Origin of the sequence: Flagellimonas pacifica, assembly GCF_900215465.1 — a bacterium.
Classification (GTDB): Bacteria; Bacteroidota; Bacteroidia; order Flavobacteriales; family Flavobacteriaceae; genus Flagellimonas; species Flagellimonas pacifica.
On record NZ_OBEH01000003.1, the window covers coordinates 57,672 to 173,014 of the forward strand.

General features: G+C 37.1%; 117 protein-coding genes (2 of these 117 cut by a window edge). 49 read left to right on the forward strand and 68 right to left on the reverse strand.

Going from position 1 to position 115,343, the window contains the following annotated elements; genetic code table 11:
• The 6 genes from dnaJ to CRO15_RS10035 all read left to right on the forward strand — a co-directional run.
• On the forward strand, positions 1-956 hold the 3' portion of the coding sequence (dnaJ, locus tag CRO15_RS10010; RefSeq protein WP_097045700.1) for a molecular chaperone DnaJ. Its footprint begins 163 nt before the window's first position; only the last 956 of its 1,119 coding nucleotides appear in the window; its start codon lies beyond the left edge, outside the window; its stop codon occupies positions 954-956.
• A gap of 184 nt (positions 957-1,140) precedes the next feature.
• Entirely contained in the window at positions 1,141-2,076 is a 936-nt protein-coding gene (locus CRO15_RS10015; RefSeq protein ID WP_097045701.1) for an ABC transporter ATP-binding protein, read from the forward strand.
• A complete protein-coding gene (locus CRO15_RS10020; RefSeq protein ID WP_097045702.1) occupies positions 2,066-3,409 on the forward strand; it encodes an ABC transporter permease in 1,344 nt (447 codons plus the stop codon). The genes CRO15_RS10015 and CRO15_RS10020 overlap by 11 nt, the downstream gene beginning before the upstream one ends.
• A 4-nt stretch (positions 3,410-3,413) precedes the next feature.
• The gene (locus tag CRO15_RS10025) at positions 3,414-4,313 is read left to right on the forward strand and encodes a mechanosensitive ion channel family protein (RefSeq protein WP_097045703.1); all 900 of its coding nucleotides are present in this window, start codon (positions 3,414-3,416) and stop codon (positions 4,311-4,313) included.
• Between the two features lie 47 nt (positions 4,314-4,360).
• Entirely contained in the window at positions 4,361-5,206 is an 846-nt protein-coding gene (locus CRO15_RS10030; protein WP_243396947.1) for a DUF6268 family outer membrane beta-barrel protein, read from the forward strand.
• A 10-nt stretch (positions 5,207-5,216) separates the two neighbouring features.
• Positions 5,217-6,380, forward strand: coding sequence for a sigma-54-dependent transcriptional regulator (locus CRO15_RS10035; protein ID WP_097045705.1), 1,164 nt, complete (start codon positions 5,217-5,219; stop codon positions 6,378-6,380).
• Between the two features lies 1 nt (position 6,381).
• Here the strand turns inward: CRO15_RS10035 and CRO15_RS10040 are convergent, their stop codons facing one another.
• A complete protein-coding gene (locus tag CRO15_RS10040; RefSeq protein ID WP_097045706.1) occupies positions 6,382-7,095 on the reverse strand; it encodes a hypothetical protein in 714 nt (237 codons plus the stop codon).
• A 178-nt stretch (positions 7,096-7,273) separates the two neighbouring features.
• Here CRO15_RS10040 and CRO15_RS10045 point away from each other — a divergent pair, with 178 nt between their 5' ends.
• Both CRO15_RS10045 and CRO15_RS10050 read left to right on the forward strand, forming a co-directional pair.
• A complete protein-coding gene (locus tag CRO15_RS10045; protein ID WP_097045707.1) occupies positions 7,274-8,158 on the forward strand; it encodes a PPK2 family polyphosphate kinase in 885 nt (294 codons plus the stop codon).
• The gene (locus CRO15_RS10050; protein ID WP_097045708.1) at positions 8,155-9,552 is read left to right on the forward strand and encodes a M20/M25/M40 family metallo-hydrolase; all 1,398 of its coding nucleotides are present in this window, start codon (positions 8,155-8,157) and stop codon (positions 9,550-9,552) included. The genes CRO15_RS10045 and CRO15_RS10050 overlap by 4 nt, the downstream gene beginning before the upstream one ends.
• Positions 9,553-9,808: 256 nt before the next feature.
• On the opposite strand, the gene CRO15_RS10055 is transcribed toward CRO15_RS10050, so the two are convergent.
• The 14 genes from CRO15_RS10055 to CRO15_RS10120 form a co-directional block, all read right to left on the reverse strand.
• Positions 9,809-10,519, reverse strand: a complete 711-nt coding sequence (locus tag CRO15_RS10055) for a DUF1028 domain-containing protein (RefSeq protein WP_097045709.1) — start codon at positions 10,517-10,519, stop codon at positions 9,809-9,811.
• 296 nt (positions 10,520-10,815) lie between these two features.
• A complete protein-coding gene (locus CRO15_RS10060) occupies positions 10,816-11,532 on the reverse strand; it encodes a trypsin-like peptidase domain-containing protein (RefSeq protein WP_097045710.1) in 717 nt (238 codons plus the stop codon).
• Positions 11,533-11,729: 197 nt separating this feature from the next.
• A complete protein-coding gene (locus CRO15_RS10065) occupies positions 11,730-12,230 on the reverse strand; it encodes a YybH family protein (protein WP_097045711.1) in 501 nt (166 codons plus the stop codon).
• 167 nt (positions 12,231-12,397) lie between these two features.
• Positions 12,398-12,931, reverse strand: a complete 534-nt coding sequence (locus CRO15_RS10070; protein WP_097045712.1) for a hypothetical protein — start codon at positions 12,929-12,931, stop codon at positions 12,398-12,400.
• Positions 12,932-13,023: 92 nt separating this feature from the next.
• The gene (locus CRO15_RS10075) at positions 13,024-13,524 is read right to left on the reverse strand and encodes a hypothetical protein (protein ID WP_097045713.1); all 501 of its coding nucleotides are present in this window, start codon (positions 13,522-13,524) and stop codon (positions 13,024-13,026) included.
• A 167-nt stretch (positions 13,525-13,691) separates the two neighbouring features.
• A complete protein-coding gene (locus CRO15_RS10080) occupies positions 13,692-14,072 on the reverse strand; it encodes a hypothetical protein (RefSeq protein ID WP_097045714.1) in 381 nt (126 codons plus the stop codon).
• A gap of 129 nt (positions 14,073-14,201) precedes the next feature.
• On the reverse strand, positions 14,202-14,984 hold the full coding sequence (locus CRO15_RS10085) for a hypothetical protein (protein ID WP_097045715.1): 783 nt from the start codon (positions 14,982-14,984) through the stop codon (positions 14,202-14,204).
• A 159-nt stretch (positions 14,985-15,143) separates the two neighbouring features.
• Positions 15,144-15,689 (reverse strand): hypothetical protein, encoded by a 546-nt coding sequence (locus CRO15_RS10090; protein ID WP_097045716.1) that lies wholly within the window; start codon positions 15,687-15,689, stop codon positions 15,144-15,146.
• 148 nt (positions 15,690-15,837) lie between these two features.
• Positions 15,838-16,599, reverse strand: coding sequence for an RDD family protein (locus CRO15_RS10095; RefSeq protein WP_097045717.1), 762 nt, complete (start codon positions 16,597-16,599; stop codon positions 15,838-15,840).
• A 29-nt stretch (positions 16,600-16,628) separates the two neighbouring features.
• On the reverse strand, positions 16,629-17,573 hold the full coding sequence (locus CRO15_RS10100) for a toll/interleukin-1 receptor domain-containing protein (protein ID WP_097045718.1): 945 nt from the start codon (positions 17,571-17,573) through the stop codon (positions 16,629-16,631).
• Positions 17,574-17,733: 160 nt separating this feature from the next.
• Positions 17,734-18,270 (reverse strand): hypothetical protein, encoded by a 537-nt coding sequence (locus CRO15_RS10105; RefSeq protein ID WP_133067241.1) that lies wholly within the window; start codon positions 18,268-18,270, stop codon positions 17,734-17,736.
• Positions 18,271-18,394: 124 nt separating this feature from the next.
• Positions 18,395-18,898, reverse strand: coding sequence for a hypothetical protein (locus tag CRO15_RS10110; protein ID WP_097045720.1), 504 nt, complete (start codon positions 18,896-18,898; stop codon positions 18,395-18,397).
• Positions 18,899-19,119: 221 nt separating this feature from the next.
• A complete protein-coding gene (locus CRO15_RS10115) occupies positions 19,120-19,443 on the reverse strand; it encodes a hypothetical protein (RefSeq protein WP_097045721.1) in 324 nt (107 codons plus the stop codon).
• A gap of 316 nt (positions 19,444-19,759) precedes the next feature.
• Positions 19,760-20,422: an outer membrane beta-barrel protein gene (locus CRO15_RS10120; RefSeq protein ID WP_097045722.1), complete on the reverse strand. Its 663-nt coding sequence runs from the start codon at positions 20,420-20,422 to the stop codon at positions 19,760-19,762.
• A gap of 380 nt (positions 20,423-20,802) precedes the next feature.
• Here CRO15_RS10120 and CRO15_RS10125 point away from each other — a divergent pair, with 380 nt between their 5' ends.
• A complete protein-coding gene (locus CRO15_RS10125) occupies positions 20,803-21,735 on the forward strand; it encodes a peptidylprolyl isomerase (protein ID WP_097046181.1) in 933 nt (310 codons plus the stop codon).
• Between the two features lie 486 nt (positions 21,736-22,221).
• Here CRO15_RS10125 and CRO15_RS10130 read toward each other — a convergent pair whose 3' ends face one another.
• Positions 22,222-22,416, reverse strand: a complete 195-nt coding sequence (locus CRO15_RS10130) for a cold-shock protein (RefSeq protein WP_055397609.1) — start codon at positions 22,414-22,416, stop codon at positions 22,222-22,224.
• A gap of 91 nt (positions 22,417-22,507) precedes the next feature.
• Entirely contained in the window at positions 22,508-23,146 is a 639-nt protein-coding gene (locus CRO15_RS10135; protein ID WP_097045723.1) for a peroxiredoxin, read from the reverse strand.
• A 164-nt stretch (positions 23,147-23,310) separates the two neighbouring features.
• Here CRO15_RS10135 and CRO15_RS10140 point away from each other — a divergent pair, with 164 nt between their 5' ends.
• Positions 23,311-23,853 (forward strand): YfiT family bacillithiol transferase, encoded by a 543-nt coding sequence (locus tag CRO15_RS10140; protein WP_097045724.1) that lies wholly within the window; start codon positions 23,311-23,313, stop codon positions 23,851-23,853.
• A gap of 1 nt (position 23,854) precedes the next feature.
• Here the strand turns inward: CRO15_RS10140 and CRO15_RS10145 are convergent, their stop codons facing one another.
• The 6 genes from CRO15_RS10145 to CRO15_RS10170 all read right to left on the reverse strand — a co-directional run bounded on the left by CRO15_RS10145 (position 23,855) and on the right by CRO15_RS10170 (position 30,125).
• Positions 23,855-24,376, reverse strand: a complete 522-nt coding sequence (locus tag CRO15_RS10145) for a GNAT family N-acetyltransferase (protein ID WP_097045725.1) — start codon at positions 24,374-24,376, stop codon at positions 23,855-23,857.
• A 7-nt stretch (positions 24,377-24,383) separates the two neighbouring features.
• Positions 24,384-24,701 (reverse strand): cupin domain-containing protein, encoded by a 318-nt coding sequence (locus CRO15_RS10150; RefSeq protein WP_097045726.1) that lies wholly within the window; start codon positions 24,699-24,701, stop codon positions 24,384-24,386.
• A 10-nt stretch (positions 24,702-24,711) separates the two neighbouring features.
• Entirely contained in the window at positions 24,712-25,275 is a 564-nt protein-coding gene (locus CRO15_RS10155) for a thioredoxin family protein (protein WP_097045727.1), read from the reverse strand.
• 33 nt (positions 25,276-25,308) lie between these two features.
• The gene (locus tag CRO15_RS10160) at positions 25,309-27,828 is read right to left on the reverse strand and encodes a M14 family metallopeptidase (RefSeq protein ID WP_097045728.1); all 2,520 of its coding nucleotides are present in this window, start codon (positions 27,826-27,828) and stop codon (positions 25,309-25,311) included.
• A gap of 88 nt (positions 27,829-27,916) precedes the next feature.
• Positions 27,917-28,291: a PUR family DNA/RNA-binding protein gene (locus CRO15_RS10165; protein WP_097045729.1), complete on the reverse strand. Its 375-nt coding sequence runs from the start codon at positions 28,289-28,291 to the stop codon at positions 27,917-27,919.
• Positions 28,292-28,373: 82 nt separating this feature from the next.
• Positions 28,374-30,125, reverse strand: coding sequence for an ABC transporter ATP-binding protein (locus tag CRO15_RS10170; RefSeq protein ID WP_097045730.1), 1,752 nt, complete (start codon positions 30,123-30,125; stop codon positions 28,374-28,376).
• A 182-nt stretch (positions 30,126-30,307) separates the two neighbouring features.
• Here CRO15_RS10170 and nusB point away from each other — a divergent pair, with 182 nt between their 5' ends.
• The 4 genes from nusB to CRO15_RS10190 all read left to right on the forward strand — a co-directional run bounded on the left by nusB (position 30,308) and on the right by CRO15_RS10190 (position 33,508).
• Positions 30,308-31,255: a transcription antitermination factor NusB gene (gene nusB / locus CRO15_RS10175; RefSeq protein ID WP_097045731.1), complete on the forward strand. Its 948-nt coding sequence runs from the start codon at positions 30,308-30,310 to the stop codon at positions 31,253-31,255.
• A gap of 38 nt (positions 31,256-31,293) precedes the next feature.
• A complete protein-coding gene (locus CRO15_RS10180; protein WP_097045732.1) occupies positions 31,294-31,773 on the forward strand; it encodes a DUF1573 domain-containing protein in 480 nt (159 codons plus the stop codon).
• 13 nt (positions 31,774-31,786) lie between these two features.
• The gene (gene yajC, locus CRO15_RS10185; protein ID WP_097045733.1) at positions 31,787-32,074 is read left to right on the forward strand and encodes a preprotein translocase subunit YajC; all 288 of its coding nucleotides are present in this window, start codon (positions 31,787-31,789) and stop codon (positions 32,072-32,074) included.
• Positions 32,075-32,158: 84 nt separating this feature from the next.
• A complete protein-coding gene (locus CRO15_RS10190; protein WP_097045734.1) occupies positions 32,159-33,508 on the forward strand; it encodes a Gfo/Idh/MocA family protein in 1,350 nt (449 codons plus the stop codon).
• Positions 33,509-33,680: 172 nt separating this feature from the next.
• Here CRO15_RS10190 and CRO15_RS10195 read toward each other — a convergent pair whose 3' ends face one another.
• Positions 33,681-34,871, reverse strand: a complete 1,191-nt coding sequence (locus tag CRO15_RS10195; protein ID WP_097045735.1) for a serine hydrolase domain-containing protein — start codon at positions 34,869-34,871, stop codon at positions 33,681-33,683.
• 309 nt (positions 34,872-35,180) lie between these two features.
• Positions 35,181-36,410: a peptidase T gene (gene pepT / locus CRO15_RS10200; protein ID WP_097046182.1), complete on the reverse strand. Its 1,230-nt coding sequence runs from the start codon at positions 36,408-36,410 to the stop codon at positions 35,181-35,183.
• Positions 36,411-36,508: 98 nt separating this feature from the next.
• On the opposite strand from pepT, the gene CRO15_RS10205 reads away from it, so the two are divergent.
• From CRO15_RS10205 to CRO15_RS10235, 7 genes are all read left to right on the forward strand, one after another.
• Positions 36,509-36,928 (forward strand): hypothetical protein, encoded by a 420-nt coding sequence (locus CRO15_RS10205; RefSeq protein WP_133067242.1) that lies wholly within the window; start codon positions 36,509-36,511, stop codon positions 36,926-36,928.
• A 53-nt stretch (positions 36,929-36,981) separates the two neighbouring features.
• On the forward strand, positions 36,982-38,022 hold the full coding sequence (locus CRO15_RS10210) for a quinone-dependent dihydroorotate dehydrogenase (protein ID WP_097045737.1): 1,041 nt from the start codon (positions 36,982-36,984) through the stop codon (positions 38,020-38,022).
• 140 nt (positions 38,023-38,162) lie between these two features.
• On the forward strand, positions 38,163-38,789 hold the full coding sequence (locus CRO15_RS10215) for a LysE family translocator (protein ID WP_097045738.1): 627 nt from the start codon (positions 38,163-38,165) through the stop codon (positions 38,787-38,789).
• Between the two features lie 21 nt (positions 38,790-38,810).
• Positions 38,811-39,674 carry a hydroxymethylglutaryl-CoA lyase gene (locus tag CRO15_RS10220; RefSeq protein ID WP_097045739.1) on the forward strand — a complete coding sequence of 288 codons (864 nt, stop codon included), beginning with the start codon at positions 38,811-38,813 and terminating at the stop codon, positions 39,672-39,674.
• 155 nt (positions 39,675-39,829) lie between these two features.
• On the forward strand, positions 39,830-41,008 hold the full coding sequence (locus CRO15_RS10225; RefSeq protein ID WP_097045740.1) for a hypothetical protein: 1,179 nt from the start codon (positions 39,830-39,832) through the stop codon (positions 41,006-41,008).
• A gap of 81 nt (positions 41,009-41,089) precedes the next feature.
• Positions 41,090-41,620 (forward strand): FMN-binding protein, encoded by a 531-nt coding sequence (locus CRO15_RS10230; RefSeq protein WP_097045741.1) that lies wholly within the window; start codon positions 41,090-41,092, stop codon positions 41,618-41,620.
• Positions 41,620-42,117 (forward strand): hypothetical protein, encoded by a 498-nt coding sequence (locus tag CRO15_RS10235; protein ID WP_097045742.1) that lies wholly within the window; start codon positions 41,620-41,622, stop codon positions 42,115-42,117. The genes CRO15_RS10230 and CRO15_RS10235 overlap by 1 nt, the downstream gene beginning before the upstream one ends.
• A gap of 24 nt (positions 42,118-42,141) precedes the next feature.
• Here the strand turns inward: CRO15_RS10235 and CRO15_RS10240 are convergent, their stop codons facing one another.
• Positions 42,142-42,492: a DUF6686 family protein gene (locus tag CRO15_RS10240; protein ID WP_097045743.1), complete on the reverse strand. Its 351-nt coding sequence runs from the start codon at positions 42,490-42,492 to the stop codon at positions 42,142-42,144.
• A 139-nt stretch (positions 42,493-42,631) separates the two neighbouring features.
• Between CRO15_RS10240 and guaB the strand changes: the two genes are divergently transcribed.
• Both guaB and CRO15_RS10250 read left to right on the forward strand, forming a co-directional pair.
• The gene (gene guaB / locus CRO15_RS10245) at positions 42,632-44,104 is read left to right on the forward strand and encodes an IMP dehydrogenase (protein WP_097045744.1); all 1,473 of its coding nucleotides are present in this window, start codon (positions 42,632-42,634) and stop codon (positions 44,102-44,104) included.
• Between the two features lie 56 nt (positions 44,105-44,160).
• Complete coding sequence (locus CRO15_RS10250) at positions 44,161-46,128, forward strand: toxin-antitoxin system YwqK family antitoxin (protein WP_097045745.1); 1,968 nt, start codon at positions 44,161-44,163, stop codon at positions 46,126-46,128.
• 1 nt (position 46,129) lies between these two features.
• Here the strand turns inward: CRO15_RS10250 and CRO15_RS10255 are convergent, their stop codons facing one another.
• The 3 genes from CRO15_RS10255 to lysA form a co-directional block, all read right to left on the reverse strand.
• Positions 46,130-46,657: a thioredoxin family protein gene (locus CRO15_RS10255; protein ID WP_097045746.1), complete on the reverse strand. Its 528-nt coding sequence runs from the start codon at positions 46,655-46,657 to the stop codon at positions 46,130-46,132.
• Positions 46,658-46,727: 70 nt separating this feature from the next.
• The gene (locus CRO15_RS10260) at positions 46,728-47,141 is read right to left on the reverse strand and encodes a DUF3995 domain-containing protein (RefSeq protein WP_097045747.1); all 414 of its coding nucleotides are present in this window, start codon (positions 47,139-47,141) and stop codon (positions 46,728-46,730) included.
• 1 nt (position 47,142) lies between these two features.
• Entirely contained in the window at positions 47,143-48,381 is a 1,239-nt protein-coding gene (gene lysA / locus CRO15_RS10265) for a diaminopimelate decarboxylase (protein WP_097045748.1), read from the reverse strand.
• A gap of 166 nt (positions 48,382-48,547) precedes the next feature.
• Between lysA and CRO15_RS10270 the strand changes: the two genes are divergently transcribed.
• The 5 genes from CRO15_RS10270 to CRO15_RS10290 all read left to right on the forward strand — a co-directional run bounded on the left by CRO15_RS10270 (position 48,548) and on the right by CRO15_RS10290 (position 52,307).
• Positions 48,548-49,186, forward strand: coding sequence for an LON peptidase substrate-binding domain-containing protein (locus tag CRO15_RS10270; RefSeq protein ID WP_097045749.1), 639 nt, complete (start codon positions 48,548-48,550; stop codon positions 49,184-49,186).
• Between the two features lie 141 nt (positions 49,187-49,327).
• A complete protein-coding gene (sucC, locus tag CRO15_RS10275; RefSeq protein ID WP_097045750.1) occupies positions 49,328-50,521 on the forward strand; it encodes an ADP-forming succinate--CoA ligase subunit beta in 1,194 nt (397 codons plus the stop codon).
• A gap of 391 nt (positions 50,522-50,912) precedes the next feature.
• Positions 50,913-51,251 (forward strand): hypothetical protein, encoded by a 339-nt coding sequence (locus CRO15_RS10280; protein WP_097045751.1) that lies wholly within the window; start codon positions 50,913-50,915, stop codon positions 51,249-51,251.
• 113 nt (positions 51,252-51,364) lie between these two features.
• A complete protein-coding gene (locus CRO15_RS10285) occupies positions 51,365-51,766 on the forward strand; it encodes a hypothetical protein (RefSeq protein ID WP_097045752.1) in 402 nt (133 codons plus the stop codon).
• Between the two features lie 115 nt (positions 51,767-51,881).
• Positions 51,882-52,307, forward strand: a complete 426-nt coding sequence (locus CRO15_RS10290) for an Hsp20/alpha crystallin family protein (RefSeq protein WP_097045753.1) — start codon at positions 51,882-51,884, stop codon at positions 52,305-52,307.
• Between the two features lie 100 nt (positions 52,308-52,407).
• Here CRO15_RS10290 and uvrB read toward each other — a convergent pair whose 3' ends face one another.
• From uvrB to CRO15_RS10315, 5 genes are all read right to left on the reverse strand, one after another.
• Positions 52,408-54,396, reverse strand: a complete 1,989-nt coding sequence (uvrB, locus tag CRO15_RS10295; protein ID WP_097045754.1) for an excinuclease ABC subunit UvrB — start codon at positions 54,394-54,396, stop codon at positions 52,408-52,410.
• A gap of 49 nt (positions 54,397-54,445) precedes the next feature.
• Positions 54,446-56,110 carry a T9SS type B sorting domain-containing protein gene (locus CRO15_RS10300; protein WP_165769943.1) on the reverse strand — a complete coding sequence of 555 codons (1,665 nt, stop codon included), beginning with the start codon at positions 56,108-56,110 and terminating at the stop codon, positions 54,446-54,448.
• A 118-nt stretch (positions 56,111-56,228) separates the two neighbouring features.
• A complete protein-coding gene (locus tag CRO15_RS10305) occupies positions 56,229-58,943 on the reverse strand; it encodes a T9SS type B sorting domain-containing protein (protein ID WP_097045756.1) in 2,715 nt (904 codons plus the stop codon).
• Between the two features lie 29 nt (positions 58,944-58,972).
• Positions 58,973-59,803, reverse strand: coding sequence for an ABC transporter permease (locus CRO15_RS10310; RefSeq protein WP_097045757.1), 831 nt, complete (start codon positions 59,801-59,803; stop codon positions 58,973-58,975).
• Positions 59,804-59,809: 6 nt separating this feature from the next.
• On the reverse strand, positions 59,810-60,706 hold the full coding sequence (locus CRO15_RS10315) for an ABC transporter ATP-binding protein (RefSeq protein ID WP_097045758.1): 897 nt from the start codon (positions 60,704-60,706) through the stop codon (positions 59,810-59,812).
• Positions 60,707-60,780: 74 nt separating this feature from the next.
• Between CRO15_RS10315 and CRO15_RS10320 the strand changes: the two genes are divergently transcribed.
• Both CRO15_RS10320 and CRO15_RS10325 read left to right on the forward strand, forming a co-directional pair.
• Positions 60,781-61,863, forward strand: a complete 1,083-nt coding sequence (locus CRO15_RS10320; protein WP_097045759.1) for a hypothetical protein — start codon at positions 60,781-60,783, stop codon at positions 61,861-61,863.
• A 137-nt stretch (positions 61,864-62,000) separates the two neighbouring features.
• The gene (locus CRO15_RS10325) at positions 62,001-63,935 is read left to right on the forward strand and encodes a right-handed parallel beta-helix repeat-containing protein (RefSeq protein ID WP_097045760.1); all 1,935 of its coding nucleotides are present in this window, start codon (positions 62,001-62,003) and stop codon (positions 63,933-63,935) included.
• A 7-nt stretch (positions 63,936-63,942) separates the two neighbouring features.
• Here the strand turns inward: CRO15_RS10325 and CRO15_RS10330 are convergent, their stop codons facing one another.
• From CRO15_RS10330 to CRO15_RS10355, 6 genes are all read right to left on the reverse strand, one after another.
• A complete protein-coding gene (locus tag CRO15_RS10330; RefSeq protein WP_097045761.1) occupies positions 63,943-65,001 on the reverse strand; it encodes a nucleoid-associated protein in 1,059 nt (352 codons plus the stop codon).
• A gap of 79 nt (positions 65,002-65,080) precedes the next feature.
• Positions 65,081-65,575, reverse strand: coding sequence for an IS1096 element passenger TnpR family protein (locus tag CRO15_RS10335; protein ID WP_097045762.1), 495 nt, complete (start codon positions 65,573-65,575; stop codon positions 65,081-65,083).
• A 43-nt stretch (positions 65,576-65,618) separates the two neighbouring features.
• Positions 65,619-66,632, reverse strand: a complete 1,014-nt coding sequence (locus CRO15_RS10340; protein WP_097045763.1) for a COX15/CtaA family protein — start codon at positions 66,630-66,632, stop codon at positions 65,619-65,621.
• The gene (locus tag CRO15_RS10345) at positions 66,622-68,058 is read right to left on the reverse strand and encodes a CCA tRNA nucleotidyltransferase (protein WP_097045764.1); all 1,437 of its coding nucleotides are present in this window, start codon (positions 68,056-68,058) and stop codon (positions 66,622-66,624) included. Before CRO15_RS10345 ends, CRO15_RS10340 begins: the two co-directional genes overlap by 11 nt.
• A gap of 2 nt (positions 68,059-68,060) precedes the next feature.
• Complete coding sequence (locus tag CRO15_RS10350; protein ID WP_097046183.1) at positions 68,061-68,621, reverse strand: L-threonylcarbamoyladenylate synthase; 561 nt, start codon at positions 68,619-68,621, stop codon at positions 68,061-68,063.
• Between the two features lie 36 nt (positions 68,622-68,657).
• A complete protein-coding gene (locus CRO15_RS10355; protein ID WP_097045765.1) occupies positions 68,658-69,419 on the reverse strand; it encodes a glycosyltransferase family 32 protein in 762 nt (253 codons plus the stop codon).
• A 110-nt stretch (positions 69,420-69,529) separates the two neighbouring features.
• Between CRO15_RS10355 and CRO15_RS10360 the strand changes: the two genes are divergently transcribed.
• Positions 69,530-70,276 carry a glycosyltransferase family 2 protein gene (locus CRO15_RS10360; RefSeq protein WP_097045766.1) on the forward strand — a complete coding sequence of 249 codons (747 nt, stop codon included), beginning with the start codon at positions 69,530-69,532 and terminating at the stop codon, positions 70,274-70,276.
• 25 nt (positions 70,277-70,301) lie between these two features.
• Here CRO15_RS10360 and CRO15_RS10365 read toward each other — a convergent pair whose 3' ends face one another.
• From CRO15_RS10365 to CRO15_RS10375, 3 genes are all read right to left on the reverse strand, one after another.
• Positions 70,302-71,066, reverse strand: a complete 765-nt coding sequence (locus CRO15_RS10365) for a glycosyltransferase family 2 protein (RefSeq protein WP_243396948.1) — start codon at positions 71,064-71,066, stop codon at positions 70,302-70,304.
• A 105-nt stretch (positions 71,067-71,171) separates the two neighbouring features.
• Positions 71,172-71,993 carry a glycosyltransferase family 2 protein gene (locus tag CRO15_RS10370; protein WP_097045767.1) on the reverse strand — a complete coding sequence of 274 codons (822 nt, stop codon included), beginning with the start codon at positions 71,991-71,993 and terminating at the stop codon, positions 71,172-71,174.
• Positions 71,994-72,223: 230 nt separating this feature from the next.
• Complete coding sequence (locus CRO15_RS10375; protein ID WP_097045768.1) at positions 72,224-73,039, reverse strand: 2,3,4,5-tetrahydropyridine-2,6-dicarboxylate N-succinyltransferase; 816 nt, start codon at positions 73,037-73,039, stop codon at positions 72,224-72,226.
• A gap of 100 nt (positions 73,040-73,139) precedes the next feature.
• On the opposite strand from CRO15_RS10375, the gene ruvX reads away from it, so the two are divergent.
• The 3 genes from ruvX to CRO15_RS10390 are packed head-to-tail and all read left to right on the forward strand — an operon-like array spanning position 73,140 to position 74,627.
• Positions 73,140-73,550: a Holliday junction resolvase RuvX gene (ruvX, locus tag CRO15_RS10380; RefSeq protein ID WP_097045769.1), complete on the forward strand. Its 411-nt coding sequence runs from the start codon at positions 73,140-73,142 to the stop codon at positions 73,548-73,550.
• Positions 73,551-73,554: 4 nt separating this feature from the next.
• A complete protein-coding gene (gene def, locus CRO15_RS10385; RefSeq protein WP_097045770.1) occupies positions 73,555-74,145 on the forward strand; it encodes a peptide deformylase in 591 nt (196 codons plus the stop codon).
• Between the two features lie 53 nt (positions 74,146-74,198).
• Entirely contained in the window at positions 74,199-74,627 is a 429-nt protein-coding gene (locus CRO15_RS10390) for a DUF5606 family protein (RefSeq protein WP_097045771.1), read from the forward strand.
• Between the two features lie 3 nt (positions 74,628-74,630).
• Here CRO15_RS10390 and CRO15_RS10395 read toward each other — a convergent pair whose 3' ends face one another.
• A complete protein-coding gene (locus tag CRO15_RS10395; RefSeq protein WP_097045772.1) occupies positions 74,631-76,211 on the reverse strand; it encodes a family 20 glycosylhydrolase in 1,581 nt (526 codons plus the stop codon).
• 111 nt (positions 76,212-76,322) lie between these two features.
• On the reverse strand, positions 76,323-77,006 hold the full coding sequence (locus tag CRO15_RS10400) for an SGNH/GDSL hydrolase family protein (protein ID WP_097045773.1): 684 nt from the start codon (positions 77,004-77,006) through the stop codon (positions 76,323-76,325).
• 103 nt (positions 77,007-77,109) lie between these two features.
• On the opposite strand from CRO15_RS10400, the gene mazG reads away from it, so the two are divergent.
• The 6 genes from mazG to CRO15_RS10430 all read left to right on the forward strand — a co-directional run bounded on the left by mazG (position 77,110) and on the right by CRO15_RS10430 (position 83,470).
• Positions 77,110-77,883, forward strand: a complete 774-nt coding sequence (gene mazG, locus CRO15_RS10405; protein ID WP_097045774.1) for a nucleoside triphosphate pyrophosphohydrolase — start codon at positions 77,110-77,112, stop codon at positions 77,881-77,883.
• 76 nt (positions 77,884-77,959) lie between these two features.
• Positions 77,960-79,540, forward strand: coding sequence for a sulfatase family protein (locus CRO15_RS10410; RefSeq protein WP_097046185.1), 1,581 nt, complete (start codon positions 77,960-77,962; stop codon positions 79,538-79,540).
• A gap of 74 nt (positions 79,541-79,614) precedes the next feature.
• Positions 79,615-80,982, forward strand: a complete 1,368-nt coding sequence (locus CRO15_RS10415) for an MATE family efflux transporter (protein ID WP_097045775.1) — start codon at positions 79,615-79,617, stop codon at positions 80,980-80,982.
• A 36-nt stretch (positions 80,983-81,018) separates the two neighbouring features.
• On the forward strand, positions 81,019-81,246 hold the full coding sequence (locus tag CRO15_RS10420; protein WP_097045776.1) for a hypothetical protein: 228 nt from the start codon (positions 81,019-81,021) through the stop codon (positions 81,244-81,246).
• Positions 81,246-81,815 (forward strand): phosphatase PAP2 family protein, encoded by a 570-nt coding sequence (locus CRO15_RS10425; protein WP_097045777.1) that lies wholly within the window; start codon positions 81,246-81,248, stop codon positions 81,813-81,815. Before CRO15_RS10420 ends, CRO15_RS10425 begins: the two co-directional genes overlap by 1 nt.
• Positions 81,812-83,470: an ArnT family glycosyltransferase gene (locus CRO15_RS10430; protein WP_097045778.1), complete on the forward strand. Its 1,659-nt coding sequence runs from the start codon at positions 81,812-81,814 to the stop codon at positions 83,468-83,470. Before CRO15_RS10425 ends, CRO15_RS10430 begins: the two co-directional genes overlap by 4 nt.
• On the opposite strand, the gene CRO15_RS10435 is transcribed toward CRO15_RS10430, so the two are convergent.
• The 3 genes from CRO15_RS10435 to meaB are packed head-to-tail and all read right to left on the reverse strand — an operon-like array spanning position 83,467 to position 86,312.
• Positions 83,467-84,339 (reverse strand): lysylphosphatidylglycerol synthase transmembrane domain-containing protein, encoded by an 873-nt coding sequence (locus CRO15_RS10435; protein ID WP_097045779.1) that lies wholly within the window; start codon positions 84,337-84,339, stop codon positions 83,467-83,469. The two genes, CRO15_RS10430 and CRO15_RS10435, sit on opposite strands and share 4 nt — an antisense overlap.
• Complete coding sequence (locus CRO15_RS10440; RefSeq protein ID WP_097045780.1) at positions 84,320-85,282, reverse strand: glycosyltransferase family 2 protein; 963 nt, start codon at positions 85,280-85,282, stop codon at positions 84,320-84,322. Before CRO15_RS10440 ends, CRO15_RS10435 begins: the two co-directional genes overlap by 20 nt.
• 34 nt (positions 85,283-85,316) lie before the next feature.
• Positions 85,317-86,312, reverse strand: a complete 996-nt coding sequence (gene meaB, locus CRO15_RS10445; RefSeq protein ID WP_313788516.1) for a methylmalonyl Co-A mutase-associated GTPase MeaB — start codon at positions 86,310-86,312, stop codon at positions 85,317-85,319.
• Positions 86,313-86,567: 255 nt separating this feature from the next.
• Here meaB and CRO15_RS10450 point away from each other — a divergent pair, with 255 nt between their 5' ends.
• From CRO15_RS10450 to CRO15_RS10460, 3 genes are read left to right on the forward strand one after another with little or no spacing between them, the layout of a single operon-like run.
• On the forward strand, positions 86,568-87,104 hold the full coding sequence (locus tag CRO15_RS10450; RefSeq protein WP_097045782.1) for an RNA polymerase sigma factor: 537 nt from the start codon (positions 86,568-86,570) through the stop codon (positions 87,102-87,104).
• Positions 87,094-87,696 carry a hypothetical protein gene (locus CRO15_RS10455; RefSeq protein ID WP_097045783.1) on the forward strand — a complete coding sequence of 201 codons (603 nt, stop codon included), beginning with the start codon at positions 87,094-87,096 and terminating at the stop codon, positions 87,694-87,696. Before CRO15_RS10450 ends, CRO15_RS10455 begins: the two co-directional genes overlap by 11 nt.
• On the forward strand, positions 87,668-89,101 hold the full coding sequence (locus CRO15_RS10460; protein ID WP_097045784.1) for a hypothetical protein: 1,434 nt from the start codon (positions 87,668-87,670) through the stop codon (positions 89,099-89,101). Before CRO15_RS10455 ends, CRO15_RS10460 begins: the two co-directional genes overlap by 29 nt.
• 103 nt (positions 89,102-89,204) lie before the next feature.
• Here CRO15_RS10460 and msrA read toward each other — a convergent pair whose 3' ends face one another.
• Positions 89,205-89,879: a peptide-methionine (S)-S-oxide reductase MsrA gene (msrA, locus tag CRO15_RS10465; RefSeq protein WP_097045785.1), complete on the reverse strand. Its 675-nt coding sequence runs from the start codon at positions 89,877-89,879 to the stop codon at positions 89,205-89,207.
• A 62-nt stretch (positions 89,880-89,941) separates the two neighbouring features.
• The gene (locus CRO15_RS10470; protein WP_097045786.1) at positions 89,942-90,625 is read right to left on the reverse strand and encodes a metal-dependent hydrolase; all 684 of its coding nucleotides are present in this window, start codon (positions 90,623-90,625) and stop codon (positions 89,942-89,944) included.
• Between the two features lie 327 nt (positions 90,626-90,952).
• Between CRO15_RS10470 and CRO15_RS10475 the strand changes: the two genes are divergently transcribed.
• Positions 90,953-91,189 (forward strand): hypothetical protein, encoded by a 237-nt coding sequence (locus CRO15_RS10475; RefSeq protein ID WP_097045787.1) that lies wholly within the window; start codon positions 90,953-90,955, stop codon positions 91,187-91,189.
• Positions 91,190-91,444: 255 nt separating this feature from the next.
• Here CRO15_RS10475 and CRO15_RS10485 read toward each other — a convergent pair whose 3' ends face one another.
• The 9 genes from CRO15_RS10485 to CRO15_RS10525 all read right to left on the reverse strand — a co-directional run bounded on the left by CRO15_RS10485 (position 91,445) and on the right by CRO15_RS10525 (position 105,220).
• Positions 91,445-93,025 (reverse strand): amidohydrolase family protein, encoded by a 1,581-nt coding sequence (locus tag CRO15_RS10485; RefSeq protein WP_097045789.1) that lies wholly within the window; start codon positions 93,023-93,025, stop codon positions 91,445-91,447.
• A gap of 3 nt (positions 93,026-93,028) precedes the next feature.
• Positions 93,029-95,542 (reverse strand): M14 metallopeptidase family protein, encoded by a 2,514-nt coding sequence (locus CRO15_RS10490; protein WP_097045790.1) that lies wholly within the window; start codon positions 95,540-95,542, stop codon positions 93,029-93,031.
• Between the two features lie 42 nt (positions 95,543-95,584).
• The gene (locus CRO15_RS10495) at positions 95,585-96,802 is read right to left on the reverse strand and encodes a sensor histidine kinase (RefSeq protein ID WP_097045791.1); all 1,218 of its coding nucleotides are present in this window, start codon (positions 96,800-96,802) and stop codon (positions 95,585-95,587) included.
• 162 nt (positions 96,803-96,964) lie between these two features.
• Positions 96,965-100,327 (reverse strand): preprotein translocase subunit SecA, encoded by a 3,363-nt coding sequence (secA, locus tag CRO15_RS10500; protein WP_097045792.1) that lies wholly within the window; start codon positions 100,325-100,327, stop codon positions 96,965-96,967.
• 132 nt (positions 100,328-100,459) lie between these two features.
• Positions 100,460-100,684 (reverse strand): DUF2795 domain-containing protein, encoded by a 225-nt coding sequence (locus CRO15_RS10505; protein WP_013551418.1) that lies wholly within the window; start codon positions 100,682-100,684, stop codon positions 100,460-100,462.
• A 121-nt stretch (positions 100,685-100,805) separates the two neighbouring features.
• A complete protein-coding gene (locus CRO15_RS10510; RefSeq protein WP_097045793.1) occupies positions 100,806-101,366 on the reverse strand; it encodes a cob(I)yrinic acid a,c-diamide adenosyltransferase in 561 nt (186 codons plus the stop codon).
• Positions 101,367-101,626: 260 nt separating this feature from the next.
• Complete coding sequence (locus tag CRO15_RS10515; RefSeq protein WP_097045794.1) at positions 101,627-102,127, reverse strand: hypothetical protein; 501 nt, start codon at positions 102,125-102,127, stop codon at positions 101,627-101,629.
• A 23-nt stretch (positions 102,128-102,150) separates the two neighbouring features.
• Entirely contained in the window at positions 102,151-104,028 is a 1,878-nt protein-coding gene (locus CRO15_RS10520; RefSeq protein WP_097045795.1) for an ABC-F family ATP-binding cassette domain-containing protein, read from the reverse strand.
• Positions 104,029-104,050: 22 nt separating this feature from the next.
• Positions 104,051-105,220 carry a lipoprotein N-acyltransferase Lnb domain-containing protein gene (locus CRO15_RS10525; RefSeq protein ID WP_097045796.1) on the reverse strand — a complete coding sequence of 390 codons (1,170 nt, stop codon included), beginning with the start codon at positions 105,218-105,220 and terminating at the stop codon, positions 104,051-104,053.
• 103 nt (positions 105,221-105,323) lie between these two features.
• On the opposite strand from CRO15_RS10525, the gene CRO15_RS10530 reads away from it, so the two are divergent.
• Both CRO15_RS10530 and CRO15_RS10535 read left to right on the forward strand, forming a co-directional pair.
• Entirely contained in the window at positions 105,324-106,046 is a 723-nt protein-coding gene (locus CRO15_RS10530; RefSeq protein WP_097045797.1) for a CDP-alcohol phosphatidyltransferase family protein, read from the forward strand.
• A gap of 2 nt (positions 106,047-106,048) precedes the next feature.
• Positions 106,049-106,489, forward strand: a complete 441-nt coding sequence (locus tag CRO15_RS10535) for a PH domain-containing protein (RefSeq protein WP_097045798.1) — start codon at positions 106,049-106,051, stop codon at positions 106,487-106,489.
• Here the strand turns inward: CRO15_RS10535 and lptB are convergent.
• Genes lptB through CRO15_RS10555 form a run of 4 tightly spaced genes read right to left on the reverse strand, consistent with a single transcriptional unit; the run spans position 106,486 to position 109,422 of the window.
• Positions 106,486-107,226: an LPS export ABC transporter ATP-binding protein gene (gene lptB, locus CRO15_RS10540; RefSeq protein ID WP_097045799.1), complete on the reverse strand. Its 741-nt coding sequence runs from the start codon at positions 107,224-107,226 to the stop codon at positions 106,486-106,488. The genes CRO15_RS10535 and lptB overlap by 4 nt on opposite strands.
• 57 nt (positions 107,227-107,283) lie before the next feature.
• A complete protein-coding gene (locus CRO15_RS10545; RefSeq protein ID WP_097045800.1) occupies positions 107,284-107,634 on the reverse strand; it encodes a carboxymuconolactone decarboxylase family protein in 351 nt (116 codons plus the stop codon).
• Positions 107,624-108,457: a twin-arginine translocase subunit TatC gene (gene tatC / locus CRO15_RS10550; RefSeq protein WP_097045801.1), complete on the reverse strand. Its 834-nt coding sequence runs from the start codon at positions 108,455-108,457 to the stop codon at positions 107,624-107,626. The genes CRO15_RS10545 and tatC overlap by 11 nt, the downstream gene beginning before the upstream one ends.
• A complete protein-coding gene (locus CRO15_RS10555) occupies positions 108,457-109,422 on the reverse strand; it encodes a KpsF/GutQ family sugar-phosphate isomerase (protein WP_097045802.1) in 966 nt (321 codons plus the stop codon). Before CRO15_RS10555 ends, tatC begins: the two co-directional genes overlap by 1 nt.
• Positions 109,423-109,623: 201 nt before the next feature.
• On the opposite strand from CRO15_RS10555, the gene recQ reads away from it, so the two are divergent.
• Positions 109,624-111,825 (forward strand): DNA helicase RecQ, encoded by a 2,202-nt coding sequence (gene recQ / locus CRO15_RS10560; RefSeq protein WP_097046186.1) that lies wholly within the window; start codon positions 109,624-109,626, stop codon positions 111,823-111,825.
• Here recQ and CRO15_RS20045 read toward each other — a convergent pair.
• From CRO15_RS20045 to CRO15_RS10580, 4 genes are read right to left on the reverse strand one after another with little or no spacing between them, the layout of a single operon-like run.
• Positions 111,822-112,220, reverse strand: a complete 399-nt coding sequence (locus tag CRO15_RS20045; protein WP_097045803.1) for a DUF2752 domain-containing protein — start codon at positions 112,218-112,220, stop codon at positions 111,822-111,824. The genes recQ and CRO15_RS20045 overlap by 4 nt on opposite strands.
• Positions 112,204-112,491 carry a CD225/dispanin family protein gene (locus CRO15_RS10570; RefSeq protein ID WP_097045804.1) on the reverse strand — a complete coding sequence of 96 codons (288 nt, stop codon included), beginning with the start codon at positions 112,489-112,491 and terminating at the stop codon, positions 112,204-112,206. Before CRO15_RS10570 ends, CRO15_RS20045 begins: the two co-directional genes overlap by 17 nt.
• A gap of 14 nt (positions 112,492-112,505) precedes the next feature.
• On the reverse strand, positions 112,506-112,832 hold the full coding sequence (locus tag CRO15_RS10575) for a CCC motif membrane protein (protein WP_097045805.1): 327 nt from the start codon (positions 112,830-112,832) through the stop codon (positions 112,506-112,508).
• Between the two features lie 10 nt (positions 112,833-112,842).
• On the reverse strand, positions 112,843-113,178 hold the full coding sequence (locus CRO15_RS10580) for a DUF2752 domain-containing protein (RefSeq protein WP_313788526.1): 336 nt from the start codon (positions 113,176-113,178) through the stop codon (positions 112,843-112,845).
• 64 nt (positions 113,179-113,242) lie between these two features.
• On the opposite strand from CRO15_RS10580, the gene CRO15_RS10585 reads away from it, so the two are divergent.
• Positions 113,243-113,785: a Smr/MutS family protein gene (locus CRO15_RS10585; protein ID WP_097045806.1), complete on the forward strand. Its 543-nt coding sequence runs from the start codon at positions 113,243-113,245 to the stop codon at positions 113,783-113,785.
• Here CRO15_RS10585 and CRO15_RS10590 read toward each other — a convergent pair.
• Positions 113,782-114,300: a hypothetical protein gene (locus tag CRO15_RS10590; protein ID WP_097045807.1), complete on the reverse strand. Its 519-nt coding sequence runs from the start codon at positions 114,298-114,300 to the stop codon at positions 113,782-113,784. The two genes, CRO15_RS10585 and CRO15_RS10590, sit on opposite strands and share 4 nt — an antisense overlap.
• 111 nt (positions 114,301-114,411) lie before the next feature.
• Here CRO15_RS10590 and CRO15_RS10595 point away from each other — a divergent pair, with 111 nt between their 5' ends.
• Positions 114,412-115,343 carry the 5' portion of a cysteine desulfurase family protein gene (locus tag CRO15_RS10595; RefSeq protein ID WP_097045808.1) on the forward strand. The gene runs 217 nt beyond the window's last position, so the window shows 932 of its 1,149 coding nt (coding positions 1-932); its start codon is at positions 114,412-114,414; its stop codon lies off the right edge, out of view.

Below are 115,343 nucleotides of genomic sequence, written 5' to 3' on the forward strand. Positions count from 1 at the left end.
TGTTGAGTGACCCTGATAAACGAGCGAAATATGACCAATTTGGTCATGCAGCCTTTGAAGGAGGTGCCGGATTTGGCGGTGGCGGTATGAATATGGATGATATCTTCAGTCAGTTTGGAGATATTTTCGGTAGTGCCTTTGGCGGCGGTTTTAGCGGTTTTGGTGGTTTTGGTGGCGGTGGACAACGACGTGTCAAAGGAAGCAATCTCCGTATTCGAGTGAAATTGACCCTTGAGGAAATTGCTAATGGTGTTGAGAAAAAAGTAAAGGTTAGAAGAAAAGTACAAGCAGACGGTGTAACCTATAAAACCTGTCCTACTTGCAATGGTAGTGGTCAAGTTACTAAGATTACCAATACCATTTTGGGAAGAATGCAGACGGCTACCACTTGTAATTCTTGCGGGGGAGCTGGACAAACCATTGACAATAGGCCAAGCGGAGCTGATGCACAAGGTCTTAAGGTTGAGGAAGAGACGGTTTCCATAAAAATTCCGCCAGGTGTTGAAGAAGGAATGCAGCTAAAAGTTACCGGCAAAGGAAATGGAGCACCAGGTAACGGGATTCCAGGTGATTTGTTGGTAGCTATAGAAACTGTTGAGCACGATACCCTGAAAAGAGAAGGGGATAATTTGCATTACGACCTTTATATCAGTTTTTCCGAAGCAGTTTTGGGAAGTTCAAAAGAGATTGATGCCGTTGGCGGTAAGGTCCGTATTAAATTGGAACCTGGGATTCAATCCGGAAAAATACTTAGGTTGAGAGGCAAGGGCATATCAAGCATAAATGGATACGGAAGTGGCGATTTGTTGGTGCATGTAAATGTTTGGACACCAAAAGAATTGAGCCGGGAACAGAAGGAATTCTTTGAACGGATGCAGAATGATGAAAACTTTGTTCCAAAGCCTGAAAAATCAGATAAGTCCTTTTTTGAGAAAGTTAAAGATATGTTCTCCTAACAAATATTACTTTTCTGTTTAAGAAAAAAACGTATATTTGGAACTGATGTTGGGAAACCAATATCTAATTTTCTTTTTCATAGCAATTTTTTTCCCATCCTTGATTTTATTTAAGGGTGGGTTTTGTTTTTATAAGGATAGCGGTCTTTTTGGGCAAATACATATCTTTGAAAAAATTGTTTAAATGGATAACATCCTTGTTGCCAAAAACGTCTGTAAATCATATGGAGACTATACAGCACTAAGCAACATATCACTGGAAATACCCAAGAATTGCATTTATGGACTTTTGGGGCCCAATGGAGCTGGAAAGACCACCTTTATACGCATCATAAATCAAATAACATATCAAGATAGTGGAGAGATTTTGTTTAACGGTAGCCCTTTGGCACCAGAACATATCTCGTTAATTGGTTATTTACCCGAAGAAAGAGGACTGTACAAGAGTATGAAGGTAGGTGAACAGGCATTGTATCTGGCCCAACTAAAGGGACTTTCAAAAACTGATGCCAAACAAAGATTGAAATATTGGTTTGACCGTTTGGACATAGGAGATTGGTGGAACAAAAAAATTCAGGAGCTTTCTAAAGGAATGGCCCAAAAGATTCAGTTTATAGTTACCGTTCTTCATGAGCCCAAACTATTAATATTTGACGAACCTTTTAGTGGATTTGACCCCATCAATGCCAATATCATCAAAGATGAGATTCTTCAACTTAAAGAAAAAGGCACTTCCATAATCTTTTCTACACACCGAATGGAATCCGTTGAAGAGCTTTGTGAATACATTGCCCTTATCCATAAATCGGAGAAAATATTGGATGGAAAGCTTTCTGATATTAAAAAAGCATACAAGAACAACATTTTTAATGTTGGATTAGAAATTCAGGGTGCTGAAGACACGTTTATAAAAACGCTGGAAAATCAGTTTCAGATTCTTTCTTCAAGTTTTGATGCAGAAGAAAAACAATTGGACTTTACAGTTCAGCTGCCCTCAAACCATACTGCTGATGTACTTGCACAACTTTCCCAAACTGCGAACATCAATCGTTTTGAGGAAACTATTCCTTCGGCCAACGACATATTTATACAAACCGTAAGTAAGGAGAATGACAGGTAAGTTAGGGTTGATCATAAAACGGGAGTATTTGGCCAAGGTAAGGAACAAATCTTTCATTGTCATGACCGTATTGAGTCCTATCCTTATTGTGGGGATGATTGTGTTGATTGCCTACCTGACAAAAGTGAACGATAGTGAAAAGAGAATTATTTCTGTTCTTAATGAAAGTGAGTTTTTTCAGCAAGATTTCCGGATAACGGAATCAACGTCCTATGTCCATTTTGAAAACATTTCTTTGGAAGAGGCTAAGGATTCAACTATGTCATTGGGATATTATGGATTGCTCTACCTTCCAAATGAAAAGGATATGGAAGAAGTTGCAAAATCAACCTATTTATTTACACAGGATAACCCCAATACCCATATAACACAAAAGCTTGAACGAATCTTTCAAAAGCAGTTGCGTCAAAAAAGATTGGGTAATCTAGGAGTTTCCGCTGACCAATTTTCTGCTATTGAAAAAGACTTTGAAATCAATTTGGCAACATTTGCGGGTGAAAAAAGTGTAAAGGGCATCAATGAGATAAAGGCATTTATTGGCGGTGCTTTTGGGTATGCCATTATGATGTTCATTATTATTTACGGAGGTTTTGTAATGCGTAGTGTTATTGAAGAAAAAACCAGTAGAATAATTGAGGTGATTATTTCTTCGGTTAAACCTTTTCAGTTGATGTTGGGCAAAATCATAGGGACTTCATTGGCTGGAATAACACAGTTCGCAATATGGATTGTTTCCGCTTCGTTACTGTTGTTTTTGGTGTCGTTGTTCCTAGGAATAGATTTAAGCACTTTACTTGGCGAAGCTCAAATGAACCCTGATAAAATAAACGGCGTAGCCCAATTTTCACAACCGTTGGATGGTGACATGTTGCTGTATGCCAAAGAAATTCTGGATATACCTTGGTTTTTATTGATAAGTTCCTTTTTAATATATTTTATTTTGGGCTATCTTATTTATAGCTCCATTTATGCAGCAATTGGTGCAGCGGTGGATAATGAAACGGATACCCAGCAATTTATATTCCCTATAATTTTACCTTTAATGCTAGCTATTTATATAGGGTTCTTTTCGGTGTTTAGCAATCCGCATGGGCCTATAGCTGTTGGGTTTTCTTTGTTCCCATTAACCTCGCCTATTGTGATGTTGATGAGACTTCCGGGAGGTATTGGCGAAGGAGGAGTACCTTTGTGGCAATTATTGTTGTCCATTGCATTATTAATCGGCACCTTTTGGGGAATAGTGTCTTTGGCGGCCAAAATTTACAGGGTGGGAATTTTAATGTACGGTAAAAGACCTACCTATAAGGAATTGTTCAAATGGTTAAGATATTAGCATTATGCAGGAAGGAACAGATGATATAAAAGAGATTATTCAAGAGGACATTTGGGGTTCCATAAAGGATTTTCTAAATCTTGGCTTCCATTTAGGAGAAGGAGATAAATCCATCCACCTTACCATTGGACTACTATTGCTTTTAGCTGTTGCTTCTGTAGTGACCAAGTTTCTTTTGAAATGGGTTAGATATCTCCTTACCCGAAAAATGGAGCAAGAGGACAAACAGAAATTCTCAAGTGTTTTCAAGTTTACCAACTACGTGATCTATTTAATTGTGGTTTTGGTGACATTGAGTGCTGCCGGAATCGATATAACAATTGTCATTACGGCTTCTGCCGCTTTGTTTGTTGGACTTGGTTTGGCATTGCAAGAGCTGTTTCAGGATATTCTTGGCGGTATTTTTATTATCGTTGATAAGTCCCTGCAGGTTGGAGATATAGTTGAGGTAGATGGAAAAGTTGGCAAGGTGTTCGAAATCAAACTGAGAACTACTAGAGCAATAACCCGTGATGATAAGGTCATAATTATTCCAAACCACAAGTTTATTAGTGACATCATACACAATTACACCCAAAACCATAGGACCACACGAGAAAGTGTTAATGTAGGTGTTGCATATGGCAGTAATGTTGATATGGTTACAAAATTGTTGGAAGAAGTGGCACATGAACAAAAGCAAGTGTTAAAGAACCCAAAACCTTTTGTGCTTTTTGATGATTTTGGAGATTCAGCATTGTTGTTTTCCCTTCATTTTTTTACCAATGATAGCTTTAGGGATCCCAAAATCAAAAGTGATATCCGATATAAAATAAATGCCAAGTTCAAAGAGAACAATGTAAGCATTCCGTTCCCACAACGCGATGTTCATATAACCCAAGATCAAAAACCTTTAGGACAATAAAAAAATCAGCATATCATAAAGCATTTTGGGTAATTGGTTTAGCCCTTGTGATTTTATCCGGTCAAGAAGTATTGGGACAAAGTTCCGATGTTTTTCGAGTGGAGTACCTAAATATCCCCGAAAACGATTCAGGAATAAAAACCCAGAGATATAAACTTTCATTCAATTTACCCATTAAATTGAACGAAAAGAAAGACTACCTGATAACTGGGTTGGAATACAATAAATTTGATTTGGATTATTCTCAGAATCTCCCTTTTGATAAAAGCGAGTTGATTAGGTTCCATATTGCGGATTTAAATTTGGGACTTATCACCAAATGGAACGAAAACTGGAACTTTGTGACCATAGTTACGCCCAGATTAGCATCCAATTTTATCCATGGAACCAAAAAAGATGACTTTTTCTTTAATGCAACCGCAGCATTTTGGAAAGAAAAACCTAACGCAGAAAAACCCTTCAGGATTGTCCTTGGCTTATCCTATAATAGCACAACGGGACTTCCGGTTCCTCTTCCATTGGTGAGCTATTATCGCAGGTTTCATCGCAAATGGTCTTACACTTTAGGTATTCCCAAATCTATCTTTAAGCATCATATATCTAAAAAACATACCTTGGAAATGGCACTATTATTGGATGGCTACTTTATAAATGTCCAGAATGATATCATTTTGCCAGATAACCAATTGGGGTCAAAAATTTCTCTAACAGCACTGGTGGGAGCCGTGGGTTATCAATACAACATTACCAAAAATATGGCTTTGTATGGTATGGTGGGTCGTTCTTTTGAGCAGGAGGGTAAGCTTAGAAATGATAAAAGAGGGGATGTTTTTTTATTAAATAATGAAGCAAATCTATATATTAGAACAGGTTTCAAAATAGGAATTTTTTAAATAGCAAGGGATGTCAAAAATTTTGGTCATAGAAGATGAATCTGCCATAAGAAGGGTATTGGTGAAGATATTGAGTGAAGAAAGTGATACATACAATGTTCATCAGGCAGAGGATGGGCTTAGAGGTATTGAAGCCATTAAGAAAGAAGACTTTGACCTTGTACTTTGCGATATAAAGATGCCCAAAATGGATGGGGTTGAAGTGCTGGAGGCCGCAAGAAAGATAAAACCAGAAATTCCGTTTATCATGATTTCGGGTCATGGAGATTTGGATACTGCAGTAAATACTATGAGATTGGGTGCATTTGATTACATCTCTAAACCGCCTGATTTAAACCGTTTATTGACCACAGTAAGAAACGCCCTTGACCGAAAGGAACTAGTGGTAGAAAACAAGATTTTAAAGAAAAAAGTCTCCAAGAATTATGAAATGGTTGGAGATAGTGATGAAATTGGTGTCATAAAAGATATGATAGAAAAAGTGGCGCCAACCGATGCCCGGGTTTTGATTACAGGTCCAAACGGAACAGGAAAAGAGCTTGTAGCACATTGGTTGCACGAAAAGAGCGGCCGTTCTTCCAATCCTTTTATTGAGGTGAATTGTGCAGCTATTCCATCAGAACTAATAGAAAGTGAACTCTTTGGGCATGTTAAAGGAGCGTTTACCTCTGCAGTAAAAGACCGTGCGGGAAAATTTGAAGCAGCAAATAAAGGAACTATTTTCTTGGACGAAATTGGTGATATGAGCCTTTCGGCTCAGGCCAAAGTGCTCAGAGCCCTTCAAGAAAACAAAATTTCACGGGTTGGTACGGATAAAGATATTAAGGTAGATGTTCGGGTTTTGGCAGCAACCAACAAGGATCTTAAGAAAGAAATTGCTGACGGAAAATTTCGGGAAGATTTATACCATAGATTGGCCGTTATCCTAATAAAAGTACCTGCTTTGAACAATAGGAGGGATGATATTCCTATTCTGATTGAACACTTTTCCAAAAAAATAGCATCAGAACAAGGCACTGCTGTCAAAAACTTTTCCAAAAAAGCCATCAGTTTATTAAAAGGATATGACTGGACAGGAAACGTGCGAGAACTGCGCAATGTTGTGGAACGCTTAATAATTCTTGGAGGAAAAGAGGTCTCCGAAGAAGACGTAAAGCTTTTTGCTAGCAAATAGCCTAATCTACATTACACTCTCCAATACGTAAAAGGGCATCGTGCGTAATGGTCTTTACCCGTTGGTGGTATTGCTTTTTTGGTTCAGAAAGCCCTGTGTTTAGCAATGTCAAACGTGCTTCCTCATGAATTCTGGTGATATATTTTAGCGCAGACTTGCAATCTACTTCACGTATAACCTTGTCAAGCGAGTTTTCAAATCCTAACAAACAGCTATGTACCTGTTCCTCGGAAAGTTTACCATGTGTTAGAAGCATGGCGCCATGGTCATAGATGGCATTTTTGGTGTTCAATACCAAAACATTATTATCATAAGTGCTGGAAAACTCTTCCTCAAAAGTTTTTAACACTTTAATCCCTATTTCAGTACTTTCCAAGGCATTGTGCAAAGATTTTTTGGAAACCTCAAAAGATGCTGCTTTTGTAGCCTTTTTAAGATAAGAAAGTGTTTTTTCAAGACTTTCAATAGTGCCTTCGCAACCACAATCTATAAAATTGAACTTGGTTTTTTCAATACCATTAAGTGCCTTGTAGGCATAGTATTTGGACATCTCAAAATCATCAGCTATTATAGCTGCTTGAGTTTGACTTTTAATGTACTCAAGATTGGAATTTGCATACTCACATGCATTTCGAGTAGTGAACGAAGCCATAAGTAATAGGCCAAGAATGCCTAAAACAAAGACTATAAAGAGAATAATCTTTTTTGCTTTCATAACGCTAGATTTGGGACAATGCGTCTTATGTTTCCTACTAAATTACAGGAAGAATCGACTGAAAATGAATATAATCGATAAAAAACGATCTAAAACTATCAAATGTAAAAAGGATCGTTGAATGGTAGTTTTTGGACGATGGTTGAAGGAATGATCAAAAAGAACTATATTCATTCTCATGGAAAAAATCGAAATAGACCCTTACCGAGTTGAGGATCATATAAAACTATCAGAAAAAAGCACGTTTCAGGATTTTGATTGTACGGATAAAGAACTGAAAGAGAAACTAGAGGAGGTTAGGGAGGATTTGGGAAAATTTCAGGATACACTGTATGCCCACGGAAAGTATGGAGTTTTGGTTTGCCTACAAGGTATGGATACCTCTGGGAAGGACAGTCTTATAAGGGAGGTTTTTAAAGACTTCAATGTAAGAGGAGTGGAGGTGCATAGTTTTAAAGTGCCCACTGAGCTGGAGTTGAAGCATGATTATTTATGGCGGCACTACATTGCACTGCCTGCAAGGGGTAAGTTCGGTGTTTTTAATAGAACACATTATGAAAACGTTCTAGTCACCAAAGTGCACCCAGAGTATATTCTTGGAGAAAACATTCCTGGAATTGAATCTGTATCAGATATAGATGGGGCATTCTGGGAAAATCGATACCGTCAAATCAACGATTTTGAACAACATATTGCTGAAAACGGAACCTTGATTTTTAAGTTCTTCCTACATTTATCAAAAGAAGAGCAGCGTCAACGCTTGCTCCGTCGACTCAGACTGAAAGAAAAAAACTGGAAATTTTCACCTGGTGACCTCAAGGAAAGGAAATTATGGGATGATTATAAGGTTTGCTATGAGGAAGCAATCAATAAAACCTCTAAACCCCATGCACCTTGGTATGTTATTCCAGCGGATAACAAAAAAGCTGCGCGGTTAATTGTCGCCACTATTTTATTAAAGACGTTAAAAAAATACAAAGATGTGGAAGAACCTGAGTTGGATGAAAAAATAAAAGCTAATTTAGAAACCTTCAAACTAGACTTGGAAAAAGAAACCGAATGAGAACAATCTTACTTTTATCCCTTTTATTGATCAGTACCCCTTTTTTTTCGCAATCTGATGATGCAAAACAAATCAAGGCAATTTATGACCAGGCTTTGACCAATGGAAAAGCATATGATTGGTTAAATCATCTTTCAAATCAAATAGGTGGGCGCCTTTCAGGTTCCGTACAAGCGCAACTGGCAGTAGATTACACTAAAGCCCAATTAGATTCATTAGGATTGGACAGAGTATGGTTGCAGCCAGTAATGGTGCCCAAATGGGTGAGAGGAACACCTGAATTTGCCTATATTGAGACCAAACCCGGGCATACCACCAATGTTCCCATTTGTGCTCTCGGAGGTTCCATCTCTACACCTGATGGTGGAATAAAAGCTGGTATTGTTGAAGTAAAAGGCATAGAAGACCTGGAAAAATTGGGAAGATCAAAGATTGAAGGTAAAATAGTGTTCTATAATCGACCCATGGAACCTACTCAGATAAGCACTTTTGCATCTTACTCTGGTTGTGTGGATCAAAGATACTCTGGAGCAGCAGAAGCAGGTAAGTATGGTGCAGCTGGTGTTATTGTACGTTCCATGAACCTGCGTTTGGATGATTACCCGCATACTGGAGCCATGAGTTATGGAGACACTCCCGTTTCTGATAGGATTCCGGCAGCGGCCATTAGCACCAAAGGAGCCGAATTGTTAAGTACTACATTGACGTTGAACCCAGATATAAAGTTATATTTTAAGCAAAACTGTAAGCAATTTGAAGATGTAGAATCCTATAATGTTATTGGAGAAATAACTGGTACCACTTATCCTAATGAAGTTATGGTTGTTGGTGGGCATTTAGACTCTTGGGATTTAGGGGATGGTTCCCATGATGATGGAGCTGGATGTGTACAAAGTATGGATGTGCTCCGCCTATTGAAAGAGACAGGTTACAAACCTAAACGCACACTACGTGTGGTATTGTTCATGAATGAAGAAAACGGACTTAGGGGTGGAAATAAATATGCCGAAATTGCCCAAAAGAAAAATGAGAAACATGTTTTTGCCTTGGAAAGTGACTCGGGAGGGTTTACTCCAAGAGGTTTTTCTTTTGATTGTTCCGAAGAAAATCTGAAGCAAGTACAAAGCTGGAAAGGTTTGTTTGAACCCTATCTGATTCACATGTTTGTAAAAGGATATAGTGGCGCGGATATTGGGCCGTTAAAAAGCGAAGACTTGGTCTTGGCAGGACTTCGCCCAGATTCACAGCGTTATTTTGACCATCATCATGCCGAGAACGATACGTTTGAGCATGTGAATAAGAGAGAATTAGAGCTTGGGGCCGCCACAATGGCCAGTTTGGTTTATCTTATAGACAAGTATGGGACAATTACTTCTGCAAAGATAAAGGGGTAGGGTGTTCGTTCATTTTGGGTAAGTTATTGATTGGTATCCCTAAACTACCCAGTTTCTTATCTGTATTATCTTGATTTGGTAGATTTCTTGCGCTACTATTTTTAATCTGCCTAAAAAATCAGGTTGGCATTTAACGTTCTGGCTATGATAAGTTGCGACGTTAGAAACCCTATGGAGACTAAACATACTAATAATGTATAGATTTTCTGCAGGAAAATCGCCAGCAATTGATCATACGCCATATAGGTGATAGTTTCTAGTACTTGTCTTTTTCTTCTTTACGCCAAAAATCAAATTGTTGATTTAGCAAAGTTACAGCGGGTTCACCACCTTTTTTTATGCCTTGAACCGCTAGCTTTAAAATAGCCCCATCTAGAGGTTTGTATACCATTATAAAAGCAGACCTTGCATATTGCGTTTCGCACCTTTTATCTCCACCGGCTTCTTCTCCAGCTTTGAGTGCAAGCATCAACCGCTCAGCTAAAGATTTATCCCTATTTTGATTAAAGGCATCAAATGCTTTTTTAACAACTTGCTCCCCCAAAAGTATGTTGCCCATAACCGCAAAGTCATCGCCAACCATTTCGCCGTTCCAATCCGCAATTTCAGTACCGGAGTATACCAAAGGGCTTGTCCCTTCCTTCAATAATATTACACCATATTGCTGCCGTTCTGGCTCGAAACGTTTCGCTTTCATAGCATTCAAGATTTCTAGCGCAGAAGCGTTACTTTCCATAAGAGAGACCCCTTTCATACGAGCAAAATAATTGCTTGCCGCCTGTACCACAATAGCACCTTTTTCAGGTTCAATGGATGCAATTCCAGACACATCGAAAGTACATGAGGCACCTACAATTCCAATTTCCCCTGTTTTTCTGTCCACAGCAATAATAGACCATGTAGCATAGCATTGGGTGGAGAAGAGTGTTGTTAAAATTACTATTAATAGAATACCTCTTTTCTTCATTGTTATTGAATTTTATATTCTTAGTTATAATTACAGATAGATAAAAATGAAGAATGTTACACTTTACTTAAATAGAATTTTATGGATAAGTCGAATTACCACTAAGGGTCTTGTTTATGAAGCGTAGCGCATAAAAAGGTGCTAACTTTTCGGATTAGTACAGCGCTGAATTTTTATATTTTGTTCTTTTTTTTGGTTTAAAGCCAAATTCAAAAATTTGGAGGTCTTTGTAAATAAACACAAATCTTTCAGTTTAGGACTTGTTAGCTATGTTTTATACACCGTGTTGTACAACGTTATTTTACTTTTATGTACTCTTTTTCAATTAACTCTTTTACAGAAATTAATCTCCCGTTTTCTTTTACACTTAATTCTGATATAAAATCAATAGGTGTAATATAAGATATTGGTTCTTCACCTTCAATTAGGTCAAAAGAACTTGAGTTAATACCTATAACGTATCCATTTTTAAATACTGGACCACCACTTGCGCCTCCTTGAATATCCATATTTGTTTGATAGCATCTGTTTTTCACTTTATAAGAACCATTTTTACAAAAATCTACTATCGTTCCAAAGGAATTTATACCTTTAAATAAGAATTCAGTCTCTCCAGTTTCTAAATTCGTTTTTTCACTATTGGGATAAGCAAATGTGAAAATCTTTTCCCCATTATCTAATTTTTCAAAATCTAATGTGAAATATGCAGAGATATTTGCATTAACATCTGTTTTATCAGGTAATCGTCTTTTTCCCAAAGTACCAATCATTATATCTGCATTCTTATTTGGAACTAATTGAGTAACTGGGCGCAAATGATATTCTTTATTTTCTATATTCTGAACTCCATATAGAGTCTGTTCGGTTTGTTTTCCGTCCTTAAAAAATAAATGCTTAGCAGTAGCAAAAGCGCCAACAGGATTTATGAAGAAACCTGTTCCTAAACATTTCCATATATTCTTATCCGGGTCAAAAGTTATAATGGGAAAAATTGCTTCATTATGATTACTCATTTTGTTAGGTCAATGTTGTGCAACGGTCTCGTATAACCGTCGGTTTTACGGGTTAATATGAGTTAATTTTGGTTTAGCATAGACTTTGGCAATTCCAAGTGGATTCCCTAGAGCCTGTCCTGAGCGGAATCGAAGGGTGGTCTAACCCGCCGAAATTACGGTTATACATTGTTGTAAGAAGTATTTTTTAATTATACTTATCGATTATATTTTGAATCTTTCAGGTTATACATTATTCTGTGAATTTTCCATTTTCCGCCTTCTTTTTTTAGAATGTTAGTGAATTCAGAGATAGATTGAGTTGTGTCATGACCAATATTATTTTCTAAAGTGCACCACGTAAGTTTGGATAATCCCTGATAATATGCAATATTTCCAGAACTTACGATTTCTTCATTTTCTACTTCATATTGGATTATTGGATACTTTATATCAGATTTTGGGAACCAAAATCCGCTGACATTATTCTTGCTAAGAATAGGTTTTTCAGTTTTCCCAGGTTGAAATAGAATAATTTCAGTAGTCAATTTATCCAACACTGATGTTGAATCTCCATTTCTCCAAGCCTGTCTATAATCTTGCATCATCTGTTTAATATCATGAATATCACTTGTTTCATTTTCATTCGTGTTTTTACAAGAATTAAATGTTAATAATACAATAGAAAATAGAAGGATGTTTAATATTCGATTTTTCATTTTTCAGGTATTACATATAACGGTCTCGTATAACCATCAGTTACGGGTTTATATGCGTTAATTTTCGGTTTGGCACTAGCTTTAGCAATTACAGAGTGGATTCGGACGTAGTCGAATCCGCCGTAATTGCGGTTATACATTGTTGGCTGTAGTGTTTTTTCCATTCGCTAATATATTATTACCAATTCCGATTCTTTCCTGCACCAATTATTTACATTTCCATTTTTGTCAATTAATAAATAATAAGTAGTGCTTTTTCTTTTATAGTTTTCCGATACAATTACATAAAAATTCTCAAAATCATCTTTTTTATGATATGGTTGAGAAATTCTTAAATTCATACCGCTACTACTTTTATATTTTTTAATCCGAAACTGTTTTTTATCCAAGTTGTCATAACTCATTACGTGAGTTGGGGAATCAAAATCCATTTGTTCAAGAGCATAAATTCCGAAAGTTTCCAATTCCTTTCCCTCTGTCAATAATTTTCCGGTCAGACATTCATTAACTTGAAATTTATAAGAAGAGAAGTGAAAGTCAGTCGTGTATTTCGGAATTTTTATTCGTTTTTCAACAGGGAACTTTGTCAATAAACTGTCTTTGTAAAAATCAAAAGCGATTTGTTCAAAAAAAGGAATTTCAACTTGCCCAAATCCAAGATTGAAACTCAATGTTAATATTATAATCGCGATTTTTTTCATATTACAGCCAACGTTCAGGCTAAAAAGCGTAGAAGCGGTTTGGTTGGTCAGGTCTATGATTTTTAGCCATTGTTGGCGTGTCGTTTTTCATTTTAAAATTGTTCTAAGAACTCATTTAGCAAATCCTCATCTTCCATTTCCATTATTGCCTTTCCCATTTTAATTCGTCCGTCACATGTGGCGATTGTTGAAAGAGCCATAATAGATGTCGTTTTGTCCAAATCGTTATTCAAGTTTTTAATTACAAATTCTTTTAAGTCTAAAAGCCCTTTTTTGTAATTGTCTTGATATTCTGGTAGTAAACTTGGATTGCTCCCTAAGTGTCTCTGCTGTTCAATTACGGCACATAACCCTAATAAATTCCAATCAAATAAGTCTTTTTTGATTCCAATTCTGACAAGTTGGGGAATAGCCAAATAGGATGCGGTCCCGACATCCCCTTGATGGTGCAATTCATTCCAAAGTTCTTCCCATACTTTTTTAATGTCTTCAGGGTCATCAGTATTCTCGAGTTGACTTAAAGGCACAGAAGCGTCATAAAGAGTTTTATATCCTCCTTCTAGTTCTTGCCATATTTTGTCTGTTAATTCCATTTCTTAATGCACGCCAACGGTTAGTATAAGAATAGTTGTGGGTTTACGTGCGAGGATTTTCCGTAGGAAAATCAGACGTAGTAAACTTGCAACTACCTTTGGTTAAGCCCAAAATTGAGCAATTATTTTTATACATTGTTGGCAAATCGTTTTTCTTTTCCGTTTTCTTAAAAATTCCACCACTTTTTCTTCTTCTTTTGTTCAATCCCAAATACTTCTGGAATGATACTATAAAAAGAGAATATAGAATCTCCAAGTCCGTTTTCAAATTGCTTACTCACTTTCGCAAATGGATAAGCTATATTTTTGTCATCAAAGCTAATTCCAACATTACCATTTTTGTCCTTTTTCCAAATTCCGCCATAATTTTCGATTATACATTCTCCGAGAAAAGCTCCACAAGAATTTATTAATCCGCTCCAATTATCTTTTTCGATATTCACTTTAGTTCGTTCAACAAATCCTTCGAGAAATTTTACTGAATCCGAGTCGTATTTTAGTTTCAGTTGTTTTTTTGTTTCGTTTGCTAAATTTTTCAGTTCTGTCATTCTCAAATGTTTGCCAACGGTCTCGGCTATGAGTAGTTGCGTGTTTTAGCACTTAACTTTGCAAGTACACACCAAACTGAAAATCCGCAAGAACAAGCAATTACTTATAGCCATTGTTGTACACAGTATTTATTTCATTAATTCTATTTGATATTTCGTAGCATCAAAAGCTACCTGTAAACCTCTCAAATTTGATTCAGATTTATTTTGCTCAAATAATTCAGTCAATTGTTCAGTTTGTTTAGCTACATTATCATTCTCTTTTTTAAAGATTTGATATTTTAAAAGAATTAAATTCGCCATAATTTTATCAGAAACAGATATATCATTTTGGTTTAGATATTCCGCTATTGTGCTTTCTATTTCGGAATCGTTTTCAGATAGTTCATCGAATAAGTATGCATTAGTCAAGTCAGATTTATTCATGGTCGAGTAATCATTCTGGTCAGACATATCTTTTCGATAAGTCATTTTTTTTCCATTTAGAAAATACCATCTCGTGTAGGAATCATTTTCCATTTTGATATCTTTTTCAAACTCTTTTTTCTTTATGCTCCAGTTCGTGAAAGCTATTAAAAGTTCAGTTCTGTCATCTTTCTTTAAAATTGCAAATCGAATCAAGTAATTTCTTTTTCCAGGCTTTTCAATTTCAACGTCTAATTTATTTTCTACCGAAACATACTTTTTAAGAGCTTTTAGAATAGAAGAAACATCTTCAGAACTCGCTTCTGGAAATAGATTTTCTCTTAGAAACAAGTCAATGTATAAATAGTGAGTCAAATAAAAATCATCCATTTGCAAATAATTCGCTTCCGTCAAATGTTCACTTTTAATATTGATTTTGTCAGATTGAGCATACCCGAAATTCGTGAATATTGCTAAAAGTAAAAGTGTAATTATTTTTCTGTTCATTCTGTTGGTTTATATTGTGTACAATGGTTCGGCTAAGGTTCGTTGCTGTGATTCGTCCGAAGGACAATCCAGCCGAACCTAAAGATAGCTTTTTGCGCGTGATTTCCGTTTAGGAAATCCGCAAGCAATGAATTTTAGCCATTGTTGTAAAACGTTTTTTTAGTACTGCTTTTCGTCAATTAATTCCCCAGACCTAGAATAGATTTTCCAGATTCCCATTTTTTTATTCCCAATCATTTTCCCTTCTTTCTTTAGATACATGCTATCTAATTTCATTGAATAGTTATAGAATTTGTCAGTACTAATGACTTTGGTTTTTTCATCTACACGTAATAACTCTTCCAAATCCTTAGTCTCTGAATCAATTTCCAAGGTCGTTGATTCGCTACAAAGTCCTCCAAAGTTTAAGTAGCATTTTTGGGATAATAAATTTCCAAATCGGTCAAATTCGGCTTTCATTTTTACTTTTCCATTTCTGAAATACTGAAAGTAATCTCCAAAATAATAGTCAGCGGAATAATCCCCAATTTTATAAGTTAAAACCGTTCCCTTTTCCTTTATCTCCCCATTTTTGTAATACTCTTCAAAATTTAAAGTATCCGCTGCAATCAACTTTTCAGTCAAAATTTCGTACTCCTTAGAATATTGAGAGAATGAAAAAAAGGTTACAAAAACTGTGAATATGATTGTGGTTATAAATTTCATCAAAATGTTTTACAACGGTCTCGGCTATGAGTAGTTGCGTGGTTTAGCGGTTAACTTTGCAAGTACACACCAAACTGAAAATCCGCGAGGATTTTCAGAAGTAGGCGAGAACAAGCAATTACTTATAGCCATTGTTAGCACCAGTATTTTATTTATTCAGTTCTATTAGTTTCCATTCTCCATTCGGTTCTTTTGTTAGGTAAGCCCAAACATTCAAATCCTTTTCATTTCCAATAACTTTTATACTCAATTGAGCTTCTCCATATCCATTGGAAATATTTACACTACCTGTAGGCATCATTCCATAATCTTTTATTCCACCAATTTCTGATATGATTTCTTCATTTTTCTCAATTTCTGAAATAGCAACTTTGTAAGCATCTGAATTTTTCATTGCAGAACCAGCAAACAAAAATATAAATGCAAAAAAGGTAATTCCAATTCCAGCTAATACTAAAATTCTCGGAAGCTTTGTTGGTTTGTTAGGATTCTTGACTACAATTGCTTTTGCAGTTTTATCTCCGAGTCTTTTTTTCTCTTGACTTGAAGCAAGAACTATAAATTCAATTGGCCAAATTATTAGAAATAGATTTCGAACAAATAATTTCCCAATTGAAGGAACTTCATTCGGATTGTTTTCATTTCGAACCATAATTCCCATAACCCACTTTCCTGGACTAATACCTTTTATTGAATCTTTAGCGAAGTATATTAGAAATCCAATTAACATTGCAGGCAACATTTTACTTATCAGATTACTGAAATTGGTTTCGTCCATAAAATTTGTTCCGAGTGATAGGAATACAATTCCAACGATAAGAAATGTGAAAGTAAAGTGGTCAATTAAAAATGCTGCGATTCGTCTTTTTCTACTTGATAAAAGATATTCCTTTTCTAAATTTTCGTTCATTAGTTGATGATTGGTTTATATTGTTAGCATCAGTATATTTTACTAAATCTTTCAACTATCTCTGCGACCAAAAGTTCCTTATTTTTTGTTGTACTTATTTGTCTGCATTGATGTGAGCTGATTGGTTGTGGGATAGAATTCATATCAATATAAGCTACGCATGGAGTAATTCTTTTTCTTAGTGCCCATGCGGCTCCTGCCTCAATCATTACCCAGTTGCTTTTTACTGAGTGGGGAGTTATGAAAATTACTATTTCTCTAGCGTTAACTAATGCTAATCTTATTGATTCCTCCCAATCTTCACCTCCCTTTATCTTGCGCTCTGCCATGAAAGTGGAAATTCCATTATTATTTAACATTGTAGCTATTTCAGTTGCTATCTCGGAATCTAATGATGCATAACTAATAAAAATATCTGGAGAGTTAGAATTTTCATTCCAACTTGGTTTAGTGCTAGCTTTTATTGATCGATGATAGTCTTCTATTGAATAGACACGTTTGTGTCTAATTTTGAATTTTTCGAGATATCCCGATTTCAATGTATCAGAAGAATTAAAAATTTGGAGAATATATTTCTCTAAGTTGGATTGATTTGATATCTGTTTTCTATTGGTAAGTAATGCCTTATTGATAATTTCTTTAAAATTCAGTAAATCTCTATCTGGTCTTATATGTCCGTCAAATAGTTTTTTAACAGCGTTCTCATCAGAAATGGTTCTGCTAAAAAGCACAACTTTTGATTTAATATTCCCTTGATGAGCCAGTTCAACCATTTTAAGAGCTAAGCAAAATCTTAACGATAAGTGTACTAAGATTAAGTCGTAATCAGACTTTAATAAGTTGAGCACACCATTTAAAGTACAAACACTTTGTTCGTGAATTGATTCTAAAGTCCATTCACTACATTCAGAATGAAAAATATTTTCCAATATTTCTTTTTCAGATTCCTCGTACCATATATATCCTATTTTCATTAGGTGTTTTCTTTATTGATGCTAACGGTCTCGGCTATGACTTCGTTGTGGAATCATCCGCAGGATTATTCCGCTTATGAAATCAGCCGTATTTTATGTTAATAGTTTATTTTTTGTTCTAATGCCACAATGAATTATAGCCATTGTTGTGCACAGTTTTTTAATTCCTTTCTGATGATTGCTGATTTAGGATTTGCCAAGTTCCATTTTCAACATCCACATACTGAACTATTCCTTTTGATTTACTCCAATGCACTTTAATCACTTTGTTAGTATCACTCTGTTTATTTTTTGCTTCAATAATTACAACGTCATCAAAGGACAAGTTCTGTGTTTCAAATTCAATGACAGGTTTCTCACTAATCTCCTTTAATGAGTGTCTTCCATCAAGTCCTTTAATCGACAGGTATGATTCCGAATACTTACCGTAACCAGCAGATACTCGAACTATTTGCCTGTCATTTTTATCAATAGCTGCGATGGTCTCATTAAAATAAACCATAGGTCCGTCAGGAATGTACCTTTCTATTTTTTTAATAAAGATTGTGTCAACTTTTTCATTCGATGTATTAACGAAAACTAATTCTTCTCCCGACTTATAAGGCATAAAATTAACTTCATAATCATTTAATTCCCTTGTTTTTGTACACGAGGTGTAAAAGAAAAGTATGCAAATGATTAAAATTAGGTTTCTCATAAATTGTGCACAACGGTCTCGTATAACCGTCAGTTACGGGTTAATATGTGTTAATTTTCGGTTTAGCACAGGCTTTAGCAATTCCGAGTGGATTCGGACGTAGTCGAATCCGCCGTAATTGCGGTTATACATTGTTGTGTGTAGTTTTTTTTAATCGGTTAATTATTTTTCTTGCTCTACTTTCCACATTTTTCCATTCCCATAATTCAGGATTCCCAAATTCAGGATTCGTGCTTTTCCAGTTTTCAGCTCTTTTCTTTGAGTTTACAGAAACTCTACATTCAATTCGGTTTTCTCCGTTTTGCAAGTCAAGCAGAATAAAGATTATTGCCCAACCATCTAACTTATATCGAAAAGTTTTTCCGTCACAATATTTAGGATTGAGCTTTATTTTCGAGGTAAAAAACTTGCCTTTCGATTCAGGATTATAAATTCCAAATGCGAAATGCACTTTTCCATTCGCGATTCCATTGTCAAAATAGTCTTGGAATTCAGACAGATTGTTTATCCGAACTATTTCTTTTTCCATTTCAGAATATGATTCATAGAATTCAGTTTTTGCGTCCGAAAGAATGTATTCAATCAGTTCAAAAAGTTGATTTTTATCTATGATCTCTGTTCTCTGCATTAGTTTTTTCTCAAATAAAGTCTAACGGTCTCGTATAACCGTCAGTTACGGGTTAATATGGTTAATTTTCGGTTTGGCACAGACCTTAGCAATTCCGAGTGGATTCGGACGTAGTCGAATCCGCCGTAATTGAGGTTATACATTGTTGTAGCACGTTTTTATATCTCATCCAGTAATTCCGATTCAATTTTTGGATTGTTCTTTATAAAACTTTTTAATTCCTAAATAGATTTTCCTGCGATAGTGTCAGAATCCGTATTTTCAATCCGTTTCAACATTGTGATTGTCATATGAGATGGTTTGTCCATCAATAAGTCATACAGTTTATGTTCGTATTCCAATATTTCAAGTCCGTGTAATATTGTCCTAAAAACTCCAGAGCCATCATCAGTAGGATTTTTCTCAAAGACTCCGAAAAGAGCATCAATTCCGCTTTCTGGCCTTCCGCTTTCCCACAATTCAGTAATTAATTCGTCTAATCGTAACCAATTTCCGTTATCACTTCTATATCCGATATTATTTCTTTTACTTGACGCATTTCTCAAATGTGCTAAAACGACCCGCTAAACGTAGTTCAGGGATTTTTGTAGAAATATAGCGAAATCATTTAACAATGTTACAAGGAAGTGGCATCCGATTTTCCTTTGGGCATTGTTTGCCAAGTAGACCCTGTAGGGACCATTAGTTGTTGATTATGTGTTGTTGGGAATAAAAGTTCTGACACCAAATCACCGTTTAATATCCTGTTATGATACTTTGCTGTTTGAGCGGCTCCAAGGCCGGAAATTGTATGGGGTTCATCGAACCGTAATTTGGTTTAACGGTTTGAATAAACGTCTGTTTTAATGATGTTTATTTGTGTCACAAACTTTTTATTTTGTAAAAGAAATTTAATTGAATTGAAGAGTTATTAAAGCCATAAATTTTAGTAAAGAAGAAATTATATCTTAAATTCATCCCAATATTTTTGGTTAGCTTAAAACCTAATCCAATAAGACCAGAATAATTGTCTTTTTGTTCTACTTCTGATGTTAAGGTAATATTGTTTGAAGGCCCATCCTCGACAACAATTCTATCCTTATTGTTGATTAAAAAACCTAATTGCCAACCGCTTTCGAAATCTATTCTCTTTGAAAGGTTGTATTTTATTATAATGGGAAAATTAAGATATAGATATTCATTAGAATCAATTAGGTTTGGACGTCTAGAACCATTATTTTCTAAAAATGTAATATCATAATCAAACTTTTTAATTGTAAAAAGTATTTCAGGGCTTAAAATTAATTTATCATTGATATGATAATTTAGGAAGATACTAGCGTTTAAACCAGGTTTATTTTCAATTTTTGCACTTTCATAACTAGTAAATAAACCCTGTCTTCGAAAATCTCCAGATTCTAAATTAGAATTGATATAATTCGTATAAAAACTTCCAACACTTGCTCCAAATTCAATTGTATTATCTTGAGCAAACGAACTTAAAGTAAGTGAAGTAAATAGTATTATTAAAATACTTTTTCTCATTTAATTGTTTGTAACTGTTGTCTATCGAAAATAGAACTTTTTTTTTCATAATAGCTAACAATTAAAGTTATTACTTACTTTTTATCGTAAATTGTCCTAATTCAAATTAATCAAGTTATTTTCTACTTATCCATGATGCTATGGAGCATTTGATCATATTCAAGGAAAACGTTACAATTCCAGTACAATTACCATTTACATTAATCCATACAAAGGTTTCTAATAATGTGATCGGTAAGGTAAGGAGCCCTCTGGAAGATTTATAGCAAGGTACACTTTATACACTTGGCGTACAGCTTTTGGACTTTGGTATAAACCCGTATCTTTGCGGCCTTGAATTGGAAATATCCAATAATCCAATAATCAAAAATCCAATAACTATGCAAGACGGAATCTACGCAAAATTCAATACAACAAAAGGAGAGATCCTTGTAAAACTTACCCATGATAAAACCCCGGGAACAGTGGGCAACTTTGTGGCCTTGGCCGAGGGAAATATGGAAAACAATGCAAAACCGCAGGGAAAACCGTATTATGATGGATTAAAGTTCCATCGTGTCATAGCCGATTTTATGATTCAAGGTGGATGTCCCCAAGGAACGGGAACCGGTGACCCAGGATATAAGTTTGATGATGAATTTCATCCAGAATTGACCCATGAAAGCCCAGGTGTGCTTTCCATGGCCAATGCTGGTCCTGGAACCAATGGGAGCCAGTTCTTTATTACCCATGTGCCAACACCTTGGTTGGATAATAAGCATACAGTTTTTGGACACGTAGAGCACGGACAGGAAGTAGTGGATGCCATTGCGCAAGATGATGCTATTGACAGTTTGGAAATTGTTAGAGTGGGTGCTGAAGCAGAAGGGTGGAATGCCATTGAGGCTTTTCGGGTATTTGAAGGTGCAAGGGAGAAAAGGATTAGTGAAGCCAAAGCCAAAGCGGAGGCCGAAATGGAAAAATTGGCAGCTGGCTTTGACACCACCAAAAGTGGACTCCGACATAAATTGATTCAAGAGGGAAGTGGAGCAAAAGCTGAAAAAGGGAAAACAGTTTCGGTACACTATGAAGGTAGCTTGACCAACGGGCAAGTATTTGATTCTTCATATAGCAGAAACCAACCTATTGATTTTACCTTGGGTGTTGGTCAGGTTATCCCAGGGTGGGATGAAGGTATTGGCTTGTTAAAAGTAGGCGACAAAGCCCGCTTTGTAATTCCTTCACATCTGGCCTACGGAAGTGCTGGCGCTGGCGGTGTTATTCCACCTGATGCCACTTTGATATTTGATGTGGAATTGATGAATGTAAAATAGTATTTATTAACCCAAAAGGGGAATAAAAAAAAGCTTCCAAACCAATGGAAGCTTTTTTTATTTAGATCTGTTTAAACTCACCAATAAAAGGCAAAAATTAAGAGCGAGCAGTAAAAATAATACTGTAAAGAAGGTACTCATTTGTTATAATATTTAGCTAGTGTCTTTGTTGTATAACAAGTGAACGACGAAATACCCTACTTATTGTTCGTAAGTACTACAAATTCAATCATATAGCTTTTAAATCCCAAATTTTACTTTTTAGTGCCATTTAGGCTAACAAGCAGAAGCAATAAATTAATTACAAGCAAAACGGAGAGAATTGCAAAAAAGGTGCTCATAGTGTTCTTTATATTTATTGGTTAATGGGGAACATTTGTTTTCACTAAGGATTACAAAAAGGGAAAGAGGTTGCGTTAAATTGAAATAAAAATAAAAAACCCGGGCATTGCCCGGGTCTGTTCTATAAAAAAGTGTACTGTAACCTTAATCTATAACTTGTACATTTACGGCGTTCAATCCTTTTTTACCTTGCTGTAGTTCGAATTCTACAGCGTCACCTTCTCTAATTTCATCGATTAAACCTGAAACGTGTACAAAGTGATCTGTGTTTGAACCTTCTTCTGTGATAAAGCCATAGCCTTTTGAATCATTGAAGAATTTTACTGTTCCTTTACTCATTACTAAATGTTAAAAAATTAAATGAGCTGCAAAGGTACGTTTATTTATTGAGAATTCATTTTTTTTAATTTTTTCTATAAAAATACTAATATTAGGCTGTTGGATCTGGTGTTAACCTTAGATACGGTTTTACCTCTTCAACCCCTTTTGAAAAAATCTCCTTGGCTTCAGCTGTTGGAATCGCTGGGCTTACTACTACTTTCTCGCCGTGTTCCCAATTGGCAGGTGTGGCTACTTTGTGGTGGGCGGTCAATTGCAACGAGTCCACCACACGTAAAAGCTCATAAAAATTTCTTCCCGTAGAAGCCGGGTAGGTTAAAATAAGTTTCACTTTTTTATCAGGCCCAACAATAAAGACAGAACGAACGGTAAGTGTATCGTTAGCATTTGGATGTATCATATCATACAGGTCGGACACTTTTCTGTCTTCATCAGCTATAATGGGGAAATTCACTACAGTGTTCTGTGTTTCATTGATATCCTTAATCCATTCAGCGTGAGATTCAGTTCCATCTACACTCAACGCTATCATTTTTACATTGCGTTTTTCAAATTCGTCTTTAAATTTTGCCGCTGTTCCCAATTCCGTGGTGCATACAGGAGTAAAATCTGCAGGATGAGAGAACAGAATTCCCCATCCATCTCCTAAATAATCATAAAAATTGAGGGCTCCTTGTGAGGTCTCAGCTGTAAAATCTGGGGCGGTATCGCCCAATCGGATTGTGGCCATAAATTCTGTTGTTTTGGATTAAAAAATATTGTTTTATAAAATTAATCGATTTATGGTATCGGTAATTTTATTGCCGTTAAAAGTGTATTAAACTTTTATGACAATCAATGACCTTGGTCAATTTTTTGACCTTTGGTTAGGTGAAAGTTTGCTATTTTTAGATAATGGAAAAAGAAACATTGGAACAACTGCGATACCCTATTGGAAAAAACAAAACACCCGAAACAATTACCCAAGAACACCTGGATAAATGGATAGGCATATTGGAACACTTACCACAAAGATTGGAGGATATGGTAACCCCATTGTACAATGAACAATTGGATACACCTTACAGACCAGGAGGGTGGACGGTAAGGCAGTTGGTGCACCATGTTTCAGACAGTCACCATCATAGTTATATTAGATTTAAGTGGGCCTTGACAGAGGACAACCCAGTGATTAAGCCATATTTTGAAAAGGAATGGTCCAAATTGTTCGATGCCAGGTCGGCACCAATACAAATGTCCTTGGATCATCTAAAAGCAGTGCATGCAAAGCTTGTGTATTTGCTCAAAGGATTGTCCAAAACCGATTTAAAAAGAAAATTCACTCACCCAGAGGGCAATCGAGAGGTTACTTTGGAGGAAAATATTGGGATTTATGCTTGGCACGGTAGCCATCATTTTGCGCATATAGAAAACTTGATTAAAAGGGAAGGGTGGTAATTTAAAGTTCTTTTATCAAAACCCACATTGCTTGTTTAGAAGGTATGGCGCCAGACAAACTCAATTTGCTTTCCTTTTTTATCCTAAATCCATTTTTTAGATAAAAATTAATTGGGCCGCCTTTTTGCATGGTATCTAACCAAACTACTTTTTTGCCAAGTTTATGGGCATAAACATCAATGTTGCTCAAGACCATTTTTCCAAATCCTTTTCCAGAATGAGCATTGAGAAGATATATTTTTTCTGCAAGCAAGCTGGTTTTGGAAGGAAATTCATCTAGTTCACAATCAACAATGAGTTTCACTATTCCAATGACAATATCTTCTGTTTTAACCAAAAAAAGAGCAACATTGGAATCGGACAGTTCTTTTTCAACTATTGGTATGGTAAAACTTCTATTAATGTAAGCGTGTGGGTCATCATTTTTCCACAAATGTAAATAGTGTTCATAATACGACCTTTTGCCAATTTCAATATAAGTTTCAATTGTAGATAAGGAAACAGGTTCAAAATAAATATTCATAGGACTACTATTTTTCACCTCCTTCCGGACCATAAAAGAGTACCCAAGTAGAAAAATCCTCTGTGAAGTTCTCAAATCTATGTTCCACTCCTGCAGGTACAAACAGAAAATCGCCCGGAGCAAATGTAGTACGTTCACCATCATTTAAAAATTCGCCAGTACCAGAGACTACAACATATACTTCATCTCTTGTGTGGGGTTGTTGAAGATCTACCTTTTCTGGTTTATAGATTTCAACAGATAACGTCCCATGTTCAAAAAGGGTTAAGAATGGTGAGTTGGTGCGGGAAAGTTTTTTTAATGCTTCCTGAGTGTTGATTTTCATGGTTCAATAATTACTGATTGGTGATCCATTTTATGTTGCACCCAATACTTGGTTTTTGACGGTTACTTATTTCCCCTCCGTTCAACAAGGTGTCTATGGCATTTTGTAAATCAATGCCACTTAAAGGTATTCCGTTACCGGGACGCGAATCATCCAATTGACCTCGATAGACCAAATTCAAATCTGAATCAAATAAATAAAAATCTGGAGTGCAAGCTGCGTCGTATGCCTTGGCCACTTCTTGTGTTTCATCATAGAGATAAGGAAAGGTGTAGTCTTCTTCTGCTGCCTTTTGTTTCATTAAATGTGGTGCATCTTGCGGGTAGTTTACAATATCGTTACTGGAAATGGCAATAAAACCTATCCCCTTAGACGCATATTCTTTACCTAAGTCCGAAATTTTTGGGTTAACATGAATCACAAAAGGACAATGATTGCATATAAACATAATAACTGTTCCTTTTTCACCCTTGCCATCACTGAGGGAACAAGATGAGCCGGAAACAGTGTCCAACAATTGAAAATCAGGGGCCTTGGTACCCAAAGGGAGCATATTGCTAGGAGTTCTTGCCATGTTTTTAAATTAGATTATTGGATATTTCAATGGTTACATCATCGGTCCAAAGAAAATAGCGTTCATCAATAATTTGTTGGTGCCGTACCAAAAGGCCCTAAAATTTGTGTTGTCTGTAAAAAGGATTACCCTTCCCTTGTCCACTCTTTTTACTTTGAAGGGTACACTGTTTTTGATGAGCTCCGCATTTTCCTCAGATATATATCCACTTAATAGTGGATTGCCAGTATATTGAATTGGATTATCGTAGCTGTTTTTTTCTGGGTTTAGGTAGATGTTGGTGTTTCGGAACAGTGCCAGTTTGTTGTTTTTATAACCGTAATTGATAGGATGCGAGCGGTCCTGTTTGGCTTCAAAAATTGCACCACCGGTTACTTGTGCCCCGGTAAAATCTGATTTTTGATCAAAAGGAATGTTTTTGGCCACCAAAGTGTCTTTTTTCATGTCAAGGCTCATCAATCCGTGGGTTTTGAACCAATTTGCCGTATTTCTGTATCCAATTACGGTGCCACCACCCTTTACCCATTCCTTGACTTTTTCGGCTCCTTTTTTATCCAAAATTTTATCACTCCATCCACTGGGCAAAATCAAATCCGTATACTTGTCCAAATCAACTGTATTGAAGTAACGAGTATCCAATTTGGCAACTTTAATGTCATAACGGGTATCCAAAAGATGCCAAACTTCTCCAGCATCATAGGATCTTACACCATCACCTACTAAAATAGCTATCCTTTGTTTTTTAACAGGGTCAAAATCATTACTCCCCAAATCAATTCCCTGAGTTAGTCCGGTTGATACTGCGGTTATAGTAATCGCACTTTTCTGGGCAACCTTATTAAGAAAATTGAATAGTTCGGTGGGATTTAAGCTTTGATTCTGGACTGGGATCATAATGGTGCCATAATCGTATTTTTTACCTTCCAAAGTAAAGGGGGATTTTGCAGTTTTTGCTCTTAACCCTTTTTCCAAAATCATGTTCAATGCTTTTGGGGTATAATATTCATGCCACTCAAAAAGATAGGCGTAGTTACTTTGGCCATTTACTTTTCCTATGGGAGATTTAAAATCTGTTATCTCTGGGCCGGCATTTGATAGCGAATTTAGATTACTGTAATCCACATTGAAGGCCAGAGGAAAGGTCCAAGCGGATACATCGTAAAAGAGACTGTCCTTAAAAGTTGTCCTTTTTTCGAACATGGCATTGATCAACCGAGGATTCTTTTGATTCATGGGTACAACATAACTATATCCTTTTTTATATTGTTTTCCTGAAATGGTGACATCTGAAGCCAGTTCATGGAATTTAATCTTATGTCTTTTCAGAATTTCTGCCAAGTGCCAAGTTTTGGATGCGTCTTTATTATCGCCAAAAATTATGGCTTTTGCCTTGCTTCTTGAGGCTTCCGATTTCATATCGGTATAAAATTTACGCTGATAGTCCAGAATTTTAGTGCGCATATTTTTTGCAGCTTCAACTGTGGACATGGCAGTGGTAAATTGATTTCTGATGGTGAACGGAAAGGTTAAAACACCATTTTCACTTTCTTGAATGTGCCCTCTGGAACTTCCTTGTTCAAAAAGAATTCCTATGCTACCATTCACATCCGGGAAAGTAGAACCTTTTCCATAATAATAATCATCATAGTTTTCTTCGGAATAGTAGAGCGAGCCTATTTCATCCAATGCCTTGGCATGATAGGTGCCTATTTCCCTGGTAAGTTCTTGATTTTCCCTTGGGGTTAGAGGGTTTACCCTTGACGGCTCTCCAGGTTGAAAGAAGAATGTAGAGTTAGTTCCCATTTCATGATGGTCTGTAAGAATGTTGGGCAACCACTTATGGAAAGAGGCAATTCGTGCACGACTTTCTGGTAATTGTACTGGTAACCAATCTCGGTTCATATCAAACCAATAGTGATTGGTACGCCCTCCTGGCCAAACCTCATGATATTCCCTTTCATTTTTATCGGGATTTAAATTTTGACTTTTGTTTACATTGGCCCAATAAGCAAAGCGCTGTAACCCATCTGGATTAAAGCTTGGGTCCAAAAGAATTACCATATTGTTCAACATTTCTTCAATTTCTGGGCCTTGTGCCGCCGCCAGATGGTATGCATAGGCCAAAGAGGCATTAGAACCACTAGGTTCATTTCCATGAATGGAAAAACCTTGATAGACTACAATGGGCATTTTGGAGGTGTCTAAATCGCTGTTTCCTTCGGAAAGCCCAAGGTGTTCTCTTCTTATGGTTTCAATATTTTCATGGTTTTTTGGCGAGGTAACCGTAAGCAGGAGTATTGGCCTTCCTTCATAGGTATTTCCGCGGTCTTCAATAGTTATTCTTTCACTTGAAGCAGCCAGTTGCTTCATATAATAAACCAACTTGTCATGAGTAACGTGCCATTCGCCCACTTCGTGACCAATAATATCGGATGGTTTGGGAATGCTAGCATCATAAGCCACATTATCTGGAAGATAGTAATCAAGGGTAACATTTTGAGCTGCAAGATTGAAGCCAAATAGTACACATGCCAATAAGTTGAACAGTTTCATAAAATTGTGTTTGAGTTAGTCTATGCTAAAAATAAAAAACGACCTGCATTAAGCAGGCCGTTTTATGGTTTTTTTAAAGTTTCTGTTTTTATATGTCGTCAAAATCAACATCTGTGAAACTTTCTGGAGCCGCTCCATTTTCGTTCGCATTGGTATCTTCTTCTTTTTTGAAATCTCTTTGGTGACGTTCAGAAATTACTTCTTGACCTTTTTCATCTATGATGTAGTCCATCATTTCTTCCATAATTTCTCTAAAAGCACTAAAATCTTCTTTATAAAGGTAGATTTTATGTTTTTTGTAATGGAAGGAGCCATCATCATGTGTAAATTTCTTACTCTCGGTAATGGTTAAATAGTAGTCACCGGCTTTAGTGCTTCTTACATCAAAAAAGTAGGTTCTTCTACCAGCTCTTAAGACTTTGGAGTAAATCTCTTCCTGGTCCATGATATCTTTCTCGCCCATATGGTCTAGTGTATGTTTTTAGTGCAATGTTGAATAATTCTACCAAAAATGTAAAAAAAATGCTAATCCAGCAACTTTTTTCTTATTCTTTCTCAGATAGTTGATTCAAGTAGAGTTCTTTATAGTATCCTTCAATATTGTTTAACTGCTCATGCGTGCCTTCCTGAATAATTTCTCCACTTTCCAGTACAATTATCTTATCTGCGTTTTTGGCCGACGATACTCTGTGACTTACAATCAGTGTTGTTCTACTATGGGAAACCTGTTTCAGATTATTCAATATTTCTTCCTCAGTTTCTGTGTCCACTGCAGAAAGACAATCATCAAAAAGATAAATTTTAGGGTCTTTTAATAGCGCTCTTGCTATAGAGACACGCTGTTTTTGACCGCCACTGAGAGTAATGCCACGTTCACCTAAAATAGTATCATATTTTTTAGCAAAACCTTCTATGTTCTGATGAACCACCGCCTTTTTGGCAACAGCGACTATTTCATCAAAAGATGCATTTTCATTACCAAATCGAATGTTGTTCTCAATGGTGTCCGAAAAGAGAAAAGCATCCTGTGGAACGGCCCCAATGGAGCTTCTAAGGCTATCTAGGTTTAGTTTTTGAATAGGAGTTCCATCAATTAAAACCTCCCCAGAAGAAACATCATAGAGTCTGGCCATCAAATCCAAAATAGTTGATTTGCCTGATCCTGTTTTACCTAAAAAGGCAACGGTTTCGCCTGCTTTTATGTTAAAAGACACATTCTTAAGAGCCGTAATATTTGTGTCGTCATAAGTAAAAGTCACATTTTTAAACTCGATATTACCTGTAACTGGAGTAATTTGAGCTACTTCATTTTTTATGGAAGGTTCTTCCTTTAAGAATTCGTTGATTCGTTTTTGCGAAGCTTCAGCTCTTTGGATAATAGATGTGAGCCACCCTACAATGGCAACCGGCCAGGTGAGCATGTTAACATAAAGAATAAATTCTGCTATAATGCCAATCGATTCTATTTCTCCACTTATGTATTGTTTGCCACCAATATAGATGACAAAAATATTGCTGATGCCGATGAGCAAAATCATTAATGGGAAGAACCATGCATTTACCTTGGCCAGATCCATGCTGGTGTTTTTTCCGTCAACAGCCAGACCTTCCAGTTCTTTATTTATGTTTGGCTCCAGTGTATAGGCCTTTATAACTGCAACTCCAGAAAATGATTCTTGAGTAAAAGTTGAAAGTGTGGATAAAAATTCTTGGACCTTGGTGCTCCTTTTATGAATAATCTTGCTGATTTGATAAATTAAAACTGATAGCACGGGCAAGGGAATCAATGTGTATGCTGCTAATGATGGTGCTTTAATGAACATAAGAGGAATGATACAAGCAAACATGGTCAGCGTATTCATGCCATACATAATTGCCGGCCCCACATACATACGCACCTGATTGATGTCCTCACTGATACGGTTCATAAGATCACCGATTCTATTTTTCTTATAAAAATTAAGGTTGAGCAATTGATAATGGTCAAACACCTCGTTTTTAAGATCGTATTCAATGTAACGAGAAACATTGATAATGGTCTGCCGCATTAAAAAGGTGAAGAGGCCAGATAATATGGCCGCACCCAATATGATCAATATATATTCAAACAAAAGTTCCTTAGCCCCAGATATTGAAATGTTATTGGCGAGAAATGCTTCTACTGTTTGAATGGATTTGTTTACATACGAAGGCATTATGAGGGAAAAAACACGGGCAATGATGGTGATTAAAATCCCCATAAACAGTTTAAGCCAGTATTTTTTAAAGTATTTATTTAGATGTTTTAGTTCCTTCATAGGAGGGGAAAGCTAGTTTTTAAGGTAGTAGTTCCTTGGTGACAATTCAGCAAATATATAGGATTGCCCACAAAGTAAATGTTATAAAACTGATAAGAAAACAACTTTGGTAGGTGGGATTAAAATATAAGATTACTTTTGCGCAGTGAAAGCCAATCAACGACTTTAAAAGTTCTTTAAAAATGCTTACCAGAAGGCATATCAGAGTAAAAGTAATGCAATGTATTTATGCATTGATCCAATCCAAGGACGATTCTTTGGAGAAGCAAGAGAAGTTTCTAAGAGTAAGTATTGAGAACATGTATGTCCTCTACTTACTAATTTTAAGCCTTTTGGCAGAATTGCACCGGCTTGCAGAAAAGCATGCACGGCACGCTTCCAAAAAATATCTGGCTACGGAAGAGGATAACTATCCAGATCCAAAGAAGTTTGTGAATAACAAACTTTTGATTCAAATTTCCAATAATGAATCCCTGAAAAAAGAACTTTCCAAAAGAAAGCTCAATAATTGGTATTTGAATGAGGAGTATGTAAAGATCATATACAAAGAAGTAACCTCAAGTGAGATTTATAAGACCTATATGGTCAATGAAAAGTCTGGTTATGAAGCGGATAAAGAGGTCGTTATTCAACTTTTCAAGGATATTATTGCTCCCAATGAAAAGATTTATGAATATTTTGAAGATGATAAACTTACCTGGGTGGACGATATTCCCATTGTAAATACCTTTTTGGTGAAAAGGCTCCGCAAAGCCAATGAATCAACAAATGAAAGTTTCTTTTTGCCGTCCTTGTTAAAGGATCAACAGGATATGGATTTTGCGAATGAATTATTGACCAAAACCTTGTTGAATGATGCCAAATGGGAGAAGGAAATTGAGGGAAAGACGCCAAATTGGGACAACGATCGTATTGCAGAAATCGATTCCATCATTTTAAAAATGGCTATTTGCGAATTGCTTAATTTTCCATCTATTCCAGAGAAGGTTACCTTGAACGAATATTTGGAAATTGCCAAAGAGTATTCCACACCAAAGAGCAGTATTTTTATTAATGGTGTATTGGATAAGTTGGCCAAAGAGTATAAGTCTTCAGGAAAATTGCAAAAAATAGGAAGGGGACTTCGATAAACAATATTTGATTAATTTTGAAAAAATAATTTTTAAGTATGAAAAAAATAACGACAGTTTTAAGTTTGATTTTGATTGTTGCCCTTGTAGGTATTTCTTGCAAGGATAAAGCTACAAGCAAAATAGTTGCGGACAATGTTGAAAGTGCCACGGATAGAGATGAGGCACAAAAACAACTTCCTATCATGAGTTTTGAAAAATCAGAGCATGATTTTGGTACAATAACCCAAGGTGCTGCGCAAGAGACTGTGTTTAAGTTTACCAATACCGGAAACGCACCTCTTATCATAACCAGTGCTTCAAGTAGCTGTGGCTGTACTATCCCAGAATATCCTAAAAATACGCCTATTGCACCTGGAGATAGCGGTGAATTAAAGGTGAAATTCAATGGTTCTGGGCAAAACCAAGTGACCAAAACAGTAACCGTAATTGCCAACACAGAAAAAGGCACTGAGCTATTGAAAATCAAAGCCTTTGTTAACCCTAAAGGTGCTGCACCAGCAGGACCTGTTAAATAGACTTACGTTTTAAATGGAAAACATTGGACAGTTTTTCCCGCTGATATTAATTTTTGTAGTGGCTTACTTCTTTATGATTCGCCCACAGATCAAACGTCAGAAGGATGAGAAAAAATTCGCTTCGGAGCTTAAAAAGGGTGACCGAATTATTACTAAAAGTGGTCTTCACGGTAAGATTGTGGAATTGAACGATAAAGACTTTTCATGCGTTATAGAAACCATGGCAGGTCGCTTAAAATTTGATCGTTCCGCGATATCTCTGGAGATGAGCAAAAAATTAACCGCTCCAGAAAAAAAATAAGGTTCTACAATTAAGTAGCAACGGGCCTCTTGAAATCTTTTTTCAAGAGGCTTTTTTGTATCTTTTAGGAAAAACCAACCAAAAATGTTTAACAGAAGACAATTTGTTAAAAGAAGTTCACTCTATATGATGGGAGTGGGAACCTCTTTGTTTTTTCCTATAGAGCTCTTAGCAAAGATTAGAACATATGTCAGCCCAAATGATAGGATACAGATAGGTGTTATTGGGTGCAAGGGAATGGGCTTTGCCGATTTAATATCGACGTTGAAAATGCCAGAGATACAAGTGGTGGCGCTTTGCGATGTTGATGAGGAAGTACTCCGCGCCAAAACCCTAGAATTGGAAAAAGCTAAAATCCAAAAACCAAAATGGTATTCGGATTATAGAAAAATGCTGGATGATAAGGATATAGATGTTGTAATTATTGGAACACCCGACCATTGGCATTGTTTGCAGCTTACAGATGCCATTGCAGCCGGAAAGGACGTGTATTGTGAAAAACCCATTGCAAATTCAATTGCAGAAAGCAATGCTATGCTGAATGCTGTGAATGCTAGCGACAGAATAGTGCAAATTGGTCAATGGCAACGAAGCCAACCCCATTTTGTTGATGCCATTAACTATGTGCATTCTGGTAAGTTGGGAAAAATACGTCTGGCAAAGGCTTGGGCCTATCAAGGGTGGATGAAACCTGTTCCGGTTGTGGCAGATGAACCAATCCCAAAAGGGGTTGATTATGATATGTGGCTGGGGCCGGCACCCAAGAGACCTTTTAATGCAAATAGATTTCATTTTAATTTTAGATGGTTTTGGGATTATGCAGGTGGATTAATGACTGATTGGGGCGTTCATCTAATTGACTATGCACTATATGGTATGAAAGCATCCACACCAAAATCGGTGATGGCACTTGGTGGAAAATTTGCTTACCCTAATGATGCATCTGAAACTCCTGATACCTTACAAACCGTATATGAATATGATGATTTTTCCATACTATGGGAGCATGCTACTGGAATAGATGGCGGGAATTATAACCGAAATCATGGTATAGCATTTATAGGTAATAATGGAACTTTGGTGCTTGATCGTGGCGGATGGGAGGTGATTCCGGAAAACAATCGCCCTGATTGGAGTGAAAATTTGGGACCGAAAATAGAACAGGTTCCCTTACAAGTGAATCAAGGCAATGGATTGGATCTGCACACGGCTAATTTTATTAATGCTGTAAAAACAAGAGATGCCTCCAAATTAACGGCGCCTATTGAGGTTGGTTATAATACCGCTTTGGTCTGTCATATGGGCAATGTAGCTTATAAGACCGGAACCAAAGTAAGTTGGAGCAAGGAACAAGGTGTTTTTGATAGTCCGGGCGCAAATGAATTGATTACACCTATCTATCATAATGGATGGAAGCTACCTAAAATAGGATAAATTATATCTTTTGTAGCGGTTGCACTTATCGGTCTTGTGTATGAGTAGTAGCGGATTTCTACTCACTTACCTTTCAGTTTTGCACTGACCTTTGTTTTGTGTTCATACTCTCGTTTTATTACTTAAACCGCTATTACTTATACACCGTGTTGTGTGTTCGTTTTTCGGAATTTTACATTTCAGATGTAATTTCCTCTATTTTTTTGGTGAAGCTCATATAACCGTTCCAACCTTTCACATTGGTCAAGACAGCAATGGATAATTTCTTTTCAGGTATCATAACTAGAATCGCTGAAGCACCTGCTTGTCTCCCAGTATGCCCAAACCTTTTTGTATCTTCTGAAGGAAAAATCATTATTCCATAGCCATAATTCTCTTTGTTAGGAATTGCATAACGCCATAAAGGTATTTTCTTATTATTGCTTTCTACGTTTTTTATATAATTCTCGGACATTAGCTTGATTTTACCAGAGGAAAAATACTGTTCATTTAGAAATGAATTAGCAAATAGAATCAAATCAGATGCTGTTGTCAAATGTCCTCCAGCTGGCAGGTTTTCACTTACATCACGCATATCTGCTCTGCGAATAGGTTTTCCTCTATTTATTCTGTAACCAGAAGCGCGATTAGGGATGATTGCCCAAGCATCATCTTCCAAAGTGTTATTCATTGAAGTTGGTTCAAAAATATATTGTTTTGTAAGTTGTTGATAGGTTAAATTAGAAGCTCCTTCAAGTACACAGGCTAGTACCCTATATGCTTGAGAAGAGTAGTGCCAATCAGTCCCAGGTTCGAAAATAAGAGGGTCATTCTTGAAATTATCAATTGCTTTTATTATTTCTGTATATCTGGTGAATTCACCTAGCATTTCTTGTCTATATCGATCTTTAATATCAAGACTATCTTGACTATTTTTAGCGTTTTTTAATTCTTCTTCTAAATCTATGTAGGAGCGTATTCCGCTCGTGTGTGTAAGTAATTGTCTAGTCGTAATGACGTGTTCTTTTTTAGGAAAATTAGGGCAATAATTTTGTATAGGTTCATCCAAGTTTAATAGTCCCTTGTCTACTAAAATCATAGCAATTGTAGCTGTCCATAATTTTGAAACCGAAGCAGTTCTATATTTTGTTTTAGTAGATGCGGGAATATTATTTTCCATATCAGCTAATCCAAAGGCTTTGTTAAAAATCAGACTATCTTTTAAACTTATTGCTATTTGCAATGATGGTGCTTTTGAATTTTCTAGCTCTTGTATGGCTAGTTCTGATATTTTATTTTTTAATAAATCTATGTTTAGGTTAGCTGTTTGAGCGGATAGATTTAATCCTAACAGTAACAGAGCGAACTTCAATATGTATCTCATTTAAAAATTATTATTGAATTAAAGACTATGGAATTTTGGAAATGTTACAAATTTGTTCTTCAAAATGACACACAACGTTTAAGATATCGCTCGTTTTAATGAGCTATATCGCCCGATAAGTGAAGTTCGGAAAATTCAACCGAAAAATCTAACCAGAATTGATGAATAGATGCTATGACTTGATTAACAAGGCTAAAGAAGGGAGACATGTTATGCTTTCCCTAAAAGGGAAAAGGGACGAGTTAGGTTTTTTGTGGTAAACAGTATTGGTACCACCGCTTTTTGAACCATGGGGATGATTTTCCTCATTTATTTTATTTGAACAGCAGTGAGTTCGCAGATTTTTACAATGACTTCAACCGCTTTTTGCATACTTTCCAAAGGGATGTATTCATATTTTCCATGAAAATTATGACCTCCGGCAAAAATATTTGGGCAGGGCAATCCCATAAAACTTAATTGTGAACCATCGGTTCCCCCACGAATGGGTTTGACGATAGGTTCAACACCCACAGATTCCATAGCCTCCTGTGCAATTTCAACAATATGGAAAACAGGTACTATCTTTTCATGCATGTTTCTGTATTGATCCTCAATACGCAGTGTTATATAATCACCGTATTTTTTTTGAAGCTTTTCGGTAATGTCTTGCAATAGTTGTTTCCTTGCTTCAAAGTGACCTTCATCATGGTCTCGAATAATGAGTTCAATTTCGGCTTTTTCAATTTCCCCCTTTATACGGTGTACATGAAAAAAACCTTCCCTATCCGTCGTGCACTCTGGAACTTCTCTTGAAGGGAGAAGACCCAAAAACTCATTGGCAATACCAATGGCGTTTACCATTTTGTTTTTGGCGTAACCCGGGTGAACACTCTTTCCTTCTATTTGGATTTTGGCGCTGGCGGCATTAAAATTTTCAAATTCCAGTTCTCCCATCTGACTTCCATCCATAGTATATGCCCAAGCTGCTCCAAACTTTTTAACATCAAATTTATGGGCGCCCCTTCCTATCTCTTCATCTGGAGTAAAGGCAATACGGATTTCACCGTGCTTTATTTCCGGATGCTGAACTAAGTATTCCATAGCCGTAATGATTTCGGCAATACCAGCTTTATCATCTGCACCTAACAATGTTGTGCCATCCGTGGTAATCAAAGTCTGGCCTTTGTACTGGTGCAAATCTTCAAAGTAATCAGGAGACAATACAATATTCTTGCCTTTGTTCAGCATAATATCTTTCCCATCATAATTCTTGACTACTTGAGGCTTTACATTCTTTGCCGTAAAATCAGGAGAGGTATCAAAATGTGAGATAAAACCAATAATGGGTACTTTTTTGTCCGTATTGCTAGGAAGTGTAGCCATGATATATGCATTTTCGTCTATGGAAACCTCTTGCATTCCTATTTGATGAAGCTCCAATACCAATTTTTTAGCTAAATCCCACTGTTTTTCAGTGCTGGGCGTAGTTTTGGAATAGGGGTCACTCTGGGTGTCAATGGTTACATATTCAAGAAATCGAGGTAGTAATTTTTCCATAAAATGCATTTCATCAAAAATAATGTTTATTCAATCGTGATTTTAAGAAAAAATAGAGGTGAAAAACTATCTTTCCCGTTTTGAGAAAACCAAACCAATTGAAAGCCATACTTTTTTACCTTTTTTTGATTTCCTGCTTTTTTGGTGTTGCCCAAGAAGAATGTTCTTTAGGTATTGGCGGACAGGACGATGAGACCATTGCAGAAGTTTTTCAACTTAACGAAGTGCAATTGGAAAAAATGAAGAATTGGAGCGCTGAGCTTAAAGTGAGAAACGAACATTTAAAGAGCCAGGCCGAATATCTATTAAAACGACATGCCCAAAGCTCCCCGGAAGATTTAATGAATATTTCATACAAGTATAAAGACCTGTTGGATAGTATGAAGCAGAATTCGCGAATGTTGGACAAGCGGTTATTATGCACTTTTAATAATAGACAATACAATTTCTATATCAACTTATGTAATCAACTTACGTTGCGCCCTATCTATATAGATAGGTCAGTTAACGAAAAATAACCGATTTCTTAAATTCTGAATGTAGAGTTTATATTTTTGACAAAATTTTATAAATGTACAAGTTCCTAATACGCCCAATACTTTTTCTTTTTGATGCCGAATCTGTACATTATTTTTCCTTTAGTGCCATAAAGACATTTTCAAGATTTGGACTAAACCGAATCTTCAGAAAAGTTTTTTCTGTAAATGACCATAAATTGGAACGGGAGGTTTTTGGATTAAAATTTAAAAACCCAGTTGGTCTTGCTGCCGGTTTTGATAAAGATGCCAAATTGTACAATGAATTGTCCGATTTTGGTTTTGGATTTATAGAGATAGGAACATTGACTCCTAAACCTCAACCAGGAAACCCTAAAAAAAGATTGTTCAGATTGTTGGATGACCAAGCTATCATTAACCGCATGGGATTCAATAATAAAGGCGTTTTTGAAGCAGTTGAACAACTAAAAAAGAAACATAGGGTGCTTATTGGGGGCAATATTGGAAAGAATAAGGTGACCACCAATAAAGATGCTATTAAGGATTATTTGATATGTTTTGAAGCGCTTTTTGAGCATGTGGATTATTTTGTGGTTAACGTAAGTTCTCCCAATACTCCAGGCCTAAGAGAGTTGCAGGATAAAGAACCGCTGACTGACTTATTAAAAAAATTGAAGCGACAGAGTAGGAAACTGGCAAATAAACATGAAGAAAAGGAAAAACCTATTTTACTCAAAATTGCACCAGATTTAAGTGATGACCAGTTGATGGATATCATTTCTATTATTAGTGATGCCGCAATTGATGGAGTAATTGCAACGAACACTACCATTTCCAGAAAAGGACTAAAATCGCATCTAATTATTTCTGAAGAAAAAGGTGGATTGAGTGGAAAACCTCTTGCCAAAAGAAGTACAGAAGTAATTCGGTTTTTGGCAGAAAAAAGTAACAAGGCATTTCCCATTATTGGAGTAGGGGGAATACATAGCCCAGAAGATGCGCTTGAAAAGTTGGATGCAGGTGCTGATTTGATACAGTTGTACACTGGATTTATATATGAAGGACCTGCCTTGGTCAAAAAAATAAATCAAGCTATTCTCAGTCGTACATCTTAATTACTTGGCTTTTATCAGAAAGACATAAGAGAATACTATGGTATACAGATTGATTATTCTCTGGAATTACCATCATTTGATAGGTCCACTATTTTCAATGATCAATATTTTGTACTTTTCAAAAGAATAAAACAGCGGTATTGAATTATGAAATATTGGCAGGATTTGTTCTTGCTTCTTCAGCTTTGGCCATAGCTCCAGGGCCAGATAATATTTTTGTGCTTACCCAGAGTGTTTCCAACGGCGTGAAATCTGGATTGGCCACTGTAGCGGGATTGGTCAGTGGATGTTTGGTACATACAACGCTTTTGGCATTTGGAGTATCGGAAATTATTAAAAGGAGTGACTCATTATTTTTTGGTATCAAGTTATTTGGAGCCATTTATCTCTTGTATTTAGCGGTGATGGTTTACAGAAGTGATGCAACTATACTTCTGGATGAGAAGAATGCTTCAACCAAGGGATTGTCCAAACTATTTTGGAAGGGTTTTACCATGAATGTACTTAACCCCAAGGTGACCATTTTTTTCTTAGCATTTTTTCCAGGTTTTTTATTCAGTGATGAACTTCACACTATAATCCAATTTTACGTATTGGGTATACTTTTTATGCTAGTCGCCTCTGTTATTTTTGGTTTGATCGCTGTTTTGGCAGGAAGTATTTCCAGCTACCTCTTAAAAAAACCAAAAGCGGGAATATTTCTTAAATGGTTGCAGATTGTTGTGTTCGTTTTGATTGCCGCTTATCTATTGCTATCGGATAAATAATGGTAATTTTACAGGTAACCTATGTCAAAAGTCAAACTTATAGAATGCCCCAGGGATGCCATGCAAGGCATAAAAACCTTTATTCCTACTCAGGAAAAGGTAAAGTACATTCAATCCCTATTGGGTTGTGGTTTTGACACCATAGATTTTGGAAGTTTTGTTTCTCCAAAGGCCATTCCCCAGATGGTAGATACGGCCGATGTTTTAGCGCAATTAGACCTTTCCAAGACCGTGAGCAAACTTTTGGCCATTGTGGCCAATACCAGAGGAGCAAATGATGCCTGCAAACATTCGGCAATTGATTATTTGGGCTACCCCTTTTCCATCTCGGAGAATTTTCAAATGCGAAATACCCATAAGACCATTGCCCAATCTGTGGAAACATTGAAAGGCATTTTGGAAATTGCAAATAACAATAACAAAGAGGTGGTCACATACATTTCTATGGGTTTTGGAAATCCATATGGTGACCCTTGGAATGTTGAAATAGTAGGGGAGTGGACAGAAAAATTGGCAGGAATGGGAGTCAAAATACTTTCCCTTTCAGATACTATTGGAAGTTCTACCCCAGATGTAATTGATTATTTGTTTTCCAATTTGATTCCTAAGTACCCAGAGGTGGAATTTGGCGCCCATTTACACACAACACCCACCAAATGGCATGAAAAGGTTAATGCAGCTTACAAGGCGGGCTGTAGACGATTTGATGGTGCAGTTCAAGGTTTTGGAGGTTGCCCCATGGCAAAGGACGAGCTTACCGGAAACATGCCTACGGAGAAAATGCTTTCCTATTTTACTTCAGAAAAAGTGGATTCCAACGTAAACTGGATGGTTTTTGAAGCTGCTTATAACAAAGCCACCGAATTATTTTCAGTATACCATTGATTCTTTTTTGAAAGGCTTCATTAAGGAATGAAAATGTTAAATCTTAAAATTTATTTAAATTAAGTCTAAATTAATTTGGCCTATTCTAAAGGGCGAAATATATTTGCCACTTCAAATTTATTTTAAATCAATCTAAATAACAATAAGCAATTATCATGAGACATTATATTCTCTTATTTACCGTATTATTTTCATCATCAATTTTTGCGCAGACCCAGACAGATTCTATTACGTTAAATCCACAAAAACAAATTAACGCAGCACAGCGTTTGTTGTCAGGTAACTACGCTTCGGCAGTAACTGTTGGTGCATATGGAGAGATGTTGTATAACCAGCCTGAAGGTGGAAATGGAGAAATTGATGTGCAACGATTGGTACTTCTTTTTGGATATAGATTTGATGACAGAACCCAGTTTGTGACGGAAGTGGAGTTTGAGCATGTAGAAGAGGTTTTTGTTGAACAAGCTTTTGTAAATTATAATGCAGCGCCCAACTTTAATATTCGAGGAGGGCTGATGCTTGTGCCAATGGGGATTGTAAACGAATTTCATGAGCCTACGACCTTTAATGGTACAGAAAGACCAGCTATAGATAATGTGATTGTACCAACCACCTGGAGAGAACTTGGAGTAGGGGTAACGGGAAGATTTAATTCTATTTCTCTAGGATACCAAGCATATCTTTTTAATGGTTTTAAATCTTCCGAAGCTGATGGTGAAGGTGGAGTGTCCGGAATCTTAAAGGGATCAAACGGATTGCGTAGTGGAAGACAAAAGGGAATCAAATCAACGATAGACAGCCCAAATTTGGCTACAAAATTGGATTACTATGGTATCCCGGGACTTAGATTAGGCCTTTCAACCTATTTTGGAAGAACGCAGGCGGATGATGATGTAGAGCAGTTTAATGGATCAGATATTGGTATTGCCATGTTGGGATTGGATGCTAGATATGCTTACCAACGCTTTACGGCAAGAGGACAATTCATTCATGCATCTTTATCAGATACTGAAGCATACAATGCACTAACTGGAAGAGATTTGGGAAGTGCTTTACAAGGTTGGTATGTTGAAGGAGCCTATAATTTGCTTCCAACTGGTAAAAGACAAAAGCTATTTGCTTTTGCCCGTTATGAAAAATATGATACACATGCCAGTACCGATGGCTCCATAGCTGACAATGAAGCATATGATAAAACGGATATTACCACGGGATTAACCTACCACATTGCTCCAGGTGTTGTGGTTAAGGGAGATTACCAGTTTAGAAGCAACGCTTTGGATGGTGATGATGTTACCGATAGACTGAATTTTGGAATAGGGGTGTGGTTTTAACCACACCTTTATAGTAATAGGAATTAAGATCTTTATCTTATTTTTATTCATAATAAGTCTAAATTAATATATATTTGGAGCATGAAATTGGTAAGACTATCAGCCAGTATAATATTAGTGCTCCTGTTTTGTGGATTCGGTATTCCAAAAGGAGTTCATAAAAAGGTGGTGAAGGAAGTTGAAAAAACTTTTGAAGTAATGGATTTTACTATGAATCCTATTACTGTTACCAATGATTTGAATGCTGAACTGCCATCTAAAATTTCAGGGTCAAACCTCTATAGGGTATTTGATGAAACTTCGCTTTTAGGGTATGTTTTTGTAGACCAAGCACCTAGCAAAACTGCAAAGTTTGACTATTTGGTGGTGTTTGACCAAGATTTAAAAGTGGTAAACTCCAAAATATTGATTTATCGGGAAGATTACGGAGGCGAGATTGGAAGCAAAAGATGGTTGAAGCAGTTTCTAGGAAAAACTGGAGGTGATAGAGTAAGTCACGAAACAAATATTGACGCTATTTCAGGAGCTACGATTTCCGTAAGGTCCATGACCAAATCCATGGATAATCTTTTGCAAACCGTTGGTATCCTTCAAGAAAAAGGACAATTGTAATGACTTATAATGGTCTCTTGACTACATTCCCAAGGGAAATCAAACTATTTATAGGTGTTTTTGTCATCATTCTTTCCATTGGGTTTTTTACTGGATTATTATTTGTAAAACAGGCCGATTCTGCTACTCCTGCAGGTGTTGAGGAAAACTATTTGGGCAATGAGGAAGATGAAGAAGCTGCGGTAATGAAGTTTAAAAAAGGGGATCGTGAAATGTTGACGATTGTTCATACCCATATTCTTTCCATGTCGTTTATCTTCTTTTTATTAGGTGGGCTGGTATGGATTACCAAGTTTCCTAAAAAATGGAAATTATTTTTGACAATTGAACCTTTTCTATCCGTGTTGTTAACCTTTGGGGGTATTTACTTGATGTGGAAAGGGATATTGTGGTTAAAGTACGTAGTTATTTTCTCAGGTACATTAATGACCCTAACATTTACTTTTTCAGCAATGTTGGTACTGCTACAATGTTTTAAACCCAACAGCGGCCAATAAATTAGAGTGAAAATTGTACTTGGCTCAGTTTTCTATAAATCGATAGTTGATATCACTATAACTTAAAAGTTCTACCTGATTCAACTGAAGCGTAAGCAAACGTTTTATTTCATGAATTTCTGATTTGCTCACCAGAATTATAAAATGCTTTTCACCAACTGAGATTGGAATTTTTCGTTCATGTATCCAGTTTTTAAATTCCTTTTCCCAATAGGAAACATCCAATTGTGCGATATATGATTTAAATGCCTCCAATTCCCATTCATACAGCTCAAAACACAGATTGTTGAAAACCAATTGAAAAAGCTTGCTGCTATTGCAAAAGGTCAGCATTCCGTTTTTGGTTTGACTTAGGATTTTTAGAGACTTGCACATAAGCGGTATTTTTGAGTAAAGATATTTATTATTTATAATAAGTCTAAATAAATATAATGAAAATATAGAACTAAATATTGGTACGGTTCAACTTGAATTAAAATATGGTATATTTGCACGCAATTAATCCGTAATTGCAATGGAAGCCCACCTAAAAAAAATCGTTGGCGAAGGACTGACATATGATGATGTACTCCTTGTGCCTGGATATTCAGAAGTCCTCCCTAGGGAAGTCAACATCCAAACAAAATTCACTAGAAACATTACCATCAACGTTCCTGTGGTATCAGCTGCGATGGATACCGTTACCGAATCTCAAATGGCCATTGCCATGGCAAGAGAGGGTGGAATTGGTGTTTTACATAAAAACATGACGATAACTCAACAGGCTATTAAAGTGCGAAAGGTAAAGCGTGCGGAAAGTGGTATGATCATGGATCCTGTGACACTTCCTCTTGATTCTTCAGTTAAGGATGCCAAAGCCAGTATGAAAGAACATAGCATTGGCGGAATTCCAATTGTAGACGCTGATAAAAAGTTGATTGGTATTGTAACCAACCGAGATTTAAGATTTGAGAAAAATAACGATCGTTCCATAGCTGAGGTAATGACCTCTGAGAATTTGGTAACTGTTGGTGAAGGAACTTCTTTAGAAGAGGCAGAAGTTATTTTGCAAAAGAATAAGATTGAGAAGCTACCGGTGGTCAATGACAATGACATTCTCGTTGGGCTAATTACTTTTAGGGATATTACCAAGTTGACCCAAAAGCCAATTGCAAACAAGGATCAATATGGACGTTTGCGTGTGGCCGCCGCCATAGGTGTTACCGCTGATGCAGTGGATAGGGCAGAAGCTTTGGTGAATGCCGGAGTTGATGCTATTATTATAGACACAGCTCATGGTCATACTCAAGGAGTGGTGAATGTATTAAAGGATGTGAAAAAATCTTTTCCTAACCTTGACGTGGTTGTTGGGAATATTGCCACAGGCGAAGCTGCAAAATACTTGGTGGAAGCAGGAGCAGATGCTGTTAAGGTGGGGATTGGCCCAGGCTCAATTTGTACAACTCGTGTAGTTGCAGGAGTTGGATTTCCCCAATTTTCAGCAGTTTTAGAAGTAGCTGCAGCCATAAAAGGTACAGGTGTTCCTGTTATAGCAGATGGTGGAATTCGATATACTGGAGATATTCCAAAAGCGATAGCGGCTGGAGCGGATACTGTGATGTTAGGTTCTCTTTTGGCAGGAACAAAGGAATCCCCTGGAGAAACCATTATCTATGAAGGTCGAAAGTTCAAGTCGTACCGAGGGATGGGGTCTGTGGAAGCCATGAAGGAGGGAAGCAAGGACCGTTATTTCCAAGATGTGGAGGATGACATTAAAAAATTGGTTCCAGAAGGAATCGTAGGTCGCGTACCCTATAAAGGTGAACTGTTTGAAAGCATCCATCAGTTTGTTGGCGGACTGCGCGCTGGTATGGGCTATTGTGGCGCTAAGGATATTGAAACCTTAAAAGAAACTGGGAGATTTGTAAAAATCACTGCCAGTGGGATCAACGAAAGCCATCCACATGATGTCACCATTACTAAGGAAAGTCCAAATTATAGTAGATAAGAAACACTAAGCCCGAACATTCGGGCTTTTTTTATGCATTGTTTAAACCTCAACTAATGAAATATTTCAGTTTTTTGGCATTTTTCTTTGTTCTGCAATTTGCCCTTATTGCCCAAACTTCTCCAAAAATCCCTGATTATCAAAAGATAGAGTTATTGGATATAGAGGATAACAAAGTTTTTTTAAAGGATTATTTTGAAACCACAGATAAGGAAAAGTTTACGTTGGTGTTGACCTGGTTCGGAATGGACTATTGTGGTCCCTGCATACTTTCTTTGAAAAGGGTAGTGGAGCATTATGATGATTCAAACGATTTCAATATTGTAGTAGTGACTTTTGTTACCCATTCTAAGTTTAATAAGGCAAAGTACAAAGAAAATTTGCTGACAGGAGCATATAAAAGTTATTTAGATAAGGGAGTAGTTTTTTTAACAGATGATGTGAAAGGTTCGGAAAAAGGTTATGCTGATTTAACAAAGGAGAGTGCAGCTCCTAATTTTAGTCTATTTTATATGGGTAGTTTTGTCAATTTGCATAAAGGAGGTATTGTCAAAGTAGATAAGATAAAACAGTTTTTCAATTTTGTTAGACATTCGGGAAAGGAGTTTTACGGGAATGGATTGCCAAAAAAACTGAGCGGTTATTGGAAATCTGATGAGGATTTAAATGAAACTCATAAGGTTTATCATAAGAATAGGAAATTGGATAGTATTTATACCAAGAAAAATGGTGTTTTTCATGGCCCCTTTCAAACATTTTGGGACAATGGTTTTTTAAAAGAATCAAGAACTATTACTGGACTTTCTTATAATGATTATGAAGGAGTAAGAATTTCCTACTATCGAAGTGGTCAATTGGAAGAAAAGAGTGAGAAAGGGATTTATGGTCGTTCCTATTATGAGAATGGCGATATAAGAAGGGAGTTTGTAGCTGCTAATGATTCAACAAAGGGTAGAGATGTTGGGTACTACAAAAATGGACAAATAGAATATGAAAAAGGGTTGGACTATACAGAAGAAGAAAGTGGAAAGAAGGGTAGTAGGTCAGTTTGGTACTATGAAAATGGAGCGAAAAAGAAAGAGAAGTTTTATGTGGACGAAAAGAATAGCGAAAAACATTATTATAAATCCGGTAGTATAAAATTTCATATCACTAAGGGTGAGAATTTTATGATAGGGTATTATGAGAATGGAGCTGTTAAAACTAAACTTGAATCTTTTGAAGATAAATCAGGAGGTATGGAAAAGTTGTATGATGAAAAGGGTAATCTGAAACATGAGATTACTGTATCCAATGATTATATAAAAAATGGGCCTTCAAAGTTATACTACGAGAATGGTCAATTAAAAGAAGAGGGAGGATATGTTTCTGGTAAAAAAAATGGACAACATAAGAGTTTTTACAAGAATGGTAACGTAGAAACAATAATCCATTATTCTGAAGGGATATTGGAGGGGAGTGCCAAAGGATATTATAAAAATGGTAACTTATATAAGGAAGTTAATTATGTAAAGGGCAAAGAAGATGGTACTGCAAAATTGTACTATGAGAATGATCAATTACATGAGCAAACGGGTTATATTTCTGGGAAAAGACATGGTCTCCATTTGCTCTATTTTTTAAATGGACAACTACGTTCAAAAATGCTATGGGAGCATGGTAAACGTATGCAAATATTGGAACAATATGCCAAGGATGGAGGAACTTTAAAAAAAGGGACATTGAAAAACGGGAATGGAACTATCCGTACTTATTATGTTAATGGAGCTCTAGAATTGGAAGGAAACTATATAAATGGATTGAGAAATGGCTTAAGAACAGTTTATTACGAAAATGGACAGATAAAGCTTAAATCAAACTATAAAGATGAAAGGCTTATGGAAATAATGGAGTTGTATGATGAACGAGGAAATAAGTTAGACCAAGGAACATTAAAAAATGGGACTGGTGTCGTTAATGAGTTTAACAATGAAGGAGAGTTTTTACGTAAGGTTGACTACATCAAAGGAGCAGAGCAGAAGTAGATTATTGTCTAGAGGTGACACGTCTTAATTGTCTGAAATAATCATCACTAGTAAAAACTTCTGCTATTTCTAGGAATTGCTTAGGTTTTCTATAACCGGGTATAGGTACTATTATGTTTTTTTCGGTATCAATAAAAACTACAGTAGGGTAGCTTAATCTACCATTTAATAGCATGACTGCAAACTCATGATAGCCACTTCTTCCATGTGGTACAAATTTGTATTTTTCTCCTCCGTATTTGATAGGGTTTTTACTTTTTTCAGCATTGAATTTTACCATGTAAAAATTCTTGCTCATAAATTCAGCTACTTCTGGGTTTTGGAAAGTATTCTTGTCCATTTTTTTGCACCAGCCGCACCAATCTGTATAGACATCCACAAATATCTTTTTTGGGTTTGCATCGGTTTGAGATAGTTGGTAAGCTTCATCCCAACTCAACCATTGCACATTTTGTGCTTGGGCATGGAATCCAACCAAAAGAAAAAGAAATAAGCTAATCTGGGTAAAGTAGGTAAAAACTGCACGCATCGTTCCTTGATTTTGAGGGTTTAGTCTTTCGACTATTACAAAACTAACGAAAATTGTGCCAAAATAGTGTTCAGTCCATCAACTCCAGAATCAAGATCAATGCGCCCATAAGTAAGCACAGTGGGGAGTAGTACCTCGTATCCAAAGCAGAAAACTTGCTATTTTTGGCGGTTTTAAAAAAGCCTACGTACTTAAAATCCCCAAAAGCTCGGATAATGAAAATGATACCAATACCTATGGAAACATATTGCAACCATTCAAAATCAACATAATCGATAATTCTATTAATGAATACAAATGCAAAGCCAAGCAGAATAAGACCTACAAGTACCGCCATAATCTTGTTGGGCGTTTTTACATGATTACTTCCTATTTCGGTTGGAACAACTGTTTCAGGGTTTTTGATACCAAACAATGCCCAAAAAAAATGAAGTATGGCCAAAATGATCAGAATAATTGAAATTAAAATGGCCAATACATCCATGTTACTTTATAGCTGCCGCTTTTGGTTTTTTAAATAAATCTTTTGCATCAACTTGATTTTTAAGGATATCATCAAAAGTTTCCCTTTGGCGAATTAGATAAGCCTTTCCTTTGTGCCAAAGCACTTCGGCGGGACGATATCTTGAGTTATAATTGCTGGACATTGTAAAGCAATATGCTCCTGCGTTGTTAAAACAAAGGATGTCGCCTTCCGAAATCTCGTTGATTCTACGATTACTGCCAAAAGTATCCGTTTCGCAAATATAACCAACAATAGAGTAATAGCGTTCCTTGCCCTTTGGGTTGGACAAATTGACAATTTCGTGGGAAGCACCATAAAGCATCGGGCGAATCAAATGATTAAAGCCTGAATCAACACTTGCAAAAACCGTGGAAGTGGTTTGTTTTACAACATTGACTTTTGCTAAAAAGTGACCAGCTTCGCTCACTAAAAACTTACCGGGTTCAAAAGCCAAGGTCAGCTCTTTACCATATTCAGCACAAAACTCATTGAATCTTGCCGTAAGTTTTTTACCCAATTCTTCAATATTGGTCTGAATGTCACCAGTTCTATAAGGCACCTTAAATCCACTACCAAAATCGATAAAATCTAAATTTTTGAAGTTTTTGGCTGTTTCAAAAAGTATTTCTGAAGCATATAGGAACACATCAATATCCAGAATATCACTCCCGGTATGCATGTGGATGCCATTTATGTTCATTTTGGTCAATTCCACAATACGGAGCAAATGTGGAATTTGATGAATGCTGATACCAAACTTAGAATCAATATGCCCAACGGAAATTTTCGAATTTCCACCTGCCATTACATGTGGGTTTATGCGAATACAGACAGGAACATCAGGATGTTTGCTGCCAAACTGCTCTAAAATGGATAGATTGTCTATGTTGATTTGGACGCCGAGGGCGGATGCTTCTTCAATCTCTTCCAAAGAAACGCCATTAGGGGTATATATAATTGACTCAGGTTTAAAACCGGCCATTAACCCCAATTTTACCTCTTGAATTGAAACTGTATCCAATCCACTACCTAAATGGTTCATTAAACGAAGTATTGTAATGTTGGAAAGCGCCTTTGCCGCATAATTTAATCTAAGGCTGCCAACACCGGAAAAAGCTTTGGTCAATCTTTGAAACTGTGAAGTGATTTTTTCACTGTCGTACACATATAGTGGTGCACCAAATTTGTTTGCAAGATTCAACAGGTTTGAAGAATTCATATGTAATTAGTCTTTTGAACAAATCTAAAGGTTGCTGTTCAGTTGCACAAGAATATAAAATCAAAATAATATAAATATAACAAAATGTTTTAAAAATAACATTTGTTCAAGATGTATCACTTGCCGCTTTTAATTTCACATTGTATTTTTAGTGCAAATTCCAATGATGAAATTACCTCTATTCCCATTGCAGTCTGTTTTTTTCCCCGGTGAGACCGTACCATTGCATATTTTTGAAGAACGCTACAAACAATTGATCAATGATTGTAGGCAAGAGGCGGTAACTTTTGGAATTCCGGTATATATTGACAACACCATATCCTATGGAACGGAAGTGCAATTGGTGGAAGTTGTAAATACCTATGAGAGTGGAGAGATGGATGTAATCTGTATTGCAAGGCAGGTGTTCAAAGTTTTATCTTTTGAAAATCAAATGGATGAAAAACTTTATGCTGGCGGGGATGTGGAGTTTTTGGATGTTAAAAATGATGCTGATGAGGCATTGAGGAAAGAGGTTTTACAAAAACTAGAGGTTTTATATGATTTAATGGATGTGCCCTTTACCAAGGTTTCTCCCAAGCAGTTTAATAGTTATTCCTTAGCGCACAAAATGGGTCTCTCTTTTGAACAAGAATATCAATTACTTCAAATTGCCAGCGAAGTAGACCGTCTGCGGTTTATTAAAAACCATTTAGAAACAACAACAAATGTCTTGCAAGAGATAAATCGGACCAAGACCATAATCGAAATGAATGGTCACTTTAAAAATTTTGACCCTTTGGACTATGAAGATTTTAAGGCGTAGGCCCAACAAATAGCAATGTTGAATCTATAAATTGGGCTTCTTACTCAGGTCAATATCCCACAAGCTCAATTATTCGCTTTTCATCTTCAATTTGTCAATGTCGTTTTCTATTTTTGTCGCCAAACAAAAGTTAATTCGCAGATGAATCTTCACGAATATCAGGGAAAAGAAATTTTAGCCAGCTTTGGGGTTAGAATCCAACGAGGAATTGTTGCCCGTAATGCCAAAGAAGCGGTAGATGCTGCAAAGCGGCTCACACAAGAAACCGGAACAGGTTGGCACGTAATCAAAGCTCAGGTCCACGCAGGTGGTCGTGGTAAAGGCGGAGGTGTTAAATTGGCCAAGAACCTGAAAGAGGTTGAAGAGTTGGCAGGGAACATCATTGGAATGAATTTGATTACCCCGCAAACTTCGGCAGAAGGTAAAAAAGTACACCAAGTGCTTATCGCTGAAGATGTATACTATCCAGGTGATAGTGAGACGAATGAGTTTTACATGTCTGTATTGCTGAACAGGGGTACAGGTAGAAATATGATTATGTATTCTACCGAAGGAGGTATGGATATTGAGGAAGTTGCTGAGAAGACCCCCCATCTAATATATACGGAGGAGATTGATCCAGCTACTGGACTATTGCCATTCCAGGCACGTAGGATTGCATTCAACTTGGGCTTGTCAGGTACGGCGTTTAAGGAAATGGTGAAATTCGTTTCTGCTTTATACAAAGCATATCAAGAAAGTGACGCCAGTTTGTTTGAGATCAATCCGGTCTTAAAAACATCTGACGATAAGATTATGGCGGTGGACGCCAAAGTATCCATTGATGATAACGCCCTATATAGAAGAAAGACCTATGCGGAAATGCGGGATCTTCGTGAGGAAAACCCTATTGAGGTTGAAGCTCGTGAGGTAGGGTTAAACTATGTTGACCTTGATGGAAACGTAGGTTGTATGGTAAATGGAGCTGGTTTGGCCATGGCCACCATGGATTTAATAAAAATGGCAGGTGGGGAGCCTGCTAACTTTTTGGATGTCGGAGGTACCGCAGATGCTAAAAGAGTAGAAGAGGCATTTCGTATCATTTTGAAAGATCCAAATGTAAAGGCGATCCTAATCAATATTTTTGGAGGTATTGTGCGTTGTGATAGGGTGGCCCAGGGTGTTGTGGATGCCTATAAAAATATGGGTGATGCCATTAAAGTGCCTATTATTGTAAGGTTACAAGGTACTAATGCTGAACTGGCCAAAGAAATTATCGATAATTCCGGATTGGCGGTTCATTCAGCGGTTCAATTCCAAGAAGCTGCAGATAAGGTAAAGGAAGTATTGGGATAAATTTTCTCAACTTAAAAAAAGTAAAGGGCAACGTTTGTTTAACGTTGCCCTTTTTGGTTTTGGTAATTCTTATATTAAAACTTTCTGTTTCTATCAATATCCTGAGTCGGAAATAACTGTTCTTCTCAAAAAAACGGGGATAGATATGTAAGGTTCCTAAGTTTACATTAAATCTTACAAAATGTAGGAATATTATCTCAATGTTATATGATTTAAGCATTGGTTAAATCGAAGTCTAACATTAGTCATTAAGCAAAATTTCAGCATAATTTTGTCTCGTCTTTATAAAGAAACGTTCTTCTGAATTTTAGTTAATCAATGTAAAGGTGTTGCTTGTTATACATCTTTTAAAAGCCCTAATTATCATTTAAATCACAAAACGAATTGAAACATGAAAAAAATCCGTATTACCGCATTGGTCATAATTATGTTAGCCATTGGAAATTTAAAAGCGAACAATTTGGACAGAAGTAATCCTTCAAGAAATCTTTCTGTTCAGATTCAAGAAATGTTGAAAGGAAACCTACTGAGGGTTAATGGTGAAGAATTGATAGGAAAGGTACGTTTTACAATCAATAAACAGAGTGAGATTGTGGTTCTTTCCGTTGATACCAACAGTGAATTGTTGGAAGATTTTGTCAAGCATAGATTGAATTACCAAAAAGTAGAATTGAACTCCTCTGTAAAGGGAAAGATTTATCAAGTTCCTGTAAGGGTTTTGGCTCAATAGCCATATTTTTTGAGTTGGTTTGTAAAACCCTGATTCAATTCAGGGTTTTTTTATGCACTAAAATGGGTTGTTTTGGAGTTATCTAACTAGCACTTGGCCTCAAAACATATACAATGGGAACGTACGAAGAGAAATTGAGCATACTTTCTGAAATGATTTCGTTTGCAAGGGTCGATTACTCTTTGAAGGATTCTGAGCATCACTTTTTACTTAGCGTTGCCTCAAATCTTGGAATAGGAGAAGATACTTTTAATGAGCTGCTCAAGAAGAAATCCCCTAAAGTGGTGCTTAAGTCACAGGCAGAACGCATTGTCCAGTTCCATAGGTTGCTGCTTTTGATGAACATAGACGAAGAACAACACGAAAAAGAAATAAGTACACTTCATAATATAGGTCTTGCGATGGGATTGCCCCCTTCCGCTATTGGGCAAGTTTTGGAAGTCATGCACAAGTATCCAAACAAGGTGGTTCCCCCAGATGTACTTATCAATATTTTTAAAGCTCACTACAACTAAGACATTTTGTCATTAATATTTATTAATAAAATGTCAAAATGACACGTATTTTGCTATGGTACAGCATTTGACTATGATTAGGTGATTTAAATGTTTAATGTAAAATTTGATCACCATGAGTTTAGTTAAAAGAAATAATTTGTTTTTTCCTTCCTTAATGAACGATTTGTTCACTCCTGATTGGTTTGGGGGAGTTGATAATTTGAATACTTCGGTTCCTGCTGTAAATATAAAGGACAACACCGAGGGTTTTGAGCTGGAACTTGCTGTTCCTGGAGCCAAAAAAGAAGATTTTAAAGTTGAGGTAGACAATGATATCCTCACCATTTCAAGCGAAGCGAAATCGGAGAACGAAGAAACCAAGGAAAATTACACCAGAAAAGAATTTACGTATTCATCTTTCAATCGTGCATTTACGCTACCAGAAACTGTAGATGGTACCAAAATAGATGCAAAATATGAAGATGGAATCTTAAGGTTAACCCTTCCAAAAAAGGATGAGGCACTACCAGAACCCAAGCGATTAATTTCTATAGGATAGGTTCAGATAAAAGAATTGTAGAACACCAACTTAGGTGTTTCATGATGGTTGGTTTAGTTGGTTAGTTGGGGAAAGCCCTGCCTTTTGGTGGGGCTTTCTTCTATTCTTGTTCTTGTAGCATCTTAATTTCATCCCGCAACTTGGCAGCTTCCATAAAATTAAGTTCTTTGGCCGCTTTTTCCATGGCCTTTCTTTTTTCGCGAATCATTTTTTCCTTTTGATCTTGAGTCAAATATTCCAAGTCAGGTTCGGCAGCGCGTAGCTCCTCTTTTTGAAAATGATAAGTGGAAACGGAGTTTTTGGCCAGGGCATTATCCAAAGTTTTGTTCAATGCCTTGGGAACAACATTGTTTTCTGTGTTATATGCTATTTGTTTTTCTCTACGGTAGTTGGTCTCATCGATGGTTTTTTGCATGCTATCTGTAATTGTGTCCGCATACATTATGGCTTTACCGTTTAAATTACGGGCCGCACGGCCTACTGTTTGCGTCAAGGAACGGTTACTGCGCAAAAAACCTTCTTTATCAGCATCCAAAATAGCAACCAAAGAAACTTCAGGTAGGTCTAAACCTTCTCGTAATAGATTTACTCCAATTAAAACGTCGAATATGCCTTTTCTCAAATCCTGCATTATCTCAACACGTTCCAAAGTATCCACATCACTATGAATGTATCTGCAACGTATATCAATTCTAGCGAGATATTTGGCTAATTCTTCTGCCATACGTTTGGTCAAAGTGGTCACAAGCGTACGTTCATCGGCCTCAACGCGCTGCTGAATTTCTTCTACCAAATCATCAATTTGGTTCATGCTGGGTCTAACTTCAATAATTGGATCCAATAAACCAGTAGGTCTGATGACTTGTTCAACATAAACTCCTTGACTCAATTGTAGCTCATAATCAGCAGGGGTGGCACTTACATATATGACCTGGTTTTGTAAGGCCTCAAACTCCTCAAATTTCAGAGGTCTATTATCCATTGCAGCAGGAAGCCTGAACCCGTAGTCAACTAAATTTTCTTTTCTGGAACGATCACCACCATACATGGCATGGACTTGTGGAATGGTTACATGGCTCTCATCAATAATCATCAAATAATCATCTGGAAAATAGTCCAACAAACAGAAAGGTCTTGTGCCCGGCTCCCTGCCGTCCAAATATCTGGAATAGTTTTCAATCCCAGAACAATACCCCAGTTCTCTGATCATTTCCAAATCAAAATTGGTTCTTTCCTCCAAACGTTTTGCTTCAAGAGGTCGACCTATTTCTTTGAAATAGTCAATTTGTTTTACCAAGTCATCTTGAATTTGATGAATTGCATTTTGAAGAACATCGGGAGAGGTAACGAACATATTTGCGGGATATATGTTCAATGACTCATATTCCTCTATAACTTTGTTGTTAAAGGGATCCAAAGCTTCAATTTCTTCAATTTCATCTCCAAAAAAATGTATTCTGAAGGCATGGTCGGCATAACCTGGGAATACATCAACAACATCACCTTTGACCCTGAAGTTACCATTTCTAAAATCGGCCGTTGTTCTAGAATAAAGGCTTTGAACAAGCTGTTTTAAGAACTTTGTTCTTGATATCACTTGGTCTCTGTGTATAGAGATTACGTTTTTTTGAAACTCTACAGGGTTGCCAATACCGTAAAGACAGGAGACAGAGGCGACTACCAGCACATCTCTTCGCCCTGACAGCAAGGATGAGGTAGCACTCAATCTTAATTTCTCTATATCTTCGTTGATGGATAAATCTTTTTCAATATAAAGTCCACTGGTTGGGATGTAAGCTTCAGGCTGGTAGTAGTCATAATAGGATACAAAGTACTCTATGGCGTTTTTTGGGAAAAACTGCTTGAACTCAGAGTAGAGCTGAGCTGCCAAGGTCTTATTATGGGCCAAAACAAGAGTTGGGCGTTGCACGGACTCCACCACGTTTGCCACTGTAAATGTTTTTCCAGAACCTGTCACACCTAATAAGGTTTGATGTGTTTCTTTTTCCTCAATTCCAGTAACTAATTGGCGTATAGCCTCGGGTTGGTCACCTGTAGGTTTAAATTCTGATACTACCTGAAATTTCATTTCATAAAAATACTAAAGCGTAATACCAAAACGAAGTGAAAAGGCGAGATTATCGCTTCAAAGAGAAATGGCCCAATATTTCTCTATTCGTAATATCCAAGGCCTTGTACCAATAATCACCGGATGGTAATGGCTGTCCAGCAAAATTACCATCCCACCCTTGGGAATTCTGGGTAATCTCTTTCAAAAATTTACCATATCGGTCAAATATCCGAATGCTCTGCAAAACGATTTCCGCTCCGCTACGAGGTTGAATGAATTGCCAGAAATCGTTGACATTGTCCCCATTGGGTGTAAAGAATTTTGGGAAACCTTCTACGGTAAGGTCTTGAACAAATTTTTTCTCAGCAATGCCACAACCATTTTTGTCTCGAACATAAAAAGTATGTGTTCCAGGTGCAACGGCATTAAAAATATTGCTATTCTGATATGGTCCATCAATAGTATCAATGGCAAATTCATAATCTCCATTCCCAGATGCATTAACCGTCACTTCCAATCCAAAGGTGTTTTCCGAGGTTAATAGATCATCAATAGATGCAATTTCGGAGGAAACCACATTGAATTCCCTGGTTGATGGGCATTCTAAGCTGCCTCCTGACTGCGGAATCAAATTATACGCTTCATATTTATAGGTTCCATTTTCAGTAAGGGCAACCTCAATGGTTTCGGATAATAATGTTTCATTGCCAAATTGGTCTACTTTATACCATCGATAACCATCTGCAACATCATTTGAAGTTACAATGAACGGAGTTTCATTTTGGCATAGGGATAAAGTTTCTGGAAAATCTATTTCAGGATTCAATGTTACTGTTTCCCCTGTTGCTAGATCCAAATAAGGACCACACCCTAAAATGGTTGAAAAGCTTTCTTGTCCACAACTAAGGGCATTTCCAGCTGCATTGTAGGGTACAATGGTTATAAAGAAAGTTCGGTTTGCTTCAAAGTCCAACACAAAAGTTGAGTTTGTCGCAAATGAAGCGTTGTCAAGAATGTCTGCCGTTTCAGGAGATGAACCTATGGTAACCCTATATCCGGTTGCTTCTGGAACAGGAACCCATTCTATAAAAGGAGTTAAAGGAACATTGATAGCTCCATTTAATGGACTCACAAGATTTGTACATCCAGGTAAACTTGCCAATTCACCTGTTGTGAAACTAGTTTCAGTACAGCCAGTTGCAGTACCATTTTCATTGCTGGGAGATACGGTGACATAGATAGTGGTATTGGCAGGAAACTGACCCGGAGGATTGTATGAAAGTGTGTTTCCTACATTGATTGGGGAAAGGATATCATTTCCGCCAGGTGTTGTGCCAAGACTAACTACATAACTAGTGGCTGAAGGGGCATAGTTCCAAACCAAATTTGAAAATACACTCACATTACTTGCGCCATCGAGTGGGGTTTTCATGGTAGTGCAAGAAGGTGGAGTGATTACATCTTCTGTTGTGAACGATTGGCTTGGACAAATAATATCTGCTCCACCTTCAAATAAGAAATCCAGAATTATGGTGACATAAATTTGGGTATTTTCCGGAAGCCCCAAAGGAGGGGTGTATGAAGTGGAATTTCCAACAGACCGCTCTAAAATGTCCGCACTGCCGGGGGTTGTGCCTAAACGAATCCGATAAGCCGGGATTCCATCTGAAGCCTCCCAGGAAATAGTAGTGTTCACTGAAACATTGCTGTCCCCATTTAGGGGACTTGACAAGCCCGGGCAGGTTTGTGCCTTTCCAAGAATGGAAAAGCATAAAGTTGATATGAGAAGCAATTTTTTTAACATTTGACAAAAATCAAACTCTTTAATTTAGTGATTTTTATCTCTAGAATTATCTTTTAAGGGCGAAATGCCCCTTAAAAATTCTACCATCTTCCAATGAGACCCTAAACCAATAATCGGAGGCAGGTAAAGCATTATTGTTGAAAGTGCCATCCCATCCTTCTGTTTTTGGACTGATTTGGGCCACTAATTGTCCAAATCGATTATAAATGGAAATAATACTTTCAGCCTGAAAAAGGCTGTTTGCACCAATGATTTGCCAAGAATCATTATAATTATCACCATTGGGTGTAAAAAACTTTGGATATCCAATAACTGAAATCTTTTTCCTAGCTATTCCACATCCATTTTTATCTCTTACGTAAATGATGGGAAAGCCTGGTTGTATATTTCTGAACTCTGGGGAATCTTGATAGTTATTACCATCTAGGGAATATTCGTAATCACCATCACCGGAAACAATTACTTCAATTAGGTTGTTTTCCCAGATATCTTCAATGCGTTCGTCTTCAATTTTGGCTATGTTCGATGGAATCACTTCAAATTCCACTTCATTGGTACATTCAAAACTTCCATCATTGGTGTTGTAAATGTACCCTGCCAAAAGGGTGTAATTCCCTGTAGAAGAAACCTGAAGATCCTGTTGATTTCCCATTTCTTGGTTAAGGCCACCTTCGTTTTTGTACCATCTATAGAAATCAAATCCTCCAGGGGCTTTTATTGGTAATGGAGGGCCATCAGTACACCATAAAATCTCGTTATCAAAAGTAAATGATGGTGTTGGGTTGACCACTAGATGAATTACATCTATATCTTCACATTCATTACTATCCTCAATTCTGGCATAAATGGTTTTAGAAATACTTTTATAAACACCTGATATTGAATTTTGTTCTAGACTGGCATCTTCTAAAGTAGCATAAAAAGCAATGTCCTTGTTTGGGTAATTTACTTGTTGAAAATCACTAAGGTCAAACGTTGATTCCAATAATAGATCTTCTGGGTTATCATCACATTGATAAAATGATTTTTCGTCATCCGGGGTAAAAACAACAGATCTGACAGTTAACTCCAACTCACCGAAGTTCTCACAACCCATTTCATCTGCGACCTTATATTGAATGGTTTGGTTAAACGGAGTTGAATTAACGTAGCCAATAGGGTCCGTGATGGGACTGTTGGTAGTTATATCTGCAGGAGATTCGTAAAATGAAAATGTATAGGATGTATCAAAAATTGCTTGTTCCAAATTAAAAAAGGTAATACCATCTGTAGCGTTGTTGGTATTGATGTCACATTGTACCAAAGAAAGAAAAGGAGCATTAGGAAGAGGGTTAACAGAAATGAATGCTTCCCCTATTATCGGGCATTCACTAGGGTCGCTAAGTGTTATCTCAAGAGAATAACGTCCAGAATCTGTAACATCTGCAGTGTTTATAGCAAGAACATTACTTGGGTTAGTGATAGGATTTCCATCTTTTTCCCAATTATAAGTTGCACCAGGGATGTTTTCCACCTCAAGATTAAAAGGTTCTCCATAACAAATATCCAAAGAAGTAGATGTGGAACCATCTGTATTTTTTACTATCTCTACCCGGTCAAAAAAGGACTGGATAAACGGCGGAAGGCCTTGTGTTGCATTTCGGCCATTCAAAGATATGGCATTATGCTTGTAATTGGCAGCGATTCCTTTTTCATTGGGATTTTCAATAACGCCCAAATAAGGTGTTCCTTTAATATAACTTTCTGCTATGGTCCTATATATTTTGCCATTTTGACCTAGTTGAAGTGCTCCTCTATATATTGGATTTCTATCAATTTCAACTTCTGAAGCAGATATATCCGTAGCAGTAAGGTCAAATTGCAATAAAGAAGAGGAATGTCCTCCATCTTGATTGGCAGGTTCATTGTTTGAGGTGTGGGTATACAAGAATTGCTGGTTTGGCGAAAATTCAATGCCATAGGGAAATTTGTTTGGAGCGGTAATTGTCAATATTTGTTGATTGGAAACAACCCCTGTATTTGCGTCAAAATCATATATGTAAAGACCATTCGAGGAATTGGCACTGGCTAGTGTTTTGCCATCTGCCGAGAATTTTAAATATCCTCTGGGATCTACAACCTGGAGATCATTGAATGTACTTTTAACCGGTGTGGCATTGACGCCAGTTGGGGAAATTTCATATGCATAATACGTATTGAACCTTCCAACTCCTCCACTGTATGTTCCTAAAACAACAACCCAAATGGAATTGTCCATACAGTTTTTGACCACTGCAGAAATCTTTTCTGAGCAATCTTCAAGTAGATTGACATTTTTTAGAATTACGGCACCGTTTCCTCCATTTAGTGATAGGTCTACCACCGAATAATTTAAACCAAGATCAGGGTCATCCTCAAAAGTGGACGTATCCACTGTGAAAATGTAAATGATATTGGGGTCTTGGGGTTTTTGTACGATAATTGCGGATTGTGTGCTAGAAGGATCACCATAGAGTCCCGATCCGTTTTGCATAAGACTATGATTGCCATCATAAACCCTAATGCCATCAGTATATAATAATAGATTGCCAGCCGCATCGGATAAAGAAGCACAACCTTCAAAAGTATTTATTCTACCATTAGTGAGTGGTACAACGGTTCCGTCGTTGTTGAATTTTATTCCGGCACCGTTCCCAAAATACCAATTAGAGGTCTCTCCCTGTCCGAATAAGGCAAAGGAAAATAGTGAAATAAGAAATAAGCAAATGTATTTATATAGCATTCAACGTTATAAAAGTACCTGACAAGATACTATAAATCACGCTTTTTCAATAATACATAGGATAAATAGACAAAAAGAGCCGTCCAAAAAAGGACAATTAGAAATTCGTGCCAATGAACTGCATAATCAAAATTCAGATTTTCCCCTATTTGATTAGCAACGTTTTGAACGGCACTTAGTCGGGTGTATGGCTCATTTATCAGGTTGGCCATGGATTCTAACGGAAGAAAACTCTTGATTTTCGATGCCGTTTCCCAGGATGTAATTTGCCAACCTAGAATTCCAAATAAAATTTGTTCGAAAACAGCCCACAGAATTAAGAAACCCAGGGCAAACGCCGAACGTTTCACAAAAATGCCCAGAAAAAGACAGAACGAGAAGAATCCTACCAGCTTTATAAAGAATGCCAGTAGAAACTCCATATCCGAAAAAATGATGGAAACCTCATTGTAGTCAGAATAAATGAGTCCCAAAATCATGGAAACCACAAATACAAAAACGGTTGAAATCAGGGAAAATGAGATAACCGTCAAAAACTTGGAAAGGACAAATTCCTTTTTGGACAGACCATCTATCAAATTTTGTTTAATGGTCTTATTGCTATACTCGTTTGCCATCATTGAAACCACAACAATGGCAAAGAAAAGTTTTAGGATGGCAGCTATGAATGAATTATGATGCCAAATGTAAGGGAAGTTAAAGATTCCGAGGTCGGCCAATAATATTCCCTCACCAAAAGGAAATTTTATGGCTGCAATCAAGGCGATGCAACATATAAGTATAAAGTATGAAAGAATCAATATTTTACTTGCTCTGTTGTTCCAAAGTTTTATGAATTCTATCTGTAGTAAGCGTACCATTTCTATCTATTTGTTTTTGGTCAGGGTTAAAAATTGCTCTTCTAAACTTTCCTTACGTTTTACCAAGTGAGAAAGAACCATACCTTGGTCAAACAGCATCTTATTTAACTCTTCAGCATTCATTTCTTCTTTTAGGAAAGCGGTGAGCATACCATTCTCTTTGGTTAATTTTCCAAAGCTGGCATTCTTTTCCAATAGCGCTTCAAGTTTTTCCATATCCTTGGTTCTCAATTCAAAAAAACCATGGCTTGCCAACATGCCGTCAACAGGTCCAGAATATAGTTTCTCTCCTTTTCTTAGAATTACCACGTGGGAACATACTTTTTCAACTTCATCCAATAAATGTGAGGCCAATAATATTGTAGTCCCTTTACCGGCAATCTTTTTAATAATTTCCCTTATTTGATGTATGCCTTGAGGGTCGAGTCCGTTTGTGGGCTCATCAAGGATAAGGATTTCTGGATCGTTGAGCAATGCAGAGGCAATGGCCAACCGTTGTTTCATTCCTAAGGAATATGTTCTGAACTTGCTATTCCTTCGTTCCCAAAGACCAACGAGCTCCAATTTTTCCTGGATTTTGGTATCCGGGACCTCTTTTATTTTACAAACCAGCTTCAAATTTTGAATAGCGGTCATATATGGATAAAAATTAGGGCGCTCAATAATTGCCCCAACCTTTTTCAAAGCTTCGTGGGTTGAAGTAGTTCCATCAAACCAGTTAAAATCACCGGCAGTTCTGTTCACAACATTTAAAATAATGCCCAAGGTGGTGGATTTACCACTTCCATTGGGTCCTAAAATGCCATAGACATTGCCTTTTTCAATGGTGAACGACAAATTTTTTACAGCAGTAAGGTAGCCGAATTTTTTTGTCAGATTGTTTACGGTCAGTATAGTTTCCAAGTCGGAATCGTTTTTTGATTTGTTTATAGTAACTTGACGAGGTATTATGGATTTTGTTACAAAATAGGGAAAGAATGTCTGAGGAAAAACTGATGTCCAAGAAAAAGCCTGCCTATCCAGTTAATGAAAAACTGGATGGGTACTTACATCGATATAGTCGTAAAATTGAAATCCCCATTTTTTATGAAGATCTATTGCGGTTTTCTGGTTCTGTTGTTGTTTATGATTCTCAGGGCACTGACACACTTTGGGTACGGGTTTATTATTCCGATTTTGAACGAGAAGAAATCGATTTAAGCCTTAAAAAGGTATATTCAATTTTACATTCTGATGGAAGTGATCGGATTTTGGAATATCTAAATGTTGATGCAGTAGATTTTTGCACCTTTGGAAATTCTAAACCTTTTCGAATCAAAGTACGGAACATTTTAAATGACAATTACACCTATTTCTATGTAAAAAAGACTGATGCCTCTCGTATTTATGGATTAGAATTGGAGCATATGCTCTCTCCCTATAACCTTAACTTTTTAGTATGCGGAGATACGTTGATAGAAGAGCACATAGCTGGTATCCCAGGGGACGTTTTTATAAATGATGTACTTCCTAAGTGTACGGAACCTGAAAAAGCACAACTGGCCAAGGAATTTGTGAAATTTAATGAGCGATGCATGATTAGGCTATTGGGAGATATGAGATCTTATAACTATGTAATTGTTCCAACACATGATTTTGACCATGTGGTATACAAAATCAGAGCTATAGATTTTGACCAACAATGTTTTGAAGGGAAATTGAAGGTATACCGGCCACAGTTTTTTAAGGAAAACTATAAAATGGTGGAGTTGGTACGTTCCAAACTACAAAAACACTCGGTAGACCAGTATAAAATTGAGGAACGTTCCATAGTTGCCAAAAGAATATTAAGTTCTGGTGATAGAATCAAAAGACTTTTGGATGCATGCTTAATAGATGAGATTTCATTGGATGAAAATATAACCAAGCTTAAGCTTGAGATATATGATATGGCCAAGGACCTTGATTTTAAAAAATGCAAGACAATGGGAGAAGTGTTATCTCTTGCCCTTGATTTTGTGAAGCGTAACTACCAAGACGTTAATATGAGGCAAATTATAGGTAATGATTCCAATAATTAGGATTTAATCAATATTCACTTGTTGTTTTGTAGGTTTTTCAGGATTAATTTTTCATGATATTTTCGTTCAACTGCAAGGGCGCTGCACACGAAACCCCAATCCAAACCGTTAGTTTTTAAACCCCAGATCTATTGAAAATGAAAAAGAACAGCTTCTTCGTTACCATCTTATTAATGTTGATTTTTGTTTCCTGTAGTACTGAAAGTGTTGGTACTGGTGAGGAAATTGTTCAAGATCAACCTGAAAATACCATTACTACCCCATGTGATTTTGACCTACAGGATTTGGCGGCTAATTCTACCGTAACAATAGATTGTGTTTTGGATCTTAATGGAGAGACTATTTCACTTCCGTCAAATGTCAATTTTGAATTTGGTAAGGGAGATATAGTCAATGGTAAGCTCATATTTTCTGGGGGCACTATAGATGGAAGATTGTTGAGCTCAAAACTTGAAGTAGAGGGTGATGTAAAGTTAAAAGACCCAGAATTTAAGTTTTACGCGCTTAGATGGGACATTGTTGAGGGAAAGACCACATCTGATATTGCATTGAAGAATAATCAGGAACTGGAAAGGTTGATGGAATTTACCAAGCAGTTGGGAGCTACGGTTTTTAAAATTGACAGGTTTGATGCTTATTTTAATATAAATACGGTAACCAGCACAACAACAAACCAAAATTGGTACCCCTCAAAAGAGGCTGTGAATATTCCGTCAGATTTTCATTTATCAATGTCTGACAATACCCATTTGAGGATGATTCCAGGGGGAGCGGTGAATTTATCAGGCTGTATTTTGGCTGTCAGAGAAGTATCCAATGTTAGTATAACTGGAGGAAATCTTCACGGGGATAGAGATGAACGAATATACTCTCCGAATGACACGGGTCTTGAAGGGAATCATTTAATGCACATTCACTCTGGAAAGAATGTTACTATTGATGGTGTCAATTTTGAAGAAGGATCTTCAGGGTCCATAACCATTTATTCAACAGGATTCTCTTTTAATCCCAATTATGACCCAACTACAAACCTTAAAATCATCAATTGCAAGTTTAAAAACTCTAGAAGGATGGCCATTGCACTTACAGATGGAAGAGATGTTCTGATTGAAGGGAATACTTTTATAGATACAGGTTTGCCTTCTAAAAATTCTGATGGGGGTGAGGTAGGTTATGCTATCAATATTGAACCTGATAGATATAGGGACGATAACGGTATTCTTATGGAGCGTCAAAAGGTTTTTGATGTGGATATAAAAAATAACACTGAGCGTGGGAGTAGGGGAGGATTTGTTACATTAACAATTGGGCAGAACCTTACTGTACAGGATAATGACATAGGAACCCGGGTGGTCTATTCGTTAGTGTCCGAATCAAAGGTTATTAATAATAGATTTAAAGCTACTGGTACTGCTGTCGATAGTTGGGCAATATTTGCTGCCGGGACAGGAGAAACTGTTTTCAATAATGAAATAGCTGGAAATAGCATTGAAGGTTATAGTCTTGGTGTTGTTGTAGGATCAAATGAGGCCTATGTTCACGAGAATACCATAAAAGAATGCGGTTCAGGAATTCAATTGAGCAAAGCATTTAAGGCAAGGATACATGACAATACGATCAATGTCACCGGAAATGGGATACAGGCAACAAATACGCATGGCGATGAGATAGAAATCAAAGGAAACGAGATTACATCTGGAAGTTTCCTTGTTTATTTTGCACAAATGAACAATAAGGAAGAACATAAAAACAATACCCTTGTTTTTGAGGACAACACTTTTAAAGAATCAAAAGCCAAAGCAGTAACTTTTTCAAATATAAATGGTGTGACCTTTAAAAACAATGAAGTACACGGTGGTCTTGAGATAGGGAATGTCAACAACATAAAAGTGATGGAAAACACGATTAGACCCAAAAATAGAAGCGGAGTGAGATTATTCAGTGCTCATAATCAAGTATCTATACTCAACAACACCATTTATGAGCCAACTGGTGGAAATCAGTACGAGTGTATTGAAAACAATTCGGAAAACCCAAATTCTATTGAAATGGAAGGGAACACTTGTAATTAATACTACCCTAGCTTTTCTGCTCCTTATTAAAATACACTAGGTAATAGTACATCTGACGTTCTTCGTCCCAACCTTTTTCCACAAATTTCTCAGCAGATTCCGGGTTAATGAAATCCATTTTTATCTGAATATTGGTATCAAGATTGATGACGTTCTTTATTTTTTTTCGGGCATCGGAAACCGCTTTGTTGGCAATATCAAAATTGGAGACATCCTCAATGCTGAATTTGGGACCTTTTTCAACTTTGTAATGCTTAAACTCAGGTATTAACTCAGGGTTTTCCATCACCTCATTTAAAAAAGAAGTTTCTTCAAACTCATCATTTTTGGCAAAATGGTTTACCGCGCGGTTCATAAAAAGCACTTCTTGCTGTTTATCTTCGGCAGGAAGCACTACATCCTTGGCAAAGTTCTGGCAGAATTTTAGATAGTTTTTGGTATAGAAGTTTTCATCGGTCAAAGGTGATAGTCCCAAGAAATTTTCCAACCAGTACTTGGCGTCATAGCGGTTACTGTCAACCGATAAAACCTTATATCCTTCTTCTTTGTTTACATTGAAAACAATACAGCCCTTATCCAATTTATTGATATTGATTCCCTGGCGAATCAAAATTTCAAGATTCTGATTTTTTTCTTCAAATTGAAGAAAATCATGCTTCAACTCACTTTTAAAGATGCCTACGGCCTCTGTTTTTTGGTTATCGATGACCATATCAGAAAAATGGACAATATAAACCTCTCCACTTTTAATATGTGGGTGGTTGGATTGTTGATAAAGGTGACTGGTAATCTTTTTGGATAATTGATGCGATTTGGAAAAATCACCAAAAAGCTCCGAAACAGCATTGAAAACTTCATTGAATTCCAAGTCCGCCTCATGAGAAAACCTAAAATAGTTCTCTTCTTTTTCTCTGAAAGGTTTAAAAAAATACTCCTTCAACAACCCGGACATTTCGTCATTTAAGGAAAATGGTTCTTCGGACAAGAAGATGGGCTCATTTTTACTTTGATTTCCAACACGGTGAAGTGAGGCACTTTCAATTTGGGCAGAATATAGGTTTAGCATTTTGTTTTTCAGTTATCAATACTCAATGAACAATTTTTATCATTGTTCATTGGAGATTGGCAATTGTTAATTGTATATATTAATTCCAGTTTTCGTCAAAATCCAGATCATCGTAACTTCCAAAGGAATCGTCAAAGTCAACCGAAGGTTTTGATTCAAACTTTTTTTCAGGCGGGGAATCGGGCAGTTCTCCAAAACTGAACAGGAGATTAGGGTAGGTTCTACCATCTTCTTTTTCGGTAATATCCGCCAGTTCCACAAAAAATGTCCACATACTGAAGAAATCATAAACGTAGATCATTTTTGGGGACTTTTCGGTAACCACATCTTCCAGAATGGTTTCATTCATCAATCTAACATCGGAGCCGGTTTCACTCATATCAAAAAGAGCAATCTCTTCATCCTGGTTCCATTCCTCATCACAAGTATAAAAGGATGCCATTTCACTGCCTCCAAAACCAAAAGCCTGGGTTATTGCATTATGAAAATCTTCTAAGGTACTTACATCCTCTATCTCAATATCCCTAAAGATATCATCCTCTGCATCAAGTATTATCCTTATTTTATAAATCATTCAGCAAAAATTAAAGTGGGGCAAAGTTACAATAAATAGTGTTTTATTTGGAAAATCTATGTAAAGTAAAGGTCATTGCTGCCAAGAGAAAAAAGGCTCCAATTTGATGGGCAACTCCCAAAATAAGCGGTACGGCATAAATTATGGTGAAAACTCCCAACAAAAACTGGACTAAAACCAAGATCAACAAAGACTTTACACCCTTTTCCTGCATTTGAGTTAGTTTTATCGTTTTGGTTCTATGCCAAATTAATCCCACTAGGGCTACCACGATATAGGCCAAATACCTATGTATGAATTGTACGCCGCTTTTACCTTCAATAAAATTATTGACTACGGGTCTTTGTTCAATATAGACTGTTTCATGAATCAGCTTTCCTTCGCTCATCATGGGCCAGTGGTTGTGGATAAATCCAGCATCTAGGCCAGCAACAAAAGCACCCCACACAATTTGAATAATCAAGACCACCAGTGCAATTCCAATAAGGTTTCTAATGTTTTTATTGATTTCCTTTTTTGAGGGATAGATTAAATCCAAGGCTACCCAAAGACTATAAGCAAAGGTGATAAAGGCTGTAGTTAAATGTGCTGCCAATCGATAGTGGGAGACATCTGGACGGTCTACCAGCCCACTTTTTACCATATACCAGCCCAAAAAACCCTGGAATCCACCTAAAAAAAGCAAAACAAGACACTTTTTTATGGTTGGTCCATCCAATTTTTTACGAATCAAGAAAAACAAAAAAGGAACAATGAAAACTATTCCGATTAACCTGCCAATAACCCTATGTAACCATTCCCAAAAATAGATGCTCTTAAAATCTTCAAGGGTAAAATGATAGTTTAGTTTTTGGTATTCTGGGTATTGTTTATATAGTTCAAACGCCTCTTTCCACTCTTGTTGTCCCATGGGAGGGAGGGTTCCAGTAATCAACTTGTAGTCTGAAATGGAAAGTCCTGAATGGGTTAGCCTAGTAATTCCGCCTACTAGCACCATAATGAAAATCAATACGCAGCCTGTTAATAGCCAATAGATTACATATTTGTTATTTTTCATCTGTAATTGCTTTCAGGTTCATTTTCTTACCTCTTTCCAACATAAATTGAAATGCTGCATCATGCTCATTGGGAATCACTCCTTCTAGGATAGCTTCCTTGATGGCATCTTTAATGATTCCGATTTCCTTAGAAGGTTTTAAATTGAAGGTTTTCATGATTTCCTCTCCAGAAACGGGAGGTTGAAAATTGCGCACATGATCACGTTCCTCGACCTCTTCTATTTTTTGGCGAACAATCTTGAAATTGTTCTTGTACCGTTTCTGCTTTCGTGGGTTTTTTGTAGTGATATCCGCTTCGCACAAGGTCATAAGGTCTTCCACATATTCCCCTGCATCAAAGACCAAGCGCCTGACTGCTGAATCTGTTACATGATCCTCTGAAAGAATGATAGGTCTTGAGCTCATCAATACCATTTTTTGAACGAATTTCATCTTGTCGTTCAAGGGCATTCGTAACCTTTTAAAAAGTTTGTAGACCATTTTAGAGCCCACAAATTCATGGGCATGAAATGTCCAGCCAATTTTTTTATGGAACCTTTTGGTTGGGGCTTTACCGATGTCATGCAGTAATGCTGCCCATCGTAACCAAAGGTTATCTGTGTTTTCTGAGATGTTGTCCACCACTTCCAATGTGTGCCAAAAATTATCCTTGTGTCGTTGGCCTTCAACCTCCTCAATACCCTGCAAAGCAGTAAGTTCAGGGAGAATGAGCGGTAAAAGTCCAGTTTGGTGCATCAGCTTAAACCCGATGGATGGCTTTTTACTCATCAAAATCTTGTGGAGCTCATCAACAATTCGCTCTTTGGAAATTATTTTGATGCGGTCTTTGTTTTCTAATATCGCTTGATGAGATTTAAGCTCGATATTAAAATTTAACTGGGTCGCAAACCGAATGGCTCGCATCATCCGAAGTGGGTCATCCGAATAGGTAATTCCTGGTTCCAAGGGAGTCCTGATGATTTTTTGCCCTAAATCCTTTCTTCCATTAAAAGGGTCCAAAAGTTGTCCAAAATTGGATGAGTTCAATGCCAAAGCCATGGCATTGATGGTGAAATCCCTTCTATTTTGGTCATCTTCCAAAGTACCATCTTCCACAACTGGTTTTCGACTATCACGATGGTAACTTTCTTTTCGTGCTCCCACAAATTCCAACTCCAAGTCTTGGTGCTTGATCATGGCAGTACCAAAATTTTTGAACACGGAAACCTGAGGTTTTCCACTCAATTTTGAAGCGACTTTTTGAGCAAGTTTTATTCCACTGCCGATAGCTACAATGTCAATATCTTTTGGAGTGCCTCTGTTTAAAAAGTAATCGCGGACAAACCCACCAATAACATAGGAACCAATACCCAGCTCTTCTGAAGTTTCTCCAATAAGCTTGAAAATGGGATGTTGTATAGCCTTTTTATGGAATTCTTGCGTCATTTTTACTCCCTGATTACCTTGACCTGACCGTCATTGCTCAATTTTATAATGGACGAAGGGAAAGGGTTTTTATTTTCGTCGGGCAAATTTACCACATAGTCCACTCCTTTTAAAATTTCTGGACTTATCTCTTTAAAATGTTTTGGTGTGGGAAAACCGGAAATATTTGCAGATGTGGATACGATGGGTTTACCGAACTTATTGATAAGATATTGGCAAAATTTGTCGGAAGCCACTCTAATAGCGAGAGTATTGTCTTTGGCTATAAGGTTTTGGGCAATTTCCTTGGGTTGGTCAAAAACTATAGTAGTGGGTTTTTCTGCCAAATCCATGATGTCATATGCCACTTCAGGAACCTCCGTTACATGCCTTTCCAACATGGCCTGGTTGGCAACCAAACAAATCAAGGCCTTGCTATCCACTCTTTTTTTGAGTTGATATACCTTTTTGACGGCTTCTTCATTGGTGGCGTCACACCCAATACCCCAGACAGTGTCTGTAGGATAGAGAATTAGACCACCTTTTTTTAAAACATCTGAAGCGGATTGAATTTCTTTTTGAATCACTGTAATTTTTAGTAAAGTAAGATGTTCTGTATTTTATTGAAAATCGGTTAGATAAAACCCTTTTTCATTGATGTTGTATTTTAACCGATTCCCCAGAATGGTAGGTGTCTTTTGTAATTTTCGTTTTACACTATCAACATAATAGCTTAGATTTTTCTTTTTCACGGTCCATGATTCTTCCCACCAATGTATACAAACCGTATTTTCAGTGATGCATTCTGGGGAATATTCCTCCATCCATGAAAAAGGGAAAAAATAGTCTTTGGTAAGTAATTTTACCCCATTTATAGTTTGGTCTTTGTATTGGTTTACTCCATAATCCTGAATAAGAACTTTACTGACAATGGGAGGCCCACCCATAGCATTGTATTTTAGGCGTTGTTTTCGTTCAGTTTCCTTTATACATTCTTTAATGAAAAGGTTTTTGGGTGTGCTTCCAACAACTGCAGAGTTAAAAGGATATTTAGACTCCTCTAATGTTGTTTGATAACCAACAAAAGCCTCTTCTTCCAATAATTTCCCAAAATCTTTTAGAATCTCAATATCTGTGTCCAGGTAAATGCCTCCTTCGGTATAAATGGAATATAACCTCATATAATCAGTTATAAAAGACCATTTTTTTTGCTTGTAAAGGATTCTTAAAAAGGGAAATTTGTCAAAAGGGGTATTTGTTTCGTCCCACTTTTTAATAGTGTAATCCGGCAGTTTTGTTTTCCAGGAAGCAATACATTTGTTAATTGTATCGTTGTAAGGTCCATGTCCATACCAGCAAAAATGTATTTTTTTAGGAATCATGGTTTTTTTATGTAATGGTCAGATTTTGTTTCTTTGTTATCTTAGATGCGTGCCTACAAAAATAAGGCAAAAACAGCCAATATTGATTTGGTTGGCAAATAACAACATATATGGCTATAAGTGGTTTGGTAATAACCTTTAACGAGGAAAAAAACATAGGTGCTTGCATAGATTCTTTGTTACGGGTTTGTAATGAAGTTGTTATAGTTGATTCCAATAGCAGTGATGATACTGTTGCCATTGCAAGAGAGAAAGGAGCCAAAGTTTATTTGCAGGATTTTTTAGGGGATGGCCCGCAGCGTATTCACGGACTACAATTTTGCAGTAATGATTGGATACTTAACTTGGATGCCGATGAAATATTGGATGAAGATTCTTATGAGTTCATGAAATCGGGAGATTATCATAACGACCCATACGATGCCTATCTTTTTAGATACTATAATTATATGGGAAATAAGCTTATAAATTTCTCTGGATGGTATCCCGATTATACCTGCCGTTTTTTTAATAAGAAAACAGCGGCACCTTCTACTTCAATTGTACATCAGAGGGTTAAAGGTGGTAATATGGTTCGTAAAAACCTGCATGTTCATCACTACGGATGGAGCAGTTTTTACGATATTATTTCCAAAAAAAATCAATATACTGATTGGCAGGCCCAAGAAATGTTTGAAAAAGGTAAAAGAGCAAGTTGGTTTGACCCTCTTACACATTGTTTTGCTGCATGGTTTAGATGCTATTTCTTTAAAAGAGGTTTTTTGAATGGATTGGATGGGTGTACTTTTTCTTTGATACAAGCATTTTTTTCTTATATGAAGTATGCAAAACTTAGAAAACTTCAAAAAGAATCTTAAGCCTATCTATGTAACATGGTCCAAACTAGTACTGTTTCTTATGAAGTCTGTTTAATTCACGATAGCGTGCGTGAACTCCTAAAGCATTTAAATAACAGATGACAATTCCTTTTTTACCGTCTAAAATACCAAACCTTAAGATGTAGTGGTTGAAGAATTTCCATATTGGTCTTAAAATCTGTCCAAATGGATATGATTTTTTTTCTTTAGGCCATTCCTGTTGTGCGCGCATACGACCATATTTTATCATTCTGTTTTTGTAGTCTTTATAATCATCGTATGCAAAGTGATTGAGTTTTTTTTCCAATCTACCTACATGACCGTCGACTTCAACCGTTTCATGAACAATGCGCCATGCTGTAAACTTTGATTTACTTTTTCTGAAAAAACGTAGATTTTTATCGGTTTGCCAACCGCTGAACCTTAATTTTTCCTCCATAAAAAAAAATTGTCGGTAGATCCAAAAACCATTTGTTTTGATTTCCTTTGATGCAAGTACATTTTTCAACTCTTCTTGTAGTGATGGAGTAATTTCTTCATCTGCATCAATAAAAAAGACCCAATCGTTACTGCTTTGTGCCAAAGCATAGCTTTTCTGATCTGTGAAATTCTTAAAGGGTCTTTGAAACAACTTTACTTGGGGGTAATATTCCTTGATTATTTCTGTGGTAGCATCTGTGCTGAAAGAATCCACAACAATAATTTCATCAGCAAATGCTAAAGAATCCAGACAACGTTTGATGTTATCTTCTTCATTGTAGGTTATAAGAAGCCCGGTAAGTTTTTGCACTAAAACTGTATTAGTAATGGAGCGCACAAAGATAAACCATCTAGTAAAACTTGGCTACAAAACACAGTAAATTGTGTTAGGTGTTTTGTAGGAAAAAGTATGTGCTTAACGAGCCTCAGGTGAGGCAGGCATAAACAAGTTTATTTTGATAACCGCACTACGGTGCATTTGCTTAAGCTTTCTATAGCGTTCCAAAACACTTAGTGCATCTAAATAGCAAATTGTAATTCCTTTTTGAAAATCTAAAAAACCAAGGCGGACAATAAAGTTATAGAAGAATTTCCAAGTTGGTTTTATTAAAAGGTTCAAATAGTTAAAACTAACACCATTATCAAACTTTTCTTTGGCTTTTAGATAGCCATAATGAAGCATTTTAGATTTGTACTCTTGATAATTTTTATAGCAGTAGTGAATCAGTTTTTCTTTGAAAACGCCAGAAGACCCATCAACCTCAAGAGTTTCATGGACTAATTTTGTATTGGTGTACTTCACCTTACTTTTTCTAAAAAGCCTATGGTTTTTATCCGTTTGCCAACCACTAAAATGTAAAGGGCGGTTTTGGAACATGAATTTTCTGTAAAACCAATATGCTTCTAGAGCATTGGGATCGTTTACTGTTTGAACAATCTCATTTTGAAGTTTGTGTCCTACAATTTCATCAGCATCCACAAAAAGAACCCAATCATTTTCTGCTTGTTTAAGCGCAAAATTCTTTTGGGCTGTAAAATTCTCGAAAGGTTTTTGAATTACTTTGACATTTGGATGACTCTGTAGATATTCAAAAGTGCCATCTGTACTTAAAGAATCAACAACAATGATCTCGTCTGCGAATGTTATGGAATCTATACATTTTTCAATGTAACCCATCTCATTGTAGGTGATAATCAATGCTGATATTTTTTGCTTTGGGGCGCTCAATCCAGCCATATTAATAGGTGCAGAATTTAATGGTTGCAAAACTATAACAAAAAAAAAAGGTAAAAATTGTTAGTGGGGTTATTTTCTTACAAAACAACTGAGAAGATAAATCCCCTACTTTTTTGTCAAATTTTAACAATTTTGACCTGTATCTTATAGACTACTATATAATAGGAAGGTTGCTTTTATTTTGAAGTTTTTTTTGGGAAACCCTCTAAAATGGATTTGAAACATGAAAATTAGACAGCCACATCATGCTCCCTCAGGGCATTGTTCAATGATGTTTTCTTATCTGTGCTTTCCTTTCTTTTACCAATGATGAGCGCACAGGGAACTTGGTATTCTCCGGCGGCAAATTTTTTGGTATAACTTCCTGGAATCACAACTGATCTGGCTGGAACCCTTCCTTTTTGTTCAATAGGTTCATTGCCAGTAACATCTATAATTTTGGTAGATGCTGTCAATACCACATTAGCACCCAATACAGCCTCTTTTTCCACTCTAACACCCTCAACAACAATGCACCTTGAACCAATAAAGGCATTATTCTCAATAATTACGGGAGCAGCTTGTAAGGGCTCCAATACTCCTCCAATACCAACGCCACCACTTAAATGAACATTCTTGCCTATTTGGGCACAACTACCTACGGTGGCCCAAGTATCTACCATTGTACCCTCATCAACATAGGCTCCAATGTTTACATAGCTGGGCATTAATATGGTACCTTTAGAAATATAGGCTCCATGCCTTGCAACCGCATGTGGAACAACGCGGACGCCTTTTTCTTGATATCCCCTTTTCAATGGAATTTTATCATGATATTCAAAAATGCCAGCTTCTAAAACCTCCATTTTTTGGATTGGGAAATATAGGACCACAGCTTTTTTGACCCATTCGTTGATCTGCCAATTGTCACCAACTGGTTCTGCACAGCGCAACTCTCCCAAATCTATTAGGTTGATAACCTCCCTGATTGCATCTTGGGTTTGCTCTTCCTTTAATAATTCCCTGTTATCCCAAGCATTTTCTATAAGTGCCTTAAGCTGTGTCATTTTTTATAAAATTTTGACAAAGATAGTCGGCCCATTAGAATAATCCCGCTTATTTTAAGGGCATAACATTTTTAGGTTTATTTTTGCCAAAAATTTAAACTTGGCTAGAATTTTGGCGTTGGATTATGGGAAGGTGAGAACCGGAATAGCAATTACTGATGAGCTTCAGCTGATTGCTTCTGGATTGACTACAGTAGAAACCAAAGACTTAATTCCTTTTTTGGTTGATTATTTGAATCAGGAAGAGGTTGAGACCTTTGTTGTAGGGCTTCCAAAACAAATGGATAATACCCCTTCAGAATCCGAAATATTGATACAACCATTTTTAAAAAAATTGTCAGATAAGTTTCCTACTATCAGAGTTGAACGTCAGGATGAACGGTTTACCTCAAAAATGGCATTTCAATCTATGTTGGATAGTGGAATGAAAAAGAAAAAACGCCAAGACAAAGCAATTATTGATGAGATAAGTGCCACATTAATTTTACAAGCATACCTTAATAGATTTTAATTTTATGATTTTACCCATTGTTGCATACGGAGACCCCGTTTTACGTAAAGTTGGAAAGGATATTTCAGCAGATTATCCAAAATTGGATGAACTCATTTCCAATATGTGGGATACCATGTACAATGCACATGGAGTTGGTTTGGCCGCACCCCAGATTGGATTGCCCATCAGATTGTTTTTGGTAGATACCACACCATTTTCTGATGATGAAGAATTGAGCGAGGAAGAACAAAAAGCGCTGAATGGTTTTAAAAAGGTGTTCATCAATGCTAAAATTGAAGAGGAAATAGGTGCTGAGTGGGATTTTAACGAAGGATGTTTAAGCATTCCTGATATTCGTGAAGATGTTAAGCGCAAACCTGAAATCAAGGTAACTTATCTTGATGAAAATTTCAAGGAGCATAGTGAGACTTATGATGGTCTTTTGGCACGGGTTATTCAACATGAATATGATCATATTGAGGGAGTTTTGTTTACGGATAAGCTTTCGTCCTTGAAAAAGCGACTCCTAAAAAGCAGATTGGACAAGATTTCAAAAGGGAAAATCAATATTGATTATAAAATGAGATTTCCCAATATCAAAAAAGCTCGTTAAAAAGAATTGAGTTTACCATAAAAGCATAATTTTGCGCGCATAAAACAGAAAAAATGGCATTGGACAAAATTTTATCCATTGGTGGAAAACCTGGACTTTATAGATTATTGACCCAGACAAGAACCGGTTTTGTTGGAGAATCGCTTTTAGACGGCAAAAGAGTTACCGTGGGAATGCGCAGTAATGTGAGTGTATTGTCGGAAATTGCCATTTACACTCTTGAAGAAGAAGTGCCACTAAAAGAGGTGTTTCAAAAAATAAAAGAAAAGGAAAGTGGTAAAAAAACTGCCATTAGCCATAAAGCGGAGAAAATAGAGCTGGAGGAGTATTTCTTTGAAATCTTACCAAATTATGATGAGGATAGAGTGTATACCAGTGATATCAAAAAGATTGTTCAATGGTATAATCTCCTTGTTGAGAATAAAATCACCGATTTCACCAGCTCTGATGAAGAGCCGGTGACCTCAGATGAAGAGGAGTAGGTTTTAATTTTCCCAATCAACCAACTTGCTTGGATAGAAACTAATATTCATCCTTTTTAAATAAGGAACTTGTTTGGCCAAGCGGGCTTTGTAATCTTCCCAGTTTCTGTTTTCATCAATTGACCAACCCAATTCGGCATAACCTATGGCACGTGGAAAAGCCAAATATTCAAGTTCGGTGCTATTGGAAATAGTTTCGGACCATAGCGGTGCCTCAATACCTAAAATACTTTCTTTGGGTATTTCTGGAACATATTTTTCAGGACTCCAGATATAAGCTGAATCTACAGGAATATAAGCAGCCCAGTGCAATCCAAATTTGGAAAGGGAATCATATTGCATATCCAAATAGGTTTTTTTGGCTGGTGACAACAGTATTTTAGAACCTCCCTCAGCTGCTTTGATTGCATTGTGGGGTTCGTTCCATAACTGTGCTACCGTGGAAGGGTCAATTTTTGCCTGGGCAATTTCATTCCAACCCATGGCTTGTTTGCCATGTTTTTGTACAATTTTCTCTACTTTTTCTACAAAATGGAGATAATCTTTCTTTTTGGTAACATGGCTTTCATCTCCTCCAATATGGAAATAAGGGCTGGGGGAGATGGCAGAGATTTCACGGATTACATCATCCAAAAAAGCATAAACCGTATCTTTTTGCGCATCAAAAGTGCTAAAACCTACCTGGGTTCCTGAATAGGAACTTAGTTTTTTGCCGTTCCCGTTTAAAATGGGATAACTAAAAGACGCAGCATTAGTGTGTCCGGGCATGTCTACTTCGGGAATTATTTGAATATGCCTTTCCGCAGCATAAGCTACCAATTCTTTAAACTGCTCTTGGGTGTAAAAACCACCTGGGCCTCCACCCACTTCGGTTTCACCTCCAACTTCAGTCAATTTTGGCCATGATTTAATCTCAATTCGCCATCCTTGATCATCGGTAAGATGCATATGGAGCGTGTTGTATTTGTAATAAGCAAGAACATCAAGTAACTTTTTAACCTCATCTACTGTGAAAAAGTGTCTGGCTACGTCCAACATCATTCCTCTATAACCAAAGTTTGGGGCATCATTGATTTTTCCTGTAGGGATTAACCACATTGGTTGCTCGGTCAAAGTATCATTGCTGTGTTCAGGAATTAACTGTTGTATGGTTTGAATACCTCGAAAAGCACCAGCTACCGTTTTTGCATGCAATAAAATAGAGTCATTTTTGATGTAGAGTTGATAAGCTTCAGGTGAATCAGATTCCAAATCATCCGATTGGTTAATGTAAATGATACGCTCAACGGTTTCATCCAGCGAAGAATTCACGGGAATATCCAGTTTGGTTTTTTGATTGATTCTGTTGGACAAAAATTTTCCGACCTCTTCAAACCCTTTAGAGGTTTGATTGGTGTAAATAACAGTTTTCACATCTAGCCCAAAAGCAGAGTTTGTAGCAACAACTTTTAAAGGTTTAGGGATCAATGCTTCAACTGCTAAATCGGTTTTGGGGTAGTTGATTTCCTTTTTTGGAGCGGTACAAGCCATAACAACAAATACAAGACCAAAAACCAAGAAACTTTTTAAAATAATGGATTTCATATTAAGGGTGTTTATTAAAGGTTCACCAACAAAAAGGCGAATCTCTGCAAATTTAAAGGCACAAAAGCCAAATAATAGATACTATATAATCAATTTTCAATATTATAATAATTAGTACATAAATTCTTTAATGACCCCGTACCAAAGGTCATATCCATTGGAATTCATGTGGAGGCCATCTTCAATAAAAAGATTTCTTTTTAGTTTTCTTTTATTCAGCATGGGAGTCCAAACATCTGCAAAATCAACACTTTCAATATTTGAAGCCAATTTTCTGAGCCTTTTGTTCAAACGCATATATCGTCTTTTTAAATGCCATCTGGCTATACTTGGTTTTGCAGAAATTAAGATTATCTTCATATCAGGCCTTTTCTTACCTAAATATGCTATGATATCATTAAAGGTATCGACAATGACCCTAGGTCTTTTCTTCACACTGATATCATTGTCTCCTTCATAAATGAACACCTTTTTTGGGTTATAATTAAGAATTAACTCATCCATATGATGCTCTAAATCTGAAGCTTGTGAACCTCCAAACCCAGTATTTATAATTTGGGAATCTGGAAATCTATCTTGAAGATCTTTCCACAATCTAATACTGGAGCTTCCTGTGAACACAATAGTCTCTTCGGATTCATCCCAAATAGCATCGGCATGAACTTGTATTTCTTTTACTTCTTTAGAAAAAGGTAGGTCTTCTTGGCCGTAACTGGTACTAAAAAAAAGAAATCCTAAAAGGAATAGAACTATATGTCCATATATACTCAATAGAAATTGAAACCAATTTTTCATGATGATGGGATGTTGAAAAATAATTGATTAGTCTTCTAAAATAAGCCAAAAATCAATCATGCCCTAAAATATGGTCTTTGTACTTTTAGATAAAATTTTATAGATGAACGCAAGATCTGAAGAGCTAAAGGCATTTGAAAGACTCCTTAATATAATGGATGAACTACGCGCAAAATGTCCATGGGATAAAAAGCAGACTATGCAATCGCTCAGGCATTTGACAATAGAAGAAACGTATGAGTTGGGCGATGCCATTTTAGACAACGATTTGGAGGAGGTGAAAAAAGAGTTGGGCGATTTGCTGTTGCACATTGTTTTTTATGCCAAAATAGGTTCAGAGACCAAAGATTTTGATATTGCTGACGTAGCCAATGATATCTGCGAAAAATTAATCAACAGACATCCACATATTTATGGAGACGTAAAAGTTGAAAATGAAGAAGACGTAAAGCAAAATTGGGAGAACATAAAGCTCAAAGAAGGCAAAAAAAGTGTGCTTCAAGGTGTCCCCAACAGCCTTCCTGCATTGGTCAAGGCTAATAGGGTTCAAGAAAAAGTGGCTGGGGTGGGTTTTGATTGGGAGCATCCGGAACAGGTTTTCCAAAAATTACAGGAAGAGTTGGCAGAGTTCCAAGAAGAACTCAAGCTTAATAATATAGATAAAATGGAGGCGGAGTTTGGTGATGTATTGTTTTCAATGGTTAATTATGCTCGTTTTTTAAATATCAACCCAGAAAATGCCCTAGAGCGTACCAACAAAAAATTTATAAATCGATTCCAGTACTTGGAAGCAAAAGCCAAAGAAAAAGGAAAATCTCTTAGGGATATGACCTTGGCAGAAATGGATATCTATTGGGAAGAAGCCAAAAAAGTATAGCATTTTCGCTTTCAAATATTTGAAATCTTTTATTTTCAATAGCTTTATGCCTATTCCAACCAAAAAAACATTGAAAATGGACCAATACAGGTACATCAAATATTGCATTCTAGTTATAAGTTTTGTTCTTCTATCTGCATGCAATTCAAAAAAAGAAAAAGAAGAGATAGTTGAACAGCCCAATATCCTGTTCATCCTTTCGGATGACCATACATCTCAGTCTTGGGGCCTTTATGGTGGTATTTTAGAGGATTATGTTAAGAATGATAATTTAAAACGCTTGGCCAATGAGGGAGCAATCCTAAACAATGCGTTTTGCACCAACTCCATCTGTACACCAAGTAGGGGAAGTATTCTTACCGGTCAGTATAGCCATGTTAACCAAGTCTATACCCTAAATGAACCTTTACCCAAAGGGCATCCAAATATTGCCAAGACACTTTCAGCAAATGGATACCAAACCGCAATAATTGGAAAGTGGCATTTGGTGGGTCAGCCAGAAGGTTTTGATTATTTCAATGTGCTCCCAGGTCAGGGGTTGTATTGGGATCCTGTAATGAAAACCAAGGAAGATTGGGTAGATGGACATGATGGTACAAAAGGAACGGTTCACAAAGGATTTTCTACCGATGTGATTACGGATTTGACCATTTCCCATCTGGAAAAAAGGGATTCTGAAAAGCCATTTTTAATGTTTTGCAATTTTAAGGCTACCCATGAGCCTTTTGAATATCCTGAACGATTTGCTTCCCTTTACAAGGATATGGAAATACCTGAGCCAGAATCACTAATGGATTTTGGAAAAGAAACCACAGGAAGAACCTTTGGTGGACAGATTTTGGAAAGATTGGCTGCTCGTTGGGATGAAGCTACCAAAAATCCGGAGGAATTTTGGACTCAATACCCTGGATTACCATATCCGTTGGAAGGGTTGGACAGCATTCAGAAACGAAAGAAAATCTATCAAAAACTGGTAAAGGATTTTATGAGGTGCGGAGCGGCTATTGATGACAACATTGGCAAACTGCTGGATTATTTGGAGGCTGAGGACATTGCAGACAATACTATTGTGGTATACACCGCAGATCAAGGGTATTTTCTTGGAGAGCATGGATTTTTTGATAAAAGGCTTATTTATGAGGAATCTCTTAGAATGCCATTTGTTATTCGATATCCCAAAAAAATTAAAGGTGGACAACGCATAGATGACATTATCCTAAATATTGATTTTGCTCCTTTAATGGCGGATTATGCCGGGATTGAAAAACCTGAATACACTCAAGGTAGAAGTTTTAGGGAAATTCTTGAAGGTGATATTCCAAATGATTGGAGAAAGCAGATGTACTACAGATATTGGTTGCATACTCCTGATAGACCTGCGCATTTTGGTATTCGGGACCATCGGTATAAATTGGCTCTGTTTTATGGTCAGGATTTGGGCAAAAAAGGAACATCTAAAGTAACAACCGAGCCGCAATGGGAATTTTACGATTTGAAAGAGGACCCAAAAGAACTTCATAATGCAATTCATGAAGAACAATATGCATCTATCATCAGTACTATGAAAAAGAGCTTGCTTGAAGAGCGTGAAAAATATGGTGACCTAGATGAGGAGTTTCCGGTAATGCAAGAAATTGTAAAATCTGCCTTTGAATAAATATTTCTAAAACAAAAAAACAGTTCGGTAAGGGATAATGTAAACTGTATCTTTGGCAACTGAAATTAAGACCATTGCTGAAGAATTATACCAAAGAATTCCGTTACAACCTTAAGTTGGCCTACCCCGTTATTTTAGGGATGCTAGGTCATACTTTCGTGGCATTTGCAGATAACATCATGGTAGGGCAACTGGGAACCGCTGAATTGGCTGCTGTTTCTTTGGGGAATAGTTTTGTGTTTATAGCTATGTCTTTGGGTATTGGTTTTTCCACGGCAATAACCCCTTTAGTTGCGGAGGCCGATGGTGCAGGCAACAAAGCAGATGGGAAAAGTGCATTAAAACACGGATTAGTACTCTGTACGGCTTTAGGCTTTTCACTGTTTGGGATAATTTTACTTTGCAAGCCCATGTTGTATTATATGAAACAATCACTAGAGGTGGTTGAGTTGGCTATTCCTTATTTGGAGTTAGTGGCTTTTTCTTTGGTGCCACTTATCATATTCCAAGCTTTCAAACAATTTTCCGAAGGACTATCCCAAACCAAATACCCCATGTACGCCACCATTTTGGCCAACGTGGTAAACATTACCATTAACTATTTACTGATTTTTGGTTCATTTGGATTTCCAAAACTGGGCATTGTTGGTGCTGCAATAGGAACATTGGTATCTAGATTTATAATGGTTGGATACATCTGGTTTTTGTTGAAGGGCAAAGAGAAATTTGAAAGCTACGTCACACGCTTCAATTTTAAGATTATTGAAAAAAAGGTAATTAAAAAAATTATCAGTTTAGGGTTTCCCTCGGCCCTGCAGATGTTTTTTGAAGTGGCCATTTTCACTGCGGCCATTTGGTTGAGTGGTGTATTGGGCAAAAACGCCCAAGCGGCAAACCAAATTGCTTTAAACTTGAGTAGCATGACTTTCATGGTAGGTATGGGATTAAGTGTTGCAGCCATGATAAGAGTAGGTAATCAGAAAGGATTGAGAAATTTTAAAGAGTTAAGAAGAATAGCCGAATCCATTTTTTTCTTGACACTTTTGTTGGAAGTTGTTTTTGCAGCGCTTTTCCTTTTAGGAAGACATTGGTTGCCCACTATTTATTTGGATGTGGATGATTTGGTTAACCAAATGGATAACACCGAAGTGATTATTGTTGCGGCCAAATTATTGCTGGTTGCTGCATTCTTTCAGATTTCTGATGGGATTCAGGTTGTGGTTTTGGGTGCATTAAGAGGTCTACAGGATGTGAAAATCCCAACATTCATAACATTTATCGCTTATTGGCTAATCGGTTTTCCAGTAAGTTACTATTTTGGATTGTTCACTGAATATAAAAGTACAGGTATCTGGATGGGACTGCTATTGGGACTTACGGCATCAGCGGTAATGTTGTATATTCGGTTTAACTATTTGACCAAAAAATTGATTAAGAATTAAACAAGATTCCTAAGAAAGGAATCCAAAGTATAACAAATGGAATTACCTAAGTTTCTTCTAGGAGATAATACAGATTATCCCAGTTCAATTTTTATTGTCCATACAGAATATCCCCGTTTTATTATCAATCTTGAAAATGATGAGGTGGAGTGGTTAGAGGAATTTTCCAAAGAAGATGAAGAAGAATTATCAGCAGAGGCAGAGAACTTAATAGAAGCTGCTACGGCTTTTTATGATAGGGAAGTATCCAGATACGATGCGTAATGCTAGAAGAACTCGTACAACTTGATAAAGAGTTTTTTCTATTCCTGAATGGTCTTGGTACTTCAACTTGGGATGGTTTTTGGATGTTCATGACCAAAACAAGGAATTCAGCACCATTATATCTCCTATTACTATATCTATCCTATAAAAACTTTGGGTTAAAAGGAACTGCAATCATATTGGTGAGTATAGCGTTGTTGATTACATGCACGGATCAATTATCCAATTTTTTCAAGTATGGTATTGGTCGTTTGCGGCCATGCCATGACCCTGATATTAATGAGATGATGCGTTTAGTGAAAAGTTATTGTGGCGGGCAGTTTGGTTACTTCTCGGCACATGCTGCCAACTCTTTTGCACCTGCTACTTTTTTTGCCATTTTATTTCATAAAAAAATAAGATTTATTGGCCTACTATTAACAGTTTGGGCTAGTATTGTAGCTTATAGTAGAATTTATATCGGTGTACATTTTCCCCTGGATGTACTAACCGGAACTTTTGTAGGTATAGTTTTTGGATGGCTCTTTGCTAAGTTGGCTATATTTGCATTCCTAAAATTGGGGACATGATATCTTCGACCAGGTACTGGTTTTTACTTACTCTTGTTGTTCTGGTGTACATAGCCGGAATGTTTGTGACTCTTTTTGAAAACGATTCAGCACAATTTGCGGTGATGGCCATGAGAATGGTACAAGAAAACGACTTCTTTACCCTTATCAAAGGAACCGAAGAGTATTTGGATAAACCCCATATGCATTATTGGTTGGCAGCTTTGTCCTATAAGATTTTTGGAATCCATGATTGGGCATATAGAATCCCTGGAATTTTGTCAATTTTATTGGGAGCATATAGTTGTTTTGGATTGGGTAAATTGCTCTATAATACTGATGTAGGTAAGTTTTCGGCATTGATCTTTATGACGGCCCAAACCATTGTATTGTCCACTATAGATGTTAGAACAGATGCTGTTTTAACGGGATTTACAATTTTTTCCATATGGCAGTTGGTGTTGTATGTAGAAAGAAATACACTTCATAATATCTTGTTGGGAGCCTTAGGGGCGGGAGTGGCATTTTCAACAAAAGGGCAGATTGCCTTGGTGGTTATAGGAATTTCACTTTTGTGCCATTTGGCTTATACCCGTAAATGGTCACAACTACTTAACTGGAAAGTATTATTGGCCCTTTTGGTGTTTGGGATTACCATTTCTCCCATGTTGTATGCCTATTATCTACAATTCGATTTACATCCTGAGAAAATAATTAGAGGAAAGAGCAATCGCAGTGGAATATTTTTTATTCTCTGGGAGCAAAGCTTTGAACGTATGAGCGGCGAGGGTGTTGGTAAGAACAGCAATGATTTCTTTTTCTTTTTCCATACATTTTTATGGGTCTTTTTACCTTGGACCGTTTTAGCCTTGATTGCCTATTGGCTTAGAGCAAAGACCTTTTGGAAAATGCGGTTTGCTTATAGGCCCCAATTTGAGTTTTTGACTTTTGGAGGAATCACCATATTGTTTTTACTGATAAGTTTTGCCCAATTTAAACTTCCTCATTATATAAACATTCTTATACCATTATATTCCATATTATCAGCATCTTACCTACACAGTTTAAACCATCATTCAAAACACGGGGTTATAAAAGTGTTATTGGGAATCCAGTATTTTATTTTGAGTTTGGTGTTTATTTTTACGCTTTTGGTCTGTTTTTATGTTTTTAAATTTGAGAAGATTCATAGCTACATTATCTTACTAGGACTGCTGGTGATAATTACCTATTTCTGCCTAAAACGGGAGGCATATTATATGCGGATCATTACGCTATCAGTTTATAGCTCTTTATTATTGAATGGAGTTATGAACACACATTTTTATCCATCTCTGTTAGCGTATCAGGCTGGGTCCACAATGGCAAAAAAAGTTGAAGAACATTCTATTCCAACTGATAGTATTTACAAAATCTCCAAAAGACATACATGGGCGTTGGATTTTTATAATAAGAAGCCAGTGGGTATTGCATCTAAAGAAGAATTGGCAAGCAAAGAAGATGTATGGATTTATGCGGATGATAAGGAACTGGAAGAACTTCTAGATTCTGGATATCACTGGCATGAACAAATAACCGTGGACCAGTTCAGAATAACACGATTACAGATTAAGTTTTTAAACCCTCACACCCGCCAGAAAAAGCTGAACCAGATGCATTTGGTGCATTTGGATTAAGAAATGGTCTCCAATTTTGGTTTTTTAAAGTGATAAATAATCCCAAACAGAGATATTAGAGCGGTAATCAGGAAAAACACGAAACTGATGCCAATGGAGGTATTTGCTTCCAGACCGAGCCATTCCGACCCATACAAAAAAGTGACTTCCCTACTTCCAATCCCCCCTATGGTCAATGGAATAACTGATACTATGGAAGAGATTAAAAAAACAAAAAGATATTCAAACGAATGCTCGGTAATTGAAAGGGATTTTAAAATGCAAAGAATACAAATTAACTGGGAAAGCTGCACTAAGGCGGAATAACCAAAAGATTTCCAAAAAACAGGTAAGGTGTAGGAAAAGAACTTTTTATTAAGCAACCAGAAAACAATTATACTTATTGGAATTGCCAAGGCAGCCAACCAAGAATACGCTTTAAAAAAAGCATGTTGCATAAAAAATACCAAAGCACAGGCGTAGATAAAAATCAACAACATACCACTCAACCTATCTAACAACAATACAGAAACCACCTTTTTTGTTCCCGTTTGATATTTTTTTTGGATTACATAGCCCTTGAAAGCATCTCCGCCAATTCCACCAGGTAAAAAAAGATTATAGAACATGCCCAGCAAATACAGTTTCAAGTTACTGGCTTGAGTAATTTTCACATTAATTTGATGAAAATAAAGATTGAGCCTAAAGGCTGCCAATACTTTGGAAAGAACTACAAGTAAAATTCCAATGATAAGAAAGAAGGGGTTGCTCTTCTTTATGGTTTGAACAACATCTTCAAAGTTTATTTTGGTGAAAATGAAATAAATCAGCGCCGTACTAACAATGATCTTTAGTACTGTGATGAGTTTTTTACGCAGCTTTTCCGTCACCTATTGTAATTTTTTTAACCCTGTAGGGTCTTTTTTGTTGGGATTCATAATAGGTGCGAATCAATAGTTCCATAACAATACCAATGGTAAACAGTTGAATACCCCCTAAAATGAACATCATTCCAAAAATCAAAAGCGGCCTGCTACCAATATCTTCACCAAAACCAAGTTTCACGATCAATAGGTAAATATTGATGAAAAAGCCCAGGATGATCAATAGTACCCCAAAAATCCCGAAAAGGTGAATAGGTCTTTGAAAGTATTTTCTAATAAATAGAAGGAGCATCATATCTGCTACAACTTTAAAAACACGTTCCAAACCGTATTTCGATACACCAGCATGTCGGGCATGGTGCTTTACAGGAACTTGTTTTATCTGCGCCCCCTCCAAATGAGCCAAAAGAGTGATAAATCGGTGCATTTCCCCATAAAGGTTCAATCCTTTGGCAATATCCTTGGAGAATACCTTTAAGGCACATCCATTGTCCTTAATATCTAGTTTGGTGACCCTTCTCACCAAAAAATTGGCAATTTTAGAAGGTATTTTCTTTACAAGGGAATCTTTTCTTTTTTGACGTATGCCAGTTACTACATCATATTCATCCGTAATGGCATGTTCTAACATTTGAGGTATGTCAGATGGGTCGTTTTGAAGATCGCCATCCATAGTGATAATAAATTCACCTTCAGCATAATCAATGCCTGCAGCTAGAGCAAGACTTTGTCCGTAGTTCTTTTTCAACTCAATAAGATGAACCTTTTGGTCATCCATATCCTTGACCACTTTACGAGTTTTGTCCGTGGAAAAGTCGTCCACATAAACAATTTGATAATTGTATCCTTCAAGGCTTTCGTGGATTTTTTCGGTAAGAAGAACCACATTATCTTCCTCATTATATAAAGGAACAACTATGGATAGCAAGGAATTCGTGACAGTGCTCATGTATTGGCTTATGATCTGGGCAAATTTACTTCTTTTATTTAAGTTCCTTGGTCAAGCTTTCCAATAGCTTTTTTGCAGCATAAAAAGGAGATATTTTATTTTTTTCAATGTCTTTCAGCAACCGGCTTTGATTTTTTTTGAAGGTTTCTTTTTGATGAAAAAATTGCCTTAATAGTTCGTCCACAGTTTGAAGGAACCAATTTTTGCTTTGGGTTTGCCTGTTTTTTTCAAAAAAACCGTTTTTCCTATTTTGGGCTATGAACTCCTCAATCATTTGCCAAATTTCAAGGATTCCGGTATTTTCAACAGCAGAACAGCTCAGGACTTTTGGAGTCCAGCCATTTTCTTTGGGTGGATATAGATGTAATGCTCTGGTAAATTCGATTTTGGCCAGTTTTGCCTTTTCCAGATTATTTCCATCAGCTTTGTTTATAGCAATGGCATCTGCCATTTCCATAATGCCACGTTTTATACCCTGAAGCTCATCTCCGGCCCCAGATAATTTCAGCAATAAAAAAAAGTCTACCATGCTGTGCACAACGGTTTCACTCTGTCCCACACCAACAGTTTCAACAAGAATGACGTCATAACCGGCAGCCTCGCAGAGAATAATACTTTCACGTGTCTTTCTGGCCACACCGCCCAACGACTCACCAGATGGAGAAGGCCTAATAAAGGCATTGGGGTCTTTGGATAAGGCCCGCATGCGCGTTTTATCTCCCAAAATACTTCCTTTGCTTAGTGTACTTGAGGGGTCTACGGCCAAAACGGCCACTTTCTTCCCTTGTTTGGTCAATGTACTTCCAAAAACTTCAATAAAGGAGCTTTTTCCCACACCGGGAACTCCGGTAACCCCAATACGCACACTTTTGTTTGATTTAGCAAGACATTTTTCAATGATTTTGTTGGCCTTCTCAAAATGCTCGGGATTTGAGCTTTCCAAAAGTGTAATGGCCTTTGCTAGAATAGCTTTATCCCCCTGCACAATACCATTTACGAAAGTTTTAGTAGAGATTTCGCGTTTTCGCAACTGCTTTATTTTGGAAACAGTGTTTGTGGATGTACTTTTTGGTTCTGTCAAGAGTAAAAATCATCGAATTCACTACGAAGGTATAAAGTTTTCATGGTTTTTTTCGATACATTTTTTGGTGCGGAACTGAATGGAATATTACTGTAGACAGCTTTTTTATGTTAAAAACAAGCTAAATTGAAACTATTTTGCAACGCCGATTTTTTTTCATCGTCTTTAATAAAACAACTATAAAAACGAACAGAACAACTGACCATGTTTCAAATTGAACTGGTAGAACAATGCAAGGCAAACGACCGAAAGGCGCAATTACAATTGTACAAGCAATATTGTAATGGCATGTATGGTGTGGCCATGCGTTTTTTAAAGAATCCGAATGATGCGGAGGATGTGCTTCAGGAATCTTTTATAAAAGCTTTTGAAAGGATAGACCAATTTAAGGGCGAGGTGACATTTGGAGCTTGGTTAAAAAGGATTGTAGTGAACGGGAGTATAGATTTTTTGAAATCGAAACACCAGAGAACGGTTGAATTGAACGAAAGCTATTTGCATATTACCGAGGATGATGATTGGACCATTGAAGATGGCATTGCCCTGGAAAAAGTAAAGGAGGCCATTGAAGATTTATCAGAAAAGTACCGTTACGTGGTTCAATTGTTCCTTGTTGAAGGATATGATCATAGTGAAATCGCTCAAATTATGGGTATTTCGGAGACTGCATCAAGAACTAGACTGTTGCGAGGAAAAGCTCAATTAAAGGAAATGCTTAAAAATATGACTTATGGGACGTGATCTTAGGGAGTTATTTGAAAAAGAACGGGAGAGCAAAGCTTATCCAATGAAGAAAGGGCATGAAGACCGTTTTTTGTCCAAACTGGAAGTGAAATTACCTAGAGAAGAAATCGAGAAAAAATCAAATTCCTTTTTCTGGATTCGTATTGCCGCTGCAGTAGTTATATTATTTGGGACTGCTGTGTACTTTTTTTTCAATAGGGCCAAAGAGGACATACCGACCAATACGCAGGTTGCGGAGAGAGATTCCCCAAACGAAAAGATCAACACTGTATCATTGGGAGATCTTTCTCCCGATTTAAAGAAGATTGAGAGTTATTATGTAACCAATATTAACCTAGAACTTTCCGAATTGGATTTTACTGGAGATAATAAGGTTATTGTTGACAGTTATATGGAACGGTTGGGTGAGTTGTACAAAGAATATAGACGATTAACCATGGAACTTAATGAAATAGGGCCAAATGATGATACGATTAATGCCTTAATCCAAAATCTACAGTTACGATTACAATTATTACAAAAATTAAGAACAAAGTTGAATCAATTAAAATCATCAAAAAATGAACAGAAACAATCAAATATTATTTAATGTTTTTCTTTTTGCTCTAGCGGGGATAACTGGCTATGGGCAAGAAAAATCTAAAACCTACACTGAAACTTTCAATGTAAGTAATGAAACGGTTTTGAACATAAATACCAGCCACGCCGATATTGAGTTTGAAACTTGGACCAAAGACCAAGTGGAAATAACGGCTGTTATTGAACTTGAGGGGGCTACGGATGAGGAAGCACAATCCTTTTTTGAGAAAGATGCTGTTAAAATCCTTGGAAACAGCAAGGAAATTGAAATAAGTACAAAAAAATCAAACTTTGGAAGTATGCAAGATTTCAATTTTGTCCTTCCAGACCTTCCCACAGTTGCCCCACTTATTGAACAAATAGAATTGCCAGAAATGCCAGAGGTGATTGTGATTCCAGAAATGCCGCCAATGCCACCAATTCCGTATTTTGATTTTGACTATGATGCCTACAAAAAGAATGGCGATAAATATCTTAAGAAATGGAAAAAGGATTTTGACAAGAGCTTTGATGAGGAATATCAGAATCGTTTTGAAGAATGGAGCAAGAGGGTGGAAGAAATGGCGGAAAAGCGCGAAAAGCAAGTGATAATAATTGAGGAACAAAGAGAAAAGCAAATGGAGGAGAGAGAGGCCATGCGTGAGGAAGCCCGTGCCCAAAGGGATGAACTAAGAGCTAGACGCAATGAACTTAGACAGCAGAGGAATGAGTTAAGAAATAGATTAAGATCGGAAAGAGTTTTTAGCATACAAAGTGAAGATGACAGTAATATGTTTTATTTTTCATCTGATGGAGAACCAAAAAAATACAAGGTCAAAAAACGCATAAAGATAAAAATGCCCAAGTCAGTTAAGTTAAAGATGAATGTTAGACATGGTGAGGTAAAATTAGCGGCAAATACTAAAAACATTAAAGCAAGCTTGTCTTATGCAAGCTTGCTTGCCTCAACCATTGATGGGAATGGAACGGATATCAGAGCTTCATATTCGCCCATTGAGGTAAAGAAATGGAACTATGGACAGCTAAAAACTGACTATTCTGATAATGTTAATCTTATTGAGGTTGGAGATTTGAAACTGAATGCCATTTCTTCCAATATTACTATAGAGCGCTTAACAAATAATGCATTTGTATCGAATAACTTAGGTAGTCTTCAAATAAACTCTTTGGCAGATGGTTTTTCTAATGTGGATATTACTGTAGAAAATGGTGAAGTGAATTTCAAAATACCTTCTACTCCTTTTTCAATCTATGTTAATGAAACACATTCTGATTTTGAATACCCAGAGGTTTTGGTCTTGGATTCATCCAAAAATTATAACACAAATATTCACAAAGGATATTATATTAATAATAAGGGAGGAAAGTCCATCAATATCAGCTCCAAATATAGCGAGGTGGTATTGGAAGAATAGTTTTCTGCTGATGTCCCAAGAGTATTCTTCTTAATCTGCCCTTTTCACTTCACCCAACTTCAAGGATTATTTATCCTTACCTTCCAACATACATCTTTAAATATTAGTGAGATTCTTCTTTTAAATAAGATTTAAAGTTTTCTTTGAACCTATTCAACCTTGGTATTGACACATTTCTGACATAAGAGTTGTTTGGATTTCTTTTTTCAAAATCCTGATGGTAATCTTCTGCCTTATAAAAGGAATCAAATTGTACAATTTGGGTTACAATAGGACGATCATATGCGTTTTTGGATTCTAACAGGGAAACATAAGATGTGATGATCTTCTTTTCATCGTCATTCTTATAAAATGCAATAGACCGGTATTGGGCACCTTTATCAGGTCCTTGTCTATTTAAAGATGTTGGGTCATGAGAACCAAAAAATACTTGGACCAGTTTTGTAAAGGAGACCACTTTTGGGTCATAGTAAACTTCTACCGCTTCTGCATGGTTGGTACGCCCATAGGCTACTTGTTCATAAGTAGGGTTCTTTTTTTTCCCTCCAGAATAACCAGAATAAACTTCTTTGACACCTTTTACACTTTCAAAAATGGCTTCTACACACCAAAAGCAACCACTTGCAAAATATGCAGTTTCGTATTGTTGTAAATTGGGAGCTTCCAGCATTGCTTCTTCAACAATATCTTCTTGGGAAACTACAGGGCTAGTTGTTGTTTTATTGGATTGACAACCCATTGATGTGAATGATATCAACAGAACTAATAATTTTCTCATCATTTTATTTTTGTGCTTTGTCGTGACATTGTATAATGTATTACGAAGTCTAATATAATTTTTCAAATGGATATATTGGAGCCTACATCCAATAATATCAATTCTTTTCCTTTTGACTTGAAATGGGATTGTGCGGCAGTTTTATCTAGTTTAATAGGAGGGAAAGTATCGTAATGGTACCCTAAAACTTTGTTGCACTCAATAAAATCGCTGGCGATTGAAGCATCCTCATACCCCATGGTAAAGTTATCGCCAATAGGTAGAACTGCCAAATCCAACACTGAACAAGTCATGGGAATCAGTTTCATATCCAAAGTAAGCGCTGTATCACCGGCAATATAAATACACTTAGACGGAGTCTTTAGGATAAATCCCCCTGGATTACCACCATATGAGCCATCTGGCAATATGCTGGAATGAATGGCATTCACGTATTTTAAGGACCCAAAATCAAAATGATAGTTTCCACCGTGGTTTAAAGCGTGTCCTTTGATACCTTTCTCACTGAACCACTGTACAATTTCATAATTAGATATCAATATAGCATTGGGGTTGTTTTCCGCAATTGTCTCTACATCCAATACATGATCCTGATGACCATGGGTTATTAGGATGTAATCCACCTTTAAAGTATCAATGTTGATATGAGTCGCCAAATTGTTCCCACTAATGAAAGGATCAATAATGAGTTTGTAGTTTTCTGTTTCAATAAAGATAGTGGCGTGGCCTAAAAAAGTAATATTCATGGTCTAGGGTTTAAAATAACCTCGGTCTGAGCCCGAAAATGCCCTGAAATTATGAAATCTTGAGTTCCAATACAAGTCTCCCCATAGATGTTGTGACCAAAAAACCGGATAAAGTGCACGTCTTGTAATAGCTACTCTTATTGCTATTATCGATGAAATGCATATCGAATCGGCAGCCTGTTTTTTGAGCCAAAAACTTTCGTCGAGGATAAAATGCACTTCAGCCGAAAAAAGTACGGATACCGAAAAAAAATGTGGGTTAAGCGATGAAAATCTAGAGCAGGGTACCTCCAAAAGTAAATTTACAATGTAAAAATAACCCAAGTCATGAAAGCAGTTTTAACCCTTATCGCAATAATCTTCTTCGGAACCTTAGCTATGGCCCAAGACACTTCTAAAGAAGTAAAAGTAGAAACTATTACTGTAGGTGTAGAGTTGAGCATTGAAATTCAAGAAGAGGCTCAAAAGGAAACTGAAGTTGCTAGATTATATATGTTCAAAAACTCTAGAGTTAAGAAAGCACTTTCTTTCAAGACCAAGAGAAACCGTTCTAAATTGGCTTAATCATGATAATGGGAATTATAATTCCAATGACTTTGTTTTTCAGTACAGCTTTCGTTATTGCATCGATAGCTTTTTCTCTTAGAAAAAAGAGAGACTCAGGAAATTCATCAAATACAGAATAACCTATTTCCCTAATAATTACCACTAAGGCATTTAATCGGGAAAAAATTGTAACAGACCGATTATTAAAGAATTCCATAATCCAATTGCTATATTTTAGCCAAATCAAACCTCAAAACCCTTAAAATATGTACGCTATTTTAATCCCGGTTGCTTTATTTTGTAGTTTAATTTTTGTTTCTGCTGCTGTACTGTTGTCCTTACGTCTTGCAAAAGCGCCTTCGCGTCGTAGATAATCCCATCCTTAATGGTGTAGCTAACACCGCCAACACGTACCACTTCGTTATCATCTGTTAATTTAACGGCTCCTGTGCCATATAGAACCTTTAGATTTTTTAATGGATTTTCGGCAACAATCACAAAATCGGCTAGTTTTCCTACTTCCACAGTACCAATTTTATCTGCCATTCCTAGAGCTTCAGCACCATTCAATGTAGACGATCGTATTATTTCCAAGGGATGGAATCCAGCTTCGCGAAGTAATTCCATTTCCCGGATATAGGCAAAACCATACAATTGGAAAATAAAACCTGAATCTGAGCCAGTGGTAACCCTACCACCTCTGTTCTTATATTCATTTACAAAGGTCATCCATAGTTTGTAATTGTTTCTCCAGGCTACTTCCTGTTCTGTGCCCCAATCGTGCCAATAGGATCCGTGCGATATTTTACTGGGTTGATAAAAGTCCCAAAGAGAAGGTAATGTATAGTCTTCATGCCATTCAGCCCTTCTTGCTCGGTGTAAATCTCTACTGGCTTCATAAATATTAAAGGTAGGGTCTAAAGTGAAATCAAGACTGATTAATTCATCCATAACCTTGTTCCAATGCTCGGAATAAGGTTTGGCAGCTTGTTTCCATAATTTTCCTGCTTCTTCAAATCGATGCTGCTCATTTTGGTAGTTGTAGCCCAACGGATAATCCTGAACGGTCCTATCCTCAAACAATGCTTCAGGGAGCCCATACCAATGTTCCATACTTGTTAATCCAGCTCGTGCAGAATGAAGTACGTTCCAACGAGCAACATCCAATTGGGCATGGTGGCAAGCGGAGCGTAGTCCCAATTTTTTGTTTTCGTCCAAGGCAGCGGCCATTATTTCAGGTGGTGCGCCAAAGAACTTGATGCCATCAGCACCTCTTTCGGCATTGGCCCGGACCCACTTTCTAGCTTGGGCAGGCGTACTGATGGGAGCATCATTCAAAGGGTTAAAACCATCTGTTTTCTGCCCAAAAGCAGTGTAGGCAAATACCCGTGGAGCTATAATTTCATTCTTTTTGCTTTTTTGCTTCAAATCCAATGTCCAGTCAACACCGCGCCCTGCAGGTTCCCTAACTGTGGTGATACCATGGGCCATCCACAGTTTGAACACATAATCGGAGTCAGCTCCCTGTGCAATCCCTCCAATATGTCCATGCATGTCCACAAATCCGGGTAGTAAAAACATGCCCTCACAATCTAGTTCTTTTCCCCCAGGTTTTAATTTGGGTCTCTTGGAGTTGTCAATGTTGACCCCAGGGTAGCCCACTACCTGGATTTTGACAATTTTGTTATTCTCCACTACAATGTCAATAGGACCTCTTGGTGGAGCTCCGTTGCCATTGATCAATGTAACACCTCTAATGATGAGTTGAGGAAAAGGGCCCTCGCTCATACTGTCTTGTCCATATCCAATAAAGATTTGGAACAGAATTGCTAAAGAAAATAGTTTTTTTATCATGGTCTATTCTGGAATTCTAATTTTATCACCTAAAAAGAGTGCATTTAAGAACAATCGGTTGGTTCCGTACCAAGATCCCCTGAAATTGGGATTGTCCGCAAAAAGAACCACTCTTCCACTTCCAAGTTTGCTTACGATCAAAGAGGCAGAAGGTTTGAGGTTTTCCTCCATATTTTTCTTGGTGATAAAGCCATCTATATGCGGATTCTTGGAATATTTTGCCACAGTTGCATAGTCATTTTTACTTGGGGATAGCCAAACGGTGTTGTTTTTGTACACAGGGATGGAACTATCATGATACCCAAAGCCCAAAGGATGTGTTATATCCAAATCAACCTTAAGAATGACCCCGCCAACTCTTTCTTTCCCTATATTTTCCGGTGCATTGACATAGGGTTTTCTAACTGCTGTTTTGGTGCTGTCCTTTTCTTTTTCTGTCAGCTTTTCTTCTATTAATTCTTTATCAATGGCCCATTTAGAGGCTGTTCCAATGGTAATCAAGGTATTGCCCTTGCTTACCCAGCTCTTTATTTTTTCCAAATTCTTTTTGGAAAAATCATATCCGCCAGAGACCATTACCAAGGTGTTGTATTTGTCCAAATTGGCCCACCCAAAGTTTCTGACAGGGATTTTGGTAATTGGCATGTGAACGCGTGTATCCAATAAATGCCAAACTTCCCCGGCTTCGTAGGAACGTACCCCATTGCCTATAATCATGGCGGCTTTAGGCTTTGTTATAGGTGAGACCCATCTACTGCCCAAATCTATACCTTGCGAATTATATCCTGTCCCAGTGGTATAAATGGGAACCTGATACTTGTTTTGCACTTCTTGAATTAGTTTAAATACAGCATCACTGTCTTTCTTTTGAAGACTAACGGGAATTACCAAAGCGCCATAGTTGAATTTTTTGTTTCCATTGCTCGTTTTAGCGGTAAATGGTTTAAAGGAAGAAGAAATTACCAATCCTTTGGATTGAAGATGATAAAGCGCTGCCGTGGCATTATAATCATCATAGTCTATAATGTAAGCATAGTCGGTTTTCTTAACAGGTCCTGGACTAACCAAATTTTTTGTTGAGACGACCTTTTCACCAAGATTTAAAGTATTGACAGGTCTATAATCCATGTTATAAAAATTTGCAACGGACCATGCTGATGCATCATAATACACACTATCCTTATATTTTGCATAGGTTTCAAACATTGTCTGAACCATTCTATATTGCGGTTGACGGGTTGGTACCACATAGCTGGAACCCGATTTATAAACATCAATTTTGTGCAACAAGAGTTTATCTACAAATGCCTTTACACGATTTGGATCGTATTCATCTTTAAAGCTATATCCCTTGACTTTGCTTTTAGAAGCATTTCCCAACGCACTTTTAAAAAAGTCTTGTTGATACTTGCGCAACATGCCCTTGTTTTCCACTGCGGCTTTAATAGTGGTCATACTAGAGATGTACTGATTTCTAATGGTGAAGGGAAACGTAATTTCACCAAAATCAGTGGTTTGTTTGTGCCCTCGGGAACTAGCTTGTTCAAAAAGCAAACCAAGGCCTCCCTGTAGATCAGGGTAGGAGGAACCATAGCCTGGATATGTGCCATCAAACGCTTCTTTGGTAAAGTAAAAAGAACCTATGCTGTCCAGTGCTTTTGAAAAATAATCGCCAAAAAGATTGTTCAGGTCCACATAGTTTTCTTTAGGCATGATGGGGTTTAAGGAACCGTTGTCTTTCATAGGCTCAAAAAAATAAGAGCTTTGGGTGCCCATTTCATGAAAATCCGTCACAACATTGGGATACCATTCATGGTACCAAGTTAATTTTCCTCTACTTTCAGGGTTTATTCCCAATAGCCAGTCTCTATTCAAATCAAACCAATAGTGATTGGTCCTGCCTCGCGGCCAGTATTCATTATGTTCGGCATCTTGGGGATCCGCAACCAAGGGATTGCCTTGATACATATTGGCCCATTGGGTGTGCCTGTCCCTACCATCGGGATTAATGGTGGGGTCTATAAAGATGACTCCTTTGTTGAGGTAATTCAGAATTTCTGGATTGTTGGAAGCGATGAGCGTATAAGCCGCCAATAGCGCGGCTTCTGAACTTGAAGGTTCATTACCATGCACGTTATAGCCTAGATTTATAAAAATAGGCACCTCATCGTAATTAGTCGGATTTTTTGAAGGGTCCGTGAATTGCAAATGCTTGGCTTTGAGTTGTTCTAGATTACCAAGGTTTTCAGGGGAGGTAACGGTAAGTATAACTAACTTTCTTCCTTCGTGGGTCTTTCCATATTCTTGGATGCTTGCCCGGTCAGAAACCTCGGAAAGTTTGATGAAATAATTTACAATGAGATCGTGCCTTGTATGCTTTTCTCCAATGCCATACCCCAAAAATTCCTCAGGGGTTGGAATACTTGAATTGAAAGGATGATATTTTTTAAGAAAATAGTCTTGTGCTGAAAGGGAAGTGCTTAAAAAAAGGACTGCAAGAAGTAGTTTTTTCAACATTCTTTATAAGATTAGTTAATCTCATAAAGATAGGAAAAGGTTTTAATCAACAGAGTTGAATTCTTCTATAATTTCTTCAAACTCAATTCGGTAATAGGTGCCTTTTTTCTCTGAATCTTTGGAGATAGTACCACGCAGTTGTCTGGCAAGGTTATAAATGAGTTTTAATCCCAAAGATTTTGAAGTAGACGGGTTAATATCCTCTGGATAGCCTATCCCATTATCTCCCAAATTCATCTCAAAGCGATTATCGGATATTTTCTTTAAGGAAATTGTTATTTCTCCTTCTTGATCTTCGACAATTCCATATTTTAAGGCATTGGTTATGGTTTCATTGATGATTAAACCAAGAGGTATTACGGTATCTATACTGAGTTTATTGTCATCAATGTCCAAGTTTATCTTTACATTGTTGGTGTTTCCCTTAACCGAGCGTACCAGATAATCACTTAATTCTTTTACGTAAGGTTTTAATTCTATTTTAGATAAATAATCATCCCGTTTATAGAGCATTTCATGAACCATGGCCATGGAAACCACACGGTTTTGACTACTTTTTATGATGTTACTTATCTTCTCATCTGCAATGGCCCTGGATTGTAGGCTCAACAAACTTGAAACGGTCTGTAGATTATTTTTTACCCTATGGTGCACTTCTTTTAATAAGGTTTCCTTTTCATTGATTCTATCTTGAATCTCTCTACGGGATTTGTAAAGTTTATGGTGCGCTTTCAGTAAATTTTTTCCAAATACACCTCCCAAAAGGTAAACAGCAAAAACTACACTTAAAAAAGCAAACCAGTTTCTATTGTTCTCGGGAATTGTGTTTTCAGATATTCTAAAATCCCCTAGATCATAAAGAAATATCAGGGCAACTACCACAAGGTTGATAATCAAATAAATTTGCCCATAAATTTTTGTTGTTACATACCCAGCAAACACTACAATAGCCAATACGAAAATAAATGGGCTTTGAATGCCTCCACTGAATAGTGTAATCAAAATGGCTGCAACCATAGCTAATATGGAGGTTGTATTATAGGTTACAGTAAGGTTTTCATGTTTTTTGAACAAAAAAGTATTAGCAAGGTTTAGAAGAGCAAATCCAAAAAAAGTGTAAGGAATTACTCCTTTTATGTCCAGAAGAAAAAGGCAGATAAGGCCAAACAAGACCGCGAACAAACAAGAATTATAGTTAACCTTGAGCACCAATTGAATTTTGTCCTGTAAACGATATTTGTCCTTATTAGGAATTTTCATATGCTGCGAGGTTGGTTGTTCTCTTTACCACAACTGTTTTAAAGGAGTAGTAAAAATAGCTTATTATGGGGTGTTTACGTTGTAAATCTAACTATGTTTTTTATATAATCAAAAACGACAGCCGTAAATGACTGTCGTTTAATAATTTTAGGTGAAAAGAGATTAATCTTCTACCAGCACCCACTGACCTTTATCAATAAGGGGTTCTGCTTGTTTGTATTTAACCGTTTTACTTTCCCCTGTCATTACATTTTTTATGGTAACCCTATCATTTCTGCCAATTTTTGGTTTTTCACGAACAATAGTTTCCGTTACTGGGGGTCTGCCACCTTGAGTTTGCCCTGCGGCTCTGTTTTGAGCAGCCAATTCATCACTGTTTGGGATTTCCTCTTTAGATGTTTGTAGATTTTCTTTAGGTCTACGTACATTTCTGGCTTCTTGTATCTGATTGGTGTTTTCAGAGGGTAACTCTCCTTTGAACAAGAAAGAAATAACTTCTTTGTTGACCTTATCGATCATCTCCTTGAAAAGTTCAAAAGCTTCAAACTTGTAAATTAAAAGAGGGTCTTTCTGCTCGTGCACTGCCAATTGTACGGATTGCTTCAATTCATCCATTTTACGCAAATGCGTTTTCCAAGATTCATCAATAATGGCTAAAGAGATATTTTTTTCAAAGTCAGTAATCAATTGTTTTCCATTACTGTTGTATGCTCCTTCCAAATTGGTGACCACATTCAACGTTTTAATACCGTCGGTAAATGGAACCACGATGCGCTCAAATTTATTGGCTTGATCTTCGTATACTTTTTTAATGACCTGAAATGCTACTGTGGCACTTCGTTCCATTTTTTGCTCATAAAAATCATACGCAGCTTTATAAACGCTGTTGGCAATTTCTTGAAAGCTCAATTTTTTGAAATCCTCCTCGGTAATTGGAGAGGTGATAGAAAAGTATTTGATGAGCTCAAACTCAAAATTCTTGTAATCGTCAGCGGCTTTATTGGTGTCCGCGATAACCTCACAAGTATCGTAGATCATATTGGCAATATCCACCTTCAAGCGTTCTCCTTGTAAAGCGTGCCTTCTTCTTTTGTACACTACCTCACGTTGGGCGTTCATTACATCATCATATTCCAACAAACGTTTACGGATACCGAAGTTGTTTTCCTCTACTTTCTTTTGGGCACGTTCTATGGATTTGGTCATCATGGAATGTTGAATGACTTCTCCTTCTTCCAAGCCCATACGGTCCATCATTTTGGCCACACGATCAGACCCGAACAAACGCATAAGGTTGTCTTCCAATGAAACATAAAATTGAGAACTACCTGGGTCTCCTTGACGCCCGGAACGACCGCGTAGCTGTCTGTCCACACGTCTGGAGTCATGGCGTTCTGTTCCTACAATGGCCAATCCGCCAGCATCTTTTACTTGGGTACTCAATTTAATATCGGTACCACGACCTGCCATATTGGTTGCAATTGTTACTATACCTGCATTACCCGCCTCAGCTACAATATCAGCCTCTTTTTTGTGCAATTTTGCGTTAAGAACGTTATGTGGAACTTTTCTAACGCTCAATAGTTTGGAAAGCAATTCGGATATTTCTACCGAAGTAGTACCTATCAAAACTGGTCTTCCAGCTTTGGAGAGCTCGGTCACTTCCTCAATAATGGCATTATATTTTTCTCTTTTGGTCTTGTAGATCAAATCATGTCTGTCGTCTCTGGCAATAGGTCGGTTGGTTGGGATTTCCATCACATCCAACTTATAGATTTCCCAGAATTCACCAGCTTCGGTAACGGCGGTACCTGTCATTCCAGCTAGTTTGTTGTACATTCTGAAGTAATTCTGAAGTGTAATAGTTGCAAAGGTCTGGGTCATGGCCTCGATCTTTACATTCTCTTTTGCTTCAATGGCTTGGTGCAATCCATCAGAATAACGTCTTCCGTCCATGATACGACCGGTTTGCTCATCAACGATCATTACCTTGTTGTCCATTACCACATATTCCACATCTTTTTCAAAGAGGGTATATGCTTTCAACAATTGGCTCATAGTATGGATTCGCTCACTTTTTACGGCAAAATCCTTGAATAGTTCTTCTTTGAGCTCTGCTTCTTTTTCAATCTCAAGATTTTGGTTTTCAATCTTGGCAATTTCTCCACCAATATCTGGCATTACAAAGAAATCCTTGTCCTGATCTCCAGAAATGTAATCGACCCCTTTATCGGTCAATTCAATTTGATTGTTTTTTTCATCTATGGTGAACAACAGATCGGCATCTACCTTTGGCATTTCCCGGTTGTTGTCTTGCATATAGAAGTTTTCGGTCTTTTGAAGCAGCTGTTTTACACCTTCTTCACTCAAAAACTTGATCAACGCTTTATTTTTAGGCAAGCCTCTATGCACACGTAGCAATAGAAAGCCACCTTCTTTGGTATCTCCATCTTTAATGAGCTTTTTGGCTTCAGCCAAAACCCCGGTTAAATGCTGGCGTTGTTTTTGAACAATATCACCAACTTTGGGTTTTAATTCGTTGAACTCATGTCGGTCACCTTCGGGAACCGGACCAGAAATGATCAAAGGAGTCCTGGCGTCATCAATCAATACAGAATCCACCTCATCTACAATAGCATAATGGTGTGGAGGTTGTACCAAATCCCCTGGCGTATGTGCCATATTGTCCCTTAGGTAGTCAAATCCAAACTCATTATTGGTTCCGTAGGTGATATCGGCATTGTACGCAGCCCTTCTACCTTCAGAATTGGGTTGATGTTTGTCAATACAATCAACTGAAAGTCCGTGGAACTCAAAAATAGGAGCCATCCATGCACTATCCCTTTTAGCCAAATAGTCGTTTACAGTAACCAAGTGCGCTCCTTTTCCTGAAAGGGCATTTAAGTAGAGTGGGAGGGTGGCCACCAATGTTTTTCCTTCACCAGTATGCATCTCTGCAATTTTACCTTCGTGCAAGGCAATACCTCCAATTAGCTGTACATCATAATGAACCATGTCCCAGGTAACTTCTTTCCCTGCTGCATCCCAAGAGTTTTTCCAAACTGCATTGTCATCTTCTAGAGTCACATAATCTTTTGATCCCGAAAGAGAGCGATCAAATTCCGAAGCGGTTACGGTGATGGTTTCGTTTGAGGCAAATCGTTTGGCGGTCTCCTTTACCACAGCAAAAGCTTCTGGAAGGATATCTTTTAATGTTTTTTCCGAAATTTTATAGGCTTCTTCGTTAAGTTTGTCTATTTCGGTATAGATTTCCTCATTTCTGTCAATGTCAGTCGAAGTTTGAACTTCTTCCTGAAGTTTGGCTATCTGATCATTGATCTCCTTACAATCTTCTTCGATTTGTTTTTTGAATGAAGCCGTTTTTTGTCTCAGCTCATCATGGGATAATCCTTTAAGTTGTTCCTCAAAGGATTTTATCTCTTTTACCAAAGGTTGTAGTGATTTTACGTCTTTTTCTGATTTATCTCCAACGAAAACCTTTAGTACTGAATTAATAAAGCTCATGAATAATTTTTCTTTTGGATTGCAAAAGCTGTTCCATTGTACAGATAGGGCAGGAACCTTCTGCTAAGCTGTCAAAATTACATAAAAAAAAGCCTCCTAAGAGACTTTTTAACTGTGTTTGTTTATATGGGATTAATACTCGTCCTCATTCCAGAGGTAATCTTCCTCGGTGGGATAATCAGGCCAAATCTCCTCGATGGATTCGTAAATTTCGCCACCTTCTTCCTCCATGGACTGTAGATTTTCTACAACTTCCAATGGTGCTCCGGTACGGATAGCATAATCTATTAATTCGTCTTTGGTGGCTGGCCAAGGCGCATCACTTAAATATGAAGCTAATTCTAATGTCCAGTACATAGTAACGGTTTGATTTTAAATTTTTTGCAAAAATAATTTTTAAACTCAATTTGTCAAGAAAAATCGACATTATTTGAAAATTATTTTCTGTTTGTTAAACTGTAACGTAGAAAATCTGGATTTATTTGTCCAACTTTTCAGGAATCCACTTGACCTCTTGAGCCTGTAAATCCTTTGACAACTTTCGTGCCAAGACAAATAGGTAATCCGATAATCGATTTACATAGGAGAGTAGTCGTTCAGGTACTGGTTCACTTTCATGAAGATAGGAAATCATTCGTTCTGCTCTACGGCAGACCGTTCTGGCAATATGACAGTATGACACGGTAGTATGTCCGCCGGGAAGAATAAAATGAGTCATTTCAGGTAGTTCTTCGTTCATTTTATCCATTTCCTTTTCAAGAAACTGAATGTCCTCTTCGTTTATTTTTGGGATTTTTAAACGATTTTCTTTAGTGGGTTCGGTGGCCAAAATGGCCCCTACGGTAAAAAGCTTGTTTTGAATTAGGGAGAGTGTCTCTTTTGAGCTTGAATCTATTTCTTGGTCACGCAAAAGCCCCAAAAAAGAGTTCAGCTCATCAATAGTGCCGTAGCTTTCAATACGAATATGGTGTTTGGGAACGCGTTTGCCTGTAAACAGCGCAGTAGTACCTTTATCACCGGTTTTGGTATAGATTTTCATATTTTTCAATTACCAGTTAGCAATGAACAATGTACAATTGGCAATGTATATAAATGGTTATTGATTATTGACCATTGGTAACTGTTCAATTGTTATTGTTGTGTTTTCGTTTCCCTTCCATAAACCTCCTTGATTTTCTACGTTTTGTCCCTCTTTTGTTCTTAAAGAAAATGGCAAGATAAATAATGCCTAAAACTCCAAGGACGTACCAAATTGTGTAATCGGTTGTTGCTGCACTTTCCATATTTAAAATTACTTTTTTAAATCCGGATGATAAAATGTTCTTTCTCCTGTTCTTTGCGGATGAACAATACTCCGCAGTGGAATAGGTCCATACTTACGGTGATTTTTGGCGATGTGATGAGTTTTTTCCAAGCTTGATGTTTTTTAGGACTTTGGTAAATGGAATCAATTAAGATCATACTATCATTATGCAGGCGGTCTTGTTTAAGAATTTCTTCAACTAAGAGAAGGTTTAACTTTTCAGTGTACAAAACATCAATACTATCCTTTGATTGATTCTGATTTTGAAACATTTTTTTTACCTCTCCATCTAAAGATGGACTTCCCAAAACCTTTATACGGTCAAAATTGAAATAATCATTGCTCTTTAGTAATATATTGATGGATTTATTGGAATGTTTTTTTTGTTCGGAATACAAACATTTGGTCACGTAATTAAAAACAAAAGGGGAGTGGACCCCATGTTGATTGGTGGACTTTGATAGGAATTTTAGATATGTAATAAACTTGACATGCATCTCAACTAAACTCGATGGGACAATTACCCTTCCAAAATAGCAGAAAGTTCAAACCACCGTTCCGTTTTTTCCTCTATGGAACTTGAAACTTCCTTAAGCTCAATTGAAAGTTGTTTGATTTCATCACCACTTAAATCTGGGGAAGTAAACTTGTTTTGGAGAACCTCTCTTTGCTCTTCCAATTTTTGAATTTCCTTTTCCAATCGTTTGTGTTCTTTCTGTTCTGAATAAGATAATTTTCCACCATCATCCTTTTGCTTCCAGTTAGTTTTTTCCGCTTTTTCTGGATTGTTGGTTTTGGCCTCTCTTTTGGCTATGACCTTACTATTTTCATAGGCCCTGAAATCGGAATAATTGCCTGGGAAATCCTCAATGACCCCATTGCCTCTAAAAACAAACAAATGATCCACAATCTTGTCCATAAAATAACGGTCATGAGATACTACAATCAGACATCCGGGAAAATCGAGCAAGAAACTTTCCAGAACGTTCAATGTTACAATATCCAGATCGTTGGTAGGTTCATCCAGAATCAGAAAGTTTGGATTTTGAATTAATACCGTACACAAATACAAGCGTTTGCGTTCTCCTCCACTTAGTTTTTCAACAAAATCGTATTGCTTTTTCCTGTCAAATAGAAAACGTTCCAAAAGTTGTTGCGCCGAAATTTGTTTCCCTTTTTTTAAAGGAATGTAATCTCCAAATTCCCTGATGACATCAATTACTTTCTGTCCTTCCTTAGCAGTAATTCCTTTTTGGGTGTAGTAGCCAAATTTCAATGTATCACCCACCACCACTTTTCCACCATCAATGGTCTCATTTTGGGTTAGAATATTCAAAAAAGTAGACTTTCCAGTCCCATTTTGACCAATAATGCCCATGCGTTCACCTTTGGTGAAGTTATAATCGAATTTTTCTAAAATGGTTTTATCATCGTAGGATTTGGATACATTATGCAGTTCCAGAATCTTGCTTCCCAAACGTTCCATGTTCAACTCCAACTGCACCTGGTGTTCAATCCTCCGTTGATGCGCTTTTTGTTTTATTTCCTTAAAGTCGTCAATACGGGATTTTGATTTGGTGGTTCGCGCCTTGGGTTGTCTTCGCATCCAGTCCAACTCTTTTTTGAACAAGAGTTTGGATTTGTGCTGTTCTACGGCCTCTCGTTCCATTCGCCCCTCTTTTTCACGCAGGTAATAGGAATAGTTTCCCTTGTAACCGTATAAGTGGTTGTTATCCAGTTCTATGATTTCATTGCATACCCGCTCTAGAAAATAACGATCATGGGTCACCATGAACAGGGTTATATTTTCTTTGGTAAAATAGGCTTCCAACCACTCGATCATTTCAAGATCTAAGTGGTTGGTTGGTTCGTCCAAAATGAGCAAATCTGGTTTTGTCAACAGCGCATTGGCCAAAGCTAACCGCTTTTTTTGTCCTCCAGATAGCATGCTCACTTTCAAATCAAGTTGATCTAATTGCAGTTTAAAAAGAATTTGCTTGTACTGTGTTTCAAAGTCCCATGCATTGTTTCGCTCCATAGCTTCAAAAGCTTTTTGGTAGGCTTCGGCATCATCTGGATTTTGAACGGCTTTTTCGTAGTTGGCAATTACTTTTAAAATCTCATTGTCTGTGCTAAAAATTGTTTCCTCAATGGTCAAACTTGGATTAAGGCTTGGTTCTTGCTCCAAAAAAGCAATGTTAATTCCTTTACGGTAGGTTACTTGCCCGGTTTCAGAATTGTCCTTTCCAGAAATAATATTGAGGATGGATGTTTTTCCACTTCCATTTTTGGCAATAAGCGCAATCTTTTGGTCTTTGTTTATTCCGAAGGAAATATCTGAGAAAAGGACTAACTCTCCGTACGATTTTGAAATGTTCTCTACCGTCAATAAATTCATTGGAACAAGTTACGATTACCGATTAGACCTTGGCAAATTTTAGAAGGAAAACATACCGGATGGCCAGAGTCAACATAAATGGAATCACTATTGGTGAAAAAATCTGAATTTTTGCAATCCACAGAATAATCAAGATTCCCATTAACCCAAGAGCAAACCACAAGTATTTAGAAAACCACTGGGGTAACTGACTCTGAAAAATATAGATGAAAGCAATTGCTAGATTAAAGGGCAATGCCCATAATATGTTGAAGTTTTTAGGAGTGGAAGTATGATCCGTGGCAAACCATAGAAGTAATAGAAAAGTTCCAATCAATCCAGTGAACAAAAACAAGGAAAAATCCAACCATTTACTTCTACTGCCATGTTTTTTGTCCAAAAATGTGACAATTGCAGTAAATAGCAACAATAAGATGAACCAAAAAAGAGGGGATAATGGAAAGAAGCCGTTTTGGATATGCTCGTTGTAATCCAACACTGTACGTTCCCGCTTTAATAATGGTTTTCCATCTTTAGTGGTATTTCTAATTTGCCGCATGGCATAATAGGGCAAGAACATATGTTCTTGTACCGTAGCTTTTCGGTCCACAACAGAACCAAAGGCAAGATCTATTCCAAAAGCGGCCCAGCTGTTTATATCCAAATGCTGTCTTACCAATTGCCTAAAAGTATATTGTTTGTCCAAATATGAACTGTCAAAGACAATGGCGCCTCCAAATTGTTGTTTTAATATATCTCCTGTGATGCTGGAACAATTGTATAGGAGAGGATCATACAAATAATCCCTATTTTCAGGTAAGTAATTGTTTTCAAAAAAGACAAGGAGGTCATTCTTTTCAGCTACTGTAAGGTCTAGGATTTGTTCTTTTACCCATCTTTTTTCCAATTCGTATTCAAAAAGAAAGCGGTCAAAACTTCTTCTGGAAAGTGAATAGATTAATTTCCCCTTTACAAAATTCAAATAGAAGTTAGGACGGTTAAAATCAAAAGTACCGTAGTTATAGACCACATCTATGCCCAAAGCAGAATCTTGCACACGAAACGCACTGTGTCCAAAGGCATAATACAGTTCATCACCTGCGGCACAGGTAAGCAAACTTATCTGGGATTTTTCGGTAAGTTGAGGTATTTGTGAAAAACTATTAAATACTGCCGAAAAAAATAATACCAATAAGAGGGGCCAATACTTCATTTGAAAATTTATCAGCGCAAATATCAGAATAATTACCACAAGGGAGAAAAGGAAAGATTCAACACTTTGTTTTTTAGCTTATTTTTACGGAAATCTGACTCTAATGAAACAATATATCCCCAATTTTATCACTCTGCTTAATCTTTTTAGTGGCTGTATTGCAACTGTTTTTGCAGTCCTAAACCATCTGGAACTTGCGGCACTTTTTGTTTTTATTGGGATTTTTTTTGATTTCTTGGATGGTTTTGCAGCCAGACTTCTTAATGTTAAGAGTGAAATAGGGGTGCAACTTGATTCTTTGGCGGATATGATCACTAGTGGATTGGTTCCTGGAATTGCGATGTTTCAACTGTTACAGATGGCTGAAAGGGGAGGATGGAATCTCGGTTTTTTCGGGCATGAAACAGAAATGACCGCTCTTCCGTTTTTTGGATTTATAATTACTTTGGCATCTGCATACCGTTTGGCCAAATTCAATATTGATGAAAACCAGGTTTCCTCTTTTGTTGGATTACCAACACCTGCAAATGCGCTTTTGATTCTTTCTCTACCCTTGATTTTATTACATCACAACAACGATGTTCTGAGTGGAATAATTCTGAATCAATGGTTTTTATTGGGATTAACCTTGGTAAGCGCTTTTTTATTGAATTCACGAATAGAACTTTTTGCTTTAAAATTTGATAATTGGAGTTTTAAGGACAATGCGATACGGTATTTATTTTTAGTTGGGAGCCTGGTAATGTTGATAACCTTAAGGTTTTTGGCGATTCCCGTAATTGTGCTATTGTATATTCTTCTGTCCTTGATCAATAAAAATCCTTGAGGATGGATGCTGAATACGTCAGATACAAATCAAAAGTAGATCTTTGGTTGTTCCTATTGATACTGCTGAATTTTCTTGCGGTGTTCTATTTCTTGAGCAAGGAATGGAGTTGGATAGCGGCTATAATCAATGTTGGGGTAATGGGATCCATTCTTTATTTGCTTTTCAATATTTCCTATGACACAAAGGGCGAAGATTTGCTCGTTAACTATGCGGCTTTTTATCAAAAGAGGATTAAAATTTCCGCTATCAATCGCATTAAGGAAACCCGAAGTCCACTGGGCGCGCCTGCCGCTTCGTTGGACAGACTGGAAATTTGGTACAACACACATTCAAGTATTTTGGTCTCTCCAAAAGATAAGATTGGATTTATTGAACATTTAAAAGCTCTGTCACCTAAAATAGAGGTGCAAATGAAGAAACAGAAACAAAAAAATGATTAAAAGTCGAGTTTCTTTTTTCGTAGCTCAAAGTTTTGCCCCAGATATACCTTACGGACCATTTCATCCACAGCCAGTTCCTCTGGAACACCTGCTTTAAGGATTCCTCCTTCAAACATTAAATAAGAGCGTTCTGTAATGGCCAAGGTTTCCTGTACATTATGGTCAGTAATTAGAATCCCGATATTCTTGTTCTTTAATTGGGCAACAATGCGTTGGATATCTTCTACGGCTACAGGGTCAACCCCAGCAAAAGGCTCGTCCAACAAAATAAACTTTGGATCGGTTGCCAAGGCTCGTGCAATTTCTGTTCTACGACGTTCCCCACCGGACAAGAGGTCTCCACGGTTTTTACGGATATGGCCAAGACCAAATTCATCAATTAGGGATTCCATTTTCATGTGCTGTTCTTTTTTGCTCAGTTTGGTGAGCTGCAACACACTTAAGATATTTTTTTCAATACTTAGTTTACGAAAAACTGATGCTTCCTGTGCTAAGTAACCAATACCATTTTGAGCTCTTTTGTACATGGGGAAAGTGGTAATCTCCATATCATCCAAAAAGATTTTACCGCCATTGGGCTTGATCAAGCCCACAATCATATAAAATGAAGTGGTCTTTCCAGCACCATTTGGACCAAGAAGTCCCACAATTTCTCCTTGATTGACTTCTAGGGAAATTCCTTTAACAACTTTTCGACCTCGATAGGCCTTCATGATATTTTCAGCTCGTAGCTTCATAAGAATTCGCCAAAACTAAACATATTCTTTTTTTGGTTGATGGTCTTTGGGATTTTTTTAAGCATTGTTTTCTTCCAGAGCTTCCCAAAACTCATAAGCTCTGCGTAAATGGGGAACAACTATGGTGCCTCCCACTAAAGTGGCAATACCCAAGGTTTCCATAACCTCTTCTTTAGTGGCTCCTTCTTTTTTTGAGTTTTCCAGGTGATATTTTACACAATCGTCACAACGCAGAACCGCAGAGGCAACCAAACCTAGAAGTTCTTTTGTTTTTACATCCAAAGCTCCTGCCATGTATGCATTGGTATCCAAATTAAAAATACGCTTGATCAATTTGTTGTTCTCGGCCAATAACTTATCATTCATTTTAGAACGATAGGCATTGAACTCCTCTACTTTATTTGGCATTTTCTTTCTCTTTTTTGGCTTCTCTTTTCACTACAATTTTGGAAATGTATATACTAACTTGATATAAAACCAATACTGGTATGGCCACCACAATCTGACTGGTTACATCTGGAGGTGTTATAATGGCAGACAGGATTAGGACAATGACCAATGCCATCTTCCTGTATTTTTTTAGGATTTCAGGTGTGACCAATCCCACCTTGGTCAAGAAATAAATGACGATAGGTAGTTCAAACAATATTCCACATGCGAGTACGGATGCCCTTACCGTTGCGATAAAATTGCTCAAATCAATTTCGCTGGTGACCTCTTTGCTTACAGTATAGGTGCCCAGAAAATTGATGGAAAGTGGAGCGACAACGTAGTATCCAAAAAGAACACCCAGAAAAAATAACGCAGAGGCTACTAAAATAAATCCTCTAGAGTGTTTTCTTTCATTCTCGTGCAACCCAGGACTTACAAACCGCCACAATTCCCATAAAATGTAAGGAAATCCAATAATCACTCCAGCCCAAATTGAGGTCCAGATATGAGCGGAAAATAGTCCGGCCATAGTTCTATTTTGAATTGTGAAGGGGAATGAGTCAGCACAAAATTCTGAAGTGATACCAAAGAAAGTGGCGATATTACAGAAAAAACGGTAGGTAGGGAAGTCCATTTTTTTTGGGCCGAAAATAACCGTATCAAAAATGAAACTTTTCATCATAAATGCAATACAGGCTACAAGCACAATTGCAATTACTGATCGTATTAAATGCCATCTAAGCTCTTCCAAATGGTCCAAAAAGGACATTTCGTCGGGGTTATTTACTGTTTTTGCCATTACAGGATACCTTCATTTATAAGATTATGGATGTGTACTACTCCTGCATAGGTTTCGTTCTCAAAGGCGAGTAACTGTGAAATCCCTTTGGATTGTAGTATTTCCAATGCTTTGACCGCCAATGTATCTACATCTACGGATTTTGGATTTGATGTCATGATGTCCCTTGCGGTCAATTCACCAATATTATCATGTGTGCTTAGCATTCTCCTAATATCACCATCAGTTACCACACCCACAACTTTGTTGTTTTCCAAGACTGCGGTAACTCCCAACATTTTCTCCGAAATTTCAACAATAACCTCTTTTACACTGGAATTGGCATCAACCTTTGGTTTTTGGTTGTTGGCAACAATATCTGCTACCCGCAAATACAATTTTTTACCCAAGGCCCCTCCAGGATGGTATTTGGCAAAATCAGCACTGCTAAAGCCCCTGAGTTCCAAAAGACTTATCGCCAGTGCGTCGCCCATGGCCAATTGGGCCGATGTGCTAGTGGTTGGCGCTAAGTTGTTGGGGCAGGCTTCTTTTTCAACATAGGTGTTCAAGACAAAATCTGCTTGTTTGGCCAATACAGAATCCATATTGCCGGTAATTCCAATCAATTTGTTTTTTGCAATTCTTATCAGTGGAAGCAAAGCTTTTATTTCAGGAGTATTTCCACTTTTGGAAATTAAGACCACAACATCATTTTTCTGGATGGTACCCAAATCACCATGAATGGCATCTGCGGCATGCATAAAAATTGAAGGTGTTCCCGTAGAGTTTAGAGTTGCTACAATTTTTGAGGCTATAATGGCGCTTTTGCCTACTCCAGAAACCACAACCCTACCTTGTGAGTCCAAAATGTATTGCACTGCATGTGCAAATTGTTCATCGAGTAGATTGACCAAATTCTGTACGGCCTTGCTCTCGGTTTCAATAGTTCTTTTTGCTATGGATAAAATAGACTTGGTGTCGTTCAAAGTAATAATGGGTAATAAACTGATTATCTAATTGTATTCCTAAAAGAATGTCTTATATTTAAGTCTACAAAACTAAACAAACTATCTCTTACTAACGATTTAAGGAAGATAGAATACTTCTTCTTTATAAATAGACACTCAAAATTATAATTTTTAACAATCTTCAATATAGGTGTATTGATTTAAATGGAAAAAACGGAAATGGGTCTTACAAACACCGATTTGCAATCTTCACTTAAAAAATACTTTGGTTTTTCGCAATTCAAAGGACTACAAGAAAAAGTTATTGAAAACATACTTGATAACCAGGATACTTTTGTAATCATGCCAACTGGTGGAGGTAAATCATTATGCTATCAATTACCGGCTATTATGAAAGAGGGGACCTCAATTGTGGTATCCCCGTTGATTGCTTTAATGAAGAACCAAGTGGATGCCATAAGAGGAGTATCCGAACAAAGAGGTATTGCGCATGTTCTCAATTCTTCTTTAACCAAAACGGAAGTAAAACAGGTTAAAGAAGATATTGGTAGTGGAATTACCAAGTTATTATATGTGGCTCCAGAATCTTTAACAAAGGAAGAAAATGTTGAATTTTTAAAAGGTGTTCCCCTTTCTTTTGTTGCTGTTGATGAGGCTCATTGTATCTCGGAATGGGGACACGATTTTAGGCCGGAGTACCGTAACCTTAAAAGTATTATCAATCGTTTAGGGGATAATATTCCCATAATTGGACTCACCGCAACTGCAACACCAAAGGTGCAGGAAGATATCATCAAGAATTTAGGTATGACGGATGCCAAGGTATTTAAGGCTTCTTTCAATAGACCTAATTTGTTTTATGAGGTACGCCCAAAAACACAAAACGTGGATGCGGATATCATTCGTTATGTAAAACAGAATCAGGGAAAATCTGGGATTGTTTATTGTTTAAGCAGAAAACGGGTTGAAGAACTTGCTCAAGTACTTCAGGTCAATGGTGTTAGTGCAGTTCCCTACCATGCAGGTTTCGATGCCAAGACACGATCCAAGTACCAAGATATGTTTTTGATGGAAGAAGTGGATGTTGTGGTGGCTACAATTGCCTTTGGAATGGGAATTGATAAGCCCGATGTCCGTTTTGTGATACACCACGATATTCCCAAAAGTATTGAAAGCTATTATCAGGAAACCGGAAGGGCCGGACGAGATGGAGGTGAGGGACATTGCTTGGCCTTTTATTCCTATAAAGATGTGGAAAAACTGGAAAAATTCATGTCTGGAAAACCAGTTGCGGAGCAGGAAATAGGCAATGCCCTTTTGCAAGAGATCGTTGCTTATGCTGAGACCTCCATGTCACGTAGAAAATTTATCCTTCATTATTTTGGAGAGGAGTTTGACGAAGCAAATGGTGATGGTGCGGATATGGATGACAACACCAGAAATCCAAAACAAAAGGAAGAAGCCAAAGATGAGGTTGCAAAGCTTCTCCGAGTGGTAAAAGAAACCAAGGAAAAATTCAAGACCAAAGAAATTGTAAAAGTGTTGGTTGGGCAGGTAAATGCCATGATTTCATCCCATAAAACAAATGAAAAAGAGTTTTTTGGTATCGGCTCAGAGAAAGATGAAGCCTACTGGATGGCTTTGACCAGACAGGTGTTGGTAGCAGGATTGTTGAAGAAAGAGATCGAGCAATATGGTATTCTGCGTTTGACTAAGGCTGGTGAGAGCTTTTTGGACAGCCCAAGATCTTTTATGATGACCAAGGATCATGTTTACAGCAAAGAGAACGATGATGCAATTGTAACTGCAAGTAAATCTGCTGGAGGTGCGGCAGACAATAACTTGTTGAAGCTATTGAAGGATTTGCGTAAAAAAGAAGCGCAAAAACTGGGAGTGCCCCCGTTTGTAGTGTTTCAAGATCCCTCATTGGACGATATGGCTTTGAAGTACCCTATCAATATGGAAGAACTTATCAATATCCATGGAGTAGGCGAAGGAAAAGCAAAAAAGTACGGCAAGCCATTTGTGAATCTAATCGCGAGTTATGTAGAAGAGAATGACGTAATACGACCTGATGATTTGGTGGTCAAGAGTACCGGTGCCAACTCCGCTCTAAAACTTTACATTATTCAAAATGTGGACAGAAAACTGTCGTTAGACGATATTGCCTCAGCAAAGGGCTTGGAATTACCTTCGTTGATCAAGGAGATGGAACAAATTGTATTTAGCGGTACCAAATTGAATATAGGGTATTGGATCGATGAAATCTTGGATGAAGACCAACAAGAAGAAATCCATGATTACTTTTTGGAAGCTGATACCGATTCTATTTCTGAAGCCATAGATGAGTTTGATGGCGATTACGAAGACGAAGAACTACGTCTATACCGACTAAAATTTATTAGCGAAGTGGCTAATTAAGGTGCTAAAAAATCAAAAGGATACATTTTTAAGTTTCTTAGAACCATAAAAACGACTATTACCAATAGAATGGTCATTGGAGCATATCTATATGCCAAGAAACTTTTCCCTTTATAAAAATCCAGGGTGACTGCCAGATGTTGTAAAATTACTATTAGGGCAGGAATCAACAATAGATTATGGCTAAGAACATCTTTTATTCTTAAGTGAAGCAAATCATGAATTGCTCTTTGACTTCCACATCCTGAACAATAAATGCCTAAATATTGATTGAAGGGGCATTTTGGAAATAATAACCCCTTTTCTGGGTTATACAAAAAGTAAAGGAGTATTGCCAAAACAGACAATACTCCTAATACTAAAATGATATACTTTTTTTTAGTAGCTGCCTGCATTGGACATGGCTCCTAAAAATGCAAAACCAAATATGGCAATATAGATTATCCAGATTAATGCAGAAAGGCCAGCACCGATCAGGACCCACATTTTAGCATTTTTCGAAGCTTTGACCGCCTCCTCATAATCTCCTCTAGCATAAGCCTCGTTAACTTTGGATGCATAAATTATACTAGCTATCCCTGTGGCAAGACAGCAAAATATAGTACTTAAGATGGCCAAGACTAAATAATTGTTTGGTTTTGGCGGTAGATTTGAATTGTTTTCCATTTATGATTGTTTATTTATTGGTATTGTTCTAAAATTTCCTGCATTTTTTGAGGGTCTTGTAATGCATCCCAACCAAAGTATGATATGGCCCAAATGATATAAATTAAGAAAAGTACATTTAGGATAACACCTATGATTGCCAATATCTTTCCTGTTTTTACATTTTTAAAATCAGTATACATTTCAGGGTTTTCCATATAAAGCTTGGTTGCTTTATTGGCCAAAACCAAAGCAATGATTCCAAAAATTAATCCAATAATACCATAACAACAGCAGGTTACAATAGAAATAATTCCAAAGACCAAGATTAGCGTTGCATTTGGGAGTTTTTGTTGTTCCATGATTTAATTTTTAATTGAAAATATTGTTCATTTTTAAGATATAACTAATAATAATCGTCGCAGCGGTAGCAAATAACAAAAATAACTTTAATTGGTGTCCAAATTTGAATTTGATAAAGACATTTGTCGCTAAAAAGATCAAAAGTAAAAGAATGGGATAGATGGCAGGATACATTTTAAAAGCAGCCAAAAATTCGCCATGCAAAAGTAAATCCGCAGAGCGTTGCATACCACATCCGGGACAATCAAGACCAAAAAGCTTTTTATTGAGACAAGGAAGCATGAAGTCCTTAGTGCTTAAAAAATTAAAGGCAAGCTGTTGATACATGGTTGCGGTTATTGCCAAGAAAAATACTACTATTTTTGTTATTCAGGTTAAACTTTTCAAGATTTTTTAGCAGAGAATTTATATGACTGTCTTTAATATTGGTGATAGGGTTGAGGTTGTGGACGATGATGTATCTGGAGAGATTCAAGATGTGAATGGTGATAGGATTATGGTGATGACGGATGAGGGCTTTTCCCTGCAATATGGTTCAAAGGAATTGGTGAAAATTGATAATGGTATAAAAGTGAGCAATTTTGAAGTGGCCAGAGTCAAAAAAGAAAAGGAACAGCCTAAAAAGAAAACGACCGAAGCTAGAAGACCAAAGGAAAGAAATACTCCCAAAATGGAGGTAGACCTACATATCAACCAACTCGTAAAATCAACCAAAGGGCTTAGTAATTTTGATATACTTAATCTCCAAATGGAAGCGGCTAAAAGACAATTGAATTTTGCCATTGCCAAGCGTATCCAAAAAGTGGTATTTATTCATGGTGTAGGAGAAGGTGTCCTTAAAGAGGAACTCAATTATCTGTTCAATAGATACGATAATCTAAAGTTTTATGATGCAGATTATCAAAAGTATGGATTGGGGGCTACCGAAGTATATATTTTTCAGAACAATTAGTTGGGAATGGCCGTGGTCACTTCTCCAAATTCACTGATAGTCAAATTTGTAATACGCTCACCATTGTCTCGAACAAAAGAAATATCACTCAAGCGTATGGTATGGATATAGTTTTTTTTATCGGCATCCGCTTTAGTTTCAATGGTGACCGTTCCACTCTCTGCTTTAATTTCGTTAACAACCGTAGGGGTAGCAGGAGGAACATCATCGCAGAAATAATTGGAAGTTACCTTTTCTGAAAAAAAACGATAGGTGAGTTTGGACTTACTAGGTACTGCACTTGTTGAAGTAACCGTTTCATCCAATGTACCTTTATTTAGGATGCCACTCTCCAATTCTAATATTAGAGCCTCGTCTTCATTGAGTTTAAATAGCAAATTCTCAGAATCTGCTTGAGGAGGATTACAAGATTCAGCAGTTACACTGTCAAAGTCAATAGTCTCAATTTGTAGCTCTCCATCGCTACAAGAAATCATTGCACAAATAAGTAAGGTAGGGAAGAAAAATTTTCTCATGCTCCAAATTTAAAGGAATTCCATTTTATTACACCAACACTACCCAAGACTTTAATGGAAATTAACTTTATTTCATCTATTTTTGATCCGGTGTTAAAAGATAGCTAAGACATGCAAAAAGTGTATTTGGACAATGCGGCGACCACTCAAGTCAGGGAGGAAGTAATTGCTAAAATGCAAGAGGCTCTGGCCGTTCATTATGGAAATCCATCATCTACCCACAGTTATGGGAGATCGGCTAAAACGGCAGTTGAAAAGGCTCGAAAAGCAATTGCTAAAATATTGAATGCCCATCCTTCGGAAATTATTTTCACCTCTGGTGGTACCGAGGCGGACAATATGATTTTGCGTTGTGCGGTTAGAGATTTGGATGTAAAGACTATTATTACCTCTAAGATTGAACATCATGCAGTTCTGCATACAGCCGAAGAATTGGAAAAGGAGTATGATATTGCCCTTCACTTTGTGGATTTGGATGCTGATGGAAATCCGAAATTGGATCATCTACAAAAACTTTTGGCTCAGGATGATTCAAAAAAATTGGTCAGTTTAATGCATGTGAACAATGAAATTGGGAATATTACTGATATTGATGCCATTGGGAAGCTTTGTAAGGAGCATGGAGCACTTTTTCATTCAGATACAGTGCAGTCGGTTGGGCATTATCCCTGGAATGTGGAACAAACTCCAATAGATTTTTTCACCGTAGCTGCTCACAAATTCCACGGACCAAAGGGAATTGGATTTGCTTTTATCAGGAAAAACTCCGGCTTAAAGCCAATGATTTTTGGAGGCTCACAAGAACGTGGATATAGAGCTGGGACCGAACCTTTCCATAACATTGTTGGCTTGGAAGAAGCTTTTGTAAAGGCTTACGACCATTTAGATGCTGAAATAGAGTATGTAAAAGGCCTGAAAGAGTATTTTTTAGAAAGGATAAAAAAAGAAATTCCCGCTATACATTTCAATGGCCTGTCGGGAGATTTGAATAAGAGCACTTATACTTTAGCGAATGTTCGTTTGCCTTTGGATAAACAAAAAGG

Bases quoted from the DNA above. Each gene is read 5' to 3' on its own strand.
- CRO15_RS10145 (WP_097045725.1), bottom strand. From the start codon at position 24,376: ATGAATATTTATTTTGAACCTGTTTCCTTATCTACAATTGAAACTTAT.
- CRO15_RS10330 (WP_097045761.1), bottom strand. From the start codon at position 65,001: ATGCTAAACCTATATTCTGCCCAAATTGAAAGTGCCTCACTTCACCGT.
- CRO15_RS10525 (WP_097045796.1), bottom strand. From the start codon at position 105,220: ATGAAGTATTGGCCCCTCTTATTGGTATTATTTTTTTCGGCAGTATTT.
- CRO15_RS10050 (WP_097045708.1), top strand. From the start codon at position 8,155: ATGAGAACAATCTTACTTTTATCCCTTTTATTGATCAGTACCCCTTTT.
- CRO15_RS10240 (WP_097045743.1), bottom strand. From the start codon at position 42,492: ATGTGCAAGTCTCTAAAAATCCTAAGTCAAACCAAAAACGGAATGCTG.
- CRO15_RS10455 (WP_097045783.1), top strand. From the start codon at position 87,094: ATGGGACGTGATCTTAGGGAGTTATTTGAAAAAGAACGGGAGAGCAAA.
- CRO15_RS10090 (WP_097045716.1), bottom strand. From the start codon at position 15,689: ATGAAATTTATAACCACAATCATATTCACAGTTTTTGTAACCTTTTTT.
- CRO15_RS10020 (WP_097045702.1), top strand. From the start codon at position 2,066: ATGACAGGTAAGTTAGGGTTGATCATAAAACGGGAGTATTTGGCCAAG.
- CRO15_RS10105 (WP_133067241.1), bottom strand. From the start codon at position 18,270: ATGAGAAACCTAATTTTAATCATTTGCATACTTTTCTTTTACACCTCG.
- guaB (WP_097045744.1), top strand. From the start codon at position 42,632: ATGGAAGCCCACCTAAAAAAAATCGTTGGCGAAGGACTGACATATGAT.
- CRO15_RS10160 (WP_097045728.1), bottom strand. From the start codon at position 27,828: ATGAAACTGTTCAACTTATTGGCATGTGTACTATTTGGCTTCAATCTT.
- CRO15_RS10140 (WP_097045724.1), top strand. From the start codon at position 23,311: ATGGAAAAAGAAACATTGGAACAACTGCGATACCCTATTGGAAAAAAC.
- CRO15_RS10080 (WP_097045714.1), bottom strand. From the start codon at position 14,072: ATGACAGAACTGAAAAATTTAGCAAACGAAACAAAAAAACAACTGAAA.
- CRO15_RS10225 (WP_097045740.1), top strand. From the start codon at position 39,830: ATGAGACATTATATTCTCTTATTTACCGTATTATTTTCATCATCAATT.
- CRO15_RS10235 (WP_097045742.1), top strand. From the start codon at position 41,620: ATGACTTATAATGGTCTCTTGACTACATTCCCAAGGGAAATCAAACTA.
- CRO15_RS10590 (WP_097045807.1), bottom strand. From the start codon at position 114,300: ATGAGAAAATTTTTCTTCCCTACCTTACTTATTTGTGCAATGATTTCT.
- yajC (WP_097045733.1), top strand. From the start codon at position 31,787: ATGGAAAACATTGGACAGTTTTTCCCGCTGATATTAATTTTTGTAGTG.
- CRO15_RS10230 (WP_097045741.1), top strand. From the start codon at position 41,090: ATGAAATTGGTAAGACTATCAGCCAGTATAATATTAGTGCTCCTGTTT.
- CRO15_RS10085 (WP_097045715.1), bottom strand. From the start codon at position 14,984: ATGAACAGAAAAATAATTACACTTTTACTTTTAGCAATATTCACGAAT.
- CRO15_RS10400 (WP_097045773.1), bottom strand. From the start codon at position 77,006: ATGAAAAATTGGTTTCAATTTCTATTGAGTATATATGGACATATAGTT.
- CRO15_RS10345 (WP_097045764.1), bottom strand. From the start codon at position 68,058: ATGACGCAAGAATTCCATAAAAAGGCTATACAACATCCCATTTTCAAG.
- secA (WP_097045792.1), bottom strand. From the start codon at position 100,327: ATGAGCTTTATTAATTCAGTACTAAAGGTTTTCGTTGGAGATAAATCA.
- CRO15_RS10430 (WP_097045778.1), top strand. From the start codon at position 81,812: ATGATATCTTCGACCAGGTACTGGTTTTTACTTACTCTTGTTGTTCTG.
- CRO15_RS10340 (WP_097045763.1), bottom strand. From the start codon at position 66,632: ATGAAAAATAACAAATATGTAATCTATTGGCTATTAACAGGCTGCGTA.
- CRO15_RS10150 (WP_097045726.1), bottom strand. From the start codon at position 24,701: ATGAAAATCAACACTCAGGAAGCATTAAAAAAACTTTCCCGCACCAAC.
- mazG (WP_097045774.1), top strand. From the start codon at position 77,110: ATGAACGCAAGATCTGAAGAGCTAAAGGCATTTGAAAGACTCCTTAAT.
- lptB (WP_097045799.1), bottom strand. From the start codon at position 107,226: ATGAAGCTACGAGCTGAAAATATCATGAAGGCCTATCGAGGTCGAAAA.
- CRO15_RS10490 (WP_097045790.1), bottom strand. From the start codon at position 95,542: ATGTTGAAAAAACTACTTCTTGCAGTCCTTTTTTTAAGCACTTCCCTT.
- CRO15_RS10015 (WP_097045701.1), top strand. From the start codon at position 1,141: ATGGATAACATCCTTGTTGCCAAAAACGTCTGTAAATCATATGGAGAC.
- CRO15_RS10040 (WP_097045706.1), bottom strand. From the start codon at position 7,095: ATGAAAGCAAAAAAGATTATTCTCTTTATAGTCTTTGTTTTAGGCATT.
- CRO15_RS10530 (WP_097045797.1), top strand. From the start codon at position 105,324: ATGAAACAATATATCCCCAATTTTATCACTCTGCTTAATCTTTTTAGT.
- CRO15_RS10165 (WP_097045729.1), bottom strand. From the start codon at position 28,291: ATGGGCGAGAAAGATATCATGGACCAGGAAGAGATTTACTCCAAAGTC.
- CRO15_RS10290 (WP_097045753.1), top strand. From the start codon at position 51,882: ATGAGTTTAGTTAAAAGAAATAATTTGTTTTTTCCTTCCTTAATGAAC.
- CRO15_RS10110 (WP_097045720.1), bottom strand. From the start codon at position 18,898: ATGCAGAGAACAGAGATCATAGATAAAAATCAACTTTTTGAACTGATT.
- CRO15_RS10250 (WP_097045745.1), top strand. From the start codon at position 44,161: ATGAAATATTTCAGTTTTTTGGCATTTTTCTTTGTTCTGCAATTTGCC.
- CRO15_RS10395 (WP_097045772.1), bottom strand. From the start codon at position 76,211: ATGAAATCCATTATTTTAAAAAGTTTCTTGGTTTTTGGTCTTGTATTT.
- CRO15_RS10440 (WP_097045780.1), bottom strand. From the start codon at position 85,282: ATGAGCACTGTCACGAATTCCTTGCTATCCATAGTTGTTCCTTTATAT.
- CRO15_RS10180 (WP_097045732.1), top strand. From the start codon at position 31,294: ATGAAAAAAATAACGACAGTTTTAAGTTTGATTTTGATTGTTGCCCTT.
- CRO15_RS10505 (WP_013551418.1), bottom strand. From the start codon at position 100,684: ATGTACTGGACATTAGAATTAGCTTCATATTTAAGTGATGCGCCTTGG.
- CRO15_RS10475 (WP_097045787.1), top strand. From the start codon at position 90,953: ATGAAAGCAGTTTTAACCCTTATCGCAATAATCTTCTTCGGAACCTTA.
- CRO15_RS10495 (WP_097045791.1), bottom strand. From the start codon at position 96,802: ATGAAAATTCCTAATAAGGACAAATATCGTTTACAGGACAAAATTCAA.
- CRO15_RS10325 (WP_097045760.1), top strand. From the start codon at position 62,001: ATGAAAAAGAACAGCTTCTTCGTTACCATCTTATTAATGTTGATTTTT.
- CRO15_RS10420 (WP_097045776.1), top strand. From the start codon at position 81,019: ATGGAATTACCTAAGTTTCTTCTAGGAGATAATACAGATTATCCCAGT.
- CRO15_RS10170 (WP_097045730.1), bottom strand. From the start codon at position 30,125: ATGAAGGAACTAAAACATCTAAATAAATACTTTAAAAAATACTGGCTT.
- CRO15_RS10355 (WP_097045765.1), bottom strand. From the start codon at position 69,419: ATGATTCCTAAAAAAATACATTTTTGCTGGTATGGACATGGACCTTAC.
- CRO15_RS10425 (WP_097045777.1), top strand. From the start codon at position 81,246: ATGCTAGAAGAACTCGTACAACTTGATAAAGAGTTTTTTCTATTCCTG.
- CRO15_RS10410 (WP_097046185.1), top strand. From the start codon at position 77,960: ATGGACCAATACAGGTACATCAAATATTGCATTCTAGTTATAAGTTTT.
- CRO15_RS10190 (WP_097045734.1), top strand. From the start codon at position 32,159: ATGTTTAACAGAAGACAATTTGTTAAAAGAAGTTCACTCTATATGATG.
- CRO15_RS10360 (WP_097045766.1), top strand. From the start codon at position 69,530: ATGGCTATAAGTGGTTTGGTAATAACCTTTAACGAGGAAAAAAACATA.
- CRO15_RS10035 (WP_097045705.1), top strand. From the start codon at position 5,217: ATGTCAAAAATTTTGGTCATAGAAGATGAATCTGCCATAAGAAGGGTA.
- CRO15_RS10130 (WP_055397609.1), bottom strand. From the start codon at position 22,416: ATGAGTAAAGGAACAGTAAAATTCTTCAATGATTCAAAAGGCTATGGC.
- CRO15_RS10075 (WP_097045713.1), bottom strand. From the start codon at position 13,524: ATGGAATTAACAGACAAAATATGGCAAGAACTAGAAGGAGGATATAAA.
- CRO15_RS10125 (WP_097046181.1), top strand. From the start codon at position 20,803: ATGCAAGACGGAATCTACGCAAAATTCAATACAACAAAAGGAGAGATC.
- CRO15_RS10135 (WP_097045723.1), bottom strand. From the start codon at position 23,146: ATGGCCACAATCCGATTGGGCGATACCGCCCCAGATTTTACAGCTGAG.
- CRO15_RS10280 (WP_097045751.1), top strand. From the start codon at position 50,913: ATGAAAAAAATCCGTATTACCGCATTGGTCATAATTATGTTAGCCATT.
- CRO15_RS10060 (WP_097045710.1), bottom strand. From the start codon at position 11,532: ATGAGTAATCATAATGAAGCAATTTTTCCCATTATAACTTTTGACCCG.
- CRO15_RS10270 (WP_097045749.1), top strand. From the start codon at position 48,548: ATGAAATTACCTCTATTCCCATTGCAGTCTGTTTTTTTCCCCGGTGAG.
- CRO15_RS10065 (WP_097045711.1), bottom strand. From the start codon at position 12,230: ATGAAAAATCGAATATTAAACATCCTTCTATTTTCTATTGTATTATTA.
- CRO15_RS10070 (WP_097045712.1), bottom strand. From the start codon at position 12,931: ATGAAAAAAATCGCGATTATAATATTAACATTGAGTTTCAATCTTGGA.
- CRO15_RS10260 (WP_097045747.1), bottom strand. From the start codon at position 47,141: ATGGATGTATTGGCCATTTTAATTTCAATTATTCTGATCATTTTGGCC.
- CRO15_RS10045 (WP_097045707.1), top strand. From the start codon at position 7,274: ATGGAAAAAATCGAAATAGACCCTTACCGAGTTGAGGATCATATAAAA.
- CRO15_RS10055 (WP_097045709.1), bottom strand. From the start codon at position 10,519: ATGAAGAAAAGAGGTATTCTATTAATAGTAATTTTAACAACACTCTTC.
- CRO15_RS10390 (WP_097045771.1), top strand. From the start codon at position 74,199: ATGGCATTGGACAAAATTTTATCCATTGGTGGAAAACCTGGACTTTAT.
- CRO15_RS10305 (WP_097045756.1), bottom strand. From the start codon at position 58,943: ATGCTATATAAATACATTTGCTTATTTCTTATTTCACTATTTTCCTTT.
- CRO15_RS10485 (WP_097045789.1), bottom strand. From the start codon at position 93,025: ATGATAAAAAAACTATTTTCTTTAGCAATTCTGTTCCAAATCTTTATT.
- CRO15_RS10255 (WP_097045746.1), bottom strand. From the start codon at position 46,657: ATGCGTGCAGTTTTTACCTACTTTACCCAGATTAGCTTATTTCTTTTT.
- CRO15_RS10220 (WP_097045739.1), top strand. From the start codon at position 38,811: ATGTCAAAAGTCAAACTTATAGAATGCCCCAGGGATGCCATGCAAGGC.
- sucC (WP_097045750.1), top strand. From the start codon at position 49,328: ATGAATCTTCACGAATATCAGGGAAAAGAAATTTTAGCCAGCTTTGGG.
- uvrB (WP_097045754.1), bottom strand. From the start codon at position 54,396: ATGAAATTTCAGGTAGTATCAGAATTTAAACCTACAGGTGACCAACCC.
- CRO15_RS10510 (WP_097045793.1), bottom strand. From the start codon at position 101,366: ATGAAAATCTATACCAAAACCGGTGATAAAGGTACTACTGCGCTGTTT.
- def (WP_097045770.1), top strand. From the start codon at position 73,555: ATGATTTTACCCATTGTTGCATACGGAGACCCCGTTTTACGTAAAGTT.
- CRO15_RS10310 (WP_097045757.1), bottom strand. From the start codon at position 59,803: ATGGTACGCTTACTACAGATAGAATTCATAAAACTTTGGAACAACAGA.
- CRO15_RS10285 (WP_097045752.1), top strand. From the start codon at position 51,365: ATGGGAACGTACGAAGAGAAATTGAGCATACTTTCTGAAATGATTTCG.
- CRO15_RS10025 (WP_097045703.1), top strand. From the start codon at position 3,414: ATGCAGGAAGGAACAGATGATATAAAAGAGATTATTCAAGAGGACATT.
- CRO15_RS10120 (WP_097045722.1), bottom strand. From the start codon at position 20,422: ATGAGAAAAAGTATTTTAATAATACTATTTACTTCACTTACTTTAAGT.
- pepT (WP_097046182.1), bottom strand. From the start codon at position 36,410: ATGGAAAAATTACTACCTCGATTTCTTGAATATGTAACCATTGACACC.
- CRO15_RS10370 (WP_097045767.1), bottom strand. From the start codon at position 71,993: ATGGCTGGATTGAGCGCCCCAAAGCAAAAAATATCAGCATTGATTATC.
- CRO15_RS10095 (WP_097045717.1), bottom strand. From the start codon at position 16,599: ATGAACGAAAATTTAGAAAAGGAATATCTTTTATCAAGTAGAAAAAGA.
- CRO15_RS10210 (WP_097045737.1), top strand. From the start codon at position 36,982: ATGTACAAGTTCCTAATACGCCCAATACTTTTTCTTTTTGATGCCGAA.
- CRO15_RS10100 (WP_097045718.1), bottom strand. From the start codon at position 17,573: ATGAAAATAGGATATATATGGTACGAGGAATCTGAAAAAGAAATATTG.
- CRO15_RS10570 (WP_097045804.1), bottom strand. From the start codon at position 112,491: ATGGAAAACAATTCAAATCTACCGCCAAAACCAAACAATTATTTAGTC.
- CRO15_RS10585 (WP_097045806.1), top strand. From the start codon at position 113,243: ATGACTGTCTTTAATATTGGTGATAGGGTTGAGGTTGTGGACGATGAT.
- msrA (WP_097045785.1), bottom strand. From the start codon at position 89,879: ATGAGAAAATTATTAGTTCTGTTGATATCATTCACATCAATGGGTTGT.
- CRO15_RS10460 (WP_097045784.1), top strand. From the start codon at position 87,668: ATGAACAGAAACAATCAAATATTATTTAATGTTTTTCTTTTTGCTCTA.
- tatC (WP_097045801.1), bottom strand. From the start codon at position 108,457: ATGGCAAAAACAGTAAATAACCCCGACGAAATGTCCTTTTTGGACCAT.
- CRO15_RS10575 (WP_097045805.1), bottom strand. From the start codon at position 112,832: ATGGAACAACAAAAACTCCCAAATGCAACGCTAATCTTGGTCTTTGGA.
- CRO15_RS10375 (WP_097045768.1), bottom strand. From the start codon at position 73,039: ATGACACAGCTTAAGGCACTTATAGAAAATGCTTGGGATAACAGGGAA.
- CRO15_RS10515 (WP_097045794.1), bottom strand. From the start codon at position 102,127: ATGCATGTCAAGTTTATTACATATCTAAAATTCCTATCAAAGTCCACC.
- CRO15_RS10520 (WP_097045795.1), bottom strand. From the start codon at position 104,028: ATGAATTTATTGACGGTAGAGAACATTTCAAAATCGTACGGAGAGTTA.
- CRO15_RS10545 (WP_097045800.1), bottom strand. From the start codon at position 107,634: ATGCCAAATAAAGTAGAGGAGTTCAATGCCTATCGTTCTAAAATGAAT.
- CRO15_RS10535 (WP_097045798.1), top strand. From the start codon at position 106,049: ATGGATGCTGAATACGTCAGATACAAATCAAAAGTAGATCTTTGGTTG.
- CRO15_RS20045 (WP_097045803.1), bottom strand. From the start codon at position 112,220: ATGCAGGCAGCTACTAAAAAAAAGTATATCATTTTAGTATTAGGAGTA.
- nusB (WP_097045731.1), top strand. From the start codon at position 30,308: ATGCTTACCAGAAGGCATATCAGAGTAAAAGTAATGCAATGTATTTAT.
- lysA (WP_097045748.1), bottom strand. From the start codon at position 48,381: ATGAATTCTTCAAACCTGTTGAATCTTGCAAACAAATTTGGTGCACCA.
- CRO15_RS10320 (WP_097045759.1), top strand. From the start codon at position 60,781: ATGTCTGAGGAAAAACTGATGTCCAAGAAAAAGCCTGCCTATCCAGTT.
- CRO15_RS10195 (WP_097045735.1), bottom strand. From the start codon at position 34,871: ATGAGATACATATTGAAGTTCGCTCTGTTACTGTTAGGATTAAATCTA.
- CRO15_RS10470 (WP_097045786.1), bottom strand. From the start codon at position 90,625: ATGAATATTACTTTTTTAGGCCACGCCACTATCTTTATTGAAACAGAA.
- recQ (WP_097046186.1), top strand. From the start codon at position 109,624: ATGGGTCTTACAAACACCGATTTGCAATCTTCACTTAAAAAATACTTT.
- CRO15_RS10450 (WP_097045782.1), top strand. From the start codon at position 86,568: ATGTTTCAAATTGAACTGGTAGAACAATGCAAGGCAAACGACCGAAAG.
- CRO15_RS10155 (WP_097045727.1), bottom strand. From the start codon at position 25,275: ATGGCAAGAACTCCTAGCAATATGCTCCCTTTGGGTACCAAGGCCCCT.
- CRO15_RS10335 (WP_097045762.1), bottom strand. From the start codon at position 65,575: ATGATTTATAAAATAAGGATAATACTTGATGCAGAGGATGATATCTTT.